Below are 113,349 nucleotides of genomic sequence, written 5' to 3' on the forward strand. Positions count from 1 at the left end.
TAACTGTCGGCCAGGGCCTTGGCGGCCTTGGGGTTTTCGCTCAGGAACTTGGGCGTGCAGCCGAAGGTGTCCATCACCATGGGGTAATCCAGCGTGGTGGCGAGTATCTTGCCGGCCTCCGGTTTGGCGCGCACCGCACCCAGGTAGGGCTCGTAAGTCATTGCGGCATCGACGCCGTCGGTGCCGGCGATCATGGCGTTGGCCGCGGCCTGCGGCTCGAGGTTGACGACCTTCACGTCCTTGGTGCTCATGCCGTTTTTCTTCAGCATCCAGGCCAGGGCGAAGTAGGGCGAGGTGCCGGGCGCGCTGGCGGCCACGGTCTTGCCCTTGAGGTCGCTGATCTTGGTGATGGCCGGTTTCACCACCATGCCGTCGGCGCCGTAGCTTTTATCGAGCTGGAAGATCTGCGTGGTGGCCACGCCGTTGGCGTTCCACACCACCCAGGTTTCCACCGTGGTGGCGGCGCATTGCACGTCACCCGAAGCGATCGCGAGGTGGCGGTCTTTTTGCGGAATCTTTTTGATCGAGACGTCGAGCCCGTTTTTCTTGAAGATGCCGGCTTCCTTGGCCAGGGTCAGCGGGGCAAAACCCGTCCAACCCGAAATGCCGATGGCGACCTTGGTCTCCTGCGCGTGGGCGGCGCCCATGGCCAGGGCGGCTGCGGCGGCCAGCAGAGAGAGGGCAAGTTGTTGCTTCATGAAGAGGCTCCTGTTAGATAGCAGTTTGAGATATCGCTAATGTATGCAGGCTTCATGCCAGCCGCAAGGCGGTTAACTCGGTGATTTGGGCCTCTCCGGCCAGGCCTATGCGCCCGCCCGCCACCAATTGGTGCACCCTTTCCATGTCGGGCGCCAGGCTGCGGTCATGCATCATGGCCGGCGAGGCCTGGCGCACCAGTTGCAGCACGCCTTCAAGCACTGCGGAGCTCTTGAGCGGGCGCAAAAATTCGATGCCCTGCGCGGCGGCCAGCAGCTCGATGGCCACGATGTACTCGGTGTTGCGGAGCATGGGCTGCAGGCGACGCGCCGCGAAAGTCGCCATGCTCACATGGTCCTCCTGGTTGGCCGAGGTGGGCAGGCTGTCGACGCTGGCGGGATGGGCCAGCGATTTGTTTTCGGAGGCCAGCGCGGCAGCCGTTACATGCACGATCATGAAGCCGGAATTCAGGCCCGGCTCAGGCGTCAGGAAGGCCGGCAGGCGCGAGGCCACGGTATCCACCAGCATGGCGATGCGTCGCTCGGTGATGGCGCCGATTTCGGCGATGGCGACGGCCAGTGCATCACAGGCCAAAGCCACAGGCTCCGCATGGAAGTTGCCGCCGGAGAGCAGCGTCTCGTCCTCGGCAAACACCAGCGGGTTGTCGGTCACCGCATTGGCTTCGCGCATCAGCACTTCCGTGGCGTAGCGCATCTGGTCCAGGCAGGCGCCCATGACCTGCGGCTGGCAGCGCAGGCAGTAGGGGTCCTGCACGCGGTCATCGCCTTCGAGGTGGGAACGGCGGATCTCGCTGCCCACCATGATGGCGCGATACGCGGCGGCGCAGGCGATCTGCCCCGGCTGGCCGCGCACCGCGTGGATGCGCGGGTCGAAGGGGCCGTCGCTGCCGCGCGCGGCGTCCAGCGTGACGGCGCCCGAAATCACGGCGGCTTCAAACAGGCGGTCGGTGGCGAGCAGCGCGTCCAGCGCCAGCGCGGTCGAGACCTGCGTGCCGTTGATCAGCGCCAGGCCCTCTTTGGCGGATAGCTTGACCGGCGTGATGGCGGCTTGCTTGAGCGCATCAGCGGCGGCGATTCGCTTGCCTTTGTAGAAAACCTCACCTTCGCCAATCAGCGGCAGGCACAGATGGGCCAGCGGCGCGAGGTCGCCCGAAGCGCCCACCGAGCCCTGGCAAGGGATCACGGGCGTGAGCCCCTTGTTGTAAAGCGCCATCAGCGTGTCTATGACCACTTCACGCACGCCCGAGTAGCCGCGCGCAAGACTCGCGGCCTTGAGCAGCAGCACCAGGCGCACCACGCGCTCGGGCATGGGCTCGCCCACACCCACGGCATGCGAGCGCAGCAGGTTGAGCTGCAGGGTTTCCAGGTCGGCTTGCGCGATGCGCTGGTTGGCCAGCTTGCCGAAGCCGGTGTTCACGCCATAGACGGCATCCCCGCCCTGCGCGGCTTTTTGCACCAGCGCGGCGCTGGCGCGAATGCCGGCCGTGGCAGCGGGGTCCATCGTCAGCGTTTGCGGGTTGGTGTGGATGTCGCGCAGCTGCGCCAGCGTCAGCCGGCCGGGTTGAAGGGTGAGGGTCATGGTGTTGCCAAAGATAAGAAAGGAAAGGGGACAGCCAGGTCTTACTCGGGCTTGATGTTTTTCTGCCGTATCACCTCGGTCCAGCGCAAGGTGTCAGCCTGGATGGCGGCGGCCAGCTCGGCGGGCTTTCCGGCCGCGGCCTCCATGCCCAGCGCGGCCAGCTTTTCCTTGAGCTCGGAGCGCGCGAAGAGCTTGCCAGTTTCCGCATTGAGTTTGTCGATCACGGCGCGCGGCGTTCCGGCCGGCACCATCAGCGCATACCAGGACACCGCCTCGAAACGCGGCAGGCCTTGCTCTGCAATGGTCGGTGTTTCGGGCATCACGGCCGAACGCTTGAGGCTGGCCACGCCGAGTGCGCGCAGCTTGCCGCTCTTGATATGCGGCAGCACCGAAGACATCTGCGCGAACATCATGCTGACCTGGCCGCCCAGCAAATCATTGAGTGCCGGGCCTATGCCTTTGTAGGGCACATGCAGCAGTTGCACGCCGCTGTTGAGCGCCAGCAACTCGCCGGCCAGGTGCGCCTGGCTGCCGGCGCCCGGCGAGGCAAAGCTGATGCCGCCCGGCTTTTGCGTGGCCAGCGCCAGCAGTTCCTTGACGGAGCGTGCCGGCACGGTGCTATTGACCACCAGCACGTTTTCCACCGTGGCCAGCATGGTGACGGGCGCGAGGTCGGCGGCCTTGTAGGGCAGGTTGGGGTAGAGGGCCGGATTGACCGCAATATTGCCCAGCGGGACGATGGCCAGGGTGTAGCCGTCGGGTGCGGCTTTCGCGGCCTGGTCAATGCCGATGTTGCCGGCCGCGCCGACCTTGTTGTCGACCACGGCTGGCTGGCCCATGGATTCTGAGAGGCCCTGCGCCAGCACACGGCCCAGCACGTCGACAGGCCCGCCGGGCGGGAAGGGCGCGATGACGTGCAGTGCTTTGGAAGGGTAAGCCTGGGCCGCCGCGCCGAAGGAGGCGGCAAGCAGCAATACCAGAAAAGTGGATCGCGTGATCAGCAGTTTCAGGGGCTTCATCAAATGTCATCCAGTGCAGGCGCAGGCCCGCCGTCCATGGCCGCCAGAGGCCGGTAGTCGTTCGCGTCGGGGAAAGCAAAACCCGCGAGCAGCAGGCGCTGCATCAGCGGTGCAATCTCAGCCGCCGTGGCCGTCGCCAGCAACGGCTCGCGCAGGCGTGACAAGGTCTCGGGCGGCAAGGCGGCGGTGGCCACCAGCGGCGGAATCGGCAGCGCCGCTGTGCTGGTGAGCGTGCGCACCTGCGCGGCAAAGGCCGGGTCGTAGGCCTTGAGCAGGTCGTGGTAGTAACTGTCCAGCGGGCCGGCGTCTATGCGTCCCTCGGCCAGGGCGGTGATCACGCCGCGCGCGTTGATCAGTTCGCCCACCGCCTTGCGGTACAGGCGCGAGCCTTGTGCCCGGCGATAAGGCGCCAGGTGATGGCGCAACGCCACACCGCCCGACATGGAGTCGGCCAGCGTGTAGCCGATCACGCCGCCGAAAGTGTCCGCCAGCGTGCGGTAGGGCGCGTCGGCGCGCACCACGATGTCGGTGAAATACACCGGCTTGCCGCCGTAGCGCGCCGGCGACGGGATGGGGGCAGCCACCAGCGTGGGCTGTGCGCCGCGCTGCGCAAACGGCAGGCCGCACATCATCGCCAGGCCCAGGTCATCGCGCGCCCACAGCACAGACAGCGGCGCGGGCGCGTCGTAGTCGACCAAGTCCCAGGGCAGGCCCGCTCGGTCCAGCACCCAGGCCAGCAAGGCCTTCCAGTCGGCCTTGGCCGCCGGCGTGGCCGAGTACATGCGGGCATTGGCGACCAGCGCCTCTCCAGCTTGTGGTGAATTCACGGCGTGCACCCTGCTGGCCGTTCAGCGGAAACGCAGCTTTTGCCCCAGGCCCATGCGCTTGGCCTTTTCGAGCATGAAGGCGCCCAGCGCGATGTCCGACAGCGACAGGCCGCGGTGCCAGAACAGATTGGTCTCGTCATCGCTTTCACGCCCGGGCTTGAGGCCCGCGACGATCTGGCCGAGCTCGGCGTGCAGCGTGGCTTCCGACAGCTTGCCGGCGTCCACATGGGCGCGCAGCGCGCCCAGCGGGCCGGCCTTGGCCTGGCCCCAGTCGTCCATCACCATCTTGTCCATGATGTCGGTCAGCGAGAGCTCGACCGCGCTCATGGTGCCGTAGGGGATCACGCAAGCGCCTTTTTTGATCCACTCGGTCTTCAGCATGGGCGTGGGTTTTTCCAGGCGCGAAGCTTCGACCACGATGTCGGCGCCGCGCACGCAGGACTCCCAGTCCTCGGTCACGGTGATCTTCTTGCCCAGGTCTTTCTCAAGCTTGGCGGCAAAGGCGTTGCGGCTTTCGGGCCGGCGCGAGTGCACGCGGATTTCGTCGAAGTTGTAGATCGAGTCGAGCAGGCGCACGTTCCAGTAGGAGGTGCCGCGCGCGCCGATGTGGCCCAGGATTTTCGAGTTCTTGCGCGCCAGGTGCTTGGCGCCCAGCGCCGTGATGGCGCCGGTGCGCATGTCGGTGATGTCCGAGGCGTCGATGATGGCGATCGGCGAGCCGTTCTTGGGATCGAACAGGTTGAGGATTGCCAGCTCAGAAGGCAGCCCTTGCTCGTAATTCTTGTAGAAGTCGCCGACCACCTTCACGCCGGCCAGGCCCAGCGGGCGTATGTAGCCGCGCAGCACGTTGAAGTGGCCGGGGTAGTCTTTCTCCGGCACCAGGTGCATGCGCGGTTCTATGGTCGTCTGCTTGTTGCCCTGCGCGTGCAGGGCCTGCTCGACGGCGGCGATGATCTCGGCGTCGGTCAGGGCCAGGGCCTGGACGTCGGGATGGTTCAGGTAGGTGAGGTGGATCTCGGCGGTGCTGTTGCTGTCGGACATGGGTTTCAGCTTCCTATCATGGGCAGGTTCAGCCCGTTGTCTCTGGCGCTTTGCTTCGCGATGTCATAGCCCGCGTCGGCATGGCGCATCACGCCGGTGGCCGGATCGTTGAACAGCACGCGGGCGAGTTTTTCAGATGCGTCGGCCGTGCCGTCGCAGACGATGACCACGCCCGAATGCTGCGAGTAGCCCATGCCCACGCCGCCGCCATGGTGCAGGCTGACCCAGGTCGCGCCGCTGGCGGTGTTGAGCAGGGCATTGAGCAGCGGCCAGTCGCTCACGGCATCGCTGCCGTCCTTCATGGCCTCGGTCTCGCGGTTGGGCGATGCGACGGAGCCGCTGTCCAGGTGGTCGCGGCCTATCACGATGGGGCCCTTGAGCTCGCCGCTTTTCACCATCTCGTTGAAGGCCAGGCCCGCGCGGTGGCGCTCGCCCAGGCCTATCCAGCAGATGCGCGCCGGCAGGCCCTGGAAGGCGATGCGTTCCTCGGCCATGTCCAGCCAGCGGTGCAAGTGCTTGTTGTCGGGGAAGAGCTCTTTCATCTTCGCGTCGGTCTTCTTGATGTCTTCCGGGTCGCCCGAGAGCGCCACCCAGCGGAAGGGGCCGACGCCGCGGCAGAACAGCGGCCGTATATAGGCCGGCACAAAACCGGGGTAATCGAAAGCGTTGTCCACGCCGAAGTCTTTCGCAACCTGGCGCAGGTTGTTGCCGTAGTCCACCGTGGGAATGCCCATTTCGTGGAAGGCCAGCATGGCCTTGACGTGCACCGCGCAGGACTCGCCCGCGGCTTTTGTCAGTGCGGCGTGCTGGGCCGGGTCTTTCTGCGCGGCCTTCCATTGCGCGACTGTCCAGCCCATCGGCAGGTAGCCGTTGATGATGTCGTGGGCCGAGGTCTGGTCGGTCACGATGTCGGGACGCAGGCCGCCGGCCTTGGCGCGTTTGGCCAGCTCCGGAACGATCTCGGCCGCATTGCCGCACAAGGCGATCGAGACGGCCTCCTTGCGCGAAGTGTGGTGCTTGATCATCGCCAGTGCTTCGTCAAGGTCCTTCGCCTGCTTGTCGACGTAACGGGTGCGCAGGCGGAAATCGATGCTGGACTGCTGGCACTCGATGTTGAGCGAGCAGGCGCCGGCAAAGGTGGCGGCCAGCGGCTGCGCGCCGCCCATGCCGCCCAGGCCGGCGGTCAGCACCCAGCGGCCGGCCAGGTCGCCGTTGAAATGCTGGCGGCCCGCTTCCACAAAGGTCTCGTAGGTGCCCTGCACGATGCCCTGGGTGCCGATGTAAATCCAGCTGCCGGCCGTCATCTGGCCGTACATCATCAGGCCGGCGCGGTCCAGCTCGTTGAAATGTTCCCAGGTCGCCCACTTGGGCACCAGGTTGGAGTTGGCGATCAGCACGCGCGGCGCACCCGGGTGGGTGCGGAACACGCCCACCGGTTTGCCCGACTGCACCAGCAGGGTTTCGTCGGCCTTGAGCTTGCGCAGGGAGTCGAGGATGGCGTCAAAGGCAGGCCAGCTGCGCGCCGCCTTGCCGATGCCGCCGTAGACCACGAGCTCATCGGGGTTTTCGGCAACTTCCGGGTCCAGGTTGTTCTGGATCATGCGGTAGGCCGCCTCGATCTGCCAGTTGGCGCAGCTCAGCGTGCTGCCGCGGGGGGCACGCACCGGGCGGGCCTTGCTGTCAAGGAAAGGGGTTTGGGAAAGGTCGGACATGGAGCTGCTCCGGAAATAAGAACCAAAAACTTTTCGGACATTCCAGGAAAGAATGCGCGGTGACTGGTATAAATCGTAGTTGTCTATACAACTTGTGTCAACTGGCGTAATCTACGGTTTGCGCGCGCAAGGGCTGCAAAGGGATCGCCCCGGCCTTTTTTGCGGTGACAATGTTTTTTTCTTACACACCCGCTGAACCATGGCCACCACACCACTGCCCGCCTACGGCCAAGTCAAGGCATTCATCAAGAAACGCATCAGCGCCGGCACCTGGAAGCCGGGCGACCCGGTGCCCAGCGAATCCGTGCTGATGGAGCAGTTCGGGGTGAGCCGCATGACGGTGAACCGCGCGCTGCGCGAGCTGATGGGCGAGGGCCTGGTCACCCGCATCCAGGGTTCCGGCACCTTCGTCGCGGAGCTGCACCGCATTTCGTCCACGCTTACCATTCGTGACATTCACGAGGAAGTGGTGGAGCGCGGCCATGTGCACACCTCGCGCGTGCTGCTGGCCGAATCCGAAAAAGCCAGCGCCGACCTGGCGCGCACCCTGGGCCTGCGGTCGGGCGGGCGGGTGTTCCATACCATCCTGATCCATCTGGAGAACGGCGTGCCCATCCAGTATGAAGACCGCTATGTCAACCCGGCGGCGGCGCCGCGCTACCTGGAAACTGATTTCAGCGAGACCACGCCCACGCACCACCTGCTGGCCGAGGCGCCCTTGACCGAGGCCAGCTATTCGATCGAAGCCTGCCTGCCTTCGGCGCTCGAGGCCAAGCACCTGGAGATCAAGCTGGGCGAGCCTTGCCTGGCCATGATGCGGCGCACCGTGAGCGGCAGCAACATCGCCAGCGTGGCGCGCCTGGTGTATCCGGGCTCGCGCTACAGCTTTGCCGGGAAGTTCCAGGCATGAGCCCGCCGGGCCGCCCCAAGGGCTCATACCGTAGCGCTGCAGCGCGGAGGTCTCTCGCATGAATTCTGCAAACCGCTCCGTCTGGAACATCGTCCGCCTGGCCGATATCCCGGCGACGCCCTGGCGCAATGGCGGTGGCGTCACGCGCGAGCTGGCCATGTGGCCTGATGCGGGTGACTGGGCCTGGCGCATGTCGGTGGCCGACGTTGACAAAAGCGGCCCTTTCTCGAAATTCGAAGGCATAGAGCGCTGGTTCGCCGTGCTCGAAGGCGCAGGCGTGCAGCTGGAGGTGGCCGGTGTGCCGCACCGTGTGACGGCCGCCGACGCGCCCTTGTTCTTTGACGGCGCGGCCCCCACGGATTGCGAACTGATTGCCGGCAAGACGCGCGACTTCAACCTGATGGTGCGCAGGGGGCCCAAGCCTTCACGCATGCTGCGCGTTGAAGGACGCTTTGCCGAAACCTTGCATGCCGGGACTACCATCGCCGTGTACGCGCACACTTCGGCCGCAACGGTGCTGTTTGACGAGGAGGCGCTGCAACTGGCCCCCGCCAGCCTGGCCTGGCGCACGGTCACGGGCAGTGCGGCGGTGCGTGTCGCCGCGCAGCAAGCCCTCTGGATGGAGATTCCCGCATGAGCCTGCAACTCTGGACCCACTGCAACATCGCCACGCTGCAGGCCGATGCCGCCCAGCCTTATGGACTGATGGAAGACGCCGCGCTGGTGGTGGAGGGCGAGTCCATCGCCTGGGTAGGTCCGCGCGCGGAATTGCCGGCCGAATTGCTGGCGCGCTGCGGCACACAGCATGACGCGGGCGGTGCGCTCATCACACCCGGGTTGATCGACTGCCACACCCACCTGGTCTACGGCGGCGACCGCGCCCACGAATTCGAACTGCGCCTGAACGGTGCAAGCTACGAAGACATCGCTCGCGCGGGCGGCGGCATTGCTTCTACCGTCAAGGCCACGCGCACCGCCAGTGCGCAAGAGCTGCAGGTGCAGAGCGCGCCCAGGCTCAAAGAATTGATCGCCGAAGGCGTGACCACGCTCGAGATCAAGTCCGGCTACGGCCTGGCGCTCGAGCACGAGCGCAAGGCACTGTCGGTCGCGCGCGTGCTGGGGCAGGCCCACGCGGTGGACATACGCACAACCTTTCTGGGTGCGCACGCCGTGCCACCCGAATTCGCCGGCCGCACAGATGCCTACGTCGATGCCGTGCTCGAGATGCTGCCGGTATTGCATGCCGAGGGCCTGGTCGACGCGGTCGATGCCTTTTGCGAGCGCATCGCCTTCAGCACCGCGCAGACCGAGCGTGTCTTCGCCGCCGCCAAAGCCCTGGGCATTCCGGTCAAGCTGCATGCCGAGCAGCTCAGCGACAGCGGCGGCGCGCAGCTCGCGGCGCGGTATGGCGCGCTCAGCTGCGACCACCTCGAATGGCTGTCGGCCGAAGGCGCGCAGGCCATGGCGGCGGCCGGTACCGTCGCGGTGCTGCTGCCAGGCGCTTTCTACTTTTTGCGCGAAACCAGATTGCCGCCCGTGGCCCTGCTGCGCGAGCAGCACGTGCCCATGGCGATCTCCACCGATTGCAACCCGGGAAGTTCGCCCTGCACCTCGCTGCTGCTGATGCTCAACATGGCCTGCACGCTGTTTCGCCTGACGCCCGAAGAAGCGCTGGCCGGCGTCACGCGCCACGCCGCCGCCGCCCTGGGCCTGCGCGACCGCGGTGTACTGGCAGAGGGCAAACGAGCCGACTTTGTGCTGTGGGGCGTGCAGCGGCCCGCCGAGCTGAGTTATGCCCTGGGCGCCAACCCGCGCCTGCAGACCGTCTTCAAAGGCCGCTTGGTATGAATGTTGCTCCACGCTGGTGCGTTGCACCGGCGTGTGGACAGCCATGCGCCTGAGCGTGAGCTGTCGCGCCTGAGTTGCCGCCGATGGCGCAAAGCCCGCTTGCCGCCGCACGCCAAAAAAGAAACAACCATTCCCAGCCAATGAGAAATAGTGCTTTGCGCGTACAGGCAAGCACCGGATACTGACGCGATGTTGCCCGATGCCCCCGCCCTTCCCACCGCTTCCGCCGTTGATCGCGCGCTGGTGGTGCTGGCCACGCTGGCGCAGCATGGGCGCCCCCTCACGGCCGTGGAACTGCTGGGCAAGACGGGCCTGAGCCAGAGCACGCTGTACCGCCAGTTGCTCTCGCTCAAGCGCTGGGGTTTTGTGCTTGAAATCGAGGGTCGTTACGCACCCGGCCCCTTGAGCCTGCAGCTGGCCCTGGGTTACGACCTGGCTTCCCATCTGGCGCAGCAGGCGCGCCAGGAAATGCAGATGCTGGCGCAACAATCACAGGAAAGTGTCGGCCTGATCGTCGCGGTCAACGGCCAGGCCATTTGCATCGACATGGTCGAAAGCAGCCAATCCCTGCGCTGCTCTTTTGAAAAAGGCCGCAGCGTGCCACTTGAAAAGGGTGCCTCGGCCAAATGCCTGCTGGCCCATATGCCGGTCGCGGCATTGAGCGCCGCGCTGGCCCCTGATCGCCAAGGCCCCGAGTTGCCGGCCGAACTGGCCGAAATCCGCAAGGCCGGCTTCGCCGTCAGTGACAGCGAGGTGGATGCCGGTGTCTGGGGCGTCAGCGTGCCCCTGTTCGCCATGGGAAAACAAGCCGTCGGCGCCCTGACATTGATGGCGCCCAGCGTGCGTGTTCAAGGAAAACACCCACCCCTGATCCAGATGGCGGTGGTCACCGCCGCCCGTATTTCCCGAAGTTTGAGCCGCTGAATTTATTTAACCCCCTGGAGAGACCCCCATGAACTTTCGCCGTCAATTCCTTGCCTCCTTCCTTGCCGTCCTCGGTCTTGCTGCCTTCGGCGCGCATGCGCAGGACGTGCTTCGTGTCGGCACCGACGCCACCTTTCCGCCCATGGAATATGTTGAAGCCGGCAAACGCACTGGTTTTGACATCGAGCTGGTGGAAGCCGTCGCCAAGACCCTGAACAAGCGCATCGAGTGGATAGACATCGACTTCAAGGGCCTGGTCCCCGGGCTGGTCTCCAAGCGTTTTGACATGGCGGTGTCGGCCATCTACATCACCGACGAGCGCAAGAAGGTCGTGGACTTCACCGACTCTTACTATGCGGGCGGCCTGGTGGCCATGGTGAAGGAAGGCAATACCGCCATCAAGACACTGGCCGACCTGAACGGCAAAAAAGTGACCGTGCAGGTGGGCACCAAGTCGGTGAGCTACCTGGCTTCCAATTACCCGCAGGTGCAGCTGGTGGAAGTCGAGAAGAACCAGGAAATGTTCAACCTGGTCGACATCGGCCGCGCCGACGCGGCCGTGACCGGCAAGCCGGCGGCCTTCCAGTACGTGCGCACCCGCGGCGGCCAGCGCGTGCTCGAGCAGCAGCTCACCACCGAAGAGTACGGCATGGCGCTGCGCAAGGACACGCCCGAGCTGACCAAAGCCGTCAACGGCGCCCTGGCCAAGCTCAAGGCCGACGGCACTTACGCGCAGATCGTGAAGAAGTGGTTCAGCAACACCACGGCTCCAGCCGCCGCCAAATAAGAAAACCCGGGAGCCCATCGGATGGAACTCGATTTCTCTCCCGCTTTCGCGGGGTGGCGCAACCTGCTGTCGGGTGCGCTGGTCACCGTGGAAATCACGGCGGTGGCCCTGGTGCTTGGCTGCATCATGGGCTTGCTGGTGGGGATCGGACGCCTCAATCCGGCCAGGCGCGTGGTCTACGCGCTGTGCACCAGCTATGTGGCGGCCATACGCGGAACGCCGCTGCTGGTGCAGCTGTTCATCCTGTTTTTCGGTTTGCCGCAGTTCGGCATCATGCTGCCGGCGTTTGTCTGCGGCGTGATCGGCCTGGGCATTTACTCCGGCGCCTATGTGTCGGAGATCGTGCGCGGCGCCATCCAGTCGATTGACAAGGGCCAGATGGAGGCCGCGCGTTCGGTCGGCATGTCCTATGGAACCGCCATGCGCAACATCATCCTGCCGCAGGCACTGGTGCGCATGATTCCGCCGCTGGGCAACGAATTCATCGCGCTGATCAAGAACTCCGCGCTGGTGTCGCTGCTGACCATCCATGAGCTGATGCACGAGGGGCAAAAAATCATCAGCGTTTCTTACCGCTCACTGGAGGTCTATCTCGTGATTGCCGTCATGTATTTTGTGCTGACCGGGCTGACGACGCTGGCGCTGCGCCGCATCGAGCAGCGGCTGCGCGCCGGAGGCATGGTGCAATGAACACGCCAGAACCTGTCGATAGAAAACCCATCGTCACCATCCGCGGATTGCGCAAATCTTTTGGCGAGCACGTCGTGCTCCACGGCATTGATTTTGACGTCCAGCCCTCGCAGGTGGTGGTTGTCATCGGGCCTAGCGGCTCCGGCAAGAGCACGTTCCTGCGTTGCTGCAACGGGCTGGAGAAGCCCGACAGCGGCCGCGTTGAAATCTGCGGCCGCGTGCTGGCCGATGCCGGCCGCATGCTGGACGACCAGGCGCTGAACCATCTGCGTGAAGACGTCGGCATGGTGTTCCAGTCCTTCAACCTGTTTCCGCACCTGTCGGTGATCGACAACATCACCGTCGGCCCGCGCAAGGTGCGCGGCTTGTCCAGGCAGCAAACCGAAGCCGAAGCCCTGGCGCTGCTCGACAAGGTGGGCCTGGTGCAAAAAGCCCATGCCATGCCGGCCAGCCTGTCGGGCGGCCAGAAGCAGCGGGTCGCGATTGCCCGCGCGCTGGCCATGCAGCCCCAGCTGATGCTGTTTGACGAGCCCACCTCGGCGCTGGACCCCGAGCTGGTGGGTGAGGTGCTGCAGGTCATGAAGCTGCTGGCGGGCGAGGGCATGACGATGATGGTCGTAACCCATGAAATGGACTTCGCGCGCGAAGTCGCCGATGTGGTGGTGGTGATGGATGGCGGCGTGTTGATCGAGGCCGGGCCGCCCGATATCATCTTTACCAACCCGGCACAGGCGCGAACCCGGGATTTCCTCCAGGCCGTGCTGTCACGGAACTGATCGAGGCCGCCTTCCGGGCGCTCATTTTTTCAGGAATCCATCCCATGAATGACTTCAGCGACGACAGCGGAGTTTTTAGCTTGCACCAGGGGCACGTGCCCTTGCTGGTCAGCATGCCGCATATAGGCACGGAAATCCCCACCGAACTGCAAAGCGGCTACACGGCCGAAGCGCTCAAGGTCGAAGACACCGACTGGCATTTGCATCGGCTCTACAACTTCCTGCCCCTGCTGGGCGCCAGCGTGCTGCGGCCGCGCTATTCGCGCTATGTGATCGATTTGAACCGCCCGCCCGACGACGCGCCCATGTACCCGGGCGCGTCCAACACCGAGCTGTGCCCCACGCGTTTTTTCAGCGGCGTGCCGCTGTACCAGGCCGGCCGTGAGCCCGATACCGAAGAGCGCATGCGGCGGCGAGAAGCCTACTGGCAGCCCTACCACGCGGCCCTGGCCGCTGAACTCGCGCGCCTGAAGGCGGAGCACGGTTTTGCCCTGCTGTGGGACGCGCACAGCATACGTTCGCAAATTCCCTGGCTGTTCGAAGGCAAGCTGCCCGACCTCAACATCGGCACCGCCAGCGGCGCCAGCGCGCATGAATCCATCACCGCCGCGGTGGTGCAGGCCTGCGATACCGCTCCCCACATCAGCACCGCCGTCAACGGCCGCTTCAAGGGCGGCTATATCACGCGCCACTACGGCCAGTCCGCGCAAGACGTGCATGCCGTGCAGCTCGAGATGTGCCAAAGCCTGTACATGCAGGAAGTGCCGCCCTACGCCTATGACGAGGCCCTGGCCTGGCAGGTGCAACCCCTGCTGAGGAATATGGTGGCCGGCGCGCTGCAGGCCGCCAACCATCTTTACGCCTGAGGCACCATGAGCAGCGGCACCAAGACATTTTTCGCGCCCCAGGCCTGGGTGCAAGGCGCATGGGCCAAAGACGTGCTGTTGACGGTCGCCTCCAACGGCAGCTGGCAAAGCGTGTTGCCCGGCGCCACGGCGCAGCAACAGCAGGGCGCAACTTTTTTGCCCGGCCCGGTGCTGCCCGGCCTGGTCAATGCGCACAGCCATGCCTTCCAGCGCGCCATGGCGGGCCTCACCGAGCGCCGCAGCGCCGGCGCGCATGCGTCCGACGATTTCTGGAGCTGGCGCGACCGCATGTACAGCGCGGCCAATCGCATCACGCCGGAGCAGCTCGAAGCGATTGCGACCCAGCTCTACGCCGAGCTGCTGGCCGGCGGTTACACCCAGGTCTGCGATTTCCATTACCTGCACAACGATGTCAGCGGCGCCGCCTATGCCGATCCGGCCGAGATGTCGCTGGCCCTGGTGCGCGCCGCACAGCGCACCGGCATCGGCCTCACGCTGCTGCCAGCGCTCTACATGCGCTCCGGCTTCAAGGCCACGGGCCTGCGCGAAGACCAGCGCCGGTTTTCCTCGACGCCAGAAAGCGTGATGCGCGTGGTCGAGCAGGTGCGGCGGCAAACACAGGGCGATGCGCGCATCAACGTCGGCGTCGCCGTGCACTCGCTGCGCGCCGCCGGGCCGGCCACCCTGCATGAACTCGGCATCGCCGCCAAAGAGGCCGGCCTGCCGGTGCACATCCACATCGCCGAACAGACGCAGGAGGTCGAGGACTGCCTGGAACACACCGGCCAGCGCCCGATCGAATGGCTGCTGAACAACGCCGACGTCGATGCCCGCTGGAACCTGGTGCACGCCACCCACGCCACGCCTGCGGAACTGCTGGGCGTGCAGGGCACGGGCGCGGCCATCGTGATCTGCCCCGCGACCGAGGCCAACCTCGGCGACGGTGTGTTCGACCTTCCGGCCTACGCGGCAGCGGGCGGCCGCTGGTCGATAGGGTCCGACAGCCACGTCACGCGCAGCTGGCCCGAAGAGCTGCGCCTGCTTGAATACTCGCAGCGCCTCACGCTGCGCCAGCGCAACATCGCCGCGCGTGTCCTGGGCCAGGAGAGCAGCGCGGCCGGCCTGTTCGAAGCCGCCTTGGCCGGTGGCTTTCCCGCCACAGGCCAGATGCAGGCCGGCCTGGCGCCCGGCCACCGCGCCGATTTTGTGACGCTGGACCTGGAGTCCCCTGCGCTGCTGGGCGTGCCGGCCGGCCATCTGCTGGATGCGCTGGTGTTTTCCAGCCCTGGCGCGGCGTTTGGCGGGGTGTTTGTGGCGGGCGAGCGCGTCGCCGCGCCTTCGCCTGGGCGCGCGCAGGCCTTTGCCCGCGCGATGCGAGAGCTGTGGGCAGACTGACTTCGTTCACCAGGGCGCTCGCATAGAAATTCCGGGGCTTTGGTGCTAGGTGAGGATGCATTGGCCGTACAAAACTCAATTTTGTAAAAAATACGGCCAATGGACTATCTTGGCCCTGGCTGCCCGCAGCAACAGCGGTCGTGATGGACAAGCTGCGCCACCCCTGCGTGTTTCTTGCTCCTTCCCCCGCTGGAGGAAGGCGGGGATGGGGGCCCTCCGGCCTGTGATCCTAAGCCGGCCCTACCATCCATCGCTGCAGGCCCCCATCCCGACCTTCCCCCAAAGGGGGAAGGAGCAAGAGGGCAGTGCCCATCCCTACCTTCCCCCCAAAGGAAGGGGATTTGGGCTCGCCGGCCCCACAAGCACTTTTTTGGCTGAATCGCGTCATGGACCCGCGCGGCATGCCCGGCTTCCCGGACAATCGGTGTATCAACAGGGCCGGGCGACCCGTTCGGCCCGGCACACGGCATGGCCATAGACTATGCCTGTCAGGCAGCCCGCTGACCTGGCCCAGAAGAATCGACACAAGGGGGAGTTGAATGACCATGAACGCCACGTCGGCCGTCGACGCATTTGTTGAGGAGACCGGCTTCGGCAACTGGTTCCTGCGCACCATGACCTGGAAGGTCCATGTACTGAACCGCGCCTTGAACGACCTGCAGACGCTGCTGCCGCCCGGCGCGCGCTTCGACCGGGTGCTCGACGTCGGCTGCGGTTTCGGCCATTCGTTTGCCGAGCTGTCCAGGCGCTTTTCCCCGCAGCTGATCGTCGGCATGGACATGGACCCGGACCTGCAGCAGCGCGCCGGCGCCGAGGCCAGGGCCTGCGCCAGCCCGGTGGAGCTGCACGCCGGCAACGCCTCGCGCATGCCGTGGCCCGACAAACATTTCGACATGGTCTTTTGCCACCAGACCTTCCACCACATCGTGGCCCAGGAAGAGGCCATGGCCGAGTTCTTCAGGGTGCTCAAGCCCGGCGGCGTGCTGCTGTTCGCCGAATCGACGCGCAAGTACATCCATTCACTGCCCATACGCGTGCTGTTCCGCCATCCCATGGACGTGCAGCGCACCGCGCCCGAATACATCGCCATGGTCAGGCGCGCCGGCTTTGAACTGCCGGATGCGCGCGTTTCGCTGCCCTACCTGTGGTGGAGCCGGCCCGACCTGGGCTTTCTGGAGTGGATAGGCCGGCCGCTGCCGGCCGATCGCGAGGAAACCCTGGTCAATGCCGTGGCGGTGAAACCTTGAGCGGCGCCGCCGCCGCGCCCGTCGCCCGCCTGGGCCTGCCGGCCGTGGTCAACGGTTTTATCCGGGACAACATCCGCACCATCGAAATGATCGGTGTGCTGATGCGAATCTTCAGCTTCGGGCTGGTCAGCTGGATGGGGCCGGCCAGTCCCTTTCTGTTTGTCTGGGCTTTCAACACCGTCGATGCGGTGATGCTGTCGTGGTGTTCGTTGCTCAAGCGGGATGCGGCTTATTCGCTGCTGAATCTGTTCTGGATACTGGTTGGGGTGGTGGGGATGCTCCGGGCTGGTGGGTTGATTGGGAGTTAGGCCTTGGGGTTAAGTCTCGGGGTTTCTTTCGGGCGCTGAGGTGTTTTGGGGTCCGGAGCCGGGGTCGCCCGGCATGCGACTCACTTTCTTTTGCTTCGCCAAAAGAAAGTAAGCAAAGAAAAGGCGACCCGCAGTCTGGGTCCCTACGCTTCGCTACGGGCAACCTGCGGTGCTCGAGCCAAGCGGGGTCCGGCTAAACTCGCTTCGCTCAGACAACGCCGGCCCTGATCCGCTTGTCTCTGCGCTCCTCGGCCCAGCCAGGACGGGGCAATCGGGAACGGGGACAGAAGACAAATACCAAAAGACAAAAAAGAAAAATACAAACAAGGACTCGCCACGGCGAGTCCTTGTTTCTTCAGGTATTCAGTATTTGGATTTGGTATTCCTTCTCCACCCCTTGTGGATGCGCCGAGGAGCGGAGGTCCAGACGGATCAGGGATCGCGTTGTCTGAGCGAAGCGAGTTTAGCGAGACCCCGTCTGGACCGAGCACCGCAGGTTGCCCGTAGCGAAGCGAAGGGACGCAGCAACCAGGGTCGCCTTTTCTTTTGCTTACTTTTCTTTTGGCGAAGCAAAAGAAAAGTGAGTAGCCGCCGGGCTACCCCCGGCCAGCCGAACCCAAAACACCTCAGCGCCTCAATCAGCAAGTTTCCAGTTATCCCATCGAACCTGCCCCAAAGCGCCCCCCTCCCACTGCAACGTGCCGGGCGCCGCCGGGCAAACCGCCACGGTAAAGGCCGTACCCTGTCCCACCATGGCCGTGCCGGGGCCATCCCCGCAAAGCGTGAACCGAGCCGATCGCATGGACGGCCGTGACGCCGGCATAGGCGTCGCTGAAGTCACCTGCTTGAGCCAGGCCTCCTTGAGCGTCCACTGCGCATAAAACCAGGCTTGCTGTTCCCGCGGGTCGGCGGGCATGTCCTGCAGCGCCTCGGGCTCATGCATCCATTCATTGAGCGCCGGGAAATCACGCGCGCGGTCGCTGCATTCCACATCCACGCCGACGGGCTGGTGCGAGACCGCACAGGCCAGCCAGTCCCCGCTGTGGCTTAGCGAGAAATACCAGGGACCGGACACCGGCGCGGCCAGCAATTGCGGCGCGCCATCGTCGGGCGCCGAGAGGGCGTAGTCTTGCCATCGGCCGCCGCCTTGGGCGGACAGGCACTGGCGGGCCAGCCAGCGTCCGGTGATGAACTGGGTGCGCCGGCGCGGTGCGCTCATGGTGGACAGCCGGGCTTCTTCTTCCTGGCTGAGCCAGTCCAGGCCCAGGCCGGACAGGCCGGCGTGGACGGCCGCCACGCTTTCAAGCCTGAGAGGGGTCACAAGGCCGGGCGTGTGTGTGCTCATCGCTGGCCTGGCCCGGGATCCGTTCAGAGCTTGAGCATCTCGCCGCGGATGGATTCCTTGAGCTCGCTCACCCAGGTGTTGTAGAAGGGGTGGATGACGGGCTCGCCGTTGCGCTGGCCGTAGTTCATGTTGATGCTGTCCTGGTACATCAGGGTGTATTTCACGGGTGTGTAGGTGATCAGCACCATGACGGTGTGCTTGCCGCCGCCGGTCTTCAGCGTGGCCTGCAGGTTGCCGTCGGCCTGCTGGGCGATGGTCCAGTTCTTGGCGGCGGCGCCGGCCAGGATGGCTTCCTTGACGCGTGCAGCGCTCGGTGCGGCGCCGCTGGTGGTGACCACCGGGACGTCGGGATGGTTCAGGATCGGCAGGGGCCAGCGGGCGCTGGCGGGGCCGGCGGCAAAAGCCATGGCAAGAACCAGGCCGGCAAAAAATTTCGATTTCATGGTGTGTTCCCTCTCTCTTCGGTTGACGACTGTGCCGGCTTATCCGGCCGGCTGCTTTCATTCAGGCGCGAGGACGCTTCCTCCGGGCCTTCGTGATGGTGGGCGGCCGGGTGCCATGGCCCATGGCGTGTCCGGCCGGTGAAATTCCGGTGCGCATGCTCACTCCGGCCAGCGCCGCAGGATCAGCGAGGTGTTGATCCCGCCGAAGGCGAAGTTGTTGCTCATGACGATGTCGGTCTGCAGGCTGCGTCCGCCTTCGCGCACGTAGTCGAGCTCGCCGCAGCGCGGGTCCACGTTGCGCAGGTTGATGGTGGGCGCGAACCAGCCGTCGCGCATCATCTCGACGCTCATCCAGGCTTCCAGCGCGCCGCAGGCGCCCAGGGTGTGGCCCATATAACTTTTGAGCGAGCTGATGGGGGCGCGGCCGCCGAAGACCTCGTGCGTGCCCTGGCTTTCGGCGACGTCGCCGTGCTCGGTGGCGGTGCCGTGGGCATTGATATAGCCGATGGCCTCGGGCGGCAGCCCGGCGCCGGCCAGGGCCAGGCGCATGGCCTGCGCCATGGTGCGCGGGTTCGGCTGGGTCACGTGCGTGCCGTCGCTGTTGGTGCCGAAGCCGATGATCTCGGCCAGGATTTTTGCACCGCGCGCCTGCGCGTGTTCCAGCTCTTCGAGCACCAGGGTGCAGGCGCCTTCGCCCAGCACCAGGCCGTCGCGTTCGGCGTCGAAGGGACGCGGGCTCAGCTGCGGCGTGTCGTTGCTGGTGCTGGTGGCGAACAGGGTGTCGAACACGGCGGCGTCGGTGGCGTCAAGCTCCTCGGCGCCGCCGGCCAGCATGGCGACCTGCCGGCCGCTCTGGATGGCCTCGAAGCCGTAACCCAGGCCCTGGCTGCCGGCCGTGCAGGCGCTGGAGGTCGGGATGATGCGGCCGGTGACGCCCAGGAACACGCCCATGTTGACCGCGGCCGAGTGCGACATCATGCGGATGTAGGTGTTGGCGTTGATGCCTTCGGTGGTCTTGCGCGAAATCATGTTGCCGAAGTCGCCCATGGCGGCGGGCGAGCCTATGGAGGAACCATAGGAGATGCCCATCTTGCCGCTGGTGACCAGCGGGTCGCCGGCCAGGCCCGCGTCGGCCAGCGCCGTTTCGGCGGACAGGGTGGCCATGATGGCGACCCGGCCCATGCTGCGCGTGACCTTGCGGTTGTAGCGCGCGGGCAGTTCGAAGGGCGCGGCGCGGGTGCCCAGCCGCGTGTTCAGGCCCTCGTACTCGTCCCATTCGCGGATGTACTGGACCACGTTGCGCTCCTCGCGCAGGCGGGCGCGGACGGTGGGCCAGTCGTGGCCCAGCGGGCTGATCGCGCCGACGCCGGTGATGACGACGCGCTTCATCCGACCATCCCCCCGTTGACGGAGATCACCTGGCGCGTGATGTAGGCGGCGTCCGCCGAGAGCAGGAAGGACACGGCGGCAGCCACTTCCTCGGGGCGGCCCATGCGGCGGGCGGGAATCATGTGGAGGGCTTCCTCAAGCACGTGGGGTTCAATCATGTCGGTATCTATCAGGCCCGGGGCCACGCAGTTCACGGTAATTTCGCGCTTGGCCAGCTCCACCGCCAGCGCCTTGGTGGCGCCTATGATGCCGGCCTTGGCTGCACTGTAGTTGGTTTGGCCCCGGTTGCCCATCAGGCCGGACACCGAGGACAGCGTCACGATGCGCCCGGGCGCGCGCCTGCGCACCATGGGCATGACGACGGGGTTGAGCACGTTGTAGAAAGCATCGAGGTTGGTGTGGATGACGGTATCCCAGTCCTCGCCGCTCATGGCGGGAAAGGCGTTGTCGCGCGCGATGCCGGCATTGCAGACCACGCCGTAATAGGCGCCGTTGGCCTCGATGTCGGCCAGCAGCATGCTGGAGGCCTGGGCGCGGTCGGTCACGTCGAAGCACAGCACGCGCGCCTCGCGGCCCATTTCCAGGATGGCGTTGGCCACCTCTTCGGCCTGCTCGCGCTGCTGGCGGCAATGCACGGCCACGTCATAGCCGTCTTTGGCCAGGCGCAGCGCCACGGCCCGCCCTATGCCCCTGCTCGATCCCGTGACCAGCACGCAGCGGTTCATGATGTCTCTCCCTTTTTGCTATCCATAAACGCCCCGCCTTCGGGGGGCTCAAACACCGACAGGTTGGCCGAAGCCGCAAGTTCGCCGCCCACCAGTAGCCGGCAGGCGAACATGCCCAGGCCGTTGTCGGCCATCAGTTCGCAATCGGCCTCGATTCGCAGGCACTCGCCCGCCTTGAAGGACTGGCGAAACACATCATAGCGACGGGTCCCCACCAGGAAGCCCAGCGTGACGGCGCGTCCCTCGCGGCGCGCCCGCTGGCCCGCCCAGGCCGCGATGGTCTGGGCCATGTACTCGATGCCTATCCAGGCGGCCAGCTGCCCATCGCGCAGGAAGAGGCTGTCTTCGGTTATGTCGGCCTCGGCCACCACGCGTTCGGTGTCGACGCTGAGGATGCGGTCCAGCCAGCTCATGGCGCCGCGGTGCGGAACCAGGTCCGCCACCACAAGGGATGTGTCCATCGCGCTCATTCAGCTGCTCCCCAGAAGGACGCTGGCATTGCTGCCGCCGAAAGCGAAGGAGTTGCTCAGCACGTGGCGCGGCGCGCGGCCCAGGCTTTCGCCGGGCGCCACCAGGCGCAGCGGCGCCAGCGCGGGGTCCACCTCGCCGTCCCACCAGTGCGGCGGCAGCCGGCCTTGCGGGTTGTCCACCAGCGTCAGCCAGCTGAAGGCCGCCTCGACGGCGCCCGCGGCGGCCAGAGTATGGCCGGTCAGCGGTTTGGTGGAGCTGACCGGCACGCCGCTGCCCAGCACCTCGGCCACGGCCAGGCTTTCCATGATGTCGTTGTGCGGCGTCGCGGTGCCGTGAAGGTTCAGGTAGTCCACCGCGCCAGCCGCCACGCCGGCGCGCTGCAGGGCGGCCTGCATGGCGCGCATCGCGCCGCGGCCGGCCGGGTCGGGCGCCGACATGTGGTGGGCGTCCGAGCTTTCGCCCCAGCCCGCCAGGCGCACCGGCGCTTCTTCGCGCGTCATCAGGAACAGCGCCGCGCCTTCACCCAGGTTGATACCGCGCCGGTTCAGCGACATCGGGTTGCAGCGCACGGCCGAGACCGACTCCAGCGCCGAAAAGCCGGCCACCGTGAAAGCGCCCAGCGCGTCGCAGCCGCCGGCCACCACAGCGTCGGCCATGCCGGCGTTGAGCAGCCGCGCGCCGCTGGCCAGCGCCTTGGCGCCCGACGAGCAGGCCGTGGAGATGACGTGCGCGATGCCGGTGAGGCCGAGTTCGGCGGCCAGGAAATCGGCGAGGTTGCCGAGTTCCTGCTGGGCATAGCTGAAGCCCGCGGGCCAGGTGCCGCTGCGCTCATGGAGCGCGCGCGCTGCCTCGCCCTCGACCAGGCCCGAGGTGCTGGTGCCGACAACGACGGCGACACGCGAGGGGCCGAAGCGGTTGATCGCGGCCTCCACGGCCGGGCGTATGCCGGCCAGGGCCAGCAAGGCAATGGCGTTGTTGCGCACGCGGAACTGCGGCGCGGCATGGTCCAGGCTGGGCAGGGCCGCCTGGACTTCGCCCAGCGGCAGGCTGCGTCCCGGCGAATAGCGCTCGGTCTGCACCAGCCCGCCGGGGCCGGCCGCGTGCCACAGCGCTTCGCGCACCTGCGGTATGCCGTGGCCCAGTGCGCAGACCAGGCCGGGAGGGTGAAGGTAGATCGGGGTGTTCATGGCGTGGAGAAAACCGGCGATGCGCCGCGGGTATGGATCTGCACGGTATAGCCTTCGGCATGCTGGACCAGTTCGACGTGTTCAGGCGCAAGCTTGCGCACCGACACCCGCACACGGCCGTCATGGCTCAACTCGCGCGTTTGCGGCGACTCGGCCAGTTGCCAGCCCGGCGCCAGTCCCGCGCGCACGGCCTCGGCCGGCCACCAGACCAGCTGCAAGTCGCTGAGCACGCGCTCGGCGCTGACCACCCTGGGCCAGCCCGGCGCCAGGCTTTGCTCGAGCTGCCGGCCGTCCCATTCAAGCCGCGCCACGGTCTGGCCCAGCTGCAGGAAGGCCATGCGCACCGACTGCGCGTCGACTTCGAGCGCCACGTCCAGTGAACGTAGTTGGCCCGCGGCCTGGATGTCGAGCCGCTGCACCACCGCGAGTTCGCGGCCCAGCGATGCCGGCGCCAGCCGCAGCAGCGGCGTGGCGGCCGATGGCGAGGACGGCGAAGACGCGCAGCCCGCCAGCATGGCGGCGGCGAGCACGGCGGCAAGGTGCTTCAGGCCGAACACAGTTCCTCCAGCACGGCGAGCCGACGCTTGGACTCGGCGACATAGGGGTTGCCGGTGTCCCAGGCGTAGCCGGCCAGGATGGACGAGATCATGCGGCGTATCTCGGGGCTGGCGTTTTCATGGAAGATGACTTTCTGGAAGCCGCCGGCGTACCAGGACTCGACGAACACCCGGAAGGTGTCCACGCCGGCCTTGAGCGGGCGCGCGTAGTCGCTTTCCCAGTCGACGGTTTCGCCCGCCGCCTGGCGCTTCAGGCAGGCGGCCGCGAGGCTGGCCGACTTGAAGGCGATGGTCACACCGCTGGAAAACACCGGGTCCAGGAACTCGCCGGCATTGCCAAGCAGGGCGTAGTTCTTGCCCCACAGCGACTTGACGTTGGCCGAGTAGCCCGTGATGCTGCGCGCCGGGGTGTCCCAGACCGCATTCGCGAACAGGGTGCGCAGGCCTGGCGCCTCGCTCACGAGGGCCTGCAGGCGCTCCGTGTCGCTGCCCTTGTATTGCGCGAGGAACTCGGTGCGCGCGACCACGCCCTGGGAGCAGCGGCCGTCGGAAAACGGAATGGTCCAGTACCAGACGTCGCAATGCTCGGGGTGCACGGTGACCAGGATTTTTTGCCGGTCAAAACCCACGCCGGCCGGAACGTTGTCCTGCACGTGCGTGAAGATGGCGCCGCGCGTGGGAAAGCCCGAGGGGTATTCCAGGCCCAGCAGCCGGGGCAGCACGCGGCCGAAGCCGCTGGCGTCCAGCAGGAAGTTGGCCGCCACGCCATAGGTGCGTCCGTCGGCGCCCCTCACCTGCACGCTGGGCCGCTCGCCGGCCACGTCCACCGCCAGCACCTCGTGGCGGTAGCGGACTTCGGCGCCCAGGCGGGCCGCTTCGTTCGCCAGCACCTCGTCGAAGCGGGCGCGCTGCACCTGGTAGGTGGTGCCCCAGCCTTGCGAAAACTTGTCGCGGAAGTCGAATTCGGTGTGCCGGTCGCCGCAGGTGAAGGCCGCGCCGTTCTTGTACTGGAAGCCGGCCTCGACGACGGCCCGCAGCATGCCCGCCGCCTCGATGTATTCCATGCTTTGCGGCAGCAGGCTCTCGCCGATGGAAAAGCGCGGGAACTGCTCACGCTCAAGGATCAACACTTGCCGCCCCTGCTGGCGCAGCAGGCCCGCGGCCACCGCGCCCGCCGGGCCGGCCCCGATGATCAGGATGTCCGTGTGTTCTTGTTGTACTTGTGTCATGCCTGCCTTGGGTTGGGGATAGCGTTGGGGTGGGGCTTGTGTAATCGAAAAAGCGGCGCAAGCAGGCATACCAGCGCCAGCCCTATCAGCAAGGTCAGCCCGAAGGCATGCAGGGCCGGCGTCGCGGACAGGGCCAGCAGGCCGAAGGACAGGCCGGTGCTGAGCGCGCCCAGCAGCACGGCCAGCCAGGCGTGGCCCTGGTCCTCGCCCTGGTGCTCGAGCAGGAAAATCCCGTAGTCGACGCCCATGCCCAGCAAGAGCATCAGCGCCAGCAAATTGAAGAGCTGGAAAGGCTCGCCCAGCCAGCCCAGCGCGGCCAGGCAACCCAGCGAAGCCAGCGCGGTCGGCAGCCAGGCGCGCCAGGCCGAGCGCCCGAAGCGCAGGGCCATGGCCGACCATACCACCACATGCCCCACCAGCAGCAGCCAGCCCATGGTGACGCGAAAGCGCCCCAGCAAGCCCGACATGTCGCCGGCCCGGTCCACCCAGTGCACGCCTTCGACCTGTTCGCCGAGCGCATGCAGCGCTTCGGCCTGGGCCCGGTTGGCCAGGCCGCGTATCAGCACGGCGCTGGCATAGCCGCCGTCCACCTGTCCCAGCCATTGGGCACGCGCCGCGGCGGATGCGGGGCTGGCCAGCCAGGCCTGCAGCTCCAGCGGCGCTGGGTTGAAGGCCGGGCGTTGCAGGTCTTCGCCCAGGGCCTGGCTGACCTTGCGCAGCACCTGCTGCTCGGCCTCGGTGCTCAGGCGGCGGTTGTCGGCCTGCCGCGCGGCGGACGGCACCCAGTCGGAGACGGCGCTGAGCGCAGGCTTGCCCACCTTGGCCGCATCGAGCCGCAGCTTCTCCTTGAGCGCTTCTTCGCGCTGCAGCACGGCCTCGGGCGTGGCGCCGCGCACCACAAAAAACTGCGCCGGGCTCGGTATCTGCAGCAGGCGGCTGACCTCGATCTGGTCCTTGATCAGCTCCGGCGGCGAGGACTGCAGCTGGCGCAGGTCATCGTTGGCCTGCAGGCGGGAGACGCCCCAGGCGCACAGCAGGGTAAAGAGCACCAGCAGGGCCCACAGCCCGCGTCCCTTGAGTGCAGGCCAGCGCGCCAGGTTGGCGGCCACCGCGCCCGCCATGCGGCTGCCGCGCAGCGTGCCTCGGTCCAGCGCGGGAAACCAGCACACGGCGGTGAGGAAGGCGGCGACCAGCCCCACGGACGAGAACACCGCCATCTGCCGCAGGCCCGGAAAGGGCACGACGGCCAGCACCAGGTAGCCGAGCACACTGGTCAGCAGCGCCAGCGCCAGCCCGGGCAGCAGGTGTTTCATCAGCGGCCAGCGCGCGGTGCCGGGCGAAGCCAGCCGCGAAGTGAAATAGTGGATGCCGAAATCCTCGGCCACGCCGACCAGGCTGGCGCCGAACACCAGCGTCAGCAAATGCACCTGGCCGAACACCCACACCGTGACGGACAGCGCTGCGGCGCAGCCGACCAGCAGCGACACCGCGATCAGCGCCACGGGCCGCAGCGCCCGGAAGGCCCACCACACCAGCGCGATGACGGCCGCCAGCGAACCCCAGCCTATGGTGTTCATTTCGCGGTTGCCCTGGGCCGCGCCGGCTTCGGCATGCAGGGGCACGCCCGCGCGCAGCATGGTGACCGGCCCGGCTGCGGCCGCCGCCCGGCCGGCCGCGTCCAGCGCATCGCCCCAGCGGCGCTCGCCGTCGAGGCGAAAGGCCGAGCCCTCGGTTTCATACAGCAGCACCGCCCAGTCGCGTTTGCCGTCCGGGTCGGCCACCCACAGCAGGCCGTCGCGCGGCCGTGCCGCCGTGAGGCCCGCGCGCTGCGACCACCAGGCGGTCCACAGGCCCAGCGGGTCGGCTAGCCAGGCCGTGGGCTGGCCGGTGTTCAGGCCGTGCAGCCGCTCCAGCGCCTGCGCGGCCAGGATGGAGGTGTCCGGCTTGCGCAGCTCCTCGCGCTGGCCGTCGGTGAGCAGCGCATCGCGCCAGGGACGGTAAAAATCCAGCGACTGCGTGGCCGCGCTGCCGTCGCCCGCGCGGCGCAGGCCGGCATGGGCGGCCGCCACGGACGCGTCAAAGCGTGCGGCCGCGTCCTGGGCGCTGCGCCAGTCGGGCGCGCCCAGCATCACCACCACACGGCGCTCGCCCTGCTCGCCGAGCTGGCGCATGGCGCGCTGCGCGACCGGGGCTTTGTCATCCTGGGGCAGCAGCGCGAAGACGTCGGTGTCCAGCCGCGGCGCTTGCCAGAACTGCCACTGGTGCCAGCCTATGGCGGCCACCACCAGCAGCCAGGCGAGTGCCAGCCACTGCGGAGTGCCCAGGCGAGCGGGAAACTTCATGGGCCGAAACGCCCGGCTTCGGACGGGCTCAGGCTGGACGCCGCGTGCTTGAAAAAGCGGATGCGGCTGGCGTCGCCCGAAGCCTCGTACAGGTTCACGCTGTCGACGTGGCGGCTGCCTTCGAGTTCTATGCGCGTGATGAAGCCGGCCAGGTTGGCGTCGCGCGGCTTGAGCGCCAGGCGCCAGCCCTGCGCGCCCTGCAGCGCGCCCTCGGCCTGGAAGCGTTCGGCCAAAGCCTTGACATCGCCGGCCAGCAGCGCCATCAGCATCTCATTGACGGCCTTCAGGCCGGGTTCCTGGCGCGTGTCGATCTGGCGGCTGGCGCCGCTTTCGCCCAGCGTCATCAGGCGTTCGCGCGTGACCACCACGGTGGACGCGAAAGGCTGGGCCGTGACCCACAACACGCCCTTGCCCGCGGCCATGACAAATGTGCCCTTGGACACCAGCGGGCGCTTGAAACCCTTGATGGTCTTGGTCTGCTCGAACTCGCCGCGCAGCACGGCGGGGCTTTCCAGGCGCCGGCCTATCTCGGCCAGCAGCTCGGGCGCGTTCTGCGCGTAGGCGGTGCCGCCAACGGCGGCCAGGCCGGCCGGCAGCAAGGTCAGGAAGGCGCGGCGCTGCATCATGCGCCAGGCCCCTTCACGCCCAGGCGTTCCCACAACACCGGCGGGCAGACCCAGCACATTTCGCGCGTGCTGATGTCGAGTGCGACCTGGATGGTGCTGGCCTTGTTGAGCCGCGCGTTGGTTTCGGCGCACAGGATCAGGTACTCGATCTTGAGCCGGTTCTCCCACTCGACGATGCGCGCGCGTATGCGTATGCGCTGGCCGTAATGCACCGAGCCGACGTACTTCACGCGCAGGTCGACGATGGGCCAGGCGTAGCCGGACTCGTGCATCTGCGGGTAGTCGTAATTGAACTTGGCCATCAGCGCGTTGCGCGCCAGCTCCAGGTACTTGACGTAGTTGCCGTGCCAGACGATGTTCATCGGGTCCAGGTCATGGAAGGCCGGGCTCAGTTCGATTTCGTGGCTGAGGTCGGGGCTGGGTGTAGGCGCTTCAGCCATGGTAGAGACTCCATTGCCCCGCGCGCATGCCGGCCAGCAGGCGCTGCAGGTCGGCGTCCAGCGCGCGGTCTTCCTCGACCAGCGCGATCTCCTTGGACAGGCGTTCGAGGAAGCCGGCCAGCGGCGCGGGCAGCGGCAGTTTGCTCAAAGGCAGGCGCAGCGCCAGCGCCTGCCTTGCGGCGATCAGCAGGGCTGCGACGACCTGCTCGGTCAGCTCCAGCACGCGCAGCGCGTCGCGCGCGGCGATGGTGCCCATGCTGACCTTGTCCTGGTTGTGGCACTCGGTCGAGCGCGAGAACACCGAGGCCGGCATGGTCTGCTTGAGCGCCTCGGCGGTCCAGGCTGAGACGCTGATCTGCAGCGCCTTCAGGCCGTGGTTGATGGCCGCGCGCGGCCCGGTGGCCGCCGACAGGTTGGCCGGCAGGCCGTGGTTGAAACGCGTGTCCACCAGCAGCGCGAGCTGGCGGTCCAGCAGGTCGGCCACGTTGGCGACCACGTTCTTGAGCGTGTCCATGGCCAGCGCGATGTGGCCGCCGTAAAAATGCCCGCCGTGCAGCACGCGCTCCTCGTCGGGCTCTATCAGCGGATTGTCGTTGGCGCTGTTGAGCTCGTTCTCGATCAGCTGGCGCAGCCAGGGCATCGCGTCTTCAAGCACGCCGATGACGTGCGGCGCGCAGCGCAGCGAATAGCGGTCCTGCAAGCGGCTTTCGTTGCGGGCCGGCCGGTCGGACAGCAAGTCTTCACGCAGGCGGCGCGCCACCAATTGCGGCCCCGGGTGCGGCTTCAGCGAAAAAAGCGTTTCGTCGAAGTGGTGGGCGTTGCCGTCGCTGGCCCAGACGTTGCAGGCGGTGAGCCGCGTGGCCAAGCGAGCCACGCCGTCGGCGCGCTCCCAGGCCAGGCAGGCGAGGCCGGTCATGACCGAGGTGCCGTTCATCAGCGCTAGCGCCTCCTTGGGCCGCAGGCGCAGAGGCTGCAGGCCGATGCGGGCCAGCGCCTCGGCGGCAGGCTGGCGCCGGCCTTCGAACAGCACCTCGCGCTCGCCGCACAGCACCGCGGCCACGTAGGAGAGCGGCGTCAGGTCGCCGCTGGCGCCCACCGAGCCTTCGGCTGGAATCAGCGGCAGCAGGTCGTGTACCAGCAACTGCTCGAGTTGCACCAGCAGTTCCCAGCTGACGCCCGACACGCCCTGGCACAGCGAGGCCAGGCGCGCGGCCAGCACGGCGCGGGTTTCTTCGGGCGTCAGCCAGCGGCCCGCGCCTATGCCGTGGAAGGTGTAGAGGTGGTGCGGCAGTTCGGCCACCAGCTCGGGCGGGATGCTGACGGTGCAGGAATCGCCGTAGCCGGTGGTCACGCCGTAGACCACGCCGTCCTCGCGCAGCAGGCGGTCCAGGAAAGCCGCGCCGCGCACGATGCGCTCGCGAAAGGCCGGGGCCTGGCCCAGCGCCGCAGGGCGGGCGCGCGTCGACAGCGCGACAACGTCTTCCACGTCTAGGCGCCGGCCGTCAAAAATCACGGGGTCCAAATGTTCAACGGTCATGGTCGCGATCAGGTTGTGCGGTGCGCGGCGGAATGGCCTGCGCCCAGAAGGGGAAAAAATTGAACCAGGCCAGCGGCGCGCGCGCCAACAGCACTTCGAGCCAGCCGGCGAATTGCTGCGCATGGGCGGCCATCGCCTCGCGGCGGGCATTGCGGGGCAGCGCCACCTGCTCGGCCAGGCAATGCACGCGCAGGACGTAGCCGCTGCCTTGCACGCCGGTTTCTCGCACGCAGGCCATGGCATACAGCGGGCACTTGAGCAGCGCGGCCAGCACATACGGGCCGACCGGCCATTGCGCCTCATGGCCCAGGAAGCGGGCCGGCACAGCCATGCTCTGGCGCACCGGCACGCGGTCGCCGGCGATGGCGACAAACTCGCCCTGCGCCACCTTGTCGGCCAGCAGCATGGCGGTGGCCGGGTTGACTTCGGTCACCTGGATGAAACGCACTTCGCTGTCCGGGTGCAGCTGCCGCAGGATGCGGTTGAAGCGCTCCGCGTGCCGCGTGTGCACCAGCACGTTGAGCCGCACGCCGCGATGCCGTTCGGCGCTGATGCGGCACAGCTCCATGCAGCCGAGGTGGCCGGTGACGATCACCGCGCCCCGGCCCTGGGCGGCCAGGGCCAGCAGGCCCTGCTCGCCTTCCGTGCGAAGGCTGGCCTGCGTGATGCCGCCGCTCACGGCCAGCAGCTTGTCAAGGATGGCGTCGGCAAAGGCCAGGAAATGCCGCAGGGTGTCGCGCCAGGCGGGCGCATGGCCCAGGCTGCCGGTGGCCGCCTCGAGTTTTTGCAGGTAGTCCAGCGAGGCGCGCCGCGCATCGCCGCGCGTCGCCCAGTAATACACCACCACCGGGTACAGGCAGATGCGAAAGGGCAGGCGCCCCAGCACGCGGTAGACCCAGAACAGCAGCCGCACGCCGGCGACGAAGGTATGTTCGCCCAGGCTGGCCCAGTGCGGCGCGGCGGCGGGGGCGATGGAGGGCTGCATCACGATGCGACCTTGCGCCACAGCAGCACTGGCAGGCGAAGCAGCATGCCGGCCAGCATGCGCGCATGCATGCCGGAGATCAGCAGGTTGTCGCGCACCAGCTGAAAATGCGACACGCCGTCGGCCGGGTAGCGCACCCGCGTCGGCAGGTTGACGATGCGCACGCCGCGCCAGTGCAGGCGCACCAGCAGTTCGGAATCGAAATCCATGCGCCGCCCCAGGCGGGCCTGGTTGAACAGCTTCACGACGGGCGCCAGCGGGTAGACGCGAAAGCCGCACATGGAGTCGGCGATGTCCAGCGACAGGGTGTTGATCCAGACCCAGACGTGGGTCGCGTAGCGCCCATACAGCCTGGCCTTGGGAACGGACTCGTCATAAATGGGAACGCCGCAGACCACGGCATCGGGGTGGCTTGCCGAGGCTGCGAGAAATCGGGGAATGTCGGCGGCTTCGTGCTGGCCGTCGGCGTCGATCTGCAGCGCATGGGTGTAGCCAAGCGACAGCGCATGCCGCAGGCCCGCCATCATCGCGCCGCCCTTGCCCTGGTTGTGGCCCAGCCTCAGCAGCACCATGCCGGCGCCGTGCAGCGCGGCGAGTTCATCCAGCACTTTGGCGCAGGCCGCGTCGCTGCCGTCATCGACCACCACCACTTCCAGGCCGTGGGCGCGCACCGCGGCCACCATGGTGCCTATGGTTTGCGGGTGGTTGTAGCAGGGGATCACGGCCACCGCCTTATGCATTGATGGCTCCCGGCTCATAGGACCAGACCGCGCGGCCGCTGGCATGCTCGTTCAGGGTGGCGGTGCCGGCGTCGTCCGCGCCCTCATGCGAATACAGGCGAAAGCTCAGGCTGCACAGGCTCGCGTCGGCCAGCCGGGGCTTGAACTGCAAGGCCATGTACAGGGCCGTGCCGGGCTGCACCGGCCGCACGAACTTGAGGGCTTCCAGGCGCACAAAGTGTTGCGGCAGGGCGAAACATTCGCGCCCCAGCGACAGCGCCCAGTCCAGCTGCGCGACGCCCGGCAAGATTGATGCGACCTCGAAATGGCCGTCGAACACCGTGAGGCCCGCGTGGATGTCCAGCGTGGCCAGCGCATCGGTGTCGCCGCGCTCCAGCCATTGCACGGCCGGCATTTCGGGGCGTGCCGTGGGCGCTTGCGGTGCGAAGAGCGCCGCGAGCAGCGCTTCCGGCGATTTGCCCTGCGCATTGACCGGCAGGGCCTCCACAAAGCGCCAGCGCCTCGGGATGGCCAGGGCCTCCACGCCGCTGGACAAGGCCTCGCGCAGCGACTCGAGCAGGGCGCGCCGGCCCAGGCCTTCGTGCGCGCGGCCCGCCGGCGTGAGCACCGCCACTACGCCCACGCGGGCGCCCACGGCGGTGTCGACCACCAGCGCTCTGGCTTCCTGCACCCAGGGCGTCTTCAGCAGCAACTGCTCGACCGCGCTGAGCGAGACGCGTTTTTCCTCGATCTTGGCGATGCGGTCGACACGGCCCAGCAGGCGGAAGCTGCCGGCGCCGGCCGGCGCGGCGCGGTCGCTGGTGGTCCACCACGCGGTGTCGGGCAGGCGCGGCGACTGCACGGCCAGGCATTCGCCGTCCAGGCGCCACTGCACGTCGGCAAACGGCTGCCAGGGCTGGTCCGCGGCGGTGCTCTGGCGCCAGGCGATGCCGCCGGTTTCCGAGCTGCCGAAGACCTCGATGGGCGCGCGGCCCAGGATCACGGCCGCGGATTGGGAAACCTCAAAGGGCAGGGGACCACCCGAGGAAAAGACGGCGCGCAGCTGCTGCCGGGCCTGCTGCCAGTCCGGCGGCTCGGCCAGGCGCTTGAGGTGGGCCGGGGTGGACACCAGGATGGACGGCTGGGCGCCCAGGCAGGCGGCCAGGTCTTCGGGATACAGCAGCCGGCGCAAGCCGAAGGGCCGGCCGGCGGCCAGCGGCCACAGCACCAGGAACAGCAGGCCGTAGATGTGCTGGTGCGACACCGTCGCCCACACCGTGGGCGCGCCGTCGTCCAGCCGCTGCCCCAAGGCTTCTTCGAGTGCGCCCACCTCGGACGCCAGCTGGTCCAGGCGTTTGTCGATGGCTTCGGGACGGCCTTGCGATCCCGAGGTGTAAAGCCGCAGGCGCGCGGTGGAGAGGTCCAGGGGCTGGCGGGCCGTCGCCGGTGCTTGGGATTCAGTGCTGGCCTGCAGCGCGCCGGGCAGGTCGCCGGCCAGCAGGTAGCCGGCCTCCAGCAGGGTGCTGAGCGTGTCGGGCCGGTCGTCGCCGGGCAGCACCGCGGTTTTGCCCAGGTGCCAGACTGCCAGCAGCGCCGCCGTGAACTCGAAGGGATCGTTGAAGTAAATGGCGCAATGGGACTCGGGCCGCGCGGAGAACGCCGCTTGCCAGCACGCCACCCTGTGGAGCAGGTCGGCATGCGACAGATGCCCGCCGTCGGCGCGCAGCGCCACCCGGCGCCGCGCATCCGGCGGGCGGCAGGCGAGCTCGCTCAGGGACCACCAGTCGGCCATGCCCGTCAGCCTTGCGCGCTGTTCGCCGCGGCGATGCGGGCGCGCACGCGGCGGCGAACCAGCCACTCCGCGGCCATCAGCACGCCGATGAGGCAGTAAGAGACCAGGCCGTTGTACAGCGTCCAGGCCGCATCGCTGGCCCACAGCGCCGTGGCGAATGCCATGGCGCCGTTGAAGATGAAGAACAGGCACCACACCTGCGTCACGCGCCGCGTGTAGGCCACGGCTTCAGGCGGCAGCTCGGGCTCGCGCAGGCGCGCAAAACGTTCTATGGCGCTGGGCGGGTAGGCCAGGCTGGCGGCAAACAGCGCGAGCAGCACGGCGCTGACGACCACCGGGTAGAGCTTGAGCGGCATCCACGCATTGCCGGCCCAGCTGAAGACGGCCAGCAGCAGGGCGCCGGCGGCAAAACCCCAGGTGACCGCCGTGCGGCTCACCACCAGGCGCGCCAGCGCCAGGCCCAGCAGCAGCAAGGCCAGCCAGCGCGGCTCGAGCCGGCCCAGGCTGAGGTAAACAATCAGCGGATAGGCCAGCGTGACAAGCGCCAGCAGCACGCCGGCGATGCGCCTAGGGACTGCCGTCATATAAATCGCCCCCGCGTGGCACCCGCAAAAGGCTGCAATCTAGGCGCGAAATGAAGCCGGGGTAGGCCCCCGGCAAGGCTTCGCAACGACGAGTGCGGCCTTTTGCGGGTACCACCCGTAGGGCTGGGGCTGCAAGGGGCACTGCGCGTTGTTGCAGCCCTTGACCGGGGGGGCGACCCCGGCCGGCGGTCTGCGCCTGGCGCCGCACCCCTTGCAGCCCCAGCGCGGGGGCGATTTATATGACGGCAGTCCCTATGCATCAGCCGCCTCGTGCCCCGCCGTCAGCTTGTGCAGGGCGTCGACGACGTCGCTCACGGTGCGCACCGTCTTGAAGGCTTCGGGCTGCAGCCTTTGCCCCACCAGCGGCTTGAGCTGCACCATGAGGTCGACCGCGTCAATGCTGTCGATGTCCAGGTCGTCGCGCAGGCGGGCTTCGGGCACGATGCGCTCGGCTTCGATGCCGAAGGTCTCCACAAGAATGGTCACGATGCGCTGGAATATTTCGTTTTTGGTCATGATGGCGTCCTTGCGAATGAGTTCAACGCGTGCGCTGCGAGCCGACGAAGGCCGCGAGCGCCTGCACGCTGGAAAAATAGTTGCGTGTCTCCTCGGAGTCGGCCGAGACGCTGACGCCGTAGCGCCGCTGCAGGGCCAGCCCCAGTTCGAGGGCGTCGATGGAGTCCAGCCCCAGGCCCTTGACGAACAGCGGCGCGGCGGCGTCGATGTCATCGGGCGTCAGGTCCTCGAGGGCCAGGGCGCTGATGATCAGCTCCTTGATCTCGCTCTCAAGCGTTTGCGTGTCTTGGGTCACTGCGTGTCTCCGTGGTGAAATAGTCGGCCAGGTGTTCGGTCAGGCGCCGCGCGGCCAGGGCCTCGCTGTCGCGGCTGTCCACCAGGGAAGCGATGGGCATGTCGTCACGCACCTCGATGCGGAAATGCGGGCGGCGCGCCGGAATGCGCCACCAGGGAACACCCTTGGCGAGCATGGAGGGGCTGCACTGGATCAGCACCGGCGTCACGTCCACCTTGCCGCGCACCGCCACATTGGAGGCGCCGCGCTGGAGCTTGCCGGGCGCGCCGTTGACCGGGGTGCGCGTGCCTTCGGGAAAGATGATCAGGTTGTTGCCCGCGCGCAGCGAGGCCACGCTGTCTTCCACCATCGCCGGGCCGCCGTTGTTGCAGATAAAACCCGCGGCCAGCACCGGCCCGCGCGTGAAGGGGTTGGCCGCCAGTGCGGCCTTGACGACGCAGTCGGCCCGCGCGATGAACGAGATCAGGAAGACCACGTCGATCAGCGAAGGATGGTTGGCCAGCACCAGCAGGCCCTGGCGATCGAGCTTTTCGAGGCCGTGCGTCTCGTAGCTGAAGATGCCCAGCCGGTGCATCAGGCCCACGAAAGCGCGGAAGGACTGGTGGATGACCCAGCGCGCCGTGAGCGACAGGCGCCGGCGGTCGCGGATGAACAGCGACAGCGCCGGAAATACCACGATCCACAACAGCAGCCCGCCCAGCCCGAAGCAGGTAAAACTCAGCGCGGTCGCGAACAGGCGCCAGGCGTAATTCAGGCGCCTAAGCATGGGCGCTCCAGCGCCAGCATGTGCCGGCCCTGTCATGGCGCAGCAGCGCTGCGGGGGCGGCGCTTTCCTCAGGGTCTATGGACTGGAGCAGGTGGCGCAATACCGCCAGGCCGGCGGGCCAGCCCGCGGTGCCGGGATCGGCGAGGCCGTCGGCTTCACCTTCACAGAGTTCCAGGCTTAGTGCCGGTGAATCGGCCTCGTCTGGATGTCCCGGACGGGCCACGCGCCAGGCCCAGGCGTATTCGCAGGCGGGCTCGTCCTCAAACCCGGCATAGCTGTCCGGCAGCGGGGCTTCGTAATACACCACCAGCACCTCGGGCGCGCCGTCGGCCAGCAGGGCGGCGGCTTCGGTCAGCGCCGCCGCGACGCTGGCGCGGCCGCCCGCCACCACCACGGTGTTGCCGGTATGGCCCTGGGCGATGGAATAGAGGGCCGAAACGGCGTTGTGCACCGAGAGGCCGAAGCCGGCCGGCGACAGCGGCTGGCCCTGCACCAGGTCGCCGAGCAGCGCCAGGGAGCGGGTGGCGTCGCCATAACGCGAGGCGAACACCATGGGCGCGCCGGCGGGGGATTGGCACCAGTAGGCGACCTGGCAGGCCAGGCGGCCCAGGCGGTCGACGCGGCGCCGCATCATGGCGGGCATTTCGGTGAGCGGGGGCACGGCCTCCACCAGGGGCCGGGGAAGCTGGGGAAAGCCTTTGGCCCACCGGAGCCAGTCGTCATGACGGGTGAGGCCGTCGGCATAGGCCGACCATTCAAGAAGGATGAATTCGAAGCGCAAAACTGACTCGTGGGTGGATGACCTCAATGACTGACCGGGCCGATCACAAACCATTCACCGTGCCCCCCTTGTGGCCCCGCATACCCGGGCCCTCTTGTGTTTTGGACGATTTTACACAGGCACAAGCGGGGCCTTGACGCCTTTTACCCACAGTTTGGCGGCTTCCGCCAGAGGTAAATCGAAGCGAATCGGGGGAAAACCAGTAGCCAAACCCGCAGCGTTTTTTGCAAGCCCAGGCGATACCATCGTTTCATTTTCCCAACAAGGTGCTGCCGTGGACCATAAATGGCTGGAAGACTTCATCGCCCTGGCACGCGAACGCAGCTTTTCGCGGGCCGCCGAGCTGCGCCACGTGACCCAGCCGCAGTTCTCGCGCCGGGTGCGCGCGCTGGAGCTCTGGGCCGGCGCCGACCTGGTCAACCGCGCCGTCGTGCCCCTGGCGCTCACGGCCGCCGGGGAAGAACTGCTGCCGGTGGCGCGCCGCGCCGTGGACGGCCTGGGCGACGTGCGCGCCCGCATACGCCATGCGCAGGGCGGCCTTGACTGGGTCACCCTGGCGACCGGCCGCACGCTGTCGCGCACCACCGTGCCCGCCTGGCTGGCGCGCGTGAAGCGCGGCGCCGGCGAGTTCCGCCTGCGCATACTCACGGGCTCCATCCACGAAGGCGCCACCGCGCTGGAGCAGGGCGCGGCCGACTTCCTGCTGTCCTTCACGCACCCGCGCCTGCCCATGCGGCTGGACGACCAGGCTTTCGAGGGCCTGACCCTGGGCACCGAGGAGCTGGTGGCCGTGAGCGCGCCGCGCCCCGACGGGCAGGCGCTGCATGCCCTGCCCGGCAGCGCGCGCGAACCGGCGCGTGTGCTCGGTTATGCGCCCACGCTGGCGCTCAGCCAGGTCCTGCAGGACGGGCTGAGCCGCGATGCGCGCGAGTTCTTCCTGTACACCGTGACCGAGTCCGACTTCGCCGAATCCCTGCATGAGCAGGCCCTGCAGGGCGTGGGCCTGGCCTGGCTGCCGCGCGGCCTGGTCGGCGAGGACCTGCGCAGCGGCCGGCTGGTCGCCGCCGACCCGCAGGCGCTGGCCGTGCGCTTCGAGATACGGCTGTACCGCAACCGCAGTCCGCGCAATGAGCTGGTGCAGAAGATCTGGGCTGCAAGTACGAACTGACGATTCGCATGCGCCCATGCGTGATGCGCATGCGGCCCCCGGGGAGGGCTTCCTAGACTGGCTCCACTAACAAGGAGACCGTCATGCCCCCACCTTCCACCTTTCCCCCTCTTCACCTGACCCGTGCCCTGCGCGGGGCCGCGTCCGCTTTGCTGGCGCTGCTGGCCTTTTCGGCACTTTCCACCGCGCAGGCCCAGGCCTGGCCCACGGCCAGGCCGATCTCACTGGTGGTCGGCTACCCGGCCGGCGGAAGCGTCGACCTGGTCGCGCGCATCATCGCCGAGCCGCTGTCCAAGCGCCTGGGCACGCCCGTTGTCATCGAGAACGTCGGCGGCGCCGGCGGCACCATAGGCGCGCAGAAAGTCGTCAGTGCCAATCCCGACGGCTACACCCTGCTGCTGGGTTCGGGCAGCGAGGTGTCCATCGCCAGGCTCTACAACGCCGCCGTCAAGTACAACGGCGAAACCGACCTGGCGCCGGTGGGACTGATAGGCATCACGCCCATGGTGTTTGTGACCAACACCTACACCGGCGTCAAGACCATGGAGGAAGCCATCGCCAAATCGAAACGTGAACGCAACCAGCTGAGCTTTGCGTCTTCCGGCATAGGCACGCCGCTGCACGTGTCGGGCGAACTCATCAACCTGATGGCCGGCACCAGCTTTCGCCACGTGCCGTATCGCGGCGCGGGCCAGCAGTTGCAGGACCTGCTGGGCGGCAACATCGAGTTCAGCGTCTCGGTGCTGTCCTCCGCGCTGCCGCACATTGAATCGGGCAGGATGGTTCCGCTGGGCGTCACCACGCCCACACGCTCGCGCGCCGCGCCGCAAATCCCCGCGCTGGCCGAGAACCCCAGGCTCAAGGGTTATGACATGAACGTCTGGTTCGGCCTTTTCGGCCCCGCGAAACTACCGGCGCCCATGGTCGCGCGGCTCAACCGCGAACTCAACGACATCCTGCGCGAGGAAGCCGTCTGGCAAAAACTCCAGAAGGCCGGCATTTCGAATGAAGGCGGCACACCCCAGGCACTCACGGCTTTTGTGCGCGCTGAAACCCAGCGCGTGCGCGCCGTCGTCAACAAGGCCGTCAGCACCGGGGCGGCGAACTGATGCAGCACCACCCGGTCCTGACCTTGCCGCCGAAGCTGGCGCGCTGGGCGAATTCACCCACCGGCCTTCCCTATGTGCACGAGCGAAGCGGCGCCGCCCCCGGCCCAGAGATCCTGGTCACGGCGCTGGTGCACGGCAACGAATTTTCGGGCGCCATCGCACTGGCCGAGCTGCTCGCCGCGGGCTGGGCGCCGGCGCGCGGCCGCGTCACGTTGGCCTTCTGCAATGTCGCCGCCTTCGAGCGCTTCGACGCGGCACAGCCCGACGCCTCGCGTTTTATCGACGAAGACTTCAACCGCGTCTGGGCCGCCGACGTGCTCGATGGGCCGCGCCGCAGCGCCGAGCTGGACCGCGCGCGCCAACTGCTGCCTTTTGTGGACCGCGCCACGCATCTGCTGGACCTGCATTCCATGCACGAACCCTGCGTGCCCCTGCTGATCACCGGCACCCTGGCGCGCAACATCGCCTTTGCCCAGGGCTTGCGCACCGCGGGGCAAGTGGTCGTCGACGCCGGCCATGCAGACGGCGTGCGCATGCGCGACTACGGCGAATTTTCGGATGCCCAAGGCGGGCGCATCGCGCTGTTGCTGGAGGCCGGCCAGCATTGGGACCCCCGCGCCATCAGCGCCGCGCGCGACACGCTCATGCGCTTCCTGGTGCAGGCCGGTGCGCTGCCCCGCAGCGAAGTACCGATCGGCTGGCTGCTGCCGGACCGCGAGCCGCCCGCGCCTGTGGTGGTCACCGACCGCGTGGTGGCGACGTCCATGGATTTCAGTTTCAAAGAGCCTTACACCGGCGGCGAAACCATTGCCAAAGCGGGCACCATGATCGCCGTCGATGCGGGCCGCGAAGTGCTCACGCCTTATGACGACTGCGTGCTGGTCATGCCCTCGCTGCGGCAATTGCGGCCGGGGGTGACGACGGTACGCCTGGGGCGGCGGGGCTGATCGGCAGCCGCTTCGAGAGGAGGCCGAACGGTCAGCGCACGGCCTGCACTGCCGCCGCCTGTGCGAGCAACCACGTACGGAACACCGTAAGGGCCTCAAGCTTCGATGATTCCTCGGGATACACCAGGTAGTAGCCGCGGGGGGAAACCCATTGTTTCTTCGACAGCCGGCGTAAACGGCCGGTCGCCAGTGCATCGCTGGCCATGAAGTCGGGCAGCAGCGCTGCCCCCAGGCCCGCTATCGCGGCATTCAGCGCCATCGACATCAGTTCATAGCGCGGCCCCTCCTGCCCGCTGCCTATTTCGATGCCGGCGTGGTCGAACCAATTGCGCCACGCGTCCAGCACGGTCGTGTGGTGCACCAGCGCCGACATTGGGGTGCGGGAGCTCAGCGACTTGCCGTTTTTGGCGATCCATGCCGGTGCGGCATAAGGCGCCATCGCCAGGGGCAAGACAAAATCGTTGTGCAGGCCGGCGCGGTTTCCGTCGCCGAATTCGAGCGAGGCATCCACCGCCATGCTCTTGAAATCAACCGACCCCACGCGCGTGGCGAAATTCAGCGTGATCTCGCTGTGCGCGCGGGTGAAGTCCGGCAGGCGCGGAATCAGCCAATAGCTGCCCAGCGACGCGCCGACCGACACCGCCAGCGAACCCCCGCGCCCCTTGAGCGCCATCACGTTGGCCGTCGCGCGCTCGAGGCGCTGGAGGATGGGGCCGACTTCGTCCAGGTAATAACGGCCGGCTTCCGTGAGCACGACCGCGTCCCGGCGCCGCACGAAGAGCTGGACGTCAAGGCGGCTTTCAAGCGCCATGATCTGGCGGCTGACCGCGCCCTGCGTCAGGTGCAGTTCTTGCGCGGCGGCGGTGAAAGACCGCAGGCGAGCGCTGGCCTCAAGGCAGACCAGGGACATGGTGGAGGGTGCGCGCAGCATCATGGTGCATGAGAAAAAAGCATGGAAGACGTAGAAATTGTCGTTTGTAGCTAAAGGTTTGTCCACGCATCATTCAGTTTCCTCATTCCTGACTCCCAAGGTGACCTCCATGACCGACTACCGGACAACGCGGCGAACACTCCTCAAGCTGGGGGCCGCCGCGATGGCATCCTCGCCCCTGCTGGCACGCGCCGCCTGGCCCGACCGGCCCATACGCCTGATCGTTCCATCCGCCGCGGGCGGCTCACCCGACAACATCTGCCGCATCCTGACCGGCGAGTTGGTGAAGGCCCTGGGCCAGCCTTTTGTGATCGACAACAAGCCCGGCGCAAGCGGCAACATCGGCATGCAGGAGATCGTGCGCGCGGCGCCGGACGGGTACACGCTGGGATACGGCAACGTGGGCACGCTGGCGATCAACAAATCGCTTTTCTCCAAGCTGCCCTACGACCCGGACAAACAGCTGGTTCCCGTGGCGCTGCTCGGCTACGTGCAGAACGCACTCGTCGTCCGCAATGACCTGGGCGTGAAGAACGTGGCCGAGCTGATCGCGCTGGCCAAATCCAGGCCCGGCAAACTCAGCATGGCGTCTCCGGGCAACGGCACCACGGGCCACCTGGGCGGCGAACTGTTCAAGAGCATGACCGGCACCTTCATGACCCACGTGCCTTACCGCGGCAGCCCGCAGGCCATCCAGGACCTGATGGGCGGGCAGGTCGACCTGATGTTCGACAACCTGTCGTCCATCGCGCCGCACATCAAGAACGGGCGCATCAAGGCGCTCGGCGTTTCCGGCCGGGCGCGCAGCCCGCTGTTTCCCGAGGTGCCGACCATAGGGGAGTTCGTCAAGGGTTATGAAACCACGGCCTGGGGCGGCATCGTCGCGCCGGCCGGCACGCCGCGCGAAGTCGTGCTGCGGCTCAACGGGGAAATCAACAAGGTGCTGGGAAACGCCGCGGTCAATGAGCGCTATGCCGCCATCTCCTTCGAGACCACCATAGGTTCGCCCGACCGGCTGTTTGACCGCGCCCTGCGCGAGACGCGGATGTGGACGGAGGTCGTCAAGCGCGCCGGCGTCCAGGTGGATTGAACGCGCATGTTCGATTCCATCATTGAAGGCGGCGAACTCATCGACGGGACGGGCGCCGCCCGGGTGCGCGCCGACCTCGGCATGTCCCAGGGAAAAATTCTCGCGATCGGCGACCTGTCGGCCGCCCCGGCGCGCGAACGGGTCAGCGCGCACGGGCGAATTGTCGCGCCGGGTTTTATCGACGTGCACACCCACGACGACCGCCTGCTGCTCTTGCCCACCACCGGCGCGCACCCGAAGTTGTCGCAGGGCGTGACGACCGTGGTGTCGGGCAACTGCGGCGTCAGCCTGGCCCCCCTGCAGACCCGCCATCCACCGCCGCCGCTGGACATCCTCGGAACGGACGGCTGGATCTACCCGAGCTTCGCCGCCTACCTGGAGGCGCTCGACGCGTCTCCGCTGGCCGTCAACGTTGCCTGCCTGGTGGGCCACTCCACGCTGCGGGTCAAGCACATGGCCGACCTTGAACGGCCCGCCACCCCCGCGGAGTCGGCGGCCATGGCGGCGGAACTCGCCGGCGCGCTGGCCGCGGGCGCCATCGGCCTGTCAACGGGTTTGTACTATCCGCCCGCGAAAGCGGCCACGGCCGAAGAGGTGATTGCCGTGGGCGCGCAACTCAAGGCCGCCGGCGGCATGGTGGCCATGCACATCCGCGATGAAGGTGACGCCATCGACGAGGCGCTGCGCGAGGCCCTGCACATAGGCCGCGAACTGGGCGTGGGCACCGTCATTTCCCACCACAAGCTGGTCGGCACGGCCAACCACGGCCGCTCCGTGCAGACATTGGCAATGCTGGAGCAGGCGGCGCGAGGGCAATCGGTCTGCTTTGACTGTTATCCCTACAACGCCTCGTCCACCATGCTGCTGCCGTCCCGCGTGAAGCAGTCGAGCGACGTGCTCGTGACCTGGTCCCAGCCCGAGCCCGGTGTTGCGGGGCGCTCCCTGAAAGAGCTCGCGCGCGAGAGAAACCAGACCGAGGAGGAGGTGGCGCGGGCCTTGCAGCCGGCCGGGGCCATCTACTTCGCCATGAGCGAGGAGGACGTCAGCCGCATCCTGGGCCATCCCATGGCCATGGTCGGCTCGGACGGCCTGGCGCATGACGTACGCCCGCATCCGCGTTTGTGGGGGACTTTCCCGCGTGTGCTGGGGCATTACGTACGCGAGAGAAAGCTGTTTTCGCTCGAGACCGCCATCTACAAAATGACGGGACTCAGCGCAAGGCGCTTCGGCCTCGCCGGCCGGGGAATCCTGGCGGCCGGAAACCACGCGGATATCGTCATCTTTGATGAGCACCGCATCGCCGCCAATGCCAGCTACGAACAGCCCACCGAAGCCAGCTCGGGAATCGATGCGGTTTTTGTCAACGGCCAGCTCGCCTGCCGGGACGGCCTCAGCGTCCGGGTGGATGCCGGCCGGGTGCTGCGCAGGCGGGGCGCGTTGTCATGAGGCTGCCTGGAGGAGAGCCCGGATGACCGCCGCAGCGCTACACCAGCGGAAGCCGTATCCATAAACGCGCACCGGTGGGCGCCAGGGCTTCATAACCCGCCTGGCCGCCGTGACGCTCGGCCACGCTGTGCACGAAGTAGAGGCCCAGGCCGGTGCCGTGCGCCGTCTGCTGCGCCGCTTTTTGCGTGCTGAAGCGTTCGAACAGGCGGGGCAGCATTTCCGCGCTGACACCGGGCCCCTGGTCGGCCACCGACAGTTCGGCCTTTCCATCTTGCAGGGCCAGGGTCAAGGTGACGCTGCCGCCCGCAGGCGAGAAGCGCAGGGCGTTGTGCAGCAGGTTGTCGAGCGCGCGCTCCAGCAGGTGGAAGTCGCCGCGTATCCACACCGGCTCATCGGGGATGTGGCGCAGCAGGCGCACGGATTTTCCCTGCGCCGATTCGTAGACCGCATCGGTGGCCTGGTGCGCGACGCTGCCGAGGTCGATTTCGCGCAGGTCCTTCTGCTCCAGGCTTTGCACGCGGGCAATCGACAGAAAGGATTGCGCCAGCTTGTGCGCGCGGCGCAGTTGCTGGAAAAGGCGGTGCTGGTTCGTCTCGTCGAGTGTTCCGCCGCCCAGTTGCTGCACGGCGGCGGCCAGGGGCACGCGGATGTCGTGCGACAGGAAAGCCAGGGTCTCCTCGCGCTCCTTGTGCAGGTCGTGAAAGCGCTGCTGCACCTGCTTGACGTGGTCGATGCGCTGCTCGAACCTGAGCCGGTGAAACGGGCTGTCCGCCGCCGCGCCGGTCAATTGATGAAGCTGCCAGTCCAGGTAGCGCCTGGCCGTTTCGAGGCGGCGCCAGCTCCACAAGGGGTAGGCCGCGATCGCGGCGACCAGGGCGCCCGAGGGCGCAAACCAGCGCCCGGACACCAGGGGCAGCGCCACGCTGAGCGCCACCAGCGCCGCGAACCATGCGGTGTTGACCAGCAGGCCCGGCAGCGGCATGAAGCGCAGCGCCCACAGCAGCGGCACCAGCGCCAGCGCCGCACTCAGTGCCAGCGTCCAGGCTCTTCCCAGCGGCACGATGAAGCGGTCGTCACGCAGGTTCAGCAGCACATTGGCCAGCACTTCCACGCCCGGCATGGCGGCGCCGTTGGTGGTGACCGGCGTCGACAGGATGTCGCCCATGCCGGCCGCCGTTGCGCCCACGAAGACGACCTTGCCGCGCAGTGCCTCGGCGGGCGCGCCGGGGCGCATAAGCTCGGCCGCCGAAACGGTGGGAATGGTGCCCGGCGGGCCGGCAAACCGTAACAGCCGGGGCTCGCGGCGCACCAGCGTGGGCGCCTGGTCGGTGACGAGCCGTGCCGTGTCCCCGGGCGGCAGGTAAGGGGTGGCGTCCGGGGGCTGCCAGCCGGTGATTTGCAGCGCGCTCTGCGCCAGCAAGGGCCAGCCGGCGGTGCCCACGCCTTCCCACAGGTCGACGCCGCGCGCCACACCGTCGTCGTCCAGGCGCACACTCACGCGCCCCAGGCCGGCCGCGGACCGGGCCAGCAAGGGGATGGGCGGCGACTCCAGCAGCTGGCCGCCCTGGCGGGCGCTTTCCATCACGACGGGCAGCGACACATTGCCGCAGGCGCGCATGGCCCTGGCCAGAGCCTGGTTGCCGGCGCTATCGTCACCGACCTCATTGAAGGCGATGTCCATCGCCACGGCTTTCGGCGAGGCCCGGCAAATCTGCTGCAGCAACTCGGCTTGGACACGGCGCGGCCAGGGCCAGCGGCCCAGTTCCTGCAGGCTGGTTTGGTCGATCGCCACGATCACCACGCCGGTCGGTGCGGGCTGCGCGCTCAGCCGCTGCGACAGGTCGAAGACAAAATGGTCGATGCGCGCAAGCCAGCCGCTGGCGCTGACCCCCAGCGCCAGCGCGGCCAGCACCAGGCCCATGCCCAAAAGCTCACGCAGGCTGTGCGTGCCGCGGGGCGGGGAGTTGTCTCGCATGCCGGCTTACAGCAGCAACAGCGGCAAGCCCAGCATCCACAGATAGGGATAGCGCGAGGGCACGTCAATCTTCTGCAGCATGGGCGGTCCGGCGGTGCCGTCCTGGTTGTCGACCAGACGCACCCCGAGGAAATGCGCGCCGCCCGAGGGGCGGGGCAGGCGGATCGCGCCGTCGAAGGAGTCCTGTTGCTGGTCCTCGGGCGCCATGGCGGGCGTGCCCGACACCGAGACCCGGTAGTGATGATCCGGCGGCGGCGCGGGCAGGTCCAGCAGCAGCGCGTCGGCCTCGTAGCGCAGGGCGGCTTGGCCCAGGTCGGGCATCCCCGGCGCGGGTTTGTAGCTGAAGGACGACGCGGGAGACCACGGCCCTTGTTCACCTTGCGCCGTGATGCTGGCCACACGCCAGTGCAGCTTGCCCTCGGGCAGGTCGTCCGCGGGCAGCCACTCGGTCTGCGGCACGGGCTGGTCCAGCAACAGTTGCGCGAAGTTCTCCGACTGCGAAGCCTGCACCCGGTAGCGCGTGGCGTCCACTGCGCTGGTCCAGCGCAGTGTCGGGCGCGGCGAGCGCATCGTGGCGGCGCGGCCCGGCGCCTGCAGGGCAGGGGCGAAGGGGCGGGCGGCCACGGTGAAGGCGTGCCGCGCTTCCAGTCCCTGCAGGCCCAGAGCGTCCAGGGCGCGCACGCGCAGGATGTAGCGGCCGTTGGGCAGGTCGGCAAAACTCAGGACGCCTGAGCCCGGCGCCGAGCTTCTCTCCGCGAGGATGGCGTCAAAGCTGCTGTCCTGGGAAACCTGGCCCCACAAGACGGCGCCTTGTTCGCCGCGCGCGGGAGGCAATGAAAAGCGCAGGGGCAGTTGTTCCAGGCGCGGCGGCAGGGCCGACACATCGGGCGCGCGGGGCAGGGCGCGAGGCGGCAAGGGCGCTTCGCCCGGGCGGGCGACAGTCCCGAAGCCGGGGCCCACCACCACGGTTTTTCCGGTGGCGTCCACGCCGACGGACCCTTCCAGGGTTTCCTCGCGCGTCTGGCCGGCTTCGACCCCGACACGGAACACCGTGCCGCGCACCACCGCCTGGGCGCTGGGCGTCAGCACGCGCAAATTCTGCTGCGCGCGCCGTCCCGGGTTGTCGGTGATTTCCGTCTGGCCTTGCAGCAGGCGGACCCGCGTGTCGGCCATCAGGCCGTTGGCATACAGGCTGAGGGTGTCCAGTACCAGCGTCGAGCCCGGGTGCACGCGCAGCTGCGTGCCGTTGGCCAGCTCCAGCGTGGCGCTGGCCAGGGCTTCGGTCTGGAGCTCGGCGCCCACCGACAGGACCTGTCCCGTGGACGCGGTTTTCCACGCGCCCTCGGGCTCGCGCCAGCGCACGCTGCCGTGCACCGTTTTTAACGTGGCCTGGCCGGGGCTGCTGCGCAGCATGGAGGCGGGAATGCGCAGCACCGTGCCGGGCGGAATGCGATGCGGGTCGGCGATCCGGTTGAGCCGCTGCACCACATCCCAGCGCTGCGGGTCCACGAGGTGGCGCTGGCCCAGGCTGATCAGCGTGTCCCCGGGGCGCACGCTGTAAAGCCAGGCCGGCGCGCTGGAGGCCTTGTCGGGCACGCCGGCGGCGGGCAAAGGCTGGGCCGGCGCGAAGGCGGCGATGCCGAGCGACAGAAGCCCGCCGGCGGCAATTTTTTTGTACATGGGAAGGCTTCCGGAACATGCCGGCCCGGCAGGGCGGTGGCCTGGCTCGAACTTGCGGGAGGAGGGTGAGTGGACCTCAGTCATGCAGCCACTCGAGACGGTAGCCCTGGCCGTAGACCGACACCAGGCGCCAGCCCGATTCGGGCGACAGCTTGAGCTTTCTGCGCAGGGCGCTGGCCTGCACGTCGACCTTGCGCGACTCCACGTCGGTGTTGTGCCCCCACACCGTCAGCAGCAGGTGGGAGCGCGTCAGCAGGCGCCCCACGTTTTGCAGCAGGTGAAGCGCGAAATCGGTTTCCAGGTCTGTCAGTTCCACGCGCCGGCCTTCCACAAAGAATTGCCGGGTGCTGAAGTCCACTTCCAGCTGTCCCCAGGCGCGGCGCCGTGTTTCCTGTTTCAGGCCGGAGCGGTGCAGCACGACATTGAGCCGCGCCAGCAGGATGGGCCGGGAAACCGGTTTGACCAGGTAGTCGACCGCGCCGGCCGACAGCATCTGCACCACGTCGTCCTCGCTGTCGCGCGCCGTCAGAAAAATCACAGGCGGGCAGGCGTCTTTGAGTTGCAAGCGCAGCCTTGCCAGCACCTCGGGCCCTGACATGTCCGGCACCAGCCAGTCCAGCAGGCAGGCCGCGTACTGCCCTCTTTCCACGGCCCGCGCGCAGTCGGCGCCGCGGCTGAACAGATCCACCGCCAGGCCTGCTTCCCTGATCCATCCACAGATTGCTTCGGCGGTTTCAGGCTCGTCTTCCAGGTAGGCGATTCGGGGCGCGGAAGTGTGAGGCATACGGATTCAGGTGCCGGGGATTAAGCCGGATCATTACTTTCAGTTACATATTTTGGGGGTCTAAGGACTTACCGAGTTTAGTGGTCTGACAACTGTCTGCCCACCCCTATTCGCCTCGAGTGTTGGTAATTAGTAAGTGTAAACAAGGATTTACCCTCTGTTTGTGACGGGCCTCCTATCATCCGCGGCGCTAGTACCTTTTACCTCCTGTCACAACTATGCTCGAACTATTCCGACGCTGCGCGAAACATCTGTGCAAGCTGCCGACCCCGGCCTCCTGGATCCGTCCGGGGTCCGTTTTGCTCGGTTTGGGGCTGCTGCCGGTTGCTGCTTTTGCCCTGACCGCCTCAGTCACAGCTGTGATTCCGGCTCAGGGTATTTACCCAGGTGAAACCGCGATATTGCGTATCGCGCTGTCGAACAGCGACCCGGTCGCGGCGACCAACGTGGCCTTCAGCAACAGCCTGCCTGGCCTGTTGCCCAACGGCCTCAAGGTGGCCGGCGCGGTCACCAACGGTTGCGGCGGCGCATTCACGGCGGCACTCGGAACCCAGGCGCTGGACTTGACGGGCGGCAGCATTCCGGCCGCCGCCGGCGGGATCGACGGCCAGTGCGTGATCGACATCCCGGTCACCGCCGGCACCTCGACCGGCAACGCGACCTCCTATGCCTACCAAATCCTCAATGGGGCAGTGACCAGCAGCGCCGGCAGCAACAGCGGGGACGTCTCGCAGACCTTCAACGTGCGGGCGCTCCAGCAGCCGCAGATTTCCAAGGGCTTCGGCAGTTCCACCGTGGTGCTCGGAGGCGCGACAACCAACCTGACCATCACGCTGACCAACCCGAACCCGGTGGCGATTGAAGGCTTCAGCATCACCGACAACTTCCCGCAGTTGGGCGGTAGCGCCATCATCAAGGTCGCGGCCGCGCCCGGCGCCAGCGCGAACTGCAGCAGCGGGCCCGCGCCCGCGTTCAACCCGGCGCCGGCGGCAGGCGCCACCAGCGTCACCGGCACCGGCGACATTCCCGCCAACGGCAGCTGCAGCTTCGTGGTCGCCGTGGAAGCGTCGCAGACCAACGGCCAGTACACGACCAACGCCCAGAGCAACCTGATCAACCGCAGCAGCGACTTCAGCAATGCGCTGGGCATTCCGGCGCAGGCCAACGCGCAGGCCAACATCACTGTCCGGTCGCCGCTCAGCGTGGCCAAGGCCTTTTCCGGCACCTCGCTGTCCAGCGGTTCCGCCGGCAGCCTCACCATCACACTGACCAACAGCGGCAACACGCCGCTCAACGTCACGACCTTCGACGACAGCCCGATCGACGGGCTGGGCGGCGTCAACCCGGCGACCGGCCTGAACGTCACCTCGGCGTCCACCACTTGCGCCGGCGGCGTGGTCACCGCCATCAACAGCAACAAGGGCGTCAGGCTGACCGGCGGCACCATTCCTTCCTCAAACAGCAGTTGCACAGTCACCGTCAACTACACCGGCTTTGTCCAGGCGTCGGGTGTTCCGGTGACCTACACCAACAACATCCCGCAAGGCGCGGTCGACGTCGGCAACGCGGCCATCAAGAGCCAGAGCGCCTCGGCCACCATCCTGGTGGCGGACGACCTGCGCGTGCTGAAGTCGGCGCTGCCGGCCAGCCCCGTCGCGCCCGGCAACCCGATCCAGTACCAGGTCACGGTGCAGAACTACGGCGCCGGCGCGATCAACAACTTCACGGTGACCGACAACTTCACGAACGGCCAGACCTTCCTGACCGGCACGATAGGCGGCATCAACTACACGCCGACCGTGAGCGCCGGCTGCGGCAACGTCAATTCCGCGAGCGCCCTCGGCAGCTCCTCGGCGGTATTCACGGTGGACACCCTTCCGGCTCGCGCCAGTGTCAGCGTGCCGGGCGCCTGCGTCATCACGATGTGGGCAATGACGTCCACCACGGCGGTCGCGTCGTCGGCGAACACGATTGCGGCCGGCGGCGTTTGCTACAACGCCGGCGCCACCTGCAACGGCGGCCCTTCCAACTCGACCGGCGTGACGACCAACGCACCCGTGATGGCGGCCACCAAGGCCTTCGCCCAGTCTTCCCCCGGCGCCAGCACCTTCGCCGAAGGCACCATCGTCCGCATGACCATCACGCTGACGAACAAGTCGGCGAACCCGCTGACCAACGTCTCGATCTCCGACACGCTGCAGCTGGCCAACAGCGGGGGCGGGCAGCTGCGCATCGCCAACCCGGCGAACGCGGCCAGCACCTGCGGCAGCCCGGTCATCACCGCGGTCGCCGGCTCCACCTCGGTGGGATTGAACGGCGGCACCGTGCCCGCGCGCGCCGGCAACGGCCTGGGCGCCGACGGCAGCTGCGTGCTGCAGGTCGACGTCGTCGGCCCCGCTGGCGTCTACCCGAACACCGCCACCGTGGGCGGCACGCAGACCTTCGGCAACGGCAGCACGCAGGCGCTGGTCCCCGTGACCACCAACACCGCGACGCTGACCTACACCTCGGCGCTGAGCGCGGCCAAGAGCTTCAACCCGGCCAACGTGTCCTCGGGCGGCAAGTCCACCGTCACGGTGCAGCTGCTGAATTCCAGCGCGCTGGCCCTGACCAACGTGAGCGTGACCGACCCCTTGCCCGCGGGCATGGTGCTGGCCAATCCGCCGAACGGGCAGACCACCTGCGCCGGCCCCACGGCCATCACCGGCGCCGCCGGCGCCAGCAGCATTTCCCTCACGGGCGCCAGCATCGCGGGCAGCGGCAATTGCGCCTTCCTGTTCGACGTGGTCGCCACCGGCGCGGCCAACTGGGTCAACACCATCCCGCCCGATTCCATCCTGGCCGACGGCGGCGTGCGCAACGTCGCCCCGGTCAGCGGCACCCTGCTGTTCACCCCGCCCACCGGCATCGCGGTCAGCAAGGCCACGTCCATCAGCTCGTTGACCTTTCCGGGCGAGCCCAGCCGGCTCACGATCAACATCGCCAACGGCACGCAGGCGGTCACCAACCTGCGCTTCACCGACTACTTCACCGTGGGCGGCACGGCGGGCGGCACCAATAACGGCTGGGTGCTGACGCCCAACCCCGCGCCCGCCACGACCTGCCCCGGCGGCGTGGTGACCGCGGTGGCGAACACGCGCCTGGTCAGCCTGGACGGTGTCGTGCTCGCGGCCAACGCCAGCTGCCAGCTCAGCGTCAACGTGACCTCCACCGTGACCGGCGGCAATACCAACACCATTCCGGCCGGCGCCATCGTGACGGACCAGAACCTCAGCAACGCCAACCCGGCGACCACCAGCCTGGCCATCAGCACCAACATCGGCCTGGTCAAGCAGTTCACGCCGAATGTGGTCAAGCCCGGCGCTCGCTCGCGTTTGCGCATCACCTTTTACAACCCGCTGTCGCAGCCCGTCAGCAACCTCGCCGTCACCGACACCCTGCCGGCCGGCGTGACGGTGCCCAGCGGCGCCAACCCGACGACGACCTGCCAGGGCGCGACGGTGTCCTCGACGGCCAACAGCGTGCAGGTTTCCGGCGGCACCATCCCCGCCGCGGCCGGCAACGTGCCGGCGACCTGCCAGGCTGAAATCGACGTGCTCGTCGCGGCGCAGGGCGATTACGTCAACACCATTCCCACCAACGCGCTGACCGCCAGCGCCGGCGGCAACCCGCTGTCGAACACGCAGCCCACCAGCGACACGCTGCGCGCGAAATCGCCGGTCGTGGTGCACAAGGCCTTCAGCGCCCGCACCCTGGACGCCGGCAACCCGGTCGGCTTCACGACCGGCTCAGACAGCAAGGCGCCCGGCGCGCCGGCCGTGCTGACCCTGCGTTTTGACAACCCGAACAACACGCCCCTGACCGGCCTCACCTTGACTGACGCCTTGCCCGCGGGGCTGGTGGTGGCGCCCACGCCCGCGGCCGCCACGACCTGCGCTGGCGGCAGCGTCGTCGCGGCCGCATCGGCGACCAGCGTGCGCCTGACCGGCGCGACGCTCGCGGCCGCCGGTTCCTGCACCGTCACGGTGAACGTGCTGAGCAACATCTCGGGCGTCTATACCAACACGGTTCCCACCGCCAGCATCACCACCAACGAAGGCGTGAGCAACGAGGAACCCACCAGCGCGCAGCTGGTTGTTTCCACCCCGCCCACCGTCGGCAAGCAGTTCTCGCCGGCCGTGATTCCGCCCGGCGGCACGTCGCGACTGAGCATCGTGCTGGGCAACGCCAACACCACCGCGATGACCTTGAGCGCGGACTTTGACGACGTGCTGCCCACCGCGCCCGGCCAGATCAGCCTGACCGGCACGCCCGGCATGGCGACCTCCTGCGGCGGCACCGTGGTGGCCGCGGCCAATGCCACCAGCGTGCGCCTGAACAGCGGCGGCACCATTCCCGCGGGCGGCTGCACGATTGACGTCAATGTGACCGGCCTCACCGCCGGTACGCACACCAACAACATTCCGGCCGGCGCGCTGCAGACCAACCTGGGCAACAACCAGGCGCCCGCCAATGCGCCGCTGACCATCAGCACCCTGGGCTATGTCTCGGGCAAAGTCTTCAAGGACAACAACCCGACGCCCAACGGCACCTTCCAGAACGGCACCGACACGCCGATCGCCGGCGTGAGCATTGAACTGCGCAGCGGCGCGAACTGCAGCGGCGCGCTGCTGACGACAGGCACCACCGACGCGCTGGGCAATTACCTGTTCGCTGGCCTGGCGGCCGGCAGTTACTCCGTGTGCCAGCCCGCACAGCCCGCGGGCACCACCAACGGCATCACCACGGCCGGCGCGATCAGCGGCATCAACGGCAGCACCGGCACGGCCGGCACCGCGTCCAACCCGACCGCGACCAGCAGCCAGGTCACCAACATCACGCTCAACGGCAACGGCGCGGGCGGCGAGATCTCGGGCTCGGCCAACAACAACTTCGCGGAAGTCGCGCCTTCGTCCATCACCGGCAAGGTCTTCAAGGACCTCAACAACAACGGCGTGCAGGACGGCGCCGACGACCCGCTGCCCGGCGTGACGATCGAACTGCGTGACCCCGGCACCAACGCGCTGCTGGCGACCACCGTCACCGACGCCGCGGGCGGCTACAGCTTCGCCAACCTGCTGCCCGGCTCCTACACCGTGGTGGAACCCACGCAGCCCGCCGGAACCTCCAACGGCATCACGACGGCCGGTGCCGTACCGAATGGCGGCACGCCCGGCACGGCCACCACGCCGGCCGTCACGCCCAGCCGCATCAGCACCCTCGTGCTGCCGCCCAACACGGTCTCATCCGGCAACAACTTCGCCGAAGTGGCCAATGGCGGAACGATTTCCGGCCGGGTCTTCCTCGACTACGACAACAACGGCGCGGTCAACGGCAGCGACCACGGCATAGGCGGGCAGACCATCAACCTGACCGGCACCGACATCAACGGCCTGGCCGTCTCCAGGATCACCACCACGGCGGCCGACGGACGCTACAGCTTCACCGGCCTGGCACAGGGCAACTACACCGTCACGCAGCCGCTGCCGCAGGCGGCGGGCACGACCAACGGCCAGACCCTCGCGGGCAGCACCGGCGGCGTGGCGACCCTGCCGGCCAACCCGGTCTCGGCTATCTCGGCGATTCCGCTGGCCACCGCCAACGCCGTGTCGGCCGACAACAACTTCGCCGAGATTCCCGGCGCCGCGCCCGACCTCGCGATCGCCAAGACCCATTCACCGGTCAGCTTTGCGCAGGGCTCGAGCACCGGCTTCTACACCATCACCGTCTCCAACGTCGGCACGGTGGCGACCTCCGGCACCATCACGGTGGTCGACACCCTGCCCGCGGGCATGACGGTGGCCGCCGTCGCCGGCGGCGCCACCTGGTCCTGCAGCAGCGCGGTCACTTCGGTCACCTGCACCACCGCCAGCGTGATCGCCGCGGGCGGCACCGCCCCTGTCTTCACGGTGCGCGTGGCGGTTGCCGCGGGCCTGTCCGGCCAGGTGCTGGTGAACACGGCTGTGGTTTCCGGCGGCAATGAGCCCGCCGGCTTCAACGGCAACAACACCGCCACCGACCCCACGGTGATCTCCGACGTGGCCGCGGTGCGCGGCACGGTGTGGCGCGACCTCAACCACGACCGCATCAAGGACCCCGGCGAGCCGCTGGTCCCCGGCTGGATCGTCGAGCTCACGCTGGGCGGCGTGGTGGTCGGTACCACCACCTCCGACGCCAGCGGCGCCTACGCCTTCCCGAGCGTGGCGCCCGGCTCGGGCTACCAGATCCGTTTCCGCGAGCCGACCAGCGGGCGCATCTACGGCCGCCCGGTGCCCAATGAAACCGGCTTGCCGTATACCAATGGCACGCCCAACCCCAACGCCAATCCGGCCGGCGCCAACAACACCGACGGCACCCTGCAGGGCCTGACCCTGGCCGCCGGCACCACCACGGTGGCGCAAAGCCTGCCGCTGGACCCGAGCGGCGTGGTCTACGACGCCGTGACGCGGCAGCCCGTGCCTGGCGCCGTCGTGACGCTCTCCGCACCCGGCCTCACGGCGGCCGACGTGATTGGCGGCAGCCTGACCCAGACCACGGGCGCGGACGGCGCCTACCAGTTCCTGCTGCTGGGCGGCGCGCCCGTGGGCGGCACGCTGTACACGCTGACCGTGACCTCGCCAGCCGGTTACCTGCCCGGTCCCTCGGCCATGATCCCGGCCTGCACGGCCACCCTGGGCGTCGGCCTGGCGCCGCCCAGCCCGGACCCGGCGCTGGTGCAGAACAGCAACTTCGCGCCCGGCACCGCCGTGCCGCAGCACAACCCCGCGGCCTGCCCCAACAACACGCTGGCCCTGGCGGGCGGCGCGGCCACCACGCAGTACTTCTTCACGTTCACCTTTGCCGCGATTCCCGGCTCCGCCAACGTGCTGAACAACCACATCCCGCTGGACCCCATCCTGGGCGGCGCGATCGTGATGACCAAGAGCACACCGCTGGTCAACGTGGTGCGCGGCGACCTGGTGCCTTACACCATCACGGCCACCAACACGCTGAACGCCGTGCTCGGCAACGTCAGTGTGGTCGACCTGATTCCCGCGGGCTTCCGTTACCGCACCGGCTCGGCCTCGCTCAACGGCGTGGCGCTGGAGCCGGCCATCAGCGGCCGCAACCTGACCTGGGCCAACCAGGTGTTCGCCGGCGGTGAACGCAAGACCTGGCGCATGCTGCTGGTGGTCGGCACCGGCGTGTCCGAAGGCACCTACACCAACCAGGTCGCGGCGCGAAACGCCCTGGTCAACGCGCAGATCTCCAACACCGCCACGGCCGCCGTGCGTGTCGTGCCCGATCCGACCTTCGACTGCTCCGACATCATCGGCAAGGTCTTCGACGACAAGAACGCCAACGGCTACCAGGACCAGGACGAACCCGGCATCGCCAACGTGCGCATCGCCACGGCGCGCGGCCTGCTGGTTACCAGCGACCACGACGGCCGTTTCCACGTCGCCTGCGCGGCGATCCCGAATGCCGACCGCGGCTCCAACTTCGTCATGAAGGTCGACGAGCGGACCCTGCCCTCAGGCTATCGCCTGACCACGGAGAACCCGCGCGACGTGCGTGTGACGCGCGGCAAGATGGTCAAGCTCAATTTCGGCGCCACCGTGCACCGCGTGGTCCGGCTTGAGCTTTCGGGCGCCGCCTTCACCAGCGAAAACGACAGCACCGCGCTGCAGCCCGCCTACCTCGCCACCCTCGAAAAGCTTCCCGAGCAACTCGCGGCCCGGCCGTCGGTGCTGCGCATCGCCTACCGCCCCGGCGGCGAGGCGGCCGGCCTTGCCGAAAAACGCGTGGCCGCGGTCAGCGAGCGAATACAGGCCTTGTGGGAGGCCAGGCGCAAGAGGAAAGACGGGAACGAGGCCGCCGAAAGCGAACCCCTGCATCCCCTGATGATTGAAACCGAGCTGGAGACGGCGAAATGAATTTCCGTACACATGCGATAGCCGTCGCCGCCGGCCTGCTTTGCGCGGGCGCATCGACCTGGGCCGCCACTGAAGTCAGCGGCAAACGAATCGACAACGGGCGCATAGACCTGTTCAGCGTGCCGCCGCCGGCGGAAGTGCAGCCGGCCATCGCCTACCCCATGCCCTCGGGCGTGACGCGCGAAGAGGCTGCTTCCATGCGCAGCCTCGCCGCGCAGGTACCCGCAAGCCCTGCGCAGGTCGATCGTTCACTCCAGGAGATCAACGGTTCCAACCTGTTTGTTTCCGGAAAAGCCGAACTGACACCCGAGGCCCGTGCGGTATTGGATTCCATGGCCGCGGGCATTGGCGCAAAAGCCAAAATGTCTTCGACCACACGCATTGCGGTCGTGGGTCATACCGACAACCAGCGCCTGGCGCCCGAGACCAAACGCATCTTCAAGGACAACCAGGGCTTGTCTGAAGCACGTGCGCTGGCGGTGGCCGCCTATCTGAAACAAGCTCTCAACAATCCGGCGATTAGTTATTCGATCCAGGGCGAGGGCGAAAGCAAACCGCTGGCCTCGAACGCGACACCCGAAGGCATGGCCCGCAACCGCCGTGTTGAATTGCGCGTGTGGTTCCAGCCCGCCGCGGTGGCGGCGCCCGTAGCGCTTCCCGCGGCCGCGCTGCCGCCGTGCACGCCGCAATCGGTCGGCCAGTCGACCGTACCCTTCCGCATCACCATCGACGGCGAACCGATCAACACGGCCGAGATCCCCAACGAGGCCGACGGCCAGCGCTGCGCCGACGTCGCACTCGAGCGGGCGGACATCCAGGTCCGCTACGACAGCCTGGCCGCCGTGCCGCTGATGAACGCCTGGGCGACACCCGGCACGGCCGTCAAGGGCGAGGCCGTGGAATTCCGCGCCTGGTCCAACTACATCCCGTGGATCAAGAAGGCCGAGCTGCGCCTCTTCCGCCCTGGGCAGAAAACCCAGGAGCAGCCGTTTGAGATCGTCCCCATAGCCTGGTCTGGTGCGAGCCGCTGGACGGTGCCGGCCAACACCGCGGGCGACCAGGTGTTCTACCTGCTGCGCGTGTACGACGCGCAGGGCCGCTTCGATGAAACCAGCCTCAAGGCGCTGAACCTGCTGGCGCGCGCCATGCCCACGAACGAGGACCAGGACAAGCTCGAACGCGAACGCCTCACCGGTTATGGCGAGAACAGCCTGGCCCTGCGCAACATCCCGGTGGCGGGCGGCACGGTCACGGTCAACGGCACAAACTTGAAACCGGGCCAGCGCATAGAGGCTCTGGGCCTGGAGCTGCCGATAGACGCGCAAGGCAAGTTCGCGATGAAGCAGATCATGCCGGCCGGCCCGCAGTCGGTGGAAGTGACACTTAAGGAAACGGACGGCAAGGCCACCACCTTCCGCCGCAACCTCAACATCGCGGCCGACGACTGGTTCTACCTGGCACTCGGTGATCTGACGGTCGGCAAGAACAATGTCTCCGGCCCCGCCAAGCTGGTGACCGGCGACCTGAGCCACTACGAAGACAAGGTCTACGTCGATGGCCGCGCGGCTTTTTACCTCAAGGGCAAGATCAAGGGCGAGTGGCTGCTGACGGCTTCGGCCGACACGCGTGAAGGCCCCATCGAAGACCTGTTCTCCAACTTCTCCAGCAAGGACCCCAAGTACCTGCTGCGCAGCATAGACCCCAACCTGTACTACCCGGTCTACGGCGACGACAGCACCACCGTGGACGATGCGCCCACGCAGGGCAAGTTCTTCGTCAAGCTGCAAAAAGGCGATTCGCACATCATGTGGGGCAACTTCCAGACCTCCTGGAGCGGCACCGAACTGATGCAGTATTCGCGCGGCCTTTACGGCGCGCAGCTGCGCCACCGATCCGAAGAAGCCACGGCCTATGGCGAGAAGCGCACGCAGATCGACGCCTTCGCGGCCGACCCGGGAACCCTTGCCTCGCGCGAGGAGTTCCGCGGCACGGGCGGCTCCATCTATTACCTGCGCCACCTGGACATCACCCAGGGTTCGGAGCGTGTCTGGATCGAAGTGCGCGACAAGGATTCGGGCATGGTGATAGAGCGCCGCGAGCTCGCGCCCACGCAGGACTACGAGGTCAACTACCTGCAGGGCCGCATCATCCTGCAGTCGCCGCTGTCCGCCACCGGCGGCGGCGCAGGCCTCATCATGACTTCGGCGGTCGGCGGCCAGCCGGTCTACCTGGTCACAACCTATGAGTTCGCGCCCGGCGTCACCGCCGTCAGCAACCTCTCGACCGGCCTGCGTGCCAGCCAGTGGATCAACGACCACCTGCAGCTGGGTGCCAGCACCTACCACCAGGGCGAGACCGGCTCCAGCCAGACGCTCAAAGGCGTGGACGGCACGCTGCGCTACAAGCCCGGCACCTGGCTCAAGTTCGAAGCGGCCCGCTCCAAAGGCCCGGGCAACGGCGCGCAGACCTCGATTGACGGTGGCTTCGGCTTCAACACCCTGAGCAGCGGCGCCATCCAGTCGGCCGGCGCTGAACGCCTGGAAGCCTCGGTCGACCTGGCCGAAGTGACCGACAGCATGAAGGGCAAGGTCACCGCCTACGCGCAGAACCGCGACCGCGGCTACTCGGCCCCCGGGCAGATCGGTATTGGCGGCGAGGCCGTGAAGCAGGCCGGTGCCTCGGCCGACGTGGAAGTCGTCCCCGGCACGCGCATCCTGCTCAAGGCCGACAGGCGCGATGGCGATTTGCAGGACAGCCAGAACGCCGAACTCGCGGTGCGCCAGACGCTGAACAGCGAATGGGAAGTCGCGGCCGGCGTGCGCGCCGACGACCGCTCCAAGGTCACGCCGAACGCCAGCGCCTTGCTGTCGCAAACTGGCTCACGCACCGATGCGCAACTGCGCGCCGATTACCGGCCCGACCGCCAGGGCGGCAAGCCCGGCGAAAAAGAAGACTGGGAAGCCTATGGTTATGTGCAGGGCACGCTCGAGCGCGACGACACGCGCGACCCCAACAACCGTGTCGGCCTGGGCGGCGCGTTGCAAGTCAGCGAGCGCGTGAAGCTCAGCGGCGAGGCCTCCAGCGGCAGCATGGGCGTGGGCGGTAAGCTGGGCGCCGACTACCGCATCTCCGACCGCAGCAATGCCTACCTGGCCTACACCGTGGAGACCGAAAGCCCCGACGTCGCCTGGCGCGGCCGCCAGGGCACGCTGGTCTCAGGCGCGAGCACACGCGTGTCCGATCAATTGCGCGTTTTCGGCGAAGGCCGCTCCGTCAATGGCGCAGGCCCGCAAAGCCTGACGCAGGCCTTCGGCACCGACTGGTCGCCCAATGACCGCTGGAACTTTGGCGCCAAGGTCGAGTTCGGCACTGTGTCCGATCCCCTGGCCGGCGACCTCAAGCGCCGCGCGCTGGGCGGTTCGGTCGGCTACAAAAAAGACGGCCTCAAGTACGGCGGCAACATCGAGTGGCGCCATGACAAGGGCAACATCTCGGGTGAACGCACGACCTGGCTCATGCGCAACACCGTCGGCCTGCAGGTCGACCCGGCGTGGCGCCTGCTCGGCAAGCTCAACGTCTCGCGCTCCAGCAACAGCCAGGGCGCGTTCGTTGACGGCAACTACCACGAGTTTGTCATCGGCAGCGCCTACCGGCCCGTCGACAACGACCGCTGGAACACCTTGTTCAAGTACACCAACCTGAACAACGTGCCCACCGCCGGCCAGCTCACGCCCTCCGGCCAGGCGGCCGACTACGCGCAGCGCAGCCAGGTTTTCTCGGTCGACACGATTTACGACGTGAAGCCGTGGCTGTCCGTCGGCGCCAAGTACGCCTTCCGCATCGGTGAACTCAAATCACCGGTGGCCGGCGGCGAATGGTTCTCCAGCCGCGCCGACCTGCTGATCCTGCGTGCCGACCTGCACCTGGTCAAGGAATGGGACGCACTGGTGGAACTGCGAAACCTGCGCGCCACCGAAGCCCAGGATGCAAAAGCCGGCGCGCTGCTGGGCGTTTACCGCCACCTCGGCAAGGGTGTGAAGGTGGGTGTGGGTTACAACTTCACGCAGTACTCGGACGATCTGACTGATCTTTCTTACCGCAGCCGCGGCTGGTTTTTGAACGTGCTGGCCGCGTATTGAGGGCAGGGGTGGGCACTGCGCCTGCCCCTTGTCTCTATCAACCCACACTTACAAAAGAAAGCGCCGCAATGAACACCTGATGCTGATGAGGCCGGCGTTGTAACTCATATGTACTCTTGATAATTCGCGAATATTAATTTGAAGGATTTTTTGATGAAATCGTGCGAAGGCAAGCCGGAACTCAAGCGTCTCATGTCAAGCAAAAAGAAGGGTTCGGTGGCTGTGCCAAGCGGCCCCGTTGCAAATAAGGCCTCCGGGTTTGCGATTTCAGCCACAGCACTCGCGGCGGCGCTGTTCACCGCATCTCCCCAGATCGCGCGCGCCGCCAACGAGTGCGGCCCAACAGTCGCTGGCGCGGACACGATCACCTGTTCGGGCGCGAGTTATGCCGGGGGGATCACTTACACCAACCCAATCGACGGATTCACGCTCAATCTGAACAACCCGGGCATGGCGATCTCGGGTACGGGTATTTCCATCACCTACCTGGCAGCGGGGCTTCCCGGTGACGTCTTTCTCAACGCCACAAGCTTCGGCTCCATCACAACCGCGGGCACCGCGATCTCTGTGACGAACAACCGGGGCATTGGGCTTGCTGCCTTGACCATGGATGGAGGATCTGTCACTTCGGCTTCTGCGAATTCGGCAGTATTGGTTACCGCCAACCTCGGAAATCCCGCCCGAGTCACGCTGAACGGCGGTCAAATCTTGAACACGGGCACCGGGTTCGGAATCTTGGTGCAAGGCCAGGGTGGCAGCGCCGCAGGCAACGAGTCGTCCGTCACGATCAACGGCGGCACCGTCCAGGCGGCAACTTCCGCCGTCCGGGTACAGGCTTTTAGTCCCTCATCCACAGGCCCAGCCAGCATCCGTATGACGGGCGGAGCGGTGCTGGCCACGGGCGGCAATGGCTTGTGGGCCGACGCCAATGGCAGCGGGCAGGCCCGCGTGGAGATGATGGGCGGCACCGCCACTGGGTCCGGCGCCAACGGCGACGGCATCCTTGCCCGGGCCAGGGTCGGCACCTACGCGGTGGACGTGGCTGGTGGCACTGTCACCGGTGGCAGTGGCTTCGGCGCCGCCATCCACACCTCGGCTGCCGCGGGTGGCACGGTCAACATCGGCGCGGGCGCAGTGCTCAATGCGGGTGCCTCCGGCGTGGCGCTGCGGGACGGCGACCTCGACCGCAACGGTGTCGACGAAATCGGCGGCAATTCGGTTATCACGACCGCCGGCACCCTGAACGGCGCCATCGTGCTCGGTGGCGGTACCGACACCCTCACCGTCACCGGCGGCGCGATCAACGGCAACATCACGGGCGACGGCGTCGACGCGCTCAATTTCAACCTCGGCACCAACAGCTTCACCCACGGTGCGGCCTATGCCATCAGCGGCATGAACGGCATCGTCATGAATTCGGGCACCGTGCGGCTCGACGGCACCGTGGCGGCCAACACCCTGAATGTCAGGGGCGGCACGCTGGTGCTCGGCAACACCGCCGCCATCACCACCACGGCGGTTGAAGGCGGAACCCTCTCCGTCAACGGCACGCTTACCGGCGCCGTGAACGTGCTCGGCGGGCGCCTGCAGGGCAACGGCAGGGTCGGCAACACGACGAACTTCGCCGGCGGCACCATCGCACCGGGCAATTCGATAGGCAAGCTGCTGATCGCGGGCAACTACGTGGGCAGCGGCGGAACGCTGGAAATCGAAGGCGTGCTCGGGGGCACCGGCTCTCCCGCCGACAGGCTGGTGATCACGGGCAATGCGAGCGGCACGACCAGCATACAGACCATCAACACGGGGGGCACGGGCGCGCTGACCGGATCGGGCAACACCGACGGCATCTCCATCGTCCAGGTGGGCGGTACCAGCGCGGCCACTACGTTCCAGCTGGCCGGTGGGTATGCCGCTGCCGGTCCCTACCAGTACCAACTGCGGGTGTTCGGCCCCGCGAGTTCGGCCGCCAGCCAGGCAGACCCTCTGCTGGGGGCCGTGCCGTTTTATGACTACCGCCTGCAATCGGTGGTGGACGCCAGCGGCAGGCCTGTTGCCGTGCCGCAGATCGCCGGCTACCAGGCCATGCCCACGGGTGCCGTGCGTTATGGGTCGTCGCTGCTGGACTCCGTGCACAAGCGGCAGGGCGAGTTGCGCGACCTGGCGGCAAGCCGCAGCAGCAACGGCGAAGGCGAGCGCGCGTTCTTCGTGCGTGTGAATGGCTCCCGCAGTGAAGTCGCCGGCAATCGCGCGTCGGGCTACGACCAGGACATCGACTACCTCCAGGCCGGAGGCTATGTGTTCGGCCGGGACATGGAAGACGGCGCCAGCTTGCGCATCGGCGGCGCACTCAGCCGCGGAAAGTCCAAGCTTCGGGTTTCCGCATCCAGCGCCCAGGTGGACTTGAAGGGCACCACGCTTGCCTTGACCTCGACGTACCAGGCGGTGGGGGGCTGGTATCTCGATGGCGTCGCGCAACTCACGGACTACAGCACCAGCATCCAGACCCGCGAGCGCGGCCGGGTGGGATCGCCCGATGGACTGGGCCTGGGCCTGTCGGTTGAAGGCGGCTACCCGATGGATATCGGTGGCGGCCTGGTCATCGAACCCCAGGCGCAGCTGTCCTACCAGAAGATCAAGTTCGACACATTCGTTGACGTGGACCGCATCACGGTCGACCTGCAGGACGGAGAAAGTTTGCAGGGGCGCGTCGGTGCGCGCATCAAGAAAGCCTTCAATCCCAACACGAGCCGCCAATGGACGCTGTACGCCGAAGGCAACCTGGTTCATGAGTTCCTGAAAGACCGCGGCATCACGGCCAGCGGCGTCTCATTCGCCTCGGATTCCCTCGGTACCAGCGCACAACTGGGGGCCGGCTTTAATGCCCAGCTTGGCGCGAACACCACGCTGTATGCCAGCGTGAACTTCAGCAAAGGCCTGAGCAGCGGGGCCGCGGACACCTGGAGCGGGAACCTGGGTATGCGCTTCGCTTTTTAGGCAGGTTTATAGCGCCTGTCCGGCGGCGCTAATCGTTGGCGGCCGAGCCGCCAGCTGAATTCAGAAATTCAACTCGGCGAGTTCGGCGGCAGTCAGGTCACGAACGCGCTTTGTCGATTCGCGGGCCTGCAACGTAATCAGCGCAGGGTCTGCCTGCGTCAACAGGTCCACCAGCGTGGCCCCTGGCGCGATTGCGTCTAGATAGCGAAGCACCTGCCCAATCGCCAACCCAGGGTCGCCCTTCTCCAGGCGATAGGCCGTATTGCGCGAGAAGCCCGCGCGCAGCGCCGCATCGGCCTGTTTGATCTTGCGCGCCTGGCGCAGGCGCGCGAGAAGATGCCCGAGATTGATCATCTCCTGCGCGAGCTGCGGGCTAAGCATTACGGATTGGTTTACTTTTATGATCGTCAAATCATTCATTATGTTGATAGAGATCGATTTAACGAGCATTTTTCCATGAAATTGCTACGTGGTCAATTGATGATCGATTAATCAAGCCTTAAAACAATATTGATTGATTTAACGAGCATTACCGCCGTGGTCAGCTGCGCTGACCGTAAGCTCCCAGTAGGTATAAACGCCAATACTTCGCAATAAATTAACTAATAAAGTAATTATCAAGTGTTTAATTTTCCATTTGGAAAAATAAACGATGTTAATTTTCCAAGTAACTCCATGCGTGAACTCCTTGATTCCACCGATCGCCGGCTGACCCGGCTGCTTTCCGACGACGCGCAGGACGGCGTGAACCAGCTGGCCGAAAAAATGCAGCTGAGCCCGCCCACGGTGCGCACGCGCCTGAAGGCCTTGATCGAAAAAAACGCCCTGAAGATCGTCGGCCTGCTGAACCTGTCGGAGCGGCCGGAACTGATTGGCGCCATCGTCGGCATCAGCGCCAACGCGCAGGGGCATCTTGACGAACTCACGCAAAAGCTCGCGGAGCTGCCCTTCGTGACCTCCGTGAGTGTGGTGACCGGCCGTTTCGACCTGATCGTCGAAGTGCTGGTGGCCGGGGATGTCCAGGACCTCTACCGTTTCACCAGCGAACTGCTTCCCAGGGTCGCCGGGCCCGGGATCATCAGCCGCAGCGAGACCTTTGTAGTCATGAAGTCGCGCAACAAATGGGTCAACCTGCCGCGCGGCTGCTGGGAGCAGGGCGCCGACGGTGGCGCTGAGCCGCCGCCCCCTCAGCCCGCAAGGGCTGAGAAATGAGCTCGTCCCCGGCGGATGTTCCTCCGGGGAGATTGTCAAAGGAGAAAGCAATGAAGATCTCGAATTCCCTGGCCACGGGGCTGCTGGCCTGCGCGGGCTTCCTCGGTGTGTGCGCCGCCGCCCATGCCGCCACCCTTGAAGACATTCAAAAACGCGGTGAGCTGCGCATCGCCGTGCAGACCCAAGGCCCTCCGTTTTCGATGATCGACAAAAACGGCGCGCGCACCGGCAGCTCGGTGGAGCTTGCCAAATTGATGGCCCAGGAAATGGGCGTCAAGGTGGTGTTCCTCGACCTTGATTGGGACGGGCTGCTGCCGGCCCTGATTTCCGGCAAGGCCGACCTGCTCGCGGCGGACATGACGCCCACGCTCGCCCGCGCGACCAAGGTCGCCTTCACCAAGCCTTTTATGTACATCGGGCCTGTTGTGGCGTCGAAGGAAGGAAGCAAATTCACTTCCACGAACGCCTGCAAGGCGCCCGGCACCAAGATCGCGGTGCTCTTCGGCAGCACCGGCGAGAAGCTCGCCAAAACCGTGTTTCCCAAGGGCGAGATCAAGAGTTACAAGGGCGGCGGAACCTTGCTGCTGGACGCCGTGAAAAACGGCCAGGCCGACTGCCTGCTCAACGACAGCTCCGCGGTGGCCGGCCAGGCGGCCGGATACCCCAAGGGGACCTTCAAGGTCATGCCGGAATTGCTGGCCAAGGAACCCCTGGCCTACGCCACCCGTTATGACTCCATGGATCTTTTGAGCTGGATCAACCTCTTCATCGACCAGACCACACTGGACGGCCGCCTTCAGCAAAACCTCGACTACTGGGTCAACACGCCCAAGTGGAAAGAAGAGCACTGATATCCCGGATATTCCAGGAACTGAGCACGGGCCCGGCCTCATGACCATGGTGTCGAATCCCGTGCCGCAAGCGTTTCAAGCCCTTCACATCGGGGCTGGCGCATGCTGTTAAACCTGAACTTCAGGGTCATCGGGGAGACCCTCCCCGATTTCTTCGGGGGCTTTGTCTCCACCTTGTCCATTTCGCTGGCCGCGTTCGCGGGGGCCGTTGCCATCGGCATGCTGGCCTGCGTGATGAGCCTCCAGTCTTCCCGCATCATCCGTGCGCCGGCGGTGGTGTATGTGGATGTGATCCGGGCAACGCCCTTGCTGGCCCAGCTGTATTTTTTGTATTTTGGGCTGCCGAATTTCGGCGTGATCATGCCGGAAATCATGATCGGCATCATCGCCCTGTCCATCAACAGCGGCGCCTACGTCAGCGAGATCATCCGCTCCGGCATCCATTCGATCCCGCGCGGCCAGCTGGAGGCGGGCGCCAGTTCGGGAATGACGTACTGGCAGCAGATGCGCCTCATCATTCTTCCGCAGGCCGTGCGGCCCATGGTGTCGCCGCTGATCGGGCAGGCCATCGTGCTGGTCAAGGACTCGTCCCTGCTGTCGCTGATCTCGGTGCTGGAACTCACGCGTGTGGGGCAGACCTTGGCCAATGACCGCTTCATGCCGGTCGAAGGCCTGGCAAGCACCGCCGTCGGCTACCTGATCATCTACTTCGGGCTCAAGCTGGCGGCCGCCGCATGGGTTCGCATCGGACAGCAGCCCGGGCGCTGCTGAAAGCCACGACCATGACTATGTTCTTCGAGCAGCTCTACGGCATGGCCCAGTACTACCCGGTCGTGCTGAAAGGCGTGGGCGTGACGCTGGCGCTGTCCTTCATCGGGATTTTTGCGGGAACGGTGCTGGGCTTTGTGCTGGGCATAGGCCGCGCCAGCCCGCGCAAGTGGCTGTCGTTCGCCATCGGGGCCTACACCGATCTTTTTCGCGGAACACCTGTCCTGGTCCAGGTGTTCGTCGTCTTTTTTGTATTGCCAGAGGCGGGCATCGAACTCGACTCCTTCACGGCGGGCGCCATTGCCCTGTCCAACATCGCGGCCTGCTTTATCTCGGAAATCGTGGCCGCCGGAATCAAGGCCGTGCCCACAGGGCAGATGGAGGCGGCCGCCTCCTCGGGGCTGAGCCGCTTCCAGCAACTGAGGCTGGTGGTGATGCCGCAAGCCACACGGATGATCGTCCCCTCCCTGGTCGGGCAATACGTGTTGCTGGTGAAAGATTCGTCGGTGGTTTCCGCCATCGGGCTCCTGGACCTGACGCGCTCCGGCTGGGTGATCGTGCAGTCCGTCCCCAACGGGCTGCTGGTGTTTACCGCGGTGGGCATGGGCTACTTTTTGATCTGCTATCCGCTGCTTTACCTGTCGCGGCGGCTGGAGAAGGCTTGATGAAGGAATACCCCCGATGATCCAATTCAGCGAACTCAACAAATGGTATGGCACGCACCACGTGCTGCAGAACATCAACCTTGATGTGGCAAAAGGCGAAGTGGTGGTGGTTTGCGGGCCCAGCGGCTCCGGCAAAAGCACGCTCATCCGCTGCGTCAACGGCCTGGAGAAATTCCAGGCCGGCACGCTGACGGTCGACGGCATGCCGGTCGCCAGCGAGGCGAATCTGCGCAAGCTCCGCATGGAGCTGGGTTTTGTCTTTCAGCAGTTCAACCTGTATCCGCACAAGACCGCGCTCGAGAACGTCACGCTGGCGCCGATTCACGTGCGCAAGCTCTCCAGCAAGGAAGCCACCGAACGCGGCCGCGAGCTCCTCGAGAAAGTCGGCCTGGCGGACAAGTGCGGCGCCTATCCACAGCAACTGTCGGGAGGGCAGCAGCAACGCGTCGCCATCGCCCGCAGCCTGTGCATGCAGCCCAAGGTCATGCTGTTCGACGAACCGACCTCCGCGCTGGATCCCGAAATGATCAACGAGGTGCTGGACGTGATGGTGGCGCTGGCAAAAGACGGCATGACCATGATTGTGGTCACGCACGAGATGGGTTTTGCCCGCAAGGTGGCCGACCGCGTGGCCTTTATCGACAAGGGCGTCATGGTCGAAGTCGCCAAGCCCGAAGCCTTCTTTACCGCGCCGCAGAGTGAACGCACGCGTGAATTCCTCGGAAAGATTCTTCATCACTAGCCAGGGCGGGTGATCAACCCTCATCACGACCGCCGCACGCGGCAGCACAACTTCAGAAAGACATTGGATGACTGACACGGGCAGGCAGGAAACACAGGGCGGGCGTTCCATCGCCGTCGTGGGAGGCGGCGTGGTCGGCGCGGCGACGGCCTTGGCGCTCGCAGCCCGGGGCCATACCGTCACCGTCATCGACCGCGCTGAGGTCGGCGCCGGGACCAGTTCGGGGAACGCCGGCGCCATCGTGACGGGCGCCGTCACGCCGACCGCCACGCCGGGCGTGATCCGCGCCATTCCTTCCTACATCCTCGACCCCAAAAGCGCCGCTGTTCTGCGGCCGGCGCATTTTTTCCGCGGCCTTCCGTGGCTTCTGAGGTTTATCGCGGCAGGGCGCTTGACGCGGGTGGCGGGCATCGCGGCGGCCCTGCATCCGCTCGTGTCCAAGTCCCTGCAGGCCCACCTGACATTGGCCGACATGAGCGGCGCCCGTGAGCTGATCCGGCCAGGCGGCTGGCTGAAACTCTATACATCCGCCGCCGGATTTTCGGCCAGCGCGCTGGAACGTGAATTGATGACGCGCCACGGCGTTCATTTCTCCGTCCTCAAGCCCGCCGAGGTTGCCGAGCTGGAACCCCGGCTCAATAAAAATGCCTACACCCGCGGTTTGTTCCAGCCCGACAGCGGCTTCGTCAACTACCCCAGGGCGCTGGCGCAGTCTTACTTCGAGTGCGCGCGGCAGCGGCAGGCGCAATACCTGCAGGAGACGGTGCTGGAGCTGCGGCCCGTCAACGGAGGCGGTGTGTCCATCCGGACCGACAAGGCCACGCGGCAGTTTGATGCGGTGGTCGTCGCGGCGGGCGCGTGGTCAAAACAATTCGCCGAACAGCTCGGCGACAAGGTCAGCCTGGACACCGAGCGCGGTTATCACCTGTCGTTTACCTCCACGGGTGAATCCCTGCTGGGCCGCCCCGTGTGTTTCCCTGAAAAGCAGTGCGTGCTCTCGCCCATGCACGACGGCATTTCGCTGAGCAGCGGCGATGAACTGGCGGGCCTTGTTGCGCCGCCGGATTTCCGGCGCATACGCGCCCTGGTGCCCTTTGCCCGCAACGTGCTGCCGGCCATCATGGGCCAGGCTATACAGCGCGAATGGATGGGCTATCGCCCCTCCACGCCCGACTCCCTGCCCGTGATCGCGCGCTCACCGCGCTGCGCCAATGTGTTTTACGCGTTTGGCCACGGCCATCTCGGATTGACCCTGTCGGCGATCACCGCCCAGCTGGTCGCCGGAATGGTCGGCGGCGATCCTGAACCCTTTGACCTGTCGCCCTACCGGGTTGCCAGGTTCTGAATCGAAGAAACATGAACAACACCAACAGACACACCCGCGAGAGCACCCCATGCCCGCTGTAACGGACGAAGCCGCAAAAATCGGCGTCCTGTGCTGGGAGACCGGGCAGGTGCCCCGAGGGCTGCAGCAACTTGAAACCCTGACCGGCAACAGCACCAACCCCGCGTCCTACGCCTATCCCGTGAGCTTCCATCCCGTGCGCGGCGCCAATGTCCATACGATCCTGGAGAACCCGGACCCAAAAGTGCTGGAGACCATGATGGCCGATGCCGCGGCCATGGTGGCCGAAAAAGGCATCAAGGCCATCACCACAAGCTGCGGCTTCAACGCCATCTTCCAGCGCGAACTGGCCCAGGCCGTCGGCGTACCGGTGCTGACCTCCAGTCTGCTGCAAGTCCCCTTTGTCAGGCTGCTCCACGGCCCGCGGAGCGAGATTGCCATCATCACCGCCAATGCCGGCGCCCTGGGCCCGCGGCACCTGAGGGCCGCCGGCATCGAGAGCATGGACGGCTTGCACATCCTGGGCCTGGAGCAGTGCCCGGAATGGAACAGGATGTTCGCCGAACCGGATGCCGAGATCGACCTGGCCGTCATTGAACAGGAAGTCTTGGGCACGGCGCTTGGCGCGCTTCAAAAGCATCCGGGCATCCGGGCTTTTGTCCTGGAGTGCACGGACCTACCGCCTTATTCGGAAGCGATCCGGCGCCGGTCAGGCCTGCCGGTGTTTGACTTCATCACCATGGTCAATTTTTTGCACTCGGCTATTTGAGGCAGGCGTGATCAACGCTGGTGGGTTGTGTAGTTTGAAGCCACATAAACCGGCGCCGCCTGCGCCGGCAACGGTGATTTGCCCCGAATCAGGTCCGCGATTTTTTCCGCGATCATGATGGTCGGCGCATTCAGGTTGCCGCTGACGACATTGGGCATGATGGAAGCATCCACCACGCGCAGGTTCTGGATTCCGTGCACGCGGCCGGCGCCGTCCACCACCGCCATTGGATCGGTCCCCATACGGCAACTGCAGGAAGGATGAAAAGCGCTTTCGGCCTTGTCGCGGATGAAGGCGTCGATTTCGGCATCGGTCCGGACCTTGGCACCGGGCGAGATTTCGCCACCGCGGAAAGGCTCGAATGCCGGTTGGGAAAATATCTCGCGCGTCAGGCGCACACCCGCGCGGATTTCCTTGCGGTCCTGCTCGGTCTGCATGTAATTGAACAGGATGCGTGGATGCGCTTTGGGGTCGGCCGAGCGCAGTGTGATGTGGCCGCGGCTGGTCGCGCGCATCGGCCCGACGTGCGCCTGAAAGCCGTGCTGCGTGGCCGGTGCGCTGCCGTCGTAGCTGACCGCCATCGGCAGAAAATGGTATTGCAGATCCGGATGCGCCACCCCCGCCTCACTGCGGATAAAACCGCCGGATTCGAAATGATTGGTCGCGCCCAGGCCTTTCCCGGCGAACAGCCATTGCACGCCGATTTTCAATTTGGCCAGGGGGTTCATCGCGCTGTACAGGGTAATCGGCTGCTTGCTGGCGTACTGCACGTAGACCTCGAGATGGTCTTGCAGATTCTGGCCGACCCCCGGGAGATCGGCCCGCGGCTGGATGCCCAAGGCGCGAAGTTCCTCCGCCTTGCCGATCCCGGACAGCATCAGAAGCTGCGGCGAATTGATCGCGCCGCCGGACAGGATCACCTCACGCGCCGCATAGACCTGATGCAGGCGCGACCCTAGCGCGTATTCGACGCCGGTCGCGCGCGTGCCCTCGAACAAGACCCGCGTGACCCGCGCGCGCGTCACCACGCGCAGGTTGCCGCGCCTGGCCGCCGGGCGCAGGTAGGCCTGCGCCGTGCTCCAGCGGCGGCCCTTGTAGACCGTCATGTCCATCGGCCCGAGGCCTTCCTGCTGGTAGCCGTTCATGTCCTCGGTGTAGGGGTAGCCGGCTTGTTGCCCTGCCTCGATGAAAGCGCGGTACAGCGGGTTCTTGCAGGCAGCGGTGGAGACATACAAGGGGCCGTCGTTGCCGCGATAAGTGTCCCCGCCTTTCAGGCGGGTTTCGGATTTCTTGAAGTACGGCAGGCAATGCGCGTAGGACCATTGCGCCAGTCCCGGCATGCCAGCCCAGGCGTCATAGTCAAACGCATGTCCGCGGATATAGACCATGCCGTTGATCGACGACGACCCGCCGAGCACGCGGCCGCGCGGGCAGTGCATCCGGCGCATGTTCATGAAAGGTTCCGGCTCGGTGTCGTAGAACCAGTTGTACTTGTCGTTGGCCAGCGGATAGGCGAAGGCCGACGGCATGTGGATGAAGATGCTGTGGTCCGCCGGGCCGGCTTCCAGCAGCAGGACGCGCGCGCCGTCGTCCTCGCCCAGGCGGTTGGCGAGGACGCAACCGGCTGAACCGGCGCCGACAATGATGTAATCGTATTGTTCTTGTTTCATGTGAATTCCTGATCGGGTGCCGGCTTGCCGCGAGGTCGAGCTGTGAACGCTTTGGGTGTCCGTGAAATTATTTTTGCCTCCGGAAATTTTCCGTGCCGTCCAATGCCTGCGGGGCGGCATAAGAGGCTAGCGAGGCTAGGGCCGGCAATCGGCCTTTGGCTGCCGGACATGCCTATTCATAAGGACAAGCCACTTCGCCGAGTTCGACGTACACGCTCTTCAATTGCGTGTAATAGTCAATCGTCACCATGCTGTTCTCATGGCCGATCCCCGATTCCCGGATACCGCCAAACGGCATCTCGATGGGCGTGATGTTGTAGTTGTTGATCCAGCACACGCCCGCCTGCAATTGCGCCGCCACCCGGTGTCCGCGCGCCAGGTCGGCGGTGAACACGCCGGCCGCCAGGCCGAAGCGCGTGTCGTTGGCGCGCGCCACCGCTTGCGCTTCATCACTGAAGCTAAGCACCGACATCACAGGCCCGAAGATCTCTTCACGCACGATGCTCATGTCGTCGCGGCAATCGGCAAAAATGGTCGGCTCGACAAAATTCCCCTCGGCCAGTCCGCCGGTCTTGAGCTGCTTGCCCCCGGCGACCAGCCGCGCGCCTTCCGCCACGCCTTTTTCGATGTAGTCGAGCACGCGCTTCATATGCGGGCGTGAAATCAGCGCGCCGACCTGCGTCGCCGGATCCATCGGGTCGCCGATGCGCAGCTTTCGGGTACGCGCCAGCAGCTGTTCCAGAAACGCATCGTGGATGTCCTCATGCACAAAAACCCGTGTGCAGTTGGTGCAGACCTCCCCTTGCGTATAAAAATTTCCGAGCATCGCGGCGGAAACCGCCTGCTTCAGGTCGGCATCGGGGAACACCAGCAGCGCCGATTTTCCGCCCAGCTCCATGGTTGCGCGCTTCAGGGTTCTGGCGGCTTCCGCCATGACGGCCTTGCCGGTGCCGACCGAACCTGTGAGCGACACCTTGGCCACCGCCGGGTGCGTCACCAGCAGCCGGCCGGTGCGGCCATCGCCCTGCAACACGTTGAACACGCCGTCCGGCACCCCGGCCTCGGTGTAGATTTCCGCGAGCCTGGCGGCGCTGCGCGGCGTCAATTCGGAAGGCTTGAAAATCATGGCATTGCCGCAGGCCAGGGCCGGCGCCGACTTCCAGCATGCGATCTGCAGGGGATAGTTCCAGGCGCCGATGCCGACGCAAATGCCGAGCGGCTCGCGCCGCGTGTACGCAAAAGCGTTTTTGAGCCCGTAATGATGGCCGTGAATCGTCGGCGCCAAGCCGGCGAAGTACTCAATGCAATCGGCGCCACTGGCGACGTCGACCACTTCGGCCTCCTGGATCGGCTTGCCGCAATCCGCCACCTCCAGTTCGGCCAGTTCGCGGTTGCGCGCGCGCAGCAGTTGCGCCGCCCGGTACAGGATGCGGCCGCGCTCCGCACCGGTCATCGCCGACCATGTGGCCAGCCCGGCCTGTGCCGCCTCGATCGCACGCTCGACTTCCGGCGCCAGCGCCAATTCGACGCGGCATAAAACCCGGCCCGTGGCCGGATTCAGGTTTTCCAGTGTTTCCGAAGCGGTGCCGGGATGGTAAGCGCCGCCTATGTAGTTGCGTAGTGTTGGGGTTGTCACGAGCTCACCTTGTTCCGATGTTTTGCCGTGCAATCGTCGATTACTGTCGATTGCCTTGACGGCTCACTATAGGTTCAGGGTAGCCAGTACTCTTGATGTATTACGACCGCGAGGTGGCGCAAATTTCCGGGGACCGCCCAAGCGGCGGGCAACCGTGGGAAAGTCATTTGCGTGTCGGTGAAACGGCTTGCCGCATCACCGGGGCCTGCACGGACTGCAGCCGGTCCGCCCTGGGCGGGCAGCCGAACTTGTCCCGGTAGACGCGCGAGAAATGTTCGAGCGACGAATAGCCGGCACCGACCGCCACCTGCGCCACGCTCATGTCGGTTTGCTGCAGCAGCTTGTGCGCCCGCGCCAGCCGCAGGTTGATGTAGTACTTCAGGGGAGGCAGCGATGTGTAGTGCTGGAACAGGCGCTCCAGCTGGCGCCGCGACAGCCCGACCTTGATTGCGATCTCGTCGCAGGGCACGGGGTCTCCCACGGTTTCCTGCATGAGGTTTATCGCGGCCTGGACATGCCTGCTGCCCTCGCCGGGGCGCTTGTTGGCGCCGCTCAGCAAGGAGTCGGTCGGGTAGCGAACCTGTGTGTACTGCATGTGCTGGGAAACCTCGTGCGCCAGGTCGGCGCCTTCGCGTTCTCCTATCCATTGCAGCATCATGTCCAGCGTCGACGTGGCGCCCGCGCAGGTCAGGCGGCGTCTTTCTATCGTGTAAAACTGGTCCTTCGCGTTGACGTTCGGGTACAGCTCCTGGAAGCCCTCCAGGTTGTCCCAATGGATCGCCGCGCTATAGCCGTCCAGCAAACCGGCGGCTGCCAGGATTTCGGCGCCGGTCTCGATGCCCGCGAGTTCCGCGCCGAAGGCCGCCTGACGCCTCAGCCAGTTTTTGATCTTGCGGTTCTTCGCATACCTCTTGGCCTCGAAGCTGGCGATGACAAAAACCGCGGAGAACTCCATGTCGTCGGATAACGCCGCATCGACCGGCACATGCATGCCGTGCGTCCCGACCACCGGCTCACCGTCGACCGACAGCGTGGTCCATTCGAACAGTTTGCGCTGCATCAGCCAATTGGCCAGCACCAGCGGTTCCATCACCAGGGCCAGGCCCAGATTGGAAAACTGCGGGATCAGCAGCAAGCCGACCTTGCGCGCCGCGGGCGTGGCTTTCGGCGAAATGCGCTCCCTGTTTTCTTCCCTCATATGGACCCGCCATGCGTTGACAAACAGCCTATAAGGTATTTCCCGCGGCCCTTATTCGTTTGTGGTAATACGACATATGTTAGTCGCAATACGTCAATATTGACCGTTTTCCTAAACCTATAGTTCGTCAACGGAAGAGCACTGCTTCCCGGCATGCACCACTCGCCTCGCACCGGGAGCGGCAAAAAAAGCATGCGGTGGGCAGGCCCGTTTCAGCTCGAGAAAATGCGCTATCCAACAAGGAAAACGTGACATGAGGTCTCTGTACATACTCGGCCCGACTGCGGTTCTTGCCCTCGCCCTTTGCGCCGGCCCCGCAAGCGCACAAAGCAAATTGCCGGGCGGCGCAAAAGAGGCGGAAAGCTGCCGCACGGTGCGTTTTGGCGATGTTGGCTGGAGCGACATCGCCGCCACCACAGGGCTGGCATCGGTGGTCCTGGAGGGCCTGGGTTACAGCCCGAAGACGACGCTGGCTTCGGTGCCGATTACCTTCACAGGCATCAAGAGCAAGCAGATCGATGTTTTCCTGGGCTACTGGAATCCGAGCATGACGCCCATGATTGAGCCCTTCGTCAAAGCGGGCCAAATCAAGGTGCTGGACCAGCCCAACCTGGTCGGCGCCAAATACACGCTGGCCGTCAACAGCACCGCTTTTGAAGGTGGCTTGAAGACCTTTGCCGACATCGCGAAATTTCGCAAAGAGCTCGATGGAAAAATCTACGGCATCGAAGCCGGCAACGATGGCAATCTTCTGATCCAGCGCATGATCGACAAGAATGAATTCGGCCTGAAGGATTTCAAGCTGGTCGAGTCGAGCGAAGCCGGCATGCTGTCCGAAATGCAGCGCTCGTCGCGCCTGAAAAAATGGATCGTGTTCCTGGGCTGGGAGCCGCATCCGATGAACGTGCAGCTGAAGATGAAATACCTGGAAGGCGGCGACGCCGTGTTCGGCCCGAACTTCGGCGAGGCCAAGGTGTACACCGCGACTGCCACCGATTACCAGGCGCGCTGCCCGAACGCGGCCAGGCTGATCGGCAATCTGCAATTCACGACCGACCTGGAAAACCAGGTGATGGTGCCCATCACCAACAAGGTCAAGCCCAACGACGCGGCCCGTGACTGGTTGAAGAAGAACCCGGATGTGCTCAAGAAGTGGCTGGCCGAAGTCAGCACCTTTGACGGCAAGGATGGGCTGACGGCGGTCAACAAGCACCTGGGTCTTTGATCGCGCCGCCACCGAAAAGTCACGGGAGCCGGGTTTCGCCAGGCTGGCGGATCCATGGAGAAAACCTGAAGCCGGCCAGCGGCAAGGCATCGGAAATTAAGCGGAAATTTATCGAAAAGTTGTCGGCAGTCTCATCAAAAAACTGAATGGAGTTCGTATGAATAGGGTTAAAAAGCTGTTGTCCGGCCTGCTGCTGGCGAGTGTTGCTTTCGGCTGTTCAGCCGTCGAATTGAAACACTGGCCCGCCGATGCCGCGGCCAAGCTCAATGCGCTGGTCAAGACGCATGCGAACAAGGGGGAGTACGCCGTGTTCGACATGGACAACACGAGCTACAACTTCGACCTGGAAGAGTCCCTGTTGCCTTACATGGAAATGAAAGGCCTGCTGACGCGCGAGAACATGGACCCTTCGCTCAAGCTGATCCCGTTCAAGGATGTCAACGGCAACAAGGAAAGCCTGAACAGCTATTACTACCGGCTGTGCGAAATCGACGACATGGTTTGCTACCCCTGGGTGGCGCAGATTTTTTCGGGCTACACGCTCAAGGAACTGAAAGCGCTCGTCGACGAATTGATGGCTTACGGCAAACCGATTCCGGCGACCTACTATGAAGGCGACACGGTCAAGACCATCGACATCCAGCCGCCGCGCATCTACCAGGGCCAGCGCGAACTGATGAACCATTTGATGGAGAACGGCATCGAGGTCTACATCATGACCGCCGCGCATGAAGAACTGGTGCGTATGGTGGCATCCGACCCCCGGTACGGCTACAACGTCAAGCCGCAAAACGTGATCGGCGTGGCGACCATGCTGAAGGACCGCAAGACCCAGGAACTGACCTCGTCCCGCCTGCAAATCCAGAAAGGCAAATACGATCCCGTCAAAAATATGGACCTGCAGATGCACCCTTACCTGTGGACGCCGAACACCTGGATGGCGGGCAAGTATGCGGCGATCCTGACCTATATCGACCAGTGGAAAAAACCCATCCTGGTGGCGGGCGATACACCGACCAGCGACGGCTACATGCTGTTCCATGGGACGGACATCGATCGCGGCGGCGTAAGAGTCTGGGTCAATCGCAAAGCCAAATACATGACACAGATCACCGATATGTGGACCAAAAACGCCGCGCGCCAGAAAGAGCTGGGCCTGCCCGTCACGGCCGACAAGAACTGGATTGTGGTCAAGCCGGAAGATATTCATCCGCTCCCCGCCGGCAACAAGTAAGCCGGTCTTATCCGCCCGTTTTCCCGTCCCACCGTCCCCTTATCGCCAGGAGGTGTTGAATGAACCCTGATCGCCTCTGCCCCGGGAATCTTTCCCGGGCCCGGCGCGCCCTGTGCGCGGCCTTGTGCACGACCTTAGTGGCTGGGCTGGGGCTGCTCCCGGTTCACGCCGCCGACAACCCGGTGCCTTTGACGCTGGGGCTCATTGTCACGGGCGATACCGTGGAGAAGATGCTGGAGAACTGGAAGCCTTTCACCGACGCACTGGCCAAGGAGATGCAGCGGCCGGTGCGGGTGATGGCTTCGAAAGACTTCGCCGAAGTCTCCGGCGCCTTGAAGAATGGGCAAGTGCAGGTGGCCTGGATCAACAACAAGCTGGCGATCGAGCTGGTTGAAACCGACCAGGCGCAGGTGTTTGCGCAGATGGTCGGGCTGGATGGAACGCGCGGCTACAGCTCGGTGTTGCTTGCCCGCAAGGACGGCGTGCCCCAGACCCTGGCGGAGGTGATCGGCCATCCGGGCAGCTACACACTGGGGGCCGGCAACAAGGAGTCCATCTCGGGTTTCCTGGCGCCGAACTACTATGTGTTTGCCAAGAACAAGATCGATCCTGAGAAGCACTTCAAGAAGATCAATCGCACCAGCCACCGCGACAACTTCCTCGCGGTAGCCGGCGGCCAGGTGGACCTGGCGACCAACAACACCGCGGATATGCAGCGCTACCAGGCGGAGTTCCCGGACAAGATGGCGCGCGTGAAAGTGATCTGGGAGTCCCCGCTGATTCCCAACGACCCGATCCTGTACCGCAAGGACCTGCCGGCGGCAACGCAGCAACGCATCAAAAAATTCTTCCTGGCCTACGGCCGCGACGAGGCCGAAAAGGCCACGCTGAAGAACATGTACGACCTGTCGGCGTTCAAGGCTTCGTCGAACTACCAGCTGCGGCCCGTGGCGGACCTGGCATTGTTCCAGGCACTGACCAAGGCGATGGGCAGCCCCCAGGACGGCGGCGATTTCAGCGTCGTGCTCCAGCAACTGACCAGGCGCGCCGCCCGGCTGGACTCACTGCTTAATTCCACGCGCATTGAGAGTCAGTAACGGCCAATGCTGTCACTGATGCATTTGTCAAGGCGCTCATTTTTTAACTTCCTCTTGAGCAACTTCTAGCTGCTGATACTTAAAAAATTCCGTGATGCAACCGCTAGCGGCAATTGAAAACGCCCCACTTTTATTCGCAAGCGGAAAATTGTGTTCTGTGCCCGTCTTGTCTGACCACAGGAACTGCGGAGAGTGCACTCCGGCGCTTTCCGACTGGGTCAATACGGCGTAGTGCCGCTGCACTTCCGACTTGGTCAGGCAGAATTTGTGGATGTCGAACTTAAGTCCGAACGATAGGATCCGCTTCGAATCGGGGCCTCTCTCGATCTTTAGGGCGCTATAGACGCCGCCCGTGATCATCGGATTCGCACTGGTGACGTCGGTGCGCTTGGAGTTTTCAGGCTTTCGCCAGTCCACCGCATCAACAGGCTGTGTGATCCGCAGATCGAACATCTGCATGAGCTTTCCGAAATCCTTGATGTCCGGTTCTTTGAGAACGAGCAGAATTGTTTTCCAGAGGGCCGTGGCTTCCGGCCCCATCACCAGGTCTTGAACAATCACTTCCTGACCCCTAACCTGAGTCGTTCGCTCGGGCTGAGGTTTTGTAGTTTCACCTGGCTTCGCCGATGCCAGCACCTGGGTTTGGGAACACGCACTGAATAGGCCGCATGCAGCCACGGAAAGCATGACCGCGGTGAATCGTTGTAATTGCCTCATCGCTTCTACCCCTCTAAACAGTCGTTAGTGTGATTTTGTGGTGTTGAGTGCTTTTGCGTCACATGCACCCGTATGCGCACGCCACAAAGGCATATGCATACGGGTGAAACTGAATCGACTCATCTTTTTGATGTTGCAATTCCTTGATGCGTTATGGGCATTGTTTTGAGATAGATAAATCACGCCCAAAGGGTCTAAACCTCATCATTTGCCGGATTCCGTATGCTTAAGGCTGGGATATGCGAGGTCGATGTTTATTGCACATTCCTGATAGGAGAATTCAGCTGAAATTGACCCAATTTGGCCATCGGGCGTACTCAATGTTGAAAAATGGATGCCATCAAAAGGCTGTTGTTTTGGAGGTTTTTCTGTCGGGTGTACCTCCGGCCGCGTCCATAGGCTGCGCGGCATCCCCTCCAGGCTCTTCTCTACCGCTCGTGGCGTCACGCATGTAATCTCAGGAAGCAAGCTGATGCTGAGTCTCGAACGTCCTCCGCGTCCATATGGATCATAGAGTTGAACCATGTTTATGCTTTCAAATCCTTGCACTCTCAACTCGATTCTCGACGGGTGCTTCGGACTGATCCAGTAGTGGTCTTTGTGTTTTTGGATATAAATTTCGTCGATACCCAACTCCTGCATCACTACCACCGAGTCCGTCAGACGAACGTTTGCAGCAATCTTTAGCAAGGTGTTTAGCAGATCTCCTCCTCGTTTGAGTTGCTCTTCCGTGGCCGGTGGCGGGACGGGCAGAACCGGGTTGTTCATGTAGTGCCAGGACTTGCCGGGTTCGTTGACCTGCGCCCCGGCGCTGCAAATTCCGCATGCAGCCACTGTTAGTGCACATAGTTTGAAGTGGAAGCGCCTGAGCGCGGAAAGAGCATCGGCGGCAATCGTGGTCATGGTGTACTTGCGCCAGTTCTGAATTTACTGCTGAATGTGATGACTCGAACGCAGTTCGTAGTCGATGTTGTGCCCGTCCCATTGGCTGCAGGTGCAATCGACAAATCAAAGTTCATATTCGACGTGTACATGCCAGCCCCGGTCTTGTTGAACATGCCCCATTCATATTGCTTTGCCGCAGCAGGCGAACCAATCTGGTCGAGAGAAAAATTTGCGCCGGTGTAGATCGCCAGTGCATATGGGTCGACGCAAAGACGATTTCTGTTGATCTCCATTACCAGGTAATACGTTCTTAGATATGCATTGGCTCGATAGGCTTCAGGCCTTTTCATTTCGGCAAGAAAGTTGTTGTCTCTGGCTCGCGAATCACCAATCGGCCAATCTTCAGTCGCCCAAGAGGCTTCGGCCCGGTAGAACTGCTCCATTCCAAGATAATGAAGCTCCCCGAGAGTCATGCCGGGGATTTGTGTTATCTGAATGTGCAACTTCTTCCTGAAGTCGTCGATCTTCGGCTCACTATTGCCGTCCCGAAACAGGAACAACGCGCCATCGATAAAACGCCTGAAGTCGACGGGCCAGTCGCGGGCGGCATCTTGGTTACGTGGCGGTAGTGGCGTACCCTCAGCCTGTGCAGTCAGGCTGGCTGAAGGTGGCTCTGCACCGATCTTCGCCTTCGGAGCTTCTTGAGCCGAGACCCAAAATCCCTGCAGCATGGCGACAGCTAGCAGAGCTGCCTTGAACATTCGCAATCGGCTCATCGCATTTACCCCTATAAACAATTGTTAGTCTGATTTTGTGGTGTCGAATGCTTTTGTGCTCACATGCACCCGTATGCCCACGCTTTGGATGCATGCGCATACGGTTGAAATTGAAACGGCTCATCATCTGCCAATTGCGATGGACACGGTCTCCCCTTGTTTAAGGCTGGGGTATCCAAGGCCGATATTGTTTGCACATTCCTGATAAGAGAATTCAGCTGAAATTGATCCAATCCGACCATCAGGAGTATCTACCGGCGAGAAAAGGATGCCATCAAAAGGCTGTTGTTTTGGAAGTTTTGCTATCGGGTGTGTTTCCGGTCGCGTCCATAGGCTGCGTGACACCTGAGGGCTGCCGGCATTGTGAGCATGGACGGCCTGCACATCCTAGGCCTGGGGCAATGCCTGGAATGGACCCGGATGTTCGCCGAACCGGATACCGAGATCGACCTCAATGTCATCGAGCAGGAAGTTTTGGGAACGGCACTTGGCGCGCTCCAGAAGCATCCCGGCATCCGGGCTTTTGTCCTGGAATGCACGGACCTGCACCTTATTCGGAAGCGATACGGTGCCGGTCAAGTTTGCCGGTGTTTGATTTCATCACCGTGGTTAATTTTTTGCATTCGGCTATTTGAGGTCTTTGTGTCGAGTTAACTCTCCGATTTAGCCTCTATGCTGGCCGCATGCTCCGCACGATGTGCACCAATCAACGACAGGGGAGGTGTTGATAATCTCGATACAGGCGCAACGAGGCGGCCGCAAAGAAACGACCGAATCTGGGAATTACCCACCATGAGCGATGAACAGATCAAATTGAATCAGCGGCCGATACCCGAACCTGCTTTGCGTGACGAAGATGCGGTCGAGATGCTGCGCGTCTGGATTGCAGAGAAAGGATTGCACTGCTCGATGAAGGTCGGTATGTATCGTGAAACGACGAACGTTTCCGAAGAAAAGGCGTGGGGGACTATCCTCGCTGACGTGGCCAGGCACGTTTCCAGGGCCTTGGAGTTGAAGTATTCGAGCGACGCGGCTGAGTCTCAGCAGAAGATCAGAGATAGCTTCATGAAGGAGCTTGGCGCTCCGACGTCAGAGGCAAAAGGGGACTTCGTACGTAAGCACTGAGGGCAGGCATCATCCGACATGGTCAGTTCGATTTGACCTGTGGACTGAGGACGAAGGGCGGTCAGATTTAACGCTCGAACGTACTTTGGTTGATCGCGGCGGCGAAACATGGACGGCCTGCATATCCTGGGCCTGGAGCAGTGCCCGGAGTGGAGCAGAGTGCTCGCCGAACCGGATGCCGAGATCGACCTGGCTGTCATTGAACAGGAAGTTTTGGGCACAGCGCTTGGCGCGCTTCGGGCTCATCCCGGCATCCGGGCTTTTGTCCTGGAATGCACGGAACTGCCGCCTTATTCGGAAGCGATCCGGCACCGGTCAGGGTTGCCGGTGTTTGATTTCATCACCGTGGTTAATTTTTTGCATTCGGCTATTTGAGGGGGATTGCACGTTGCTTGGGCTAGAGCTGCGAAATCTTAGCGGCACCGAAGCTCAGGATGCCAAGGCCAGTACGCTGATGAGGGGTTACCGCCACTTGAGCAAAAGCGTGAGGCCGACGTTGCGATTTGACCTAAAGCCGCTGGATGAGGGATTTGGACCACGACATGCATGTTTCAATCGCCCAATTGGTTTGCTCCTGTGTCAGTACAGGCATCCTCTCGCCACCGGGACCGTGTCCAAGTGGATTGCGGACTTTGGTGAACAGTAGCTTTATTGCCTCTGCTTCCCATGAATGGATAAAGCCCCCATTTTTCGACGATTGCAGGTTGTCGATGTAGTTATGCGCACCTTTCTCACCTCCGTGCGTCCACCCCTTTTCAGTGGAAATGATCTTTATGACGCTTTCTAGCGCCCTGGTGGCCCAGAACGCAGGATCGCGATCATTCGCTTCCCGCCGGTCGATTGCCTCGGTCATGTCAGTTGCCACGTTCGTCCACTTGGGATCAGCAACTAACCCCCAGAATGGTTTCTCTATCTGCTCTTGCACCATCGAGTCACTGGCGATCTGGATGAAGCCGTTGTGATAATTGAGCGGAACCTTGGCACGGCGAAAGCGTTCGTTTAATTCATCACAAGTGGAGCTGAACAAGTTCAACATGGACGCGTTGCTGCGGGCCATTACAGCTGAAAGAGCAGTCTGTGTGTCAGCAATCGCAGCGGATAGGCCGTCCAGCGCGGCCAGGGCCTTTCTATCTCGCTTCGCAGCGGCAGAGATCGAAGAGGACCGGTAGGACGCATCAGCCGTCTTAACTGCGTGCAACCGTGCTCGGAACGCAAGTTCGAGGAAGCTGATGCGTTCTTTCATGTACGAGTCAGGATTAACTCCTTGCTTGTACGGCTCCAGCATGAAGGTCTTGCAGACGGAATCAATCCTGTATGTGCCCCACTGGTGCTTGCCATTCACATCCGTGAAGTTCCATCCGAGTGGTGCAAGACTTTCTCGTCCTAGCTCCATGCTAAGTCTGCTGTGGACATCTTTCCACGCAGTAGTCGCTGGAACGTCGAGCTTGCCGCTCTGGTCGGCTGGCCACAGTTGCTCCGCAATTATTCGGTATCCCTGCACGAGCAGGATGCGATCCGATTCCCGAAACTCAGTCCAGATTGGGCGATCTTCGTAGCGGGTGGCAAAGATGTCGGTAAGCATGGCTGCATTATCGCCACGGCTTCAACGCAGCAAACCGGTGTTCGTTGAAGGCATGAAGCACCCGCGCAAGAGAGTAACCACCGATGTCCAGGCGGTAGGCTGGATAGCGCGGCTGCTGAATGCGACACTTAGAAGGTGTTTTCCAAAAGATAAGGTCCTGACTCTATGGCCGCAATACTGCCAACCAAAATTCCGAAAACCTATCCAGATGGCCCAGTGGCTCCGCCCGTCTACAACTCTACGGATGTCATCGCGGAGTATGACTCCCGGGAGCTTGCAGATGAGTTTATGAGATTCAGCTCGAGAGAGCGTCGCAGGGCCTTGTTGGGAGGCAAGAGCGGAAAATCAGAAAGTGGGGCGTTGCATCTTTACAAGTACCGCTCTTTGGATGCCAAAGATGAGGCTTCGATCAGCAAGGCTCGATCCATTTTGGTGCAGAACAGGATATGGGTGGCATCACCGGAATCGCTCAACGACTCAAAAGACATGAGTTTTAAATTGGTCTTCAACTTAGACCTAAAGACGCGGATGAAATGGGCGAAGGAAAATAGTCATTTATTGGACGGACTATCGCCCGCTCAGCGACTGCTTCGACAAAAGCAATTGGCGCGAATGCAAATGACACCTGAGATGGAGGCTGGACTTAAGCAGGAAATCAAGCGGAGCATGGGAGTTTTCTGCGCATCTGTAGATCCTCGAAATCGATTGATGTGGGCGCACTATGCTGCAGAGGATCGGGGTATTTGCATCCAACTTGCGCCGTACGAGGATGAGCTATTTCTGATAGCCAGGAAGATGGTTTACAGCAACAACTTCCCCACGCTCGTTGTGCCTGCACCCCCTAAAGCCACTCAGGAATACTATTTGCATAAATCCCTGGATTGGGCCTATGAAAGAGAATGGCGAGTAGTACTGCCAATTAACAGCTGTTCCATCACGTTGCGGCCTCCCTCCATCTCGGCTGTGATTCTGGGCGCTCGGGTCAAACGTGAAACGGTCGAAGTCGTTATGTCTTTAATGCAGGAGCGTGAGCGCTTGGGTAACCCCCCGTTGAAGGTTTACCAGGCTCATTTGAATGATGAAGGCTTTGATATCAGAATTCGAACTTACGATGATCGGGCTCAGCACCGATAAAGCCGCACACGAAGGTAGCGGAGCTAGGCTGGGAATCGAAGCAACAGAATTGCGGAAATAGCTGTGAACTTTAAGGTAGATCCACACATAAACGGTACCTTTCGCAGAAAGGGATTTAATCAGGCTGATCACTATGGAACCGCTTGAAGATTTCTCAGACGAGCGACAAAAGGCCTGGTGCATCCATTGCGGCGGTTGGGCGAATCATTTAGAGCTGAACTGGGATCATGTACCGACAAAAGCGCTGTTGAGTCGCCCATTGCCAGCTCACACTCCGCAGGTGCTCATCTGTGCCTCTTGCAACCGCAGCTACTCGCAAGATGAGGAATACTTCGTGACTTTTTTAAGCTGCGTGCTCGCCGGTACGACTGAGCCTATTTCCCAAGCAAATCCGAGAGTTCAAAGGGCGCTGGCAAGAAATCTCTCGCTCGGCGCCCGCATTGAAGCTGGGAGGAGGCCGTATAGGGCGGTCGGCGGCCAAGACGGAGCGGTGTGGATTCCCGAATCAGAGCGGATTGAGCGGGTTGTCCTCAAAAATGCGCGTGGCCATGCCTATTACGAGTTGGGCGAACCTATGCTTGATCCACCGGAATCGGTATGGGCAATTCCCCTCACAGCGTTAACAGAGGATGAGCGAAAAGCCTTCGCCGAGGTACTTGACCCTGGTTGGGCCGAAGTTGGCAGCCGCATGCTGGATCGCCAGGCATCCGGAGCCGACATGGACGAGGGCTGGGTAATCGTCCAACACGACGTTTACCGTTATGCCGTTTTACAAGACGGTGGTGTCACCGTTCGTTCGATCATGAGGAATTACCTAGCCACTGAAGTGACGTGGAGTTAACCGGTTATGACAATTTCATTCCGACATTCCGCCGGTTTTGGCAAGCGCATTGAATACTGGATTGTTGGCCTGATGCTTAAGCAGGGTTTGGACGTTTATCTACCGCTGGTTGATGACAATGCCATTGATGCGGTGATAAAACGTACCGACGGCAGCTTTATAGAAGTTCAAATCAAAGCTCGCTCCAGCACTGTGAAACTTGGCGATGGCGCATTGTTTGCGGCGATTACGCACGAGCTTCGTCACAACTATTGGTTTGTCTTCTATTCCGAACGCCTCGACGCGATCTTTGTAATGTCGTCCGATGAATTTATCGCCGAAGCCGTACAGAACAAAACCGGAATCAACGTGGGCAAGCGCAGCCTCTGGTTCAATGGAATGCGGAAGAACAAAGTGACCGGAGAACGCGAGGAGTATGTGAAGGAGCGTTACGAGAAATATCTATGCAGGGATTTCTCAAGATTGCTCCTGCCGCCGCCTGATCTTGAGACTAGATTTGGTGCACGTTGAGGGAAACCCACACGCCATAAAAGGACGACCTTGCCGGGTTTTCTTCGTGGGATTTTGACTAGGTAGCTAAAGGGGGAGATATGTCGAGTCCAGACACAAGTCATGCGGCTGCACCCAACAATCAATTTGACCCGTTGCGGTATTTAGAAACGATGCTGCCTTTGCTCATTCGCATGTTGCAAGCTCAAGGCGGACAGCCGATAGCTGATGGCGATGGATGGAAAAACGACCATCAATTTCTCGCTAAAAAGTTCCTTTATCACCTACGGACGTTGTTAAGAACTGCTGAAGGAACGAAGATCGAACATGACAAAGGGGAGCATAGTTTCATAGACCATGGCACGATCAACGTAATCACGCGAGCGCTTCTAGAGAACTTTATCGTGTTCGAGTGGGTCTTCGGTCCATCGGATGAGTCTCTCAGCTACTTTCGATATTTAACATGGGTGGTTGCTGGGTTAAAAGAGCGCGCTGGCACGCCGACTCGTAGTGACATGGCGAAACGGCAACAAGCCTTTGAGCGGGAACGCTGTGAGAAGTTGTGTGAGGAAATCAGGTCCAATGAACATTTCAAGAAAATATCAAATGGAGCGCAGAAAGCGTTGCTGTTAGGGAAGTGGCGAATGGGACAAAGCATCGAGGAAATTGCGGTGCAGGTGGGGTTCCATTCAAAGCAATTGGAGGGACTGTATTCGTACCTTTGCTCCTACTCGCATTCCAGCTATATATCCGCACTGCAGATCGGCCAGGCTGATGAGCCAATGGAAAAGGAACTGTCTCGGATGGCTATAGGTGTTTCCTGCAACATGACTGCCCGCATGATTAAGACTTATGCGCGGTTGTTCCCTGTCGCACAGCAAATCCTTGATGGTGCAAGCGAGGATGAAAAGCGCGTCGTGGGGCGTTGGAATTTTCTACGAGAGGACTTTGAATCAAGCTACGGTCCTGACACCGCTAAGAAGCCTCGCGCATGGAAAGATGGCGATCCAATGCGTAGAGATGAACGATCACCTTCATCCTCTCCGAGTTAGCGCCTCCCCTAACTCGGCACAGTTACAGTCAGCCAGTGACGACCATTTCTAAGCCCTCAACCCAAGCTCTGCATATTGAGATGCGGAAGGGAGAAACTGTGTTGTCGCGAGGTACCGGTTTTGTAGTGATGGCCCCGCACAAGGCGCCTTACCTAATCACCAACAGGCATAACGTTACTGGCAGGAACAACGAAACCGACAAGTGCTTAAGCCCGACCCTCGGAACGCCTGACAACCTGCGCATCACCCACAACTTCAGCGGTAACTTCGGTACCTTCATCACTACGGTGGAGCATTTGTTTGATGGTGACGACCCTAGATGGGTCGAGCATCCTTCCTATAAGTCCACTGCGGATGTTGTGGCCTTACCGTTAATTGAACTTGAGAATGTTGCGCTGTTGCCGTTCGCTGCGACTGCGAACACGCACAATGCGATTAGATGCGCCGATCCTGTCCACGTTGTAGGTTTCCCATTCGGCTTGAGGACAGCTGTCTCTATGGGAATTTGGGCAACGGGATTCGTGGCGTCAGAGCCAGAAATCAATCACGGCGGCGAACCTGTTTTTCTTATCGACTGCCGCACTAGAGAAGGACAGTCTGGTTCTCCCGTAGTCGCGAAGCTGGACTTGGATCAGTTTTATGGCAACCGAAATGACGATTACGTTTTACTCGGTATCTACAGTGGCAGGGTCAACAAGGATTCCGACATAGGCAAGGTCTGGAAGGCATACATCATTGCTGAGCTTGTGTACTACGCTTACACACTGAGTCTTCAGCAGACATAAACTGCGCACAGCAGCGAGTCGGGTGTAGATGTTGGTGCGGCCAAAGGGAATCGAACCCCTATCTGCCCCTTAGGAGGGGGCCGTTCTATCCATTGAACTATGGCCGCACTTCTCTTGGAGAGAGAGCCGTGATTGTATTCGGTGGCGGAGGCCTGTTTTCGCGTCCGCGGAAAGAGCCTCAGTCGTAAGGCACGGTGAAGATCAAATCCACCGCACTTTGCTGGCCGGCCTGGGCGCGGACGGTGAAGCGTTGCGACAGGTCGTAGAACACATAGAGGGTGCCGAGTGCGCCCGAGATCGTGCGTTCATACGCAGCGTAGAAGTTGCGTGAAAATCGTTTTCCCAGGGTGAGGGCGCTTTCGGTGGTGCTGCCGTCGGTGTTGCTCGATGCGCCTCGGTAGGACAGTTCATCGAGACCCAGCGAGGCGGCCAGGCCGCCGGACATGCCGCCTCCGCCTTTGCTGCCGAGCAGGGCCAGGGCGGCCTGCTGCAGCAGTGCGGCTTCGGCGCCGCCGGAGGCGGAGGATCTGCCCACCACCAGCCAGGAGAGTTTTTCGGCGTCGGGCAATTCGGGCTGGGCATAGAGGCGCACGCGAGGTAGCAGGGCGGTGCCGGTGATCTGCACACCGACGCGCTGCGTGAGGTTGGGGCGTATGGCCAGGATGTCCAGTGTGGGGTTGTCGATGGCGCCGGTGAAGCGCAGCATGCCTTGCTCGACGTCCAGGCGCTGGCCGTAGGCGCGGTACTGGCCGCCCGCGGTGTTGATGGTGCCGTTGAGCCGCGGGTCGCGCAGGCTGTCGCCGCTCAGGGCCAGGGTGCCGCGCACGCGGGTGTCTATGCCTTTGCCCTGGATGCGGAAGTCGCGGCCCAGGTCGAGCTCGACGGCCAGCTTGACGGGGCGGGCGTCGCGGTCGGCGGTGTCGCTGCCGGCCTGGGCCGGCGCCTTCTGGCCGGCCGCCGCGCCGCGCGTGCTGCGCACCACCACATCGTCGCCTAGCTGCGGTGTGCCTTCGTCGGGCAGAATGATGCGGGCCTGGTCGACCACCAGCTTGCCGGTGAGTTCGCTCTGCTGGCCCTTGAGGCCGGCCTGCACCTCGCCGGAGACCGTGAGCTGGCGGTCGGTGCGTATGCTGGCGCGCAGGCGCTCGAGCTTGGCATTGAGCTGCACTTGGGGTTTGCCTTCGACCCAGCCGGCTTCGCCCTGGGCCGTGAGAATGCCGCCCGTGCCTTTGTCGCCCGCGCCCTGCAGCGTGAACTCGTTGATGCGCATGCGGGTGCCGTCGAGCTTGGCGCGCAGTTTGCCGTTGCCGAACTCGATGCCGTCGACCACCGAGCGCAAGGCCAGGTCGTCGGCCTGTAGGTCGCCGGCCAGTTGCGGCGCGGCGCGTGTGCCGCTGATGGCGACGTCGGCGCCCAGCGAGCCGCGCAGCCGCCAGCCCGGCGGCGCGAGCACCGACCACACGCCTATGCGCGGCAACTGCGCACGCAGCTGGCCGGCCAGGGGCGCGTCGGCGGGCCAGAGCCAGCCGCCGCCGGCCGTGGCGGGCGCGCGCCCCAGGCGCGTGCGCAGCTGGCCGTCGGCGGTACCGGCGCGTTCGCTGTCCCAGCGTAGCGCGACCGTGACGGCCTCGCCCTCGCTCTGCAGCGAGAGCCGTGCTTCCTTGACGCCGGCCGCCACGCGCGCCGAGGTGCCTTGCGCGGTTTCGGCCTGCACGGTGATGTCGCCGCTGCTGCGCGCCAGGCTGGCCTTGAGGCGCAAGGTGTCGCCCAGCGTGGCGTCCCAGTCGCCGTCAAGCAGCAGGGTGCCGCCCAGGCCGGCGCCGGCCATTTGCGGGCCGGCGAAAAGTTCTATCCAGGCCAGGGGCAGGCCGCTGAGCTTGCCGGCGGTAACAAGCTCGCGGCCCGGCCGCCAGCGTACGGGCTGCCAGGCGAGGGTGGCCTGCGAGGGCGTGGAAGCACTCGAAGTACCGGAGGCGCCGGAAGGCGGCGCGATGAGAAGCGCCTCGCCGGCGCCGCTTTCAAATGCGCCGCCGTTGCGTGAAGGCGTCCATTTGAGCGGGACGGCGTTGCGGGTTTTGAGTTGCCAGGCGCCTGTGCCGAGTGCGGGGTCTTGCACGCTGAGGCTGAGCTGCTGCAGCAGGCCTTGCCAGGCCGATTCGGCCAGCGGGGTTTGGCGAGACGCGGCGCCGCGCCCGCCTTCGGCCGCCAATTGCAGTGTGTAGCGGCGCGCGCCGGCCTCGACGCGGCCCTGGGTGTTGAGCTGTGCCTGGCTCAGGCGGCCCGAGAGTGTGGCCTGGAAGGCGCGGATCTTGATGAGCTCTGCGTCCGCCGCGGAAGGTGCGCCCGCGACGGCCGGTGCGGCGGTCGCCATGCGCCAGTCCAGCGAGGGCAGGTCCAGCCGCGCCTGCAGGGCCGGGTCCTGCCAGCCGCCTTGCCAGCTTGCCTGCAGCTCGGCGCCGCCGGTGGCTGAGGCGGACTTGAGCCCATTGGGCATGCCGGGCAGCTTTTGCAGCCAGCGCAGGGTTTGGGCCATGTCGCGGCCGCGCAGGCTCAAGTCGCCCTTGCCGCTGGCGGGGCGCAGCTCGCCTTGCACTTGCGCATCGAGTCCGGGGGCGGTGAGCGTGAGTTTGCCCTTGCCGCCTTGCGCGGCGGGCTGGGCTTCAAGCTGGCCGCTCAGTTCAGCGTCGTCGCTGCGCACGCGCAGGGCCGAGAGCAGCAGGGTGCCGCCGGCCTGTTCGGCGTTCCAGCTGCCGGTGGCGCTGGCGTCGCGCAGGCGCAGCGCGCCCAGGGGGTTGTTCTTGGCGTTGGCATCGTTGCGCGCCGCCTGGACATTCGCGTCAAAGGCAATGGCTGCGCCTTGGCTGTGGGCCTGGGCCTTGCCGTCCAGCGGCAGCGGCGCGAGCTGGCTGTGCAGCAGGGCGGGGTTGACCTGTTGCAGGCTGGCTTGCAGTTTCCAGGCCGGTGTTTTGGGCGCTGTGGAGGTGGCAGGTGTATCGGCCCATTCGCCGCTGGCCAGCAGCTCGCCGCCACCCAGCCTGGCCTTGAGCGTGCGCACCAGGGCCGCGCCGCCGCGCCATTCGCCCTGGCCCTCGAGCCGCTCCAGCGGGAGTTTGTGCTGGTCCCAGGGGCCGGGCTGGGCATTGGCGAACTGCAGTTGCAAGCCCCACGCGGAAGTGGACGACACAGCGGCGCTGTCGGCCGGCCGCACGCTGGCGCTGCCTGTCAGCTGGGTGAACGGGCCTTCGGGCCAGAAGGCGGCGACGTCGAGGTCGCGGAAATTCGCGTCGGCCTGCGGCAGCGGTTGCGGCGCCCAGGGCATGACGCGGGCCGAGGCGCTGGCTTGTGGTTGCGGCTGGCCTTTGCGCGCCTGCGTTTGCATCTGCAAATCGGCCTTGAGCAGCAGCTCGGTGAGCGGGCCCTTGGCCGTGGCCTTGAAGGCCAGCGGCACGGTGGTTTTGCCGCCTGGGAGGGGCGCATCGAGTGCGCCGTTGAGGCTGGCATCGAGCTGCAGCGCGCCGCGCGAAGACAGCGAGGCCTTGCCGCTGTAACGGCCTTGCGCGAACTGCGCGCTGAGCAATTCAAGCTGGTGCGACAGGCCGTTAAAGGCGTAGTGGCCGCTGATGCTGGACGCGGTGAATGCCGCGCCGCCGGTCCATTGCAGCCGGCCGACGGAGAAGCCTTCGAGCAGCACCGGCAGCGGCAGGCCCAACGCCGAGGGCGGCACCGAGGGCGTGGTGGAGGGCGGGCGCTGGTCGTCGACCTGCACGCTGGTGGCGGCCAGGCGATTCACCTTGAGCGTGCCGTGCAGCAGCGACCAGGGCTGCCAGGCCAGCGTGAGGTCGCGCACATCCACACGCAGGCCGTCCTGCTGCCAGACCAGCTGGTCGATGTGGCCACCGCCGCGCAGCGAACCGGTGACGCGTTCGGCGCTCAGGGGCTGCGAGCGGGCGATCCAGGCCAGCGCGGTGGCCAGCGAGCCGTCGGTGCCGGCCCACCACCAGGCGCCGCCTGTGGCGGTGACGGCGAGCGCGGCAACACCGGCCACGGCCCAGGCCGTGGCGCGCAGCCAGCGGCGCGGTGGGCGGGGCGCTGCCGCTGCTGGTGTGGAAGCGCTGGGTTGGGTTGGCGCGTCCATCAGAAAACAAATCCCACGCTGACGTGCAGGCGCAGCTGCTTGGGTTTGACGCCGTAGGCCAGGTCTATCTGCAGCGGGCCTATGGGGCTGCGCCAGCGCACACCGGTGCCGATGCCGACGGAGGGTTTCATGTCTTTGGGGTTGTCGGCGACGGCGCCGGCGTCGATGAAAAAGGTGTTCTCCCACTCGCTGGGCCGGCCGTCTTTCAGCATGGGGCGCTGGTATTCGACGCTGCCGACGGCCAGGTAGCGGCCGGGGGCTATGACGCCGTTGTCGAGCTTGATGCCGATGTCGCGATAGCCGTAGCCGCGTACCGTGGTGTCGCCGCCGGTGCGGAACAGCAGGGTGCCGGGAATGCGGGCCGAGTCCTTGGCGATCACGGCGCCGCCTTCGGCGCGCAGCGCGATGCGGCCGCGCTCCAGCGGCACGATGCCGAGCCAGCGGCCCACGGCGCGGCCCAGGGGCAGGTGCTGCGAGCCCATGGTGCTGCCGGCGCCCAGCTCAAAGCCCAGGCCGTAGCCTTTGTTCGGGGCGATCAGGCTGTCGAAGTAGCGCCCGGTCCAGACGTAGTTGGCGGTGAGGGCCGAACCGTCGCCGACGTCGGCGGCGGAGCTGTTGATCTGGCCGCTGCCGCTGACGCTGGCCCTGTCGTATTGCAAATAGACGTTGCGGTCTATGCGGTCGCCGGCCTGGGTGCGGCCGAAGCGCAGGCGGCCGGAGCGTGTGACGAGTTGATCGTCGTCGACGCGCTCGGCGCGCGCCAGCGCCACCCATCGCCAGTTGGATTCATCGGGAATGGAAGTCCATTCGGTCTGCGCGAAGGGGGCTTTCTTTTCAAGCTGCAGCTTGGTGACGGCGCGCCAGTTGGTGCCGGGCACGCGCAAGTGCGTGTGTTCGACCGAAGCGCGCGGGCCGCTGTCGGTGGTGACGCCCACGCCCAGGATGATTTTTTGCAGCTTGGCCTCGCGCACCTGCACCTGGACGGGCGCGGCGTTGGGGTCGCTTTCGGGGTCGACAAAAATGTAGGCCGAATCGAAGTAGCCGCTGGCGGCCAAGCGCTGCTGCGCCTCGACCAGCTGGTACTGGTCGTAGGACGCGCCGGTGGTCAGGCGCGCCAGGCGCGGCACCAGCACCGGGTCGTAGCGTTCGACGCCGGTGACCTGCAGGGGGCCCAGGCGATAGAGCGGGCCTGAGTCGAGCTTGAGGCTGAGCGCCGCGCTGTGTTCGGGCGCATCGACGTCGGCCAGGCTGCCGGCCAGCTTGCCGGCCGGGTAGCGGCGTGCCACCAGGTCGCGCAGGGCCTGGGTCTTGGCGCTGTCCCAGGCGTCCTGCGTGAAGCGCTGGCCCACGGACAGGCGCCAGTCGCGCTGAATGCCGGCGCGCTGGGCTTGCGCGTCGCGGTCCGGCGATTCGGCGATGTCGCCGGCGAAGTCTATGGCCACGGCGCCTATGGTGGTGGCTTGGCCGGGTTCCACGGCCACCACGATGGTGGGCCGCTGGCCGGAGGCCACGGTGCCGCCTTCGCGCGTGATGGTGATGGTGGGGCTGAAATAGCCCAGGGTGCCGACCAGATTGCGCACATTGCGCTCGGCCAGCACGATCAGCCGCGCCAGCTCGGCCTCGTCGAGGTCGGTCACGGCGCGGTAGCGCTGCAGCTCCAGGTGTTTTTCGAGCAGGCCCTTGACGGGCTGCGGCGCGCGCACCGCGATGTCGAAGGCCGTGACCTCGGGCTGGGCGCTGGTCGGGCCGGTGGCGCCTTGCGGTGTGGGTTCGGGCGTGACTTTTTCAGGAGGGGGCGGCGGGGCGGGCGCGGTCTGCTTGACGACTGAGGGCGGTGCCGTGCTGCTGTCCATGGGCGCAGCCGTCTGCGCGCCGGCCGGGGGCGCCAGCAGGGCCGCAAGGAGGGCGAGGGCAGGGATGAGGCCGGCGCTGGCTGTCATCAGTCCTGCCGGGGTGGCCGTCCGTGCGCACTGGGAACTGTGGGTGCTGGGAGGGGTCACGGGGGCAGTTTACTTGAGCACCCCCGCGTGCCCGCGTAGGAGGCGGACGCTTATTATTTAGAGAGCAGGCGCATGGCCTCTTCTAGGCCCTTGATGGTGAGCGGGAACATGCGCTGGTTCACCAGTTGCTGGATCACGGCGATGCTTTGCCGGTATTGCCAGACGCCTTGCGGTTCGGGGTTGATCCAGGCGAACTTGGGGAAAGCATTGGTCAGGCGCTGCATCCATTCGGCGCCGGCTTCCTCGTTGTTGTATTCCACGCTGCCGCCAGGCTGCAAAATTTCATAGGGGCTCATGGTCGCGTCGCCGACGAAGATGAGTTTGTAGTCCTTGTTGTACTTGCGGATGATGTCCCAGGTCGGGAATTTTTCGCTGAAGCGGCGGCGGTTGTTCTTCCACATGAAGTCGTAGACGCAGTTGTGGAAGTAATAAAACTCGAGGTGCTTGAACTCGGCTTTCACGGCCGAGAACATTTCCTCGACGCGGTGGATGTGCTCGTCCATGGTGCCGCCCACGTCCATCAGCAGCAGCACCTTCACGTTGTTGTGGCGCTCGGGCACCATCTTGATGTCCAGCCAGCCGGCATTGGCGGCAGTGGAGCGTATGGTGTCGTCGAGGTCCAGCTCTTCGACGTTGCCCTGGCGCGCGAACTTGCGCAGGCGGCGCAGCGCCACCTTGATGTTGCGCGTGCCGAGCTCCTGGGTGTCGTCGTAGTCCTTGTATGCGCGCTGGTCCCAGACTTTCACGGCGCTCTTGTTGCGGCTTTTTTCCTGGCCTATGCGTATGCCCTGGGGATTGAAGCCGTTGGCGCCGAAGGGCGAGGTGCCGCCCGTGCCTATCCATTTGCTGCCGCCTTCGTGGCGTTCCTTCTGCTCTTCAAAACGCTTCTTGAGTGTTTCCATGAGCTCGTCCCAGCCCATTTTTTCGATCCTGGCTTTTTCCTCGGGGCTCAGTTCGAGCTCGAGGTTTTTGCGCAGCCATTCGAGCGGGATGTCCTTGGTGAAGTCGGCCAGCATCTCGACGCCCTTGAAGTAGGCGGCGAAGGCGCGGTCGAACTTGTCGTAGTTTTTTTCGTCCTTCACGAGCACCGTGCGGCTCAGGTAATAGAAGTCGTCGATCTTCCAGGCGCCTTCGCCCGCATGGGCTTCGAGCTTGTCGCTGTTCGGGCCGACCACGCCGGCCTGCAGCGCTTCGAGCAGCATCAGGTATTCCTTGACGGAGACCGGCAGCTTGGCCGAGCGCAAGGTGTAGAAGAAATCGATGAGCATGGAGGACTCCTTGGCGGCAAGCGCTTCAGGTTCGGGGTTTGTCCAGCAGGTAGAGCAGTTGCGCTTTGACTTCTGGCCATTCGCCGGCGGCCAGGCTGTACATCACGGTGTCGCGTATGGTGCCGTCGCGGCGCAGCGCATGGCCGCGCAGCACGCCGTCCTTGCGGGCGCCCAGGCGCTCGATGGCGCGCTGGGAGGCGTGGTTGAAGTTGTCGGTGCGCCAACCCACGATGTTGCAGCCCAAGGTGTCGAAGGCATGCGTGAGCATCAGCAATTTGCAGGTGGTGTTGACGTGGGTGCGCTGGCAGCGCGCGGCATACCAGGTGTAGCCGATCTCGACGCGCTTGAGGTTGGGCACGATGTCGTGATAACTCGTGGAGCCCAGCACTTCGCCGCTGGCCGCGTCGGTCACGGCGAAGGCGAAGCGGTTGGCCGTGGCCAGCGCGGTCTCGATGTAGCCGCGGGTTTCATGCGGTTCGGGCACGGAGGTGATGCGCAGCTTCCAGAGCTCGCCGTCGGCGGCCGCGGCCTGAAGGCCGGCTTCGTGTTCGAGGGCAAGGGGCACCAGCTTGACGCCGCGCGCCTCCAGTGTGACGGGGGCTACAAAGGCCATGCTCAGTTCTCTCCTTCGGGTTTTTGCCGCTTCCTCCAGCGCCTGGCCAACTGCAGGCCGAAGCCGCCGCCCAGGCCAACCAGCACGATGCCGGCGATGGCGCCGTTGCCGTAGCCGGATTCAAAAATATCGAAACCGAGCAGGTGGCCGGCCCAGAAGCCGAGCAGCGCACCGCCGACAAAACCGACCGCGTCGGACAGGCCTTCGACCAGCAAGGATTTTTGGCTCATGTGTGGATCCCGTTCAGCGATTGTTGCGCTGCATGAAAACCAGCTTCTCGAACAGGGTCACGTCCTGCTCGTTCTTGAGCAGCGCGCCCACCAGCGGCGGCACGGCGACTTTGTCGTCCTTGCTTTGCAGGGCGTCCAGCGGGATGTCTTCGGCGACCAGCAGCTTGAGCCAGTCCAGCAGCTCGCTGGTCGACGGCTTTTTCTTGAGGCCGGGCAGGTTGCGCACGTCGTAAAACGTTTTCATCGCGGCCGTCAGCAGCTCTTTCTTGAGATCCGGGAAATGCACGTCGACGATCTGCTTCATGGTGTCGGCGTCGGGGAACTTGATGTAGTGGAAGAAGCAGCGGCGCAAAAACGCGTCGGGCAGTTCTTTTTCGTTGTTGGAGGTGATGAACACCAGCGGGCGGTGCCTGGCCTTGATGAGCTCGCGCGTTTCGTACACGTAGAACTCCATGCGGTCGATCTCGCGCAGCAGGTCGTTGGGGAATTCGATGTCGGCCTTGTCGATCTCGTCGATCAGCAGCGCCACCGGCGTTTCCGAGGTGAAGGCCTGCCACAGCACGCCCTTGACGATGTAGTTGTGGATGTCCTTGACTTTTTCGCCGCCGTCGACGGTGGACAGCTGCGAGTCGCGCAGGCGCGACACCGCGTCATATTCATAGAGGCCCTGCTGCGCCTTGGTGGTCGATTTGATGTGCCATTGCAACAGCGGCAGGCCCAGCGACTCGGCCACTTCCTCGGCCAGCATGGTCTTGCCGGTGCCGGGTTCGCCCTTGACCAGCAGCGGCTTTTTCAGGGCGGCGGCGGCGTTCACGGCAAGCATCAGGTCCTGGGTGGCGACGTAGTTCTTGGATCCTTGGAATTTCATGGTCTGGCGTCAATGTGGGCGGGTTTGGGGGGCTATTCTCTTGGTTTGAAAAACAGCCGGTGCTTGGGGGCAACAGGCCCAGATATAATCCGGGGTTGTTTATAAGATGAATTCCCACCTGATTGTGCGCGCAAAATGAATAAGCTGTTCACCACGATATTCGCCGTTGCTGTCTCTTGTGCGACGGCTGCCAGCCTGGCCCAGGAAGTCAAGGGCGACGCCAAGGCCGGCGAGACCAAGAATGCCATGTGCATAGGCTGCCACGGTATCCAGGGCTACCAGGCCTCCTTCCCCGAGGTCTACAAGGTCCCGAAAATTTCCGGCCAGGGCGCCAAATACATCATCGCCGCGCTCAATGAATACAAAAAAGGCGAGCGCAAACATCCGACGATGCGCGCCATCGCCGACTCCCTGACCGACCAGGACATCGCCGACCTCGCCGCCCACTACAGCGCCGACGGCATGACGGCCGCCGAGGTGGCCAAGGCGCCAGCCCAGGCCGCCTCCGAACCGGTCAAGCCCAGCAAGGAACCCGGCGCCGCGGTCCAGGCCCTGCTGGACAAAGCCAATTGCAAATCTTGCCACGGTGGCAACTTCAGCACGCCGACCGACCCGGCTTACCCCAAGCTCGGTGGCCAGCACGCCGACTACCTGTTTGTGGCGCTCAAGTCCTACACGGCCGACAGCAAAAACCCCAAAGTCGGCCGCGGCAACGTGATCATGGCCGGCATGGCCAAGCAGTACACCAATGCCGAACTCAAACAGCTGGCCAATTACCTGGCCTCGATCGACGGCGACCTGAAGACCATTCCGCAGAAGAAATTCCGCTAAGCCGGAAGGTCCCGTCCAACAAAAAAAGCCGCTTCATCAAGCGGCTTTTTTGTTGGTCAGTCTTTTGTTGCCCGGCGTTGAACGCAGTCTATGTACGCAGCACCGTCTGGCGGGCGTCCCGCGCGCTGGCTCTCCCAGACCATCTGTCCCAGGCAGTCCATGGTTTCATGGTGGGCGTCGTGCAGGGAGTTGCGCCTGGCCGTCAGCAACTCCACGGCCTGGCGTATGCCGCGCGGCTGGTCGATGGAACATTGCTCGCTGATCGACAGGTGCATGGAAAGGTGCAGAAACGGATTGGTCTTGCCGGCCTCGACGTCGTACATCTTTTCCAGCGCGCCGTCGGCATCGGCGAAATCCGCATGGTATTCGGGGTGCTCTTCGATCCACTGGCTGGCGATGGTTTCAATCGCCTCCATGGGCTGGCCGGCGCGGGCCTTGGCATAGACGGAACAGAAGAAGCGACGAACGTCGGCTTGCGAGGGCGTGAACATGGGCGAAAGCGTATCACGCAGGTGTTTTCCAATGCCGGCCTGGGGTTGTGCTTTTCAGCGCTCGGGCCACAGGGCTGGCTGGCTACGTCCTACAGACAGCTTCTCTGCCCCTGCCTACATTACGAAGCACAGTGGCGAAGTTCCGGGGCAAGGCCACTCCATAACCATTCACAGCCCGGCGAGGAGATTTCAGATGAACGCAGCACGCATCACAGGCATTGTCCTGATCGTTTTGGGCCTGGCCGGATTTTTCACCGGCGGCTTCAGCTTCACCAAGGACACGACGGCCGCCAAGCTGGGCCCCATCCAGCTGACCGTGAAGGAAAAAGAGTCGGTCAACATTCCGCAGTGGCTGAGCCTGGGGGCTATCGTGCTGGGTGCGGTCGTACTTGTCGTGGGCTTCAAGAAGTCATAGCCTACGCTCCGTTCCACTCCAGCAGGGGCCGCGGGACTGGCTTTGCCAGACCGCAGGCGCCGTCCCCTGGAAGGGGGGAACAGGCTACACGAAGTGAGCCTGGACGGGGGGGGAGCCTATGGGAGCATGCGAGAAATCGCATGCGCCGCTGCCAGCAACTGCGGCAGCATGCTCTCTTGCATGGCCTTGGCGCTGGTGCGGTTGGCCTGGCCGCTGATGTTGAGGGCGGCCACCGTCTGGCCGGCGCGGTTGGTGATGGGCGCGGCCATGGACACCAATCCTTCTTCCAGTTCCTGGTTGACCAGCGACCAGCCCTGCTTGCGCGCCTGCGCGACCTTGGCCGCCAGCTCTTTCACATCGGTCACGGTGTATTTGGTGCGGGCCGTCAATGTTGAGGCCTGCAGGCACTTCATGAGTTCGGCTTCGGGCAGGGCCGACAACAGCATGCGGCCCATGGAGGTGCAATAGGCCGGCAGGCGCGAGCCCACGCCCAGGCTGATGCTCATGATCTTGTGTGTGGGCACGCGCAGCACGTAGACGATGTCCGTGCCGTCCAGCACCGCGGCCGAGCACGACTCCTTGACTTCGCCGACCAGCGCTTCCATCACCGGCTCGGCCAGGTTCCAGATCGGCATGGAGGACAGGTAGGCAAAACCCAGGTCCAGGATGCGCGGCGTGAGGCTGAAGAGCTTGCCGTCGTTGTGCACATACCCCAGCGTTTCCAGCGTCAGCAGAATGCGGCGCGCGCCCGCGCGGCTCAGGCCGCTGCGCCCGGCGACTTCGGTCAGCGTCTGGCGCGGCGCGTCGGTGCTGAAAGAGCGTATGACCTCCAGCCCTCGCGCGAAGGACTGGACGTAGCCGTCGCCCGGCTTGTGGGCTGTGGCGGGTGTGGATGCGGCGTTTGCCATGGTGCGGGAAATCTCCTAAAATTCATTATACGAACTCTTGTTCTAATGTCGAACAATATTTGGCGCGGGCCTCATTCAATTCGAGGCAGCCGCCGTACCTGGAGACTTCTGGATGATCAACAAGATTGCCGCTTCCGTCGCCGACGCGCTGGCGGATGTGAAAGACGGCTCAACGGTGCTGATAGGCGGCTTCGGCACCGCGGGCATCCCCAATGAGCTGATTGACGGCCTGATCGCGCAGGGCGCCAAAGACCTCACGGTGGTGAACAACAACGCGGGCAATGCCGAAGTCGGCCTGGCCGCGTTGCTCAAGGCCGGGCGTGTGCGCAAGATCATCTGCAGCTTTCCGCGCCAGGCCGACAGCCAGGTGTTTGACGGGCTGTACCGCAGCGGCAAGCTGGAGCTTGAACTCGTGCCGCAGGGCAACCTGGCCGAGCGCATACGCGCCGCGGGCGCCGGCATAGGCGCGTTCTTTTGCCCCACGGGCTATGGCACCGAACTGGCGTTGAACGCCGACGGCAGCGCCAAGGAAACCCGCGAGATCAACGGCCGGCAATATGTGCTCGAGATGCCGATCTACGGCGACGTGGCCCTGATCAAGGCCGAACGCGGCGATCGCTGGGGCAACCTGACTTACCGCATGGCGGCGCGCAATTTCGGGCCAGTGATGGCGACGGCGTCCAAAAAGACGGTAGCCACCGTGCACGAGATCGCCGAGCTCGGTGACCTCGATCCCGAAACCATCGTGACGCCGGGCATCTTCGTCCACCACGTCGTCAAAATCCCACGCATAGCCACCCAAGCCGGTGGACTCAAGAAAGCGGCATGACCATGACTTACCAACGCCGCAGCAAGGACCAGCTCGCCGCCCGCGTCGCGCAGGATATTTTTGACGGGGCCGTCGTCAACCTCGGCATAGGCCAGCCCACGCTGGTGGCCAACCATTTGCCGGCCGGGCGCGAGGTCATCCTGCAAAGCGAGAACGGCATCCTCGGCATGGGCCCGGCGCCCGCCGAGGGCCAGGAAGATTACGACCTGATCAACGCCGGCAAGCAGCCGGTGACGCTGCTCAAGGGCGGCGCGTTTTTTCACCATGCCGACAGCTTCGCGATGATGCGCGGCGGCCATCTCGACATCTGCGTGCTGGGCGCCTTCCAGGTCTCGGCCACCGGCGACCTCGCCAACTGGAGCACCGGCGAGCCCGGCGCGATTCCGGCCGTGGGCGGCGCCATGGACCTGGCCATAGGCGCGCGGCAGACCTGGGTCATGATGGATTTGCTGACCAAGCAGGGCGCCAGCAAGCTGGTGAGCCAATGCAGCTACCCGCTGACCGGCATAGGCTGCGTCAAGCGCGTGTATTCAGATCTGGCGACACTGGAATGCACGCCGCATGGCCTGAAGCTGATCGACACCGTCGAGGGCCTCACGCACGCGGAACTCGAGACACTGGTCGGCCTGCCGATTGCAACCGCCTGAACTTCACCCCCTTCGGAAAAAGACACACCATGACCCAAGCTTTTATCTGCGACGCGATCCGCACCCCCTTCGGCCGTTACGGCGGCGCCCTGAGCAGCGTGCGCACCGACGACCTGGGCGCGATCCCGCTCAAGGCGCTGATGGCGCGCAACCCCAAGGTCGACTGGCAGGCCGTCACCGACGTGATCTACGGCTGCGCCAACCAGGCCGGCGAAGACAACCGCAACGTGGCGCGCATGGCCGCCTTGCTGGCCGGCCTGCCCATGGACGTGCCGGGCGCCACCATCAACCGCCTGTGCGGCTCGGGCCTGGATGCGCTGGGCACGGCCGCGCGCGCCATCAAGTCGGGCGAGGCCACCCTGATGATCGCCGGCGGCGTTGAAAGCATGAGCCGTGCGCCCTTTGTGATGCCCAAGGCAGAGAGCGCCTTCAGCCGCGCCAACGCGGTTTACGACACGACGATCGGCTGGCGTTTCATCAACAAGCTGATGAAGGAAAAATACGGCGTGGACGCGATGCCCGAAACCGCCGAGAACGTGGCGACCGACTACAAGATCAGCCGCGAAGACCAGGACAAGATGGCGCTGGCCAGCCAGCTGAAAGCCGTGGCCGCGCAAAAGGCCGGCTACTTCGACGCCGAGATCACGCCGGTGACGATTGCCCAGAAAAAAGGCGACCCGATTGTGGTCGACAAGGACGAGCACCCGCGCGAGACCTCGCTGGAAGCGCTGGCCAAGCTCAAAGGCGTGGTGCGGCCCGACGGCACGGTGACCGCCGGCAATGCCAGCGGCGTGAACGACGGCGCCTGCGCGCTGCTGCTGGCCGATGAAGCCACAGCCGCCAAAAATGGCCTCACGCCGCGCGCCCGCATCGTCGGCATGGCGACCGCCGGCGTCGCGCCGCGCATCATGGGCATAGGCCCGGCGCCGGCCACCCAAAAAGTGCTGGCGCTGACCGGCCTCACGATGGCGCAGATGGACGTGATCGAACTCAACGAAGCTTTTGCCGCGCAAGGCCTGGCCGTGCTGCGCATGCTGGGCGTGCAGGACGACGACCCACGCGTCAACCCCAACGGCGGCGCGATTGCGCTGGGCCATCCGCTGGGCGCCTCGGGCGCGCGGCTGGCGACCACGGCCGTCAACCAGCTGCACAAAGGCGGCGGGCGCTACGCGCTGGCCACCATGTGCATAGGCGTGGGGCAGGGCATCGCGGTGATTCTCGAGCGCGTCTGAGCGGCTTCAGTGAACTCCCCCGCGGCCTGCCCTGTGGTGGGCCGCGTTGCCGGATAACATGGCGCCTCCCGTTCCTTTGCCTTTCACGCCTGCACGCCACGGCGTTGAGCGTTGGTAAACCGAAAGACACGCCGTGAGTTTCCCGCTGATCACCGACCCCTTTTTCTACGCCGTTGCCGTTCCCGCCGTGCTGATGCTCGGCGTCAGCAAAAGCGGCTTCGGCGCGGGCTTCGGATCCCTGGCGGTGCCGGTGATGGCGCTGGCGGTCACCGTGCCGCAGGCCGCCGCCATCCTGATGCCGGTGCTGCTGCTGATGGACCTGCTGGGACTGGCGGCCTTTCGCCGCGACTTCGATTTCAAGTTCCTCAAATTCCTGGTTCCCTTCGGCCTGGTGGGCACGCTGGTGGGGGCGCTGCTGTTCAAGGTGCTGGACGCCAAGGTGGTCGCGGCCCTGGTGGGAATATTCACCTTGTTGTTTTTGGCGCAGCGCCTGCTGTTCCCGCCCCGGCCCGACAGCCCGCCGCCGCCGCGCTGGCTGGGGGCGATCCTGACGGTGACCTCGGGTTTCACCAGCTTTGTCTCCCATGCCGGCGGGCCGCCGCTGAGTGCCTATGTCATCCCAATGCGCCTGAGCCCGGTGAAGTTCACGGCCACCATGGCGGCCTTCTTTTTTGTCATCAACCTGTCCAAGTGGATTCCTTACGCCTGGCTGGGCCTGCTGGACCTGCGCAACATGGCGACCTCGCTGGCCCTGCTGCCGCTGGCGCCGCTGGGCGTGTGGATGGGCGTGCGCATGGCGCGCAGCATCAGCCCGGTGTTGTTTTACCGCCTGCTCTATGTCGGCATGCTGTTGACCGGTTGCAAGCTGCTCTGGGACGGCTTCCATTGAGAAGGGGACCGCTCCAAAACCCTCCTGGCGTTGTTGCGCCGCCTTGCCGTACTGGTGTACTGTCTGCGGCGACGCGCCTAGCCAGGACCGCTTCGCTGGGTTTTATGAGCGGTCCCCTAGCTTGAATCGCTTCTTGCGTCCAGTGTGACGCCAGGATTGCCCCATGCCCCGATGGGTTGTAGCCCGGCCCCGGGGACTTTTACCGGCATGCATTTCGCGAATTTCTGTGAGAATCGCGGGCATGAGAACAATATGCTTACACTGCGGCTGACCGTCCCTTCATGACCACCGTTGTCTTTGCCGATCTCGTGGGCAGCACCAGCATGTTTGAACGGCTGGGCGATGAGACCGCGTCGCGTTTCGTGACGCAGCTCATCGGCGTGCTCAGCCAGGTGTTCCAGCAGCACCAGGGCCGGGTCGTCAAGCTGCTGGGCGACGGCCTGTTCGTGGTGTTCCCGAATGAAGGCGACGCGCTCTCGGCCTGCATCAGCATCCAGAAGCGCCTGCAGGAAAAGCCCATCAAGCCCGGCGGCAGCGGCGCACCGGTGCAGATGCAGATGGGCATTGAGTCGGGCGAAGTGGTCGAGATCGACGGCGACTGCTTTGGCGACACCGTGAACTCCGCCGCCCGTCTGGCCGACCTGGCCGGCGCCGCGCAAATCCTCACCACTGAAAACGTCTGGACGGCGCTGCTGCCGGTGCAAAGGGCCGCCCTGCGCAGCATGGGCCCGATGTACCTGCGCGGCCGGGCTGAAGCCAGCCACGTCTATCGGGTCGAATGGCAGACAGGCCGCGACGAAGACGCCACCATGGCCGGGCGCTCCATGTTCGCCTCGCCCAGCCAGGCTTTCCTGGAGCTCAGCTTTGCCGGGCAGACTGTGCGGCTGGACGCCAAAAGCAGCAAGCTGGCGCTGGGCCGGGGCGCCGACGCGGCGCTGAACCTGAACGACCCGCGCGTCTCGCGCATGCATGCCACGCTGGAGTGGCGCGGCGGGCAATTTGTGCTGACGGACGCCTCCAGCTACGGCACCTGGGTCTACCTGGGCAACCAGAGCGAAGCCGTGGTGCTGCGGCGCACCGAGTGCTACCTGGTCGGCAGCGGCCACATCGTGCCGGGCTGCGACCGCAAAGACGACAACGCGCCGCTGGTGGCGTTTTCGATACGCACCTGATCGCCGATGGCTGCGGCGGGCCGGAAAAAGTTACCGTTTTTCAAAGGTTTGCCCGCCCGGCGAGGCAAGCTAGAATCGATTTTTGTTTCAAGACGTAGCCGGGCTTCTGGGCAGCCCGCAGGCCATCCCGCCTTTTTTGCCACCCAGCCCATTTCGCCCAATTCCATCTCCTCATGAGTCTCAAGAAGCTTGGCCGATACGATCTGATCAGCGTCCTCGGCAAGGGCGCGATGGGGCTGGTGTATGAGGGACGCGACCCGAACCTGGACCGTCGCGTGGCGATCAAGACCATCAAGGTGGAGAACCTCTCGGAAGAGGCTGCCGCCGAATACGAAGTGCGTTTTCGCACCGAGGCCCGCTCGGCGGCGCGCCTGCAGCACCCGCACATCGTCAGCGTCTACGACTCCGACCGCGACGGCGATATCGCTTTCCTGGTGATGGAGTTCGTCGACGGCGACGACCTGAAACACCACCTGGACAGGGGTGACCTCTACACCTTGGAGCAGACCCTGGGCATCATGGGCGACCTGCTGTCGGCGCTGGATTACGCGCACCGGCAAAGCATCGTCCACCGCGACATCAAGCCGGCCAACCTGCTGATAGAGACCAGCGGGCGGGTCAAGCTCACCGACTTCGGCGTGGCTCGCATCCAGGATTCGGGCGAGGCCACGCGCACGCAGGGCTCCATGGTGGGCACGCTCAAATACATGTCGCCCGAGCAGGTGCAGGGCCGCCCGATAGACGCGCGGGCCGACCTGTTCGCCGCCGGCATCGTGCTGTACCAGCTGTTGACGGGCAAGCGGCCTTTCGACGGCGACACCGATTTCTCCACCATCCAGCAGATCGTGGGCCACACGCCCGCCTCGCCCAGCAGCTTCAATCCCAAGCTGCCCGCCGCGATAGACGCGGTGGTGGCAAAGGCCCTGGCCAAGTCGCGCGACCAGCGTTATGCGAGCGCCCAGGACTTCCTCGCCGCGCTGCAGGCCGCGGCCCGCGAAGCGGCCGACACCAAGGTGTTGCCGCCGGCGTTGCCGCCCGGACCGGGCACCAACTCGACCTGGACGTCGACGCTGCTGGCCGGCGAGGCGCTGGTCGACCTGCAGTCCGGTACCAGCGCCAACATCTCGGTGGTGACGCAGGAACTTGAACTGGTTTACTGGAAAGAGATCAAGGAGTCCATGGATGTCGAGGACATCCAGGGCTTTCTCACCAGGTTTCCGTCCGGCATCTATGCCGACCTGGCGCGCCGCCGCCTGAAGAAGATGGGTGTGCCCGGCGGTGAGGATTCCGACATCGGCCGGCGCCTGGGTACAGGCACCTTGATTGTTCCGCGCCCTGAAATTCCAGTGAACCAGGACGCGTCCGTGCCCGGGGCAAGCACTTCGGGTACGTCGACCGACATGGCCTGGAAGGCGCTGGAGGAAGCCGCGGCGCAGGCGCCGGTGACATCTCCCGCCATGCCACCCGCACCCGCCGTGGACGACCCGGATGCCACGCGCCTGGGTACGCCGGTCATGGCCATGCCGGCGCAGGCCGAGCCGCCAGCGCAGCCTCAAGTACAACAGCCGCAAGTGCAGGAACAAGCTTCCGAGTGGCCTGAAACCGTGTTCAGCGATGCCGCCCTGGCGCCAGCGGAACCCAAGGCTGCCGCGGCGGCAGTTGCCGCAAACAAGCCTGCGGCGCCAGTTGCTGCCACCGAGCCCTCCGCCAGGCCGGCGAAGACGGAGTCCAGGCGCAAATCCCGCCCGGCCGAGCCGGCTGCCGCCGCAAAAACTTCCGTACCGACATCGCGCTACCTGGCCTTGGGTGTGGCGGGCCTGGTGGGTCTTGCAATTCTGGGCATCGGCGTCAAACAGTTCAGCAAACCGAAGGCGCGGGCTGCCGAATCCGTCCAGCCAGCGGCTGCGGCCGATGCCGGGGCGGCGGCGCCTGCATCGGCAGCCAAGGCTCCGGAGCCGGGTGTGCAGGCCGCGCAGGCCCAGCCCGCAGCGGCGGCTTCGGCCCCGGTGGCGGCTGCTGCTCCCTTGTCGCCGGCGTCCAAGGCCGCGGCGGCCCAGGCCCTCGCGGCCAGGAAGGCGGCCCTGGAGAAGGAGCGGCTGGCCAAACAGCAAGCGGCGCAGGCCAAAACCGGTGGTACCGCAGCTGCGCCCGCAGCCGCCGAGCATGCCGCCGCACCGGCGCCGTCCGTGTCGTCCGGCGACCCGCGCAAGGCCTGCGAAGACCGCATGCTCATCGGTTTCCAGGTCTGCATGAACGATCAATGCGCCAAGCCGGCTTTCACCAACCATGCGGTGTGTGTGGAGCGCCGCGCGATGGAGCAGCGGCGGCGCGAGGCCGAACAGCTCAGGCGCTAACTCAGGCGCCAAGCGCGAGGCGGGGGCCTCTAAAGAGGTTTTTCCCGCCGCTTGCCTGTTTACTCCGCGTTCGGCGCTTCAGGGCCGTCTTGCCAGCCGGCGGGCCGGCGCTGCGCCTGTTGCTGGCGCTCCTGGGCCAGTTGTTCTTCCAGCTGCAGCCGCCCCTGCGTGGCCACGGCGATGACCTTGGTGCGGTCCTTGCGGTGCGGGTACATGCGTTCAAACAGCTCGAGGTTGTGCTGGCGAAAACGCATGGCGGCCTGGCGCGCCTCGTGCGGCGGCTGGCCCAGCAACTCGAGCACGCTGCGCGCGCTGCGCAGGCTGGACTCGAAGACCTCGCGTTCGACCAGCATCACGCCGCGGTCGCGCAACGCGTTCCAGTGCGTCACGTCGCGCGCGCGGGCGACGATCTGCATCTGCGGAAAGTTCTCGCGCGCGATATCGACGATCTTGAGCGACTGCTCCATGTCGTCCACCGACAGCACCAGGATCTTGGCGGTGGCCGCGCCGGCGGTGCGCAGCAGGTCCAGGCGCGTGGCGTCGCCGTAGAAGACGCGGTAACCGAAGGCGCGCACGGTTTCTATCATCTCGGCGTCGTGGTCCAGCACCGTGGCCGGGATGCCTTGCGCCAGCAACATGCGGCCGACGATCTGGCCGTAGCGGCCGAAGCCGGCGATGATGATGGGCGCTTCCTGCTGCTCGGAGATTTCCTCCATCTGGGGCCGGTTGCAGTTGGCGTAGCGCGGCACCCAGAATTTGTCGACAGCCACCAGCAGCAGCGGGCTCAGCAGCATGGACAGCGCCACCGCGCCTATCAGCAGCGATGCGGTCTCGGCGGAAAACACCTGGGCGCCGGCGGCCGCCTGGAACACCACGAAGGCGAACTCGCCACCCTGCGCCAGCAGCACCGCGAACACCGGGCGTTCCTGGAAGGGCAGTTTCATGAGTTTAGCCAGGCCATAGATCACGGCCAGCTTCAGGCCCAGAAAGCCCACCAGGATGGCGGCCATCAGGCCGGGCGAGCGCCACAGCACGCCGAAATCGATGCTCATGCCCACGGCGATGAAAAACAGGCCCAGCAGCAGGCCCTTGAAGGGCTCGATGTCGGTTTCCAGCTCGCGCCGGTATTCGCTTTCCGCCAGCAGCACGCCGGCCAGAAAGGCGCCCAGCGCCATGGACAGGCCGACAAACTGCATCAGCGCCGCGATGCTGACCACCAGCAGCAGCGAGGCCGCCGTGAAGATTTCTGGCGTGCCGCTGTTGGCGATCCAGCGCAGCAGGGGGCGCAACAGCAGCCGGCCGCCCAGGATGATGGCGGCGATGGCGCCGACGATCTTCAGCGCTTCGAGTGCCCGGCCGCTGTGGCTGACGGCCTCGTTGTCGCCGGCCATGGCGCCCAGCAGCGGAAGCAGCGCCAGGATGGGGATGGCCGCCACGTCCTGGAACAGCAGGATGGAAAAGCCCGCCTGACCGCTCGACGTCGGCATCAGGTGGCGCTCGCCCATGGCCTGCAGCGCGATCGCGGTCGACGATAGCGCCAGGCCCAGCCCGGCAACCAGCGCCGTCTGCCAGCCCACGCCGAAGGCCATGGCCGTGCCGGTGAGCAGGGCGGCGCAGCCGAGCACCTGCGCGCTGCCCCAGCCGAAGATGGGCCGGCGCAGGTTCCAGAGGCGTTTGGGTTCGAGTTCAAGGCCGATCAGGAACAGCATCAGCACCACGCCGAATTCGGCGAAATGCAGGATGTCCTGCACGTTGGTGACCAGGCCCAGGCCCCAGGGGCCTATGCCTATGCCGGCGGCCAGGTAGCCGATGATGGAGCCCAGGCCGAGTTTTTTGGCCAAGGGCACCGAGATCACCGCCGCCGCAAGATAGATAAAGCTGTTGACCAGCCAGGTTGGCGCATGTTCCATCAGATGGCCCTCACGGCAGCGGCGGCGGCTTCGTGCTCGACAAGCCGGTCTTTCATGGGCACCACGCAGGCGGCGCATTGTTCCAGGTCCTCGAGTTCAGGCCAGTCCGGGTAGCTTTGCAGACGCTGGCTGAAGGTGGCGATGTGCTCGGTGACCGTCTGCCGGTCGACGCTATGGGCGCCGTGCAGCACCAGCGGCGGCAAAAAGCGCATGCCGCACAGGGCGGCGCTTTGTTCATAGGGCGGCAGGAAAGCGTCAAAAAAGTAGCGGTTGTAGCCTTGCGGGTGGTAGGAGTCCTCCGGGCCGCCGGTGGTGGCGACCAGCCACAAGTCCTTGCCTTGCAGCGCCCGGCCCTTGCCGTGGTTCTCGTCGCCGTGGCCTTCGCCGTAAGCCCAGCCGTAGCTGAAGACGTCGTCGAGCCAGAGCTTTTGCAGCGGGGGCATGGAGTACCACTGGATGGGGTGCAGCAGCACCACCAACTGCGCGCGTTCCAGGGCGGCCTGCTCCCTGGGCACGTCGATGGCGTAGTCCGGATAACTCGAGTAAAGGTCTTGCACCTGCACGCGCGGCTGGGCTCGCGCGGCCTCCATCAAGGGGCGGTTGACCCGCGATTCGCGCCAGGCCGGATGGGCTGCAATGACATAAATGTCAGGGTTGGCGGTCTGGCCCGTGGGTTTTTCTGTGGTTGTGATAACGCTGTCCATGCCGTTACCATAGCGGAAAAGCAAGACCAAGAGTTCCCAGGAACGACAAGTTCCAAACCGAGGAGATTCGCATGCCCGTGGTTGTGATCGCCAATCCGAAGGGGGGCGTCGGCAAAACGACGCTGGCCACCAACGTTGCCGGATATTTCGCCAGCCAGGGCCATTCGGTCATGCTGGGGGACGCCGACCGGCAGCAGTCTTCGCGGCTGTGGCTGGGCCTCAGGCCGCCGGCCGCCCGGCAGATCGCCACCTGGGATGTGAACGCCGACCTGATCGTCAAGCCGCCCAAGGGCACGACGCACGTGGTGCTGGACACCCCCGGCGGCTTGCACGGCTGGCGCTTCAACGACGTCCTCAAGCTGGCCGACAAGGTCATCGTGCCGCTGCAGCCCAGCGTTTTTGACATCTTCGCCACCCGCACCTTCCTGGACCAGCTCGCCGAACACAAGCACGCCGGCAAGATGCAGGTGGGCATCGTCGGCATGCGCGTGGATTCGCGCACCATCGCCGCCGACAAGCTGCGCGGCTTCGTCGAAGGCCTGGGGCTGCCGGTGCTGGGCTACCTGCGCGACACGCAGAACTACATCCACCTGGCGGCCCGCGGCCTCACCTTGTTCGACGTGGCGCCCAGCCGGGTCGAAAAAGACATGGAGCAGTGGAAAGCCATCTGCCAGTGGCTGGACCGCTGAGAGCGGGTTTTTGCGCGGCGGCTTGTCGCTGAGCCGACAAAGCGCGCGCATGGGTGCCGTTACAGTGGCGCCATGAGAATTTTTGCAACACTGGCCGAGCTGGCCGCCTGCACCGGCCAGGAGGTCGCCGTCAGCGACTGGATCACCATCACCCAGCAGCAGGTCAACCTGTTTGCCGAAGCCACGGGCGATCACCAGTGGATACACGTCGATGTCGAAAAAGCCGCCGCGGGGCCGTTTGGCGGGCCGATCGCGCACGGCTTTCTGACCTTGTCGCTGCTGCCGCGCTTTTTTGAGTCGTCTTTTGACATCACCGGCTCGCGCATGGGCGTGAACTATGGCCTCAACAAGGTGCGCTTCACGGCGCCGGTGCCGGTGGGCAGCCGCCTGCGGGGGCGCATGAAGCTGCTGGCGGCCGAGGCCATTGCCGGCGACGGCATGCAGATGAGCTGGGAGGTGACGGTGGAACGTGAGGGCTCGGCCAAACCGGTGTGCGTGGCCGAGTCGCTGGTGCGGCGCTATCCCTGAGCAAGCGGGAGTCCGGGCGCCTAGATGCGCAGCAGCTGGCCGGCCGGCAGCCAGCCCTCAAACACCTCGATCAGGCTGTTGATGCGCTCAGCCGCTTCACCCTGGCTGTGCGCCTGAGCGATGCACTGGTGCAGGTCGCTGCGCAGCAGCCACAGCTCGGCCGGCGTCTTGGCCACGTTGATCTGGTAGATGACCCGCTGGGAGCGCATGTCACGGCAGTCGTGCAGCAAGGCCAGCAGGCTTTCGCGGACCTGTTCCAGCGGTACGCGGTCGACGGGGCGCCCCGAATCGGAAAAAGCAGGCGCCGCCCTGCCAAAAATACGCTTGATGACCATGTTCACTGAAGACTCCAGCCAGTCTTGTGAACTGGGGCTATGGGAAGGGATAAGGCCGGAATCGCCGGGTGTCGGCATCCACGCGCTTAAAAAGTCGAAGGGTGGATCATAGGGTTTGTACCTAGTTCCTGGCAAGGCGTTTGGGCCGCCCTCAGATGGACGGTCACCAGGCTGTCAGCCGGTCGTCAGCCTTGCGCCGCGCCGCCAAAACCGTTCTGCCGCCAGGCCTCAAACACCGTGACAGCCACGCTATTGGACAGGTTCAGGCTGCGCTGATCGGGCCGCATGGGCACTTTGAGGCGCTGGGCGGGGGCAAAAGACTCCCGCAGCTCAGGCGCCAGGCCGCGGGTTTCCGCCCCAAACACCAGCCAGTCACCGGGCAGGAAACGCACGTCGTAAATGCTGCCCGAACCCCGGGTGGTCATGGCAAACAGGCGGTCCGCGGGTGGTTGCTCACTTTCGAGCATGGCCTGCCAGCTGGCATGGCGCAGCAGCTGCGCGTACTCGTGGTAATCGAGCCCGGCGCGGCGCATGTGTTTGTCGTCCATCGAAAAACCCAGCGGTTCCACCAGGTGCAGGCGGCAGCCGGTGTTGGCCGCCAGCCGGATCACGTTGCCGGTGTTGGGCGGGATTTCGGGTTCGACCAGAACAATATTGAACATGCGGAGACCGGTGAAGCGGAGCCCGGGATTTTAGGGCCTGCTAACGCTATTTATGCAAATGCGAATGGGGTGAAAACAGCCTCAATCAAGGCGCGCGACGACGCCCAGACCGGGCGTCTGCGCTAGGAGCGCAACGCGGAGTGGGGCTGTTTTCCCCCCATTCCCTCCGGGTTGCGATCAAAAAGGCCTTGCGCGGCGTTACAAAGCCTTGACGGGGTTCACCCCGCCTGCGTTTTGCGCCTTGCTCAAGGCCTTTTTGACTCGCAACGCATCTTGCATAAATAGCGTTAGCAGGCCCTAGGCGTGTGCCGTGCGTGAGAGCACCACGGCGGTGATGTGCGCGGCGCCCGCATCGCGCAAAGCCTGCGCGGCGGTGTACAGCGAGGCGCCGCTGGTCATCACGTCGTCCACCAGCAGCACGCGCCGGTCCCGCAGTTCCGCCGTGCGCAGCGGGTCGACCTGGAAGGCGCCCCTGACGTTGGCCAGCCGCTCCTTGCGCTTGAGCTGGCTTTGCGGGCGCGTGTGCCTGACGCGCAGCAGTAGCCTGGCGTCGGGGCGGGCGGATGTCTGTGTCTGCCGGGCCAGCGCGGCGCACAGCTCCCAGGCCTGGTTGAAGCCGCGTGCCTGCAGGCGCTCCGCCGACAGCGGGATCGGAAGCAGCCAGTCTTCGGGCCCCAGTTCGCCAAACACCTGGGCAAGGCCCGGCGACCGCAGCAGCAGGCCGGCGAAAAAACCGGCCCAGCCGTGGCGCTCGCCGAACTTGTAGCCGGCGACCAGCGTGGACCAAGGGTAGGCATAGGCCACGCCGGCGAAGGCGCGGTCCAGCGGCGGCGGCTCGATGGCGCAGGCGCCGCACAGCGGTGGGCCGGTTCGAAGGCCTCCGGAAAGATCGGCCGGCAAGGCAAGGGCGCAGCGCACGCAGCGCAGTGCCGGCGGTGCAAAACGGGCCACGCAAGGCTCGCACACCTGCCGCGCGGGCCAGCTGCGGCAGACCGCGCACTGGCTCGCAATGCCGGAGGCAAAGCCTGAAGCAAAGCCGGGAATGCGTGACAGGAATGCGGAGGGCGCAAGCAGGCGTGTGAACACCGTGTCAATATACTCGCGTACTTTTCAGCGATGCACGTTCTCTTCCTTTGCCTTCCTCCATGACCCCCACCGAACGCCCGCCCACGCTGGACCCGATTGCCGTGGGCCGCTGGGAGCGCAGCGCGCCCCTGGCCTCGCCGTGGCTGCATGAGGAAGTGGCGCGCCGCATGATGGACCGCCTGCAGTGGATCAAGCTGCAGCCCCGTGCCTGGGTGCATTGGGGCGCGCTGCGCGGCGGGCTGCAGGCCCATGCGCAACTGGCGAAAACCTATCCGCGTGCGACGGCCTTCATGCTGGAAAACGGGCCGGAGCGCCAACAGCAGGCCATAAAGCACATCGTGGCCCCCTGGTGGAAGCCGCGGCGCTGGACGGCCGCCCCGGTGCGCTTCGAAGCACCGCCGCCCGGCAGCGCCGACATGCTGTGGGCCAATATGGCGCTGCACGAATCGGCCGACCCGCAGGCCTTGCTGGCGCAATGGCACCAGGCGCTCAAGGTCAACGGCTTCCTGATGTTTTCATGCCTGGGCCCCGACACCGCGAAAGAGCTGCGCGAGGTCTACGCGCAACTGGGCTGGCCGCCCGCGGGCCACGAACTGACCGACATGCACGACTGGGGCGACATGCTGGTGCAGACCGGTTTTGCCGAACCGGTGATGGACATGGAGCGCATCACATTGACCTATGCAACGCCCGCGCGGCTGCTGCAGGACCTGGCCGAGCTGGGCCGCAATTTCCATCCCGCGCGCTTTCCGGCCCTGCGCGGACGGGCCTGGAAGGCGCGGCTTGAAGACGCACTGGGCCGCCACCTCGTCAAAGGCGAAGACGGGCGCCTGTCGCTGACCTTCGAAGTCATTTACGGCCACGCGCTGAAGGCGCCGCCCAAGGTCAAGGTCAGCGCGCTCAGCGCGGTGTCGGTGGCCGACATGCGCAGCATGCTGCAGGGCGGGCGGCCCGGCGGCTGAGAACTTGCTTTGGGGCCGGGCCGTTGCGCGGGCGCCCATAGCGCCTGCCGCGAGCGCCGGTTCAGGGGCTTTTTCAGGGGAGCGGCAGGGCAAACCGGCTACAATTCACAACAGAATTTTGGGGATGTTCCCAAGCCTCATGCGGCCCTTGCCCGGCACGGACCGTTGTTTTTTTGGGGGGTTGCCGCATGCTGCAGCCAACGCCAGCGTTTCGTTTTGCCACCCCGCCCGCGCAGGGCACCCACAGCCATGATGCTGTGCTGTGGCTTCTCAAGCGTCACTGTTCACTCACCCCGGCCCAGCTAGGGTGGCTTTACGTGTCGCTGTGCGGCGTTTCGCTGGGCATCGCGGCATTCTTCTGGGCCCAGGGCGCCACCATGGTGATGCCTTTTGCCTGGGCCGAGCTACTTGCGGTGGGCGCGGCTTTTGTGGTGTATGCCCGCCATGCGGGGGACGGTGAAAAAATCGTCCTCGAAGGCGGGCAACTGGTGGTGGAACTGGAAACGGCGGGGCGCACCGAGCGCGCGGAGTTCAACCGCGAATGGGTGCGAATCGAGCCCAAGGATGGAGACGGCTCGCTGATCGAAGTGTCGGGGCAGGGACGGTCGGTGCAGGTGGGGCGGCATGTGCGGCCCGAGCTGCGGCCGGCCTTGGCCCGCGAGATCCGGATGGCGTTGCGGGGCGGTTGAAGAGGCGCTGAAAGTCTCGCGTCAGTTCAGGTGCGGCGGGGGGACCCGCCGCTAACTTTATAATCAGCCGGTTAATTTGGTCGGTAATTGAAGCAGAAAAAGTGATCACGATGAACGTAAGCAACACCATGAGCAAAATGACACGGCTTGGCATGCAGCATGCAGGCGCAATTCTGGTATCTGCGGCCGCCTGGGTCAGCACCGCCGCTTACGCCGTCAACGACCTGAAGGGCGGACCGGCCGTCAACCAGCTGAACCTGCATCCCGCCGTGACCAAGATCGCCGAAGAGCAGCAGTGGCTGCACTGGTTCATGATGGCCATCTGCCTCGTGATCTTCGTGGCGGTGTTCGGGGTGATGTTCTATTCCATCCTGAAGCACCGCAAGTCGGTGGGCCACAAATCGGCCAACTTCCACGAATCCACCGCCGTTGAAATCGCCTGGACCGTCGTTCCCTTCATCATCGTGATCGCCATGGCCCTGCCGGCCACCAAGGTGCTGGTCGCCCAGAAGGACACCACCGCCGCCGACCTCACCATCAAGGCCACCGGCATTCAGTGGAAGTGGGGCTATGACTACATCAAGGGCGAAGGCGAAGGCATCGGCTTCGTTTCCACGCTCGACAACACGCACCGCGAAATGTCCGACAACGGCGGCCCCAAAGCCGGCGAAGCGCCTGACAACTACCTGCTCAAGGTCGACAACCCGCTGGTCGTTCCCGTTAACAAGAAAATCCGCATCATCACCACCGCCAGCGACGTGATCCACGCCTTCGCGGTGCCGGCCTTCGGCATCAAGCAGGATGCGATTCCCGGCTTCGTGCGCGACACCTGGTTCCGCGCCGAGCAAGTCGGCGACTACTACGGCCAGTGCCAGGAACTCTGCGGCAAGGAACACGCCTACATGCCCATTCACGTGAAGGTCGTGTCCGCCGCCGACTACAGCGCCTGGGTCGCCGTCAAGGCCAAGGAAGCCGCAGCCAAGGCCGATGATCCTTCCAAAGTCTGGACCCTGGTCGACCTCAAGGCCCGCGGCGAAAAAGTCTATGCCGCCAATTGCGCCAGTTGCCATTTGCCCACCGGCAAAGGCGCCGGCCCGGTCAAGCCGCTGGACGCCTCGCCCATCGTGCTCGATGCCAACCACGGCAAGCAGATCGAAATCGTGCTGAACGGCAAGGGTGGCCCAGGCGGCATGCCTTCCTGGAAGGCGCTCAGCGACACCGACATCGCCGCCGTGATCAGCTACTCCAAGAACAACTGGTCCAACCAGACCGGCCAGATCGTCCAGCCCGCCGAAGTGCAGGCTGCCCGCAAGTAAGCCGATCCGCCCCCCCACGACCAGAATTCGCCGGCGCCATATTCATATGTGCGCCGGCCGCCAAGATAAAGCTACAGGCCAAAGCCACCAAAGGAAGCCAAGATGAGTGCAGTTCTAGACCATCACGACCACGCGCATGATGACCACCACGACCACGCCCCAGCGGGCTGGCGCCGTTGGGTCTTCGCGACCAACC

Annotated in this window: 102 protein-coding genes, 1 tRNA gene and 1 pseudogene (2 of these 104 running past the window's edge); 51 read left to right on the top strand and 53 right to left on the bottom strand. The window is 65.1% G+C overall.

Going from position 1 to position 113,349, the window contains the following annotated elements; genetic code table 11:
* The 6 genes in view from AC1D0O_RS08295 to hutU are tightly spaced (at most 52 nt apart) and all read right to left on the bottom strand, a layout consistent with a single transcriptional unit that may run on beyond the window.
* A protein-coding gene (locus tag AC1D0O_RS08295) for an ABC transporter substrate-binding protein (protein ID WP_477653057.1) crosses the window boundary here: on the bottom strand, positions 1–698 show its 5' portion. It extends 259 nt beyond the left edge of the window; only the first 698 of its 957 coding nucleotides appear in the window; its start codon is at positions 696–698; its stop codon lies beyond the left edge, outside the window.
* A gap of 52 nt (positions 699–750) precedes the next feature.
* The gene (gene hutH / locus AC1D0O_RS08300; RefSeq protein WP_477653058.1) at positions 751–2,295 is read right to left on the bottom strand and encodes a histidine ammonia-lyase; all 1,545 of its coding nucleotides are present in this window, start codon (positions 2,293–2,295) and stop codon (positions 751–753) included.
* Positions 2,296–2,336: 41 nt separating this feature from the next.
* Positions 2,337–3,314 carry a Bug family tripartite tricarboxylate transporter substrate binding protein gene (locus tag AC1D0O_RS08305; protein ID WP_477653059.1) on the bottom strand — a complete coding sequence of 326 codons (978 nt, stop codon included), beginning with the start codon at positions 3,312–3,314 and terminating at the stop codon, positions 2,337–2,339.
* Entirely contained in the window at positions 3,314–4,141 is an 828-nt protein-coding gene (locus AC1D0O_RS08310) for a phosphate/phosphite/phosphonate ABC transporter substrate-binding protein (protein ID WP_477653060.1), read from the bottom strand. Before AC1D0O_RS08310 ends, AC1D0O_RS08305 begins: the two co-directional genes overlap by 1 nt.
* Positions 4,142–4,162: 21 nt before the next feature.
* A complete protein-coding gene (locus tag AC1D0O_RS08315) occupies positions 4,163–5,182 on the bottom strand; it encodes an ornithine cyclodeaminase family protein (protein WP_477653061.1) in 1,020 nt (339 codons plus the stop codon).
* 5 nt (positions 5,183–5,187) lie between these two features.
* Positions 5,188–6,894: a urocanate hydratase gene (gene hutU / locus AC1D0O_RS08320; protein ID WP_477653062.1), complete on the bottom strand. Its 1,707-nt coding sequence runs from the start codon at positions 6,892–6,894 to the stop codon at positions 5,188–5,190.
* Positions 6,895–7,093: 199 nt separating this feature from the next.
* Between hutU and hutC the strand changes: the two genes are divergently transcribed.
* From hutC to AC1D0O_RS08375, 11 genes are all read left to right on the top strand, one after another.
* Entirely contained in the window at positions 7,094–7,804 is a 711-nt protein-coding gene (gene hutC, locus AC1D0O_RS08325; protein ID WP_477653063.1) for a histidine utilization repressor, read from the top strand.
* 58 nt (positions 7,805–7,862) lie between these two features.
* Complete coding sequence (locus AC1D0O_RS08330; RefSeq protein WP_477653064.1) at positions 7,863–8,441, top strand: HutD/Ves family protein; 579 nt, start codon at positions 7,863–7,865, stop codon at positions 8,439–8,441.
* The gene (gene hutI, locus AC1D0O_RS08335; RefSeq protein WP_477653065.1) at positions 8,438–9,652 is read left to right on the top strand and encodes an imidazolonepropionase; all 1,215 of its coding nucleotides are present in this window, start codon (positions 8,438–8,440) and stop codon (positions 9,650–9,652) included. The genes AC1D0O_RS08330 and hutI overlap by 4 nt, the downstream gene beginning before the upstream one ends.
* A gap of 189 nt (positions 9,653–9,841) precedes the next feature.
* Positions 9,842–10,576 carry an IclR family transcriptional regulator gene (locus AC1D0O_RS08340; RefSeq protein ID WP_477653066.1) on the top strand — a complete coding sequence of 245 codons (735 nt, stop codon included), beginning with the start codon at positions 9,842–9,844 and terminating at the stop codon, positions 10,574–10,576.
* A 28-nt stretch (positions 10,577–10,604) separates the two neighbouring features.
* A complete protein-coding gene (locus tag AC1D0O_RS08345; RefSeq protein WP_477653067.1) occupies positions 10,605–11,363 on the top strand; it encodes a transporter substrate-binding domain-containing protein in 759 nt (252 codons plus the stop codon).
* A gap of 21 nt (positions 11,364–11,384) precedes the next feature.
* The gene (locus AC1D0O_RS08350; RefSeq protein WP_477653068.1) at positions 11,385–12,053 is read left to right on the top strand and encodes an amino acid ABC transporter permease; all 669 of its coding nucleotides are present in this window, start codon (positions 11,385–11,387) and stop codon (positions 12,051–12,053) included.
* Positions 12,050–12,829 carry an amino acid ABC transporter ATP-binding protein gene (locus AC1D0O_RS08355; RefSeq protein ID WP_477653069.1) on the top strand — a complete coding sequence of 260 codons (780 nt, stop codon included), beginning with the start codon at positions 12,050–12,052 and terminating at the stop codon, positions 12,827–12,829. Before AC1D0O_RS08350 ends, AC1D0O_RS08355 begins: the two co-directional genes overlap by 4 nt.
* A gap of 44 nt (positions 12,830–12,873) precedes the next feature.
* Positions 12,874–13,695: an N-formylglutamate deformylase gene (hutG, locus tag AC1D0O_RS08360; protein ID WP_477653070.1), complete on the top strand. Its 822-nt coding sequence runs from the start codon at positions 12,874–12,876 to the stop codon at positions 13,693–13,695.
* A 6-nt stretch (positions 13,696–13,701) separates the two neighbouring features.
* Positions 13,702–15,090, top strand: a complete 1,389-nt coding sequence (locus AC1D0O_RS08365) for a formimidoylglutamate deiminase (RefSeq protein ID WP_477653071.1) — start codon at positions 13,702–13,704, stop codon at positions 15,088–15,090.
* A gap of 539 nt (positions 15,091–15,629) precedes the next feature.
* A complete protein-coding gene (locus AC1D0O_RS08370; RefSeq protein WP_477653072.1) occupies positions 15,630–16,337 on the top strand; it encodes a class I SAM-dependent methyltransferase in 708 nt (235 codons plus the stop codon).
* Positions 16,334–16,645: a hypothetical protein gene (locus AC1D0O_RS08375; RefSeq protein ID WP_477653073.1), complete on the top strand. Its 312-nt coding sequence runs from the start codon at positions 16,334–16,336 to the stop codon at positions 16,643–16,645. The genes AC1D0O_RS08370 and AC1D0O_RS08375 overlap by 4 nt, the downstream gene beginning before the upstream one ends.
* A 634-nt stretch (positions 16,646–17,279) precedes the next feature.
* Here AC1D0O_RS08375 and AC1D0O_RS08380 read toward each other — a convergent pair.
* From AC1D0O_RS08380 to AC1D0O_RS08475, 20 genes are all read right to left on the bottom strand, one after another.
* Positions 17,280–17,990: a 4'-phosphopantetheinyl transferase family protein gene (locus tag AC1D0O_RS08380; RefSeq protein WP_477653074.1), complete on the bottom strand. Its 711-nt coding sequence runs from the start codon at positions 17,988–17,990 to the stop codon at positions 17,280–17,282.
* A gap of 23 nt (positions 17,991–18,013) precedes the next feature.
* A complete protein-coding gene (locus AC1D0O_RS08385) occupies positions 18,014–18,433 on the bottom strand; it encodes a hypothetical protein (RefSeq protein ID WP_477653075.1) in 420 nt (139 codons plus the stop codon).
* 159 nt (positions 18,434–18,592) lie between these two features.
* Complete coding sequence (locus tag AC1D0O_RS08390) at positions 18,593–19,822, bottom strand: beta-ketoacyl-ACP synthase (RefSeq protein ID WP_477653076.1); 1,230 nt, start codon at positions 19,820–19,822, stop codon at positions 18,593–18,595.
* Positions 19,819–20,547 carry a 3-oxoacyl-ACP reductase FabG gene (gene fabG / locus AC1D0O_RS08395; RefSeq protein WP_477653077.1) on the bottom strand — a complete coding sequence of 243 codons (729 nt, stop codon included), beginning with the start codon at positions 20,545–20,547 and terminating at the stop codon, positions 19,819–19,821. Before fabG ends, AC1D0O_RS08390 begins: the two co-directional genes overlap by 4 nt.
* On the bottom strand, positions 20,544–21,008 hold the full coding sequence (locus AC1D0O_RS08400) for a hotdog family protein (protein WP_477653078.1): 465 nt from the start codon (positions 21,006–21,008) through the stop codon (positions 20,544–20,546). The genes fabG and AC1D0O_RS08400 overlap by 4 nt, the downstream gene beginning before the upstream one ends.
* Positions 21,009–21,017: 9 nt before the next feature.
* Complete coding sequence (locus AC1D0O_RS08405; protein ID WP_477653079.1) at positions 21,018–22,205, bottom strand: beta-ketoacyl-ACP synthase; 1,188 nt, start codon at positions 22,203–22,205, stop codon at positions 21,018–21,020.
* Positions 22,202–22,762 carry a DUF3261 domain-containing protein gene (locus AC1D0O_RS08410; RefSeq protein WP_477653080.1) on the bottom strand — a complete coding sequence of 187 codons (561 nt, stop codon included), beginning with the start codon at positions 22,760–22,762 and terminating at the stop codon, positions 22,202–22,204. The genes AC1D0O_RS08405 and AC1D0O_RS08410 overlap by 4 nt, the downstream gene beginning before the upstream one ends.
* Positions 22,750–23,991: an NAD(P)/FAD-dependent oxidoreductase gene (locus tag AC1D0O_RS08415; protein WP_477653081.1), complete on the bottom strand. Its 1,242-nt coding sequence runs from the start codon at positions 23,989–23,991 to the stop codon at positions 22,750–22,752. The genes AC1D0O_RS08410 and AC1D0O_RS08415 overlap by 13 nt, the downstream gene beginning before the upstream one ends.
* Positions 23,988–26,333 carry an MMPL family transporter gene (locus tag AC1D0O_RS08420; RefSeq protein WP_477653082.1) on the bottom strand — a complete coding sequence of 782 codons (2,346 nt, stop codon included), beginning with the start codon at positions 26,331–26,333 and terminating at the stop codon, positions 23,988–23,990. The genes AC1D0O_RS08415 and AC1D0O_RS08420 overlap by 4 nt, the downstream gene beginning before the upstream one ends.
* On the bottom strand, positions 26,330–26,959 hold the full coding sequence (locus tag AC1D0O_RS08425; RefSeq protein ID WP_477653083.1) for a LolA family protein: 630 nt from the start codon (positions 26,957–26,959) through the stop codon (positions 26,330–26,332). The genes AC1D0O_RS08420 and AC1D0O_RS08425 overlap by 4 nt, the downstream gene beginning before the upstream one ends.
* The gene (locus AC1D0O_RS08430) at positions 26,956–27,399 is read right to left on the bottom strand and encodes an acyl-CoA thioesterase (protein WP_477653084.1); all 444 of its coding nucleotides are present in this window, start codon (positions 27,397–27,399) and stop codon (positions 26,956–26,958) included. The genes AC1D0O_RS08425 and AC1D0O_RS08430 overlap by 4 nt, the downstream gene beginning before the upstream one ends.
* Positions 27,392–28,936 (bottom strand): HAL/PAL/TAL family ammonia-lyase, encoded by a 1,545-nt coding sequence (locus AC1D0O_RS08435; RefSeq protein ID WP_477653085.1) that lies wholly within the window; start codon positions 28,934–28,936, stop codon positions 27,392–27,394. The genes AC1D0O_RS08430 and AC1D0O_RS08435 overlap by 8 nt, the downstream gene beginning before the upstream one ends.
* Positions 28,926–29,921, bottom strand: a complete 996-nt coding sequence (locus tag AC1D0O_RS08440) for an LpxL/LpxP family acyltransferase (protein ID WP_477653086.1) — start codon at positions 29,919–29,921, stop codon at positions 28,926–28,928. Before AC1D0O_RS08440 ends, AC1D0O_RS08435 begins: the two co-directional genes overlap by 11 nt.
* Complete coding sequence (locus tag AC1D0O_RS08445) at positions 29,921–30,661, bottom strand: glycosyltransferase family 2 protein (protein WP_477653087.1); 741 nt, start codon at positions 30,659–30,661, stop codon at positions 29,921–29,923. The genes AC1D0O_RS08440 and AC1D0O_RS08445 overlap by 1 nt, the downstream gene beginning before the upstream one ends.
* Positions 30,654–32,432, bottom strand: a complete 1,779-nt coding sequence (locus AC1D0O_RS08450) for an AMP-binding protein (protein WP_477653088.1) — start codon at positions 32,430–32,432, stop codon at positions 30,654–30,656. Before AC1D0O_RS08450 ends, AC1D0O_RS08445 begins: the two co-directional genes overlap by 8 nt.
* 5 nt (positions 32,433–32,437) lie before the next feature.
* Entirely contained in the window at positions 32,438–33,016 is a 579-nt protein-coding gene (locus tag AC1D0O_RS08455) for a COG4648 family protein (RefSeq protein WP_477653089.1), read from the bottom strand.
* Between the two features lie 252 nt (positions 33,017–33,268).
* Positions 33,269–33,532 carry an acyl carrier protein gene (locus AC1D0O_RS08460; RefSeq protein ID WP_477653090.1) on the bottom strand — a complete coding sequence of 88 codons (264 nt, stop codon included), beginning with the start codon at positions 33,530–33,532 and terminating at the stop codon, positions 33,269–33,271.
* A gap of 22 nt (positions 33,533–33,554) precedes the next feature.
* Entirely contained in the window at positions 33,555–33,827 is a 273-nt protein-coding gene (locus tag AC1D0O_RS08465) for a phosphopantetheine-binding protein (RefSeq protein WP_477653091.1), read from the bottom strand.
* The gene (locus AC1D0O_RS08470) at positions 33,802–34,593 is read right to left on the bottom strand and encodes a lysophospholipid acyltransferase family protein (protein ID WP_477653092.1); all 792 of its coding nucleotides are present in this window, start codon (positions 34,591–34,593) and stop codon (positions 33,802–33,804) included. Before AC1D0O_RS08470 ends, AC1D0O_RS08465 begins: the two co-directional genes overlap by 26 nt.
* A complete protein-coding gene (locus AC1D0O_RS08475) occupies positions 34,586–35,374 on the bottom strand; it encodes a beta-ketoacyl synthase chain length factor (RefSeq protein ID WP_477653093.1) in 789 nt (262 codons plus the stop codon). The genes AC1D0O_RS08470 and AC1D0O_RS08475 overlap by 8 nt, the downstream gene beginning before the upstream one ends.
* 274 nt (positions 35,375–35,648) lie before the next feature.
* On the opposite strand from AC1D0O_RS08475, the gene AC1D0O_RS08480 reads away from it, so the two are divergent.
* The 3 genes from AC1D0O_RS08480 to AC1D0O_RS08490 all read left to right on the top strand — a co-directional run bounded on the left by AC1D0O_RS08480 (position 35,649) and on the right by AC1D0O_RS08490 (position 38,598).
* Positions 35,649–36,542, top strand: a complete 894-nt coding sequence (locus tag AC1D0O_RS08480) for a LysR family transcriptional regulator (RefSeq protein WP_477653094.1) — start codon at positions 35,649–35,651, stop codon at positions 36,540–36,542.
* Between the two features lie 83 nt (positions 36,543–36,625).
* A complete protein-coding gene (locus AC1D0O_RS08485) occupies positions 36,626–37,651 on the top strand; it encodes a Bug family tripartite tricarboxylate transporter substrate binding protein (RefSeq protein ID WP_477653095.1) in 1,026 nt (341 codons plus the stop codon).
* Positions 37,651–38,598: a M14 family metallopeptidase gene (locus tag AC1D0O_RS08490; RefSeq protein ID WP_477653096.1), complete on the top strand. Its 948-nt coding sequence runs from the start codon at positions 37,651–37,653 to the stop codon at positions 38,596–38,598. Before AC1D0O_RS08485 ends, AC1D0O_RS08490 begins: the two co-directional genes overlap by 1 nt.
* 31 nt (positions 38,599–38,629) lie before the next feature.
* Here AC1D0O_RS08490 and AC1D0O_RS08495 read toward each other — a convergent pair whose 3' ends face one another.
* Positions 38,630–39,532: a LysR substrate-binding domain-containing protein gene (locus AC1D0O_RS08495; protein WP_477653097.1), complete on the bottom strand. Its 903-nt coding sequence runs from the start codon at positions 39,530–39,532 to the stop codon at positions 38,630–38,632.
* A gap of 106 nt (positions 39,533–39,638) precedes the next feature.
* Between AC1D0O_RS08495 and AC1D0O_RS08500 the strand changes: the two genes are divergently transcribed.
* On the top strand, positions 39,639–40,619 hold the full coding sequence (locus AC1D0O_RS08500) for a Bug family tripartite tricarboxylate transporter substrate binding protein (RefSeq protein ID WP_477653098.1): 981 nt from the start codon (positions 39,639–39,641) through the stop codon (positions 40,617–40,619).
* Between the two features lie 6 nt (positions 40,620–40,625).
* Positions 40,626–42,065 (top strand): N-acyl-D-amino-acid deacylase family protein, encoded by a 1,440-nt coding sequence (locus tag AC1D0O_RS08505; RefSeq protein ID WP_477653099.1) that lies wholly within the window; start codon positions 40,626–40,628, stop codon positions 42,063–42,065.
* Positions 42,066–42,102: 37 nt separating this feature from the next.
* Here the strand turns inward: AC1D0O_RS08505 and AC1D0O_RS08510 are convergent, their stop codons facing one another.
* The 3 genes from AC1D0O_RS08510 to AC1D0O_RS08520 form a co-directional block, all read right to left on the bottom strand.
* Entirely contained in the window at positions 42,103–44,040 is a 1,938-nt protein-coding gene (locus AC1D0O_RS08510) for a CHASE2 domain-containing protein (protein WP_477653100.1), read from the bottom strand.
* A 6-nt stretch (positions 44,041–44,046) separates the two neighbouring features.
* A complete protein-coding gene (locus AC1D0O_RS08515) occupies positions 44,047–45,720 on the bottom strand; it encodes a FecR family protein (protein ID WP_477653101.1) in 1,674 nt (557 codons plus the stop codon).
* Between the two features lie 76 nt (positions 45,721–45,796).
* Entirely contained in the window at positions 45,797–46,504 is a 708-nt protein-coding gene (locus AC1D0O_RS08520; RefSeq protein WP_477653102.1) for a response regulator transcription factor, read from the bottom strand.
* Between the two features lie 359 nt (positions 46,505–46,863).
* Here AC1D0O_RS08520 and AC1D0O_RS08525 point away from each other — a divergent pair, with 359 nt between their 5' ends.
* From AC1D0O_RS08525 to AC1D0O_RS08535, 3 genes are all read left to right on the top strand, one after another.
* Entirely contained in the window at positions 46,864–54,459 is a 7,596-nt protein-coding gene (locus AC1D0O_RS08525; RefSeq protein ID WP_477653103.1) for a DUF7933 domain-containing protein, read from the top strand.
* Complete coding sequence (locus AC1D0O_RS08530; RefSeq protein WP_477653104.1) at positions 54,456–58,598, top strand: OmpA family protein; 4,143 nt, start codon at positions 54,456–54,458, stop codon at positions 58,596–58,598. The genes AC1D0O_RS08525 and AC1D0O_RS08530 overlap by 4 nt, the downstream gene beginning before the upstream one ends.
* A 708-nt stretch (positions 58,599–59,306) precedes the next feature.
* The gene (locus AC1D0O_RS08535) at positions 59,307–61,592 is read left to right on the top strand and encodes an autotransporter family protein (protein ID WP_477653105.1); all 2,286 of its coding nucleotides are present in this window, start codon (positions 59,307–59,309) and stop codon (positions 61,590–61,592) included.
* Between the two features lie 60 nt (positions 61,593–61,652).
* On the opposite strand, the gene AC1D0O_RS08540 is transcribed toward AC1D0O_RS08535, so the two are convergent.
* Positions 61,653–62,012 (bottom strand): helix-turn-helix domain-containing protein, encoded by a 360-nt coding sequence (locus AC1D0O_RS08540; protein ID WP_477653106.1) that lies wholly within the window; start codon positions 62,010–62,012, stop codon positions 61,653–61,655.
* A gap of 255 nt (positions 62,013–62,267) precedes the next feature.
* Here AC1D0O_RS08540 and AC1D0O_RS08545 point away from each other — a divergent pair, with 255 nt between their 5' ends.
* The 7 genes from AC1D0O_RS08545 (at position 62,268) to AC1D0O_RS08575 (ending at position 67,944) form a co-directional block, all read left to right on the top strand.
* Positions 62,268–62,804: an Lrp/AsnC family transcriptional regulator gene (locus AC1D0O_RS08545; protein WP_477653107.1), complete on the top strand. Its 537-nt coding sequence runs from the start codon at positions 62,268–62,270 to the stop codon at positions 62,802–62,804.
* A gap of 50 nt (positions 62,805–62,854) precedes the next feature.
* Positions 62,855–63,655 (top strand): ABC transporter substrate-binding protein, encoded by an 801-nt coding sequence (locus tag AC1D0O_RS08550; RefSeq protein WP_477653108.1) that lies wholly within the window; start codon positions 62,855–62,857, stop codon positions 63,653–63,655.
* Positions 63,656–63,757: 102 nt separating this feature from the next.
* Positions 63,758–64,426 (top strand): amino acid ABC transporter permease, encoded by a 669-nt coding sequence (locus AC1D0O_RS08555; protein WP_477653109.1) that lies wholly within the window; start codon positions 63,758–63,760, stop codon positions 64,424–64,426.
* Positions 64,427–64,437: 11 nt separating this feature from the next.
* Positions 64,438–65,088 (top strand): amino acid ABC transporter permease, encoded by a 651-nt coding sequence (locus AC1D0O_RS08560; protein ID WP_477653110.1) that lies wholly within the window; start codon positions 64,438–64,440, stop codon positions 65,086–65,088.
* A gap of 16 nt (positions 65,089–65,104) precedes the next feature.
* Entirely contained in the window at positions 65,105–65,830 is a 726-nt protein-coding gene (locus tag AC1D0O_RS08565) for an amino acid ABC transporter ATP-binding protein (protein ID WP_477653111.1), read from the top strand.
* A gap of 67 nt (positions 65,831–65,897) precedes the next feature.
* The gene (locus AC1D0O_RS08570; protein WP_477653112.1) at positions 65,898–67,175 is read left to right on the top strand and encodes an NAD(P)/FAD-dependent oxidoreductase; all 1,278 of its coding nucleotides are present in this window, start codon (positions 65,898–65,900) and stop codon (positions 67,173–67,175) included.
* A gap of 49 nt (positions 67,176–67,224) precedes the next feature.
* Positions 67,225–67,944, top strand: coding sequence for an aspartate/glutamate racemase family protein (locus AC1D0O_RS08575; protein ID WP_477653113.1), 720 nt, complete (start codon positions 67,225–67,227; stop codon positions 67,942–67,944).
* Between the two features lie 11 nt (positions 67,945–67,955).
* Here the strand turns inward: AC1D0O_RS08575 and betA are convergent, their stop codons facing one another.
* The 3 genes from betA to AC1D0O_RS08590 all read right to left on the bottom strand — a co-directional run bounded on the left by betA (position 67,956) and on the right by AC1D0O_RS08590 (position 72,448).
* Positions 67,956–69,614 (bottom strand): choline dehydrogenase, encoded by a 1,659-nt coding sequence (gene betA / locus AC1D0O_RS08580; protein WP_477653114.1) that lies wholly within the window; start codon positions 69,612–69,614, stop codon positions 67,956–67,958.
* Between the two features lie 172 nt (positions 69,615–69,786).
* A complete protein-coding gene (gene betB, locus AC1D0O_RS08585; protein WP_477653115.1) occupies positions 69,787–71,250 on the bottom strand; it encodes a betaine-aldehyde dehydrogenase in 1,464 nt (487 codons plus the stop codon).
* Between the two features lie 163 nt (positions 71,251–71,413).
* Complete coding sequence (locus tag AC1D0O_RS08590) at positions 71,414–72,448, bottom strand: GlxA family transcriptional regulator (protein ID WP_477653116.1); 1,035 nt, start codon at positions 72,446–72,448, stop codon at positions 71,414–71,416.
* 253 nt (positions 72,449–72,701) lie between these two features.
* On the opposite strand from AC1D0O_RS08590, the gene AC1D0O_RS08595 reads away from it, so the two are divergent.
* The 3 genes from AC1D0O_RS08595 (at position 72,702) to phnD (ending at position 76,004) form a co-directional block, all read left to right on the top strand.
* A complete protein-coding gene (locus AC1D0O_RS08595; RefSeq protein ID WP_477653117.1) occupies positions 72,702–73,673 on the top strand; it encodes a choline ABC transporter substrate-binding protein in 972 nt (323 codons plus the stop codon).
* A 157-nt stretch (positions 73,674–73,830) separates the two neighbouring features.
* Entirely contained in the window at positions 73,831–74,907 is a 1,077-nt protein-coding gene (locus AC1D0O_RS08600; protein WP_477653118.1) for an HAD family hydrolase, read from the top strand.
* Between the two features lie 59 nt (positions 74,908–74,966).
* A complete protein-coding gene (gene phnD / locus AC1D0O_RS08605) occupies positions 74,967–76,004 on the top strand; it encodes a phosphate/phosphite/phosphonate ABC transporter substrate-binding protein (protein WP_477653119.1) in 1,038 nt (345 codons plus the stop codon).
* Positions 76,005–76,040: 36 nt separating this feature from the next.
* Here phnD and AC1D0O_RS08610 read toward each other — a convergent pair whose 3' ends face one another.
* From AC1D0O_RS08610 to AC1D0O_RS08625, 4 genes are all read right to left on the bottom strand, one after another.
* A complete protein-coding gene (locus tag AC1D0O_RS08610; protein WP_477653120.1) occupies positions 76,041–76,721 on the bottom strand; it encodes a hypothetical protein in 681 nt (226 codons plus the stop codon).
* A 204-nt stretch (positions 76,722–76,925) separates the two neighbouring features.
* Complete coding sequence (locus AC1D0O_RS08615; RefSeq protein ID WP_477653121.1) at positions 76,926–77,624, bottom strand: hypothetical protein; 699 nt, start codon at positions 77,622–77,624, stop codon at positions 76,926–76,928.
* A complete protein-coding gene (locus tag AC1D0O_RS08620; RefSeq protein ID WP_477653122.1) occupies positions 77,621–78,367 on the bottom strand; it encodes a hypothetical protein in 747 nt (248 codons plus the stop codon). Before AC1D0O_RS08620 ends, AC1D0O_RS08615 begins: the two co-directional genes overlap by 4 nt.
* A gap of 402 nt (positions 78,368–78,769) precedes the next feature.
* On the bottom strand, positions 78,770–78,961 hold the full coding sequence (locus AC1D0O_RS08625) for a hypothetical protein (protein WP_477653123.1): 192 nt from the start codon (positions 78,959–78,961) through the stop codon (positions 78,770–78,772).
* A 213-nt stretch (positions 78,962–79,174) separates the two neighbouring features.
* Between AC1D0O_RS08625 and AC1D0O_RS08630 the strand changes: the two genes are divergently transcribed.
* The 3 genes and pseudogenes from AC1D0O_RS08630 (at position 79,175) to AC1D0O_RS08640 (ending at position 79,882) form a co-directional block, all read left to right on the top strand.
* On the top strand, positions 79,175–79,507 hold the full coding sequence (locus AC1D0O_RS08630; RefSeq protein WP_477653124.1) for a DUF5076 domain-containing protein: 333 nt from the start codon (positions 79,175–79,177) through the stop codon (positions 79,505–79,507).
* Positions 79,458–79,568: pseudogene (locus AC1D0O_RS08635) on the top strand (hypothetical protein); the annotation flags it as partial. The gene AC1D0O_RS08630 and the pseudogene AC1D0O_RS08635, both read left to right, overlap by 50 nt.
* A 47-nt stretch (positions 79,569–79,615) precedes the next feature.
* On the top strand, positions 79,616–79,882 hold the full coding sequence (locus AC1D0O_RS08640) for an aspartate/glutamate racemase family protein (RefSeq protein WP_477653318.1): 267 nt from the start codon (positions 79,616–79,618) through the stop codon (positions 79,880–79,882).
* Positions 79,883–80,015: 133 nt separating this feature from the next.
* Here AC1D0O_RS08640 and AC1D0O_RS08645 read toward each other — a convergent pair whose 3' ends face one another.
* Positions 80,016–81,089: an AbiJ-NTD4 domain-containing protein gene (locus AC1D0O_RS08645; protein WP_477653125.1), complete on the bottom strand. Its 1,074-nt coding sequence runs from the start codon at positions 81,087–81,089 to the stop codon at positions 80,016–80,018.
* Between the two features lie 165 nt (positions 81,090–81,254).
* Between AC1D0O_RS08645 and AC1D0O_RS08650 the strand changes: the two genes are divergently transcribed.
* The 5 genes from AC1D0O_RS08650 (at position 81,255) to AC1D0O_RS08670 (ending at position 85,390) form a co-directional block, all read left to right on the top strand.
* On the top strand, positions 81,255–82,223 hold the full coding sequence (locus tag AC1D0O_RS08650) for a DUF2971 domain-containing protein (RefSeq protein WP_477653126.1): 969 nt from the start codon (positions 81,255–81,257) through the stop codon (positions 82,221–82,223).
* Positions 82,224–82,356: 133 nt separating this feature from the next.
* The gene (locus AC1D0O_RS08655) at positions 82,357–83,064 is read left to right on the top strand and encodes a hypothetical protein (RefSeq protein WP_477653127.1); all 708 of its coding nucleotides are present in this window, start codon (positions 82,357–82,359) and stop codon (positions 83,062–83,064) included.
* Positions 83,065–83,070: 6 nt separating this feature from the next.
* On the top strand, positions 83,071–83,574 hold the full coding sequence (locus tag AC1D0O_RS08660; RefSeq protein WP_477653128.1) for a PDDEXK-like family protein: 504 nt from the start codon (positions 83,071–83,073) through the stop codon (positions 83,572–83,574).
* Positions 83,575–83,654: 80 nt separating this feature from the next.
* A complete protein-coding gene (locus tag AC1D0O_RS08665) occupies positions 83,655–84,605 on the top strand; it encodes a DUF5677 domain-containing protein (RefSeq protein WP_477653129.1) in 951 nt (316 codons plus the stop codon).
* Between the two features lie 35 nt (positions 84,606–84,640).
* The gene (locus AC1D0O_RS08670) at positions 84,641–85,390 is read left to right on the top strand and encodes a trypsin-like peptidase domain-containing protein (protein ID WP_477653130.1); all 750 of its coding nucleotides are present in this window, start codon (positions 84,641–84,643) and stop codon (positions 85,388–85,390) included.
* A gap of 32 nt (positions 85,391–85,422) precedes the next feature.
* Here AC1D0O_RS08670 and AC1D0O_RS08675 read toward each other — a convergent pair.
* The 7 genes from AC1D0O_RS08675 to AC1D0O_RS08705 all read right to left on the bottom strand — a co-directional run bounded on the left by AC1D0O_RS08675 (position 85,423) and on the right by AC1D0O_RS08705 (position 94,504).
* Positions 85,423–85,497 (bottom strand) — tRNA-Arg (locus tag AC1D0O_RS08675).
* Between the two features lie 71 nt (positions 85,498–85,568).
* Positions 85,569–89,525, bottom strand: coding sequence for a translocation/assembly module TamB domain-containing protein (locus tag AC1D0O_RS08680; protein ID WP_477653131.1), 3,957 nt, complete (start codon positions 89,523–89,525; stop codon positions 85,569–85,571).
* Positions 89,525–91,465 carry an autotransporter assembly complex protein TamA gene (locus AC1D0O_RS08685; protein ID WP_477653132.1) on the bottom strand — a complete coding sequence of 647 codons (1,941 nt, stop codon included), beginning with the start codon at positions 91,463–91,465 and terminating at the stop codon, positions 89,525–89,527. The genes AC1D0O_RS08680 and AC1D0O_RS08685 overlap by 1 nt, the downstream gene beginning before the upstream one ends.
* Positions 91,466–91,578: 113 nt before the next feature.
* Complete coding sequence (locus tag AC1D0O_RS08690; RefSeq protein WP_477653133.1) at positions 91,579–92,793, bottom strand: vWA domain-containing protein; 1,215 nt, start codon at positions 92,791–92,793, stop codon at positions 91,579–91,581.
* 25 nt (positions 92,794–92,818) lie between these two features.
* Positions 92,819–93,406 carry a GNAT family N-acetyltransferase gene (locus AC1D0O_RS08695; RefSeq protein WP_477653134.1) on the bottom strand — a complete coding sequence of 196 codons (588 nt, stop codon included), beginning with the start codon at positions 93,404–93,406 and terminating at the stop codon, positions 92,819–92,821.
* 2 nt (positions 93,407–93,408) lie between these two features.
* Complete coding sequence (locus AC1D0O_RS08700) at positions 93,409–93,636, bottom strand: hypothetical protein (protein ID WP_477653135.1); 228 nt, start codon at positions 93,634–93,636, stop codon at positions 93,409–93,411.
* Positions 93,637–93,649: 13 nt separating this feature from the next.
* Complete coding sequence (locus AC1D0O_RS08705) at positions 93,650–94,504, bottom strand: AAA family ATPase (protein ID WP_436156569.1); 855 nt, start codon at positions 94,502–94,504, stop codon at positions 93,650–93,652.
* 135 nt (positions 94,505–94,639) lie between these two features.
* Between AC1D0O_RS08705 and AC1D0O_RS08710 the strand changes: the two genes are divergently transcribed.
* Positions 94,640–95,335 (top strand): c-type cytochrome, encoded by a 696-nt coding sequence (locus AC1D0O_RS08710; RefSeq protein ID WP_477653136.1) that lies wholly within the window; start codon positions 94,640–94,642, stop codon positions 95,333–95,335.
* A gap of 56 nt (positions 95,336–95,391) precedes the next feature.
* Here the strand turns inward: AC1D0O_RS08710 and AC1D0O_RS08715 are convergent, their stop codons facing one another.
* A complete protein-coding gene (locus AC1D0O_RS08715) occupies positions 95,392–95,826 on the bottom strand; it encodes a DUF1841 family protein (RefSeq protein WP_477653137.1) in 435 nt (144 codons plus the stop codon).
* Positions 95,827–96,019: 193 nt separating this feature from the next.
* On the opposite strand from AC1D0O_RS08715, the gene AC1D0O_RS08720 reads away from it, so the two are divergent.
* Positions 96,020–96,241, top strand: coding sequence for a hypothetical protein (locus AC1D0O_RS08720; RefSeq protein WP_436156572.1), 222 nt, complete (start codon positions 96,020–96,022; stop codon positions 96,239–96,241).
* A 116-nt stretch (positions 96,242–96,357) separates the two neighbouring features.
* Here AC1D0O_RS08720 and AC1D0O_RS08725 read toward each other — a convergent pair whose 3' ends face one another.
* Entirely contained in the window at positions 96,358–97,149 is a 792-nt protein-coding gene (locus AC1D0O_RS08725) for an IclR family transcriptional regulator (protein WP_477653138.1), read from the bottom strand.
* Positions 97,150–97,261: 112 nt separating this feature from the next.
* Here AC1D0O_RS08725 and AC1D0O_RS08730 point away from each other — a divergent pair, with 112 nt between their 5' ends.
* From AC1D0O_RS08730 to AC1D0O_RS08755, 6 genes are all read left to right on the top strand, one after another.
* On the top strand, positions 97,262–97,978 hold the full coding sequence (locus AC1D0O_RS08730) for a 3-oxoacid CoA-transferase subunit A (protein ID WP_477653139.1): 717 nt from the start codon (positions 97,262–97,264) through the stop codon (positions 97,976–97,978).
* Positions 97,975–98,625 (top strand): 3-oxoacid CoA-transferase subunit B, encoded by a 651-nt coding sequence (locus AC1D0O_RS08735; RefSeq protein ID WP_477653140.1) that lies wholly within the window; start codon positions 97,975–97,977, stop codon positions 98,623–98,625. Before AC1D0O_RS08730 ends, AC1D0O_RS08735 begins: the two co-directional genes overlap by 4 nt.
* Before the next feature lie 29 nt (positions 98,626–98,654).
* On the top strand, positions 98,655–99,857 hold the full coding sequence (gene pcaF, locus AC1D0O_RS08740; RefSeq protein ID WP_477653141.1) for a 3-oxoadipyl-CoA thiolase: 1,203 nt from the start codon (positions 98,655–98,657) through the stop codon (positions 99,855–99,857).
* A 133-nt stretch (positions 99,858–99,990) separates the two neighbouring features.
* Complete coding sequence (locus AC1D0O_RS08745) at positions 99,991–100,746, top strand: sulfite exporter TauE/SafE family protein (protein ID WP_477653142.1); 756 nt, start codon at positions 99,991–99,993, stop codon at positions 100,744–100,746.
* A 281-nt stretch (positions 100,747–101,027) separates the two neighbouring features.
* Positions 101,028–101,918: an adenylate/guanylate cyclase domain-containing protein gene (locus AC1D0O_RS08750; protein WP_436156578.1), complete on the top strand. Its 891-nt coding sequence runs from the start codon at positions 101,028–101,030 to the stop codon at positions 101,916–101,918.
* A 173-nt stretch (positions 101,919–102,091) separates the two neighbouring features.
* Entirely contained in the window at positions 102,092–104,272 is a 2,181-nt protein-coding gene (locus AC1D0O_RS08755) for a serine/threonine-protein kinase (RefSeq protein ID WP_477653143.1), read from the top strand.
* Between the two features lie 59 nt (positions 104,273–104,331).
* Here AC1D0O_RS08755 and kefC read toward each other — a convergent pair whose 3' ends face one another.
* Complete coding sequence (gene kefC, locus AC1D0O_RS08760; RefSeq protein ID WP_477653144.1) at positions 104,332–106,182, bottom strand: glutathione-regulated potassium-efflux system protein KefC; 1,851 nt, start codon at positions 106,180–106,182, stop codon at positions 104,332–104,334.
* Positions 106,182–106,886 carry a glutathione-regulated potassium-efflux system oxidoreductase KefF gene (kefF, locus tag AC1D0O_RS08765; RefSeq protein WP_477653145.1) on the bottom strand — a complete coding sequence of 235 codons (705 nt, stop codon included), beginning with the start codon at positions 106,884–106,886 and terminating at the stop codon, positions 106,182–106,184. The genes kefC and kefF overlap by 1 nt, the downstream gene beginning before the upstream one ends.
* 71 nt (positions 106,887–106,957) lie before the next feature.
* Here kefF and AC1D0O_RS08770 point away from each other — a divergent pair, with 71 nt between their 5' ends.
* Both AC1D0O_RS08770 and AC1D0O_RS08775 read left to right on the top strand, forming a co-directional pair.
* Positions 106,958–107,575: a nucleotide-binding protein gene (locus AC1D0O_RS08770; protein ID WP_477653146.1), complete on the top strand. Its 618-nt coding sequence runs from the start codon at positions 106,958–106,960 to the stop codon at positions 107,573–107,575.
* 72 nt (positions 107,576–107,647) lie between these two features.
* On the top strand, positions 107,648–108,103 hold the full coding sequence (locus tag AC1D0O_RS08775) for a MaoC family dehydratase (protein WP_477653147.1): 456 nt from the start codon (positions 107,648–107,650) through the stop codon (positions 108,101–108,103).
* A gap of 20 nt (positions 108,104–108,123) precedes the next feature.
* Here AC1D0O_RS08775 and AC1D0O_RS08780 read toward each other — a convergent pair whose 3' ends face one another.
* The 3 genes from AC1D0O_RS08780 to AC1D0O_RS08790 form a co-directional block, all read right to left on the bottom strand.
* Complete coding sequence (locus AC1D0O_RS08780) at positions 108,124–108,444, bottom strand: hypothetical protein (RefSeq protein WP_477653148.1); 321 nt, start codon at positions 108,442–108,444, stop codon at positions 108,124–108,126.
* Between the two features lie 179 nt (positions 108,445–108,623).
* Positions 108,624–109,100: a tRNA (cytidine(34)-2'-O)-methyltransferase gene (locus AC1D0O_RS08785; RefSeq protein ID WP_477653149.1), complete on the bottom strand. Its 477-nt coding sequence runs from the start codon at positions 109,098–109,100 to the stop codon at positions 108,624–108,626.
* Positions 109,101–109,397: 297 nt separating this feature from the next.
* Positions 109,398–110,186 (bottom strand): ComF family protein, encoded by a 789-nt coding sequence (locus AC1D0O_RS08790; protein WP_477653150.1) that lies wholly within the window; start codon positions 110,184–110,186, stop codon positions 109,398–109,400.
* 59 nt (positions 110,187–110,245) lie between these two features.
* On the opposite strand from AC1D0O_RS08790, the gene AC1D0O_RS08795 reads away from it, so the two are divergent.
* The 4 genes from AC1D0O_RS08795 to ctaD all read left to right on the top strand — a co-directional run.
* A complete protein-coding gene (locus AC1D0O_RS08795) occupies positions 110,246–111,148 on the top strand; it encodes a methyltransferase domain-containing protein (RefSeq protein ID WP_477653151.1) in 903 nt (300 codons plus the stop codon).
* Positions 111,149–111,336: 188 nt separating this feature from the next.
* The gene (locus AC1D0O_RS08800) at positions 111,337–111,837 is read left to right on the top strand and encodes a DUF2244 domain-containing protein (protein WP_477653152.1); all 501 of its coding nucleotides are present in this window, start codon (positions 111,337–111,339) and stop codon (positions 111,835–111,837) included.
* 137 nt (positions 111,838–111,974) lie between these two features.
* Positions 111,975–113,153, top strand: coding sequence for a cytochrome c oxidase subunit II (coxB, locus tag AC1D0O_RS08805; RefSeq protein ID WP_477653313.1), 1,179 nt, complete (start codon positions 111,975–111,977; stop codon positions 113,151–113,153).
* Positions 113,154–113,255: 102 nt separating this feature from the next.
* Positions 113,256–113,349: the beginning of a cytochrome c oxidase subunit I gene (ctaD, locus tag AC1D0O_RS08810; RefSeq protein ID WP_477653153.1), read on the top strand. Its footprint extends 1,541 nt past the window's final position; the window shows 94 of its 1,635 coding nt (coding positions 1–94); it begins with the start codon at positions 113,256–113,258; its stop codon lies off the right edge, out of view.

Source organism: Polaromonas sp. P1_F2 (genome assembly GCF_056405735.1).

Coding starts and splice junctions, on each gene's coding strand:
- hutH (WP_477653058.1), bottom strand. CDS start 2,295: ATGACCCTCACCCTTCAACCCGGCCGGCTGACGCTGGCGCAGCTGCGC.
- AC1D0O_RS08305 (WP_477653059.1), bottom strand. CDS start 3,314: ATGAAGCCCCTGAAACTGCTGATCACGCGATCCACTTTTCTGGTATTG.
- AC1D0O_RS08315 (WP_477653061.1), bottom strand. CDS start 5,182: ATGTCCGACAGCAACAGCACCGCCGAGATCCACCTCACCTACCTGAAC.
- hutU (WP_477653062.1), bottom strand. CDS start 6,894: ATGTCCGACCTTTCCCAAACCCCTTTCCTTGACAGCAAGGCCCGCCCG.
- hutC (WP_477653063.1), top strand. CDS start 7,094: ATGGCCACCACACCACTGCCCGCCTACGGCCAAGTCAAGGCATTCATC.
- AC1D0O_RS08330 (WP_477653064.1), top strand. CDS start 7,863: ATGAATTCTGCAAACCGCTCCGTCTGGAACATCGTCCGCCTGGCCGAT.
- hutI (WP_477653065.1), top strand. CDS start 8,438: ATGAGCCTGCAACTCTGGACCCACTGCAACATCGCCACGCTGCAGGCC.
- AC1D0O_RS08340 (WP_477653066.1), top strand. CDS start 9,842: ATGTTGCCCGATGCCCCCGCCCTTCCCACCGCTTCCGCCGTTGATCGC.
- AC1D0O_RS08345 (WP_477653067.1), top strand. CDS start 10,605: ATGAACTTTCGCCGTCAATTCCTTGCCTCCTTCCTTGCCGTCCTCGGT.
- AC1D0O_RS08350 (WP_477653068.1), top strand. CDS start 11,385: ATGGAACTCGATTTCTCTCCCGCTTTCGCGGGGTGGCGCAACCTGCTG.
- AC1D0O_RS08355 (WP_477653069.1), top strand. CDS start 12,050: ATGAACACGCCAGAACCTGTCGATAGAAAACCCATCGTCACCATCCGC.
- hutG (WP_477653070.1), top strand. CDS start 12,874: ATGAATGACTTCAGCGACGACAGCGGAGTTTTTAGCTTGCACCAGGGG.
- AC1D0O_RS08365 (WP_477653071.1), top strand. CDS start 13,702: ATGAGCAGCGGCACCAAGACATTTTTCGCGCCCCAGGCCTGGGTGCAA.
- AC1D0O_RS08370 (WP_477653072.1), top strand. CDS start 15,630: ATGACCATGAACGCCACGTCGGCCGTCGACGCATTTGTTGAGGAGACC.
- AC1D0O_RS08380 (WP_477653074.1), bottom strand. CDS start 17,990: ATGAGCACACACACGCCCGGCCTTGTGACCCCTCTCAGGCTTGAAAGC.
- AC1D0O_RS08385 (WP_477653075.1), bottom strand. CDS start 18,433: ATGAAATCGAAATTTTTTGCCGGCCTGGTTCTTGCCATGGCTTTTGCC.
- AC1D0O_RS08390 (WP_477653076.1), bottom strand. CDS start 19,822: ATGAAGCGCGTCGTCATCACCGGCGTCGGCGCGATCAGCCCGCTGGGC.
- fabG (WP_477653077.1), bottom strand. CDS start 20,547: ATGAACCGCTGCGTGCTGGTCACGGGATCGAGCAGGGGCATAGGGCGG.
- AC1D0O_RS08400 (WP_477653078.1), bottom strand. CDS start 21,008: ATGGACACATCCCTTGTGGTGGCGGACCTGGTTCCGCACCGCGGCGCC.
- AC1D0O_RS08405 (WP_477653079.1), bottom strand. CDS start 22,205: ATGAACACCCCGATCTACCTTCACCCTCCCGGCCTGGTCTGCGCACTG.
- AC1D0O_RS08415 (WP_477653081.1), bottom strand. CDS start 23,991: ATGACACAAGTACAACAAGAACACACGGACATCCTGATCATCGGGGCC.
- AC1D0O_RS08420 (WP_477653082.1), bottom strand. CDS start 26,333: ATGAAGTTTCCCGCTCGCCTGGGCACTCCGCAGTGGCTGGCACTCGCC.
- AC1D0O_RS08425 (WP_477653083.1), bottom strand. CDS start 26,959: ATGATGCAGCGCCGCGCCTTCCTGACCTTGCTGCCGGCCGGCCTGGCC.
- AC1D0O_RS08430 (WP_477653084.1), bottom strand. CDS start 27,399: ATGGCTGAAGCGCCTACACCCAGCCCCGACCTCAGCCACGAAATCGAA.
- AC1D0O_RS08435 (WP_477653085.1), bottom strand. CDS start 28,936: ATGACCGTTGAACATTTGGACCCCGTGATTTTTGACGGCCGGCGCCTA.
- AC1D0O_RS08440 (WP_477653086.1), bottom strand. CDS start 29,921: ATGCAGCCCTCCATCGCCCCCGCCGCCGCGCCGCACTGGGCCAGCCTG.
- AC1D0O_RS08445 (WP_477653087.1), bottom strand. CDS start 30,661: ATGCATAAGGCGGTGGCCGTGATCCCCTGCTACAACCACCCGCAAACC.
- AC1D0O_RS08450 (WP_477653088.1), bottom strand. CDS start 32,432: ATGGCCGACTGGTGGTCCCTGAGCGAGCTCGCCTGCCGCCCGCCGGAT.
- AC1D0O_RS08455 (WP_477653089.1), bottom strand. CDS start 33,016: ATGACGGCAGTCCCTAGGCGCATCGCCGGCGTGCTGCTGGCGCTTGTC.
- AC1D0O_RS08460 (WP_477653090.1), bottom strand. CDS start 33,532: ATGACCAAAAACGAAATATTCCAGCGCATCGTGACCATTCTTGTGGAG.
- AC1D0O_RS08470 (WP_477653092.1), bottom strand. CDS start 34,593: ATGCTTAGGCGCCTGAATTACGCCTGGCGCCTGTTCGCGACCGCGCTG.
- AC1D0O_RS08485 (WP_477653095.1), top strand. CDS start 36,626: ATGCCCCCACCTTCCACCTTTCCCCCTCTTCACCTGACCCGTGCCCTG.
- AC1D0O_RS08490 (WP_477653096.1), top strand. CDS start 37,651: ATGCAGCACCACCCGGTCCTGACCTTGCCGCCGAAGCTGGCGCGCTGG.
- AC1D0O_RS08495 (WP_477653097.1), bottom strand. CDS start 39,532: ATGATGCTGCGCGCACCCTCCACCATGTCCCTGGTCTGCCTTGAGGCC.
- AC1D0O_RS08500 (WP_477653098.1), top strand. CDS start 39,639: ATGACCGACTACCGGACAACGCGGCGAACACTCCTCAAGCTGGGGGCC.
- AC1D0O_RS08505 (WP_477653099.1), top strand. CDS start 40,626: ATGTTCGATTCCATCATTGAAGGCGGCGAACTCATCGACGGGACGGGC.
- AC1D0O_RS08510 (WP_477653100.1), bottom strand. CDS start 44,040: ATGCGAGACAACTCCCCGCCCCGCGGCACGCACAGCCTGCGTGAGCTT.
- AC1D0O_RS08515 (WP_477653101.1), bottom strand. CDS start 45,720: ATGTACAAAAAAATTGCCGCCGGCGGGCTTCTGTCGCTCGGCATCGCC.
- AC1D0O_RS08520 (WP_477653102.1), bottom strand. CDS start 46,504: ATGCCTCACACTTCCGCGCCCCGAATCGCCTACCTGGAAGACGAGCCT.
- AC1D0O_RS08530 (WP_477653104.1), top strand. CDS start 54,456: ATGAATTTCCGTACACATGCGATAGCCGTCGCCGCCGGCCTGCTTTGC.
- AC1D0O_RS08540 (WP_477653106.1), bottom strand. CDS start 62,012: ATGAATGATTTGACGATCATAAAAGTAAACCAATCCGTAATGCTTAGC.
- AC1D0O_RS08545 (WP_477653107.1), top strand. CDS start 62,268: ATGCGTGAACTCCTTGATTCCACCGATCGCCGGCTGACCCGGCTGCTT.
- AC1D0O_RS08550 (WP_477653108.1), top strand. CDS start 62,855: ATGAAGATCTCGAATTCCCTGGCCACGGGGCTGCTGGCCTGCGCGGGC.
- AC1D0O_RS08555 (WP_477653109.1), top strand. CDS start 63,758: ATGCTGTTAAACCTGAACTTCAGGGTCATCGGGGAGACCCTCCCCGAT.
- AC1D0O_RS08560 (WP_477653110.1), top strand. CDS start 64,438: ATGACTATGTTCTTCGAGCAGCTCTACGGCATGGCCCAGTACTACCCG.
- AC1D0O_RS08565 (WP_477653111.1), top strand. CDS start 65,105: ATGATCCAATTCAGCGAACTCAACAAATGGTATGGCACGCACCACGTG.
- AC1D0O_RS08570 (WP_477653112.1), top strand. CDS start 65,898: ATGACTGACACGGGCAGGCAGGAAACACAGGGCGGGCGTTCCATCGCC.
- AC1D0O_RS08575 (WP_477653113.1), top strand. CDS start 67,225: ATGCCCGCTGTAACGGACGAAGCCGCAAAAATCGGCGTCCTGTGCTGG.
- betA (WP_477653114.1), bottom strand. CDS start 69,614: ATGAAACAAGAACAATACGATTACATCATTGTCGGCGCCGGTTCAGCC.
- AC1D0O_RS08590 (WP_477653116.1), bottom strand. CDS start 72,448: ATGAGGGAAGAAAACAGGGAGCGCATTTCGCCGAAAGCCACGCCCGCG.
- AC1D0O_RS08595 (WP_477653117.1), top strand. CDS start 72,702: ATGAGGTCTCTGTACATACTCGGCCCGACTGCGGTTCTTGCCCTCGCC.
- AC1D0O_RS08600 (WP_477653118.1), top strand. CDS start 73,831: ATGAATAGGGTTAAAAAGCTGTTGTCCGGCCTGCTGCTGGCGAGTGTT.
- phnD (WP_477653119.1), top strand. CDS start 74,967: ATGAACCCTGATCGCCTCTGCCCCGGGAATCTTTCCCGGGCCCGGCGC.
- AC1D0O_RS08610 (WP_477653120.1), bottom strand. CDS start 76,721: ATGAGGCAATTACAACGATTCACCGCGGTCATGCTTTCCGTGGCTGCA.
- AC1D0O_RS08615 (WP_477653121.1), bottom strand. CDS start 77,624: ATGACCACGATTGCCGCCGATGCTCTTTCCGCGCTCAGGCGCTTCCAC.
- AC1D0O_RS08620 (WP_477653122.1), bottom strand. CDS start 78,367: ATGTTCAAGGCAGCTCTGCTAGCTGTCGCCATGCTGCAGGGATTTTGG.
- AC1D0O_RS08630 (WP_477653124.1), top strand. CDS start 79,175: ATGAGCGATGAACAGATCAAATTGAATCAGCGGCCGATACCCGAACCT.
- AC1D0O_RS08640 (WP_477653318.1), top strand. CDS start 79,616: ATGGACGGCCTGCATATCCTGGGCCTGGAGCAGTGCCCGGAGTGGAGC.
- AC1D0O_RS08645 (WP_477653125.1), bottom strand. CDS start 81,089: ATGCTTACCGACATCTTTGCCACCCGCTACGAAGATCGCCCAATCTGG.
- AC1D0O_RS08650 (WP_477653126.1), top strand. CDS start 81,255: ATGGCCGCAATACTGCCAACCAAAATTCCGAAAACCTATCCAGATGGC.
- AC1D0O_RS08655 (WP_477653127.1), top strand. CDS start 82,357: ATGGAACCGCTTGAAGATTTCTCAGACGAGCGACAAAAGGCCTGGTGC.
- AC1D0O_RS08660 (WP_477653128.1), top strand. CDS start 83,071: ATGACAATTTCATTCCGACATTCCGCCGGTTTTGGCAAGCGCATTGAA.
- AC1D0O_RS08665 (WP_477653129.1), top strand. CDS start 83,655: ATGTCGAGTCCAGACACAAGTCATGCGGCTGCACCCAACAATCAATTT.
- AC1D0O_RS08680 (WP_477653131.1), bottom strand. CDS start 89,525: ATGGACGCGCCAACCCAACCCAGCGCTTCCACACCAGCAGCGGCAGCG.
- AC1D0O_RS08685 (WP_477653132.1), bottom strand. CDS start 91,465: ATGACAGCCAGCGCCGGCCTCATCCCTGCCCTCGCCCTCCTTGCGGCC.
- AC1D0O_RS08690 (WP_477653133.1), bottom strand. CDS start 92,793: ATGCTCATCGATTTCTTCTACACCTTGCGCTCGGCCAAGCTGCCGGTC.
- AC1D0O_RS08695 (WP_477653134.1), bottom strand. CDS start 93,406: ATGGCCTTTGTAGCCCCCGTCACACTGGAGGCGCGCGGCGTCAAGCTG.
- AC1D0O_RS08700 (WP_477653135.1), bottom strand. CDS start 93,636: ATGAGCCAAAAATCCTTGCTGGTCGAAGGCCTGTCCGACGCGGTCGGT.
- AC1D0O_RS08705 (WP_436156569.1), bottom strand. CDS start 94,504: ATGAAATTCCAAGGATCCAAGAACTACGTCGCCACCCAGGACCTGATG.
- AC1D0O_RS08710 (WP_477653136.1), top strand. CDS start 94,640: ATGAATAAGCTGTTCACCACGATATTCGCCGTTGCTGTCTCTTGTGCG.
- AC1D0O_RS08715 (WP_477653137.1), bottom strand. CDS start 95,826: ATGTTCACGCCCTCGCAAGCCGACGTTCGTCGCTTCTTCTGTTCCGTC.
- AC1D0O_RS08720 (WP_436156572.1), top strand. CDS start 96,020: ATGAACGCAGCACGCATCACAGGCATTGTCCTGATCGTTTTGGGCCTG.
- AC1D0O_RS08725 (WP_477653138.1), bottom strand. CDS start 97,149: ATGGCAAACGCCGCATCCACACCCGCCACAGCCCACAAGCCGGGCGAC.
- AC1D0O_RS08730 (WP_477653139.1), top strand. CDS start 97,262: ATGATCAACAAGATTGCCGCTTCCGTCGCCGACGCGCTGGCGGATGTG.
- AC1D0O_RS08735 (WP_477653140.1), top strand. CDS start 97,975: ATGACCATGACTTACCAACGCCGCAGCAAGGACCAGCTCGCCGCCCGC.
- pcaF (WP_477653141.1), top strand. CDS start 98,655: ATGACCCAAGCTTTTATCTGCGACGCGATCCGCACCCCCTTCGGCCGT.
- AC1D0O_RS08750 (WP_436156578.1), top strand. CDS start 101,028: ATGACCACCGTTGTCTTTGCCGATCTCGTGGGCAGCACCAGCATGTTT.
- AC1D0O_RS08755 (WP_477653143.1), top strand. CDS start 102,092: ATGAGTCTCAAGAAGCTTGGCCGATACGATCTGATCAGCGTCCTCGGC.
- kefC (WP_477653144.1), bottom strand. CDS start 106,182: ATGGAACATGCGCCAACCTGGCTGGTCAACAGCTTTATCTATCTTGCG.
- kefF (WP_477653145.1), bottom strand. CDS start 106,886: ATGGACAGCGTTATCACAACCACAGAAAAACCCACGGGCCAGACCGCC.
- AC1D0O_RS08770 (WP_477653146.1), top strand. CDS start 106,958: ATGCCCGTGGTTGTGATCGCCAATCCGAAGGGGGGCGTCGGCAAAACG.
- AC1D0O_RS08775 (WP_477653147.1), top strand. CDS start 107,648: ATGAGAATTTTTGCAACACTGGCCGAGCTGGCCGCCTGCACCGGCCAG.
- AC1D0O_RS08785 (WP_477653149.1), bottom strand. CDS start 109,100: ATGTTCAATATTGTTCTGGTCGAACCCGAAATCCCGCCCAACACCGGC.
- AC1D0O_RS08795 (WP_477653151.1), top strand. CDS start 110,246: ATGACCCCCACCGAACGCCCGCCCACGCTGGACCCGATTGCCGTGGGC.
- AC1D0O_RS08800 (WP_477653152.1), top strand. CDS start 111,337: ATGCTGCAGCCAACGCCAGCGTTTCGTTTTGCCACCCCGCCCGCGCAG.
- coxB (WP_477653313.1), top strand. CDS start 111,975: ATGACACGGCTTGGCATGCAGCATGCAGGCGCAATTCTGGTATCTGCG.